Raw genomic sequence first — 96787 nt, forward strand, 5'->3', positions numbered from 1 at the left:
TGGAGCGGGAAACGAGACTCGAACTCGCGACCTCAACCTTGGCAAGGTTGCGCTCTACCAACTGAGCTATTCCCGCATTGACTTCCGTGACTGGAGGCGCGATCCAGAGTCGAACTGGACTAGACGGATTTGCAATCCGTTGCATAACCGCTTTGCTATCGCGCCTTCGTTTCACCGAAGGTGAGTGTACTTTCAAGAACCCCGAGACCCGCTGACGAAAAAGGGAAGCCTGGGCTTCCCTTCATCAAGGAAATCTGGAGCGGGAAACGAGACTCGAACTCGCGACCTCAACCTTGGCAAGGTTGCGCTCTACCAACTGAGCTATTCCCGCATGGGCTCCTTTCGGAACACTGCTTCCCTGATTGCCAGCAAGCGGTTGGTGCCGCACTGCTTTTTGCAGCCACTGCGCTGATTTCTCTGCGCCGCGCTCCGTATCAGGGAAGCTCTCATTATAGGAGGATTTTCGCGATTTCGGCAAGCCCCGCAAAATTTTCAGATGGGCTCTGCAGCAGCCATTCAATCGCCTGGAACACCCACAAAAAAGGGCCGAACCTTGCGGTCCAGCCCTCTTGCTCGAACACACGGGTGCCGGGGCAACCCGTGGTTCCGCGCAGCTTCAATGAGGCAGCGTGTCGGTACTCGTCGCTGCGGTGCCGTCCTTGGAAGCCGCGGGCGTCGCCGCCACCGGCTCTTCATCCGGCAAAGGCGTGGGCGCCCTCTCCAACGCCACTTCCAGCACCTTGTCGATCCAGCGGACCGGCACGATCTCGAGATGGCTCTTCACGTTGTCCGGGATGTCCTGCAAGTCCTTGACGTTCTCTTCCGGAATCATCACCAGCTTGATGCCACCACGGTGGGCTGCCAGCAGTTTTTCCTTCAGGCCGCCAATGGCGGTGACCTCGCCGCGCAGTGTGATCTCGCCGGTCATCGCCACGTCAGCGCGCACCGGAATGCCGGTCAGCGCGGAGACGAAAGCCGTCGTCATCGCGGCGCCCGCGCTCGGACCGTCCTTCGGGGTCGCCCCGTCCGGCACGTGCACGTGCACATCGCGCTTCTCGAACAACTCGTCCTTGATGCCCAGGCGGCGCGCGCGACTGCGCACCACCGTGCGGGCAGCCTCGACCGATTCCTTCATCACATCGCCCAGCGAACCGGTGCGGATGATGTTGCCCTTGCCCGGCATCGCGGTGGCTTCAATGGTCAGCAGATCGCCGCCCACCTCGGTCCACGCAAGACCCACCACCTGGCCGACCTGGTTGGCCTTCTCGGCGCGACCGAAATCGTACTTGCGGACGCCCAGGAACTCATGCAGGTTCTCATCGGTGACCACCATCTTGTCGCTGTAGGTCTTGAGCTGCATGCCCTTGACCACCTTGCGGCAGATCTTCGAGATCTCGCGTTCCAGCGAGCGCACACCCGCTTCCCGCGTGTAGTAACGGATGATGCCGCGGATGGCGGACTCGGCGACTTCCATCTCCTCGTCCTTCACGCCGTTGTTCTTGGCCTGCTTGGGCAACAAGTACTTCTGCGCGATGTGCAGCTTCTCGTCTTCGGTGTAACCCGACAGGCGGATCACTTCCATCCGGTCCAGCAGGGCCGGCGGGATGTTCATCGAGTTCGAGGTCGCCACGAACATCACATCCGACAGGTCGAAGTCGACCTCGATGTAATGGTCGCCGAAGGTGTGGTTCTGCTCCGGGTCCAAGACTTCGAGCAGCGCCGAAGACGGGTCACCACGGAAGTCCATGCCCAGCTTGTCGATCTCGTCGAGCAGGAACAGCGGGTTGCGCGTGCCAACCTTGGACAGGCTTTGCAGCACCTTGCCCGGCATCGAGCCGATGTAGGTGCGGCGATGCCCGCGGATCTCGGCCTCGTCGCGCACGCCGCCCAGCGCCATGCGGACGAACTTGCGGCCGGTGGCTCGCGCCACCGACTGCCCCAGCGAGGTCTTGCCCACGCCAGGAGGGCCAACCAGGCACAGGATCGGCGCCTTGACCTTTTCAACCCGTTGCTGGACAGCAAGATACTCAAGGATGCGATCCTTGACTTTCTCCAGGCCGTAGTGGTCCTCGTTCAGCACTTCCTCGGCATTGCCCAGGTCGTGCTTGATCTTGGTCTTCTTGCTCCACGGCAAGCCGATCAGCGTGTCCAGGTAGTTGCGCACCACCGTGGCTTCGGCCGACATCGGCGACATCAGCTTGAGCTTCTTCAGCTCGGCGTCTGCCTTCTTGCGCGCTTCCTTGGGCATGCGCGCCGCAGTGATCTTCTTTTCCAGCTCTTCCAGGTCGGCGCCTTCTTCGCCGTCGCCCAGTTCCTTCTGGATCGCCTTGACCTGCTCGTTCAGGTAGTACTCGCGCTGGCTCTTTTCCATCTGGCGCTTGACGCGGCCACGGATGCGCTTTTCAACCTGCAGGATGTCGACCTCATGCTCGAGCAGCTCCAGCAGCTTTTCCAGCCGCTTGGCCACGTCGAACAGGTCCAGCACCGACTGCTTGGCTTCCAGCTTCAACGGCAGGTGCGCGGCAATCGTGTCGGCCAGGCGGCCCGGATCGTCGATGCCGGCGATCGAGGTGAGGATCTCGGGCGGGATCTTCTTGTTGAGCTTGACGTACTGGTCAAACTGCTGCGTCACCGCGCGACGCAGGGCCTCGACCTCGGGCGAGGCCTCACCGGCCGGCTCGATCGGCATGACCTCGGCGGAGAAATGATCCTCGCCATCGGTCACTTCGCGCGTGTTGGCGCGCTGCACGCCTTCGACCAGCACCTTCACGGTGCCGTCCGGCAGCTTCAGCATCTGAAGGATGCTGGAAATGCAACCCACATCGAACAGGTCTTCGGCTCGCGGTTCGTCCTTGCCTGCCGCCTTCTGGGCGACCAGCATGATCTGGCGGCCGGCCTCCATTGCGGCTTCCAGGGCCTTGATGGACTTCGGACGGCCAACGAACAGCGGGATGACCATGTGGGGGAACACCACCACGTCGCGCAGCGGGAGCAGCGGCAACGTGATCGGTTCCGAGGGAAGGATGGGATGTCCTGACATGGAATGCCTCACTTTCTCGAACCCACATGGGGCTCGAGGGATTGTTTGCAAGGAGCCGGGCTCATCAGGCGGGGCCCGGCGGTGAGCGGCTGCGCTCTCAGGCGCTGGCCTTGGCCTGTTCGCGGTAGACCAACAGCGGTTTGCCGCCTTCTTCGATGATGTGCTCGTCGACCACCACCTTGGCCACGCCGTCCAGCGTGGGCAGGTCGAACATGGTGTCGATCAGCGATTGCTCCATGATGGACCGCAGGCCGCGCGCACCGGTCTTGCGGGCCAGCGCCTTGCGGGCGATGGCAGCGAGCGCGGACGGGCGGATCTCGAGTTCCACGCCATCCATCGAGAACAACTTCTGGTATTGCTTCAGCAGCGCATTCTTCGGCTCGACCAGGATTTGCATCAGCGCTTCTTCGGTCAGTTCGCCCAGCGTGGCGACCACCGGCAGGCGGCCGACCAGTTCGGGGATCAGGCCGAAGCGCACCAAGTCTTCCGGCTCTGCATCGCGGAACACTTCGGAGACCTTCTTCTCGGTCTTGCTGTGCACCGTAGCACCAAAGCCGATGCCCGACTTCTCGGTGCGGCGCTGGATGACCTTCTCCAGGCCGTCGAACGCGCCGCCGCAGATGAACAGGATGTTGGTCGTGTCGATCTGCAGGAAGTCCTGGTTCGGGTGCTTGCGCCCGCCTTGCGGCGGCACCGAGGCCATCGTGCCTTCGACCAGCTTCAGCAGCGCCTGCTGCACGCCTTCACCGGACACGTCGCGCGTGATCGACGGGTTGTCGGCCTTGCGCGAAATTTTGTCGATCTCATCGATGTAGACGATGCCGCGCTGCGCACGCTCCACGTCGTAATTGCAGTTCTGCAGCAGCTTCTGGATGATGTTCTCGACGTCTTCGCCCACGTAGCCGGCTTCGGTCAGCGTGGTGGCGTCAGCGATCACGAAAGGCACGTTGAGCAGGCGCGCCAGCGTCTGCGCCAGCAGCGTCTTGCCGGAACCCGTCGGGCCGATCAGCAGGATGTTGCTCTTGGAGAGTTCGACCTCGTCCTTCGAGGCACCCATGTGCTTCAGGCGCTTGTAGTGGTTGTAGACCGCCACCGCCAGGATGCGCTTGGCGGCGTCCTGGCCGATCACGTACTGATCAAGGCTGCTCTTGATCTCCATCGGCACCGGCAGGTCCGACTTGGCAGCCTTGCCGGGTGCGGTTTCCGCGGGGACTTCGTCGCGGATGATGTCGTTGCACAGTTCGATGCATTCATCGCAGATGAACACCGAAGGACCGGCGATGAGCTTCTTGACCTCGTGCTGGCTCTTTCCGCAGAAAGAGCAGTAGAGGACCTTTTCGCCGGAGGCGCCTTTCTTGTCGGGCATGGATGTCAGAGCCTGGGCTGTGCTGAAAAAAGCGTAGGGGGATGATAGAACAACTGGCAGAACCCCTTCTGGCCGGAAAAGCACCGGTTTTCGGAGGTTCCTTCAGCGTCAGCGCGGCCTGTTCGGCGAGTGACGGCGCCTGGCGGGTGCCGCGTCGGCCTCGCCGACGGCGGATGCAGCGCTACCACCGTCCTGGCGAGCATCAGGGCCGCTTGTCCAGCACCTGGTCGATCAGGCCATAGGCCTTGGACTCGTGGGCGCTCATGTAGTAGTCGCGTTCCGTGTCGGTCTGGATCTTTTCCAGCGACTGGCCGGTGCGCTCGGCGAGGATGCGGTTCAACTGCTCGCGGGTCTTCAGGATCTCGCGGGCGTGGATCTCGATGTCAGTCGCCTGGCCTTGCGTGCCACCCAGCGGCTGGTGGATCATGATCTTGCTGTTCGGCAGCGAGAAGCGCTTGCCCTTGGCGCCTGCGGCCATCAGGAAAGCGCCCATGCTGGCCGCCATGCCGATGCACAGCGTTGAGACGTCCGGCTTGATGAACTGCATCGTGTCGAAGATCGACATGCCGGCGCTGACGCTGCCGCCGGGCGAGTTGATGTAGAACGAAATGTCCTTGTCCGGATTTTCGCTTTCCAGGAACAGCAACTGGGCGACGACGACGTTGGCACTTTGATCATTCACCGGGCCCACCAGGAAAATGATGCGTTCGCGCAGCAGGCGCGAGTAGATGTCGTAGGCGCGTTCGCCGCGACCCGACTGTTCGATGACCATCGGCACCATGCCGAGAGCCTGGGTGTCCAGTGCGCTCATGAGAATCCTTCTGTAGGGCAACAGGGGAAAGATGGGGTCATTATGTCGCCCTGTAAAGCCCCTGATCGGGCAAAAAAAAGCCCGTCCAGGGGTGGTCGGGCTTCGATTGGATCAGGCCCGAAGTGGGCCGAACCCTTAGGCGGTCATCAGTTCGTCGAAAGGCAGCGACTTGTCGGTCACCTTGGCCTGGCCCAGCACGAAGTTGGTGACGTTGTTCTCGATCACAACAGCTTCCACTTCGGCCATGCGCTGGCGATCGGACAGGTACCAGCGCACCACGTCGGCCGGCTTCTCATAGCTTTGCGCCATCTCTTCGATGTGCGCCTGCAACTGATCTGGCTTGGCCTGCAGGTTGTTCGAGCGCACCAGCTCCGATACCACCAGGCCCAGACGCACCCGCTTCTCGGCTTGCGCGGTGAAGATGCCGGCGGGGATGGGCGCGGTGTCCGCATCCTTCACGCCGCGCTGCTTCAGGTCGGCGCGGGCGCCCTCGGTCAGGCGCTCGACTTCGGAGTCGACCAGGGCCTTCGGCAGGTCCAGTTCGGCCACTTTTACCAGTGCGTCCATCACGGCGGCCTTGTTGCGGGCCAGCACGCGGAACTTCACTTCGCGTTCCAGGTTCTTCTTCACGTCGGCGCGCAGGCCTTCGACCGTGCCAGCCTCGATGCCCAGCGACTTGGCGAACTCGTCGTTCACTTCGGGCAGGTTCTGCGACTCGATCTTCTTCATGGTGACCATGAAGTCGGCTTCCTTGCCGGCCACATCCTGGCCGTGGTAATCGGCCGGGAACTGCAGCGGGAAGGTCTTCGATTCGCCGACCTTCATGCCGCGCACGGCCGCATCGAACTGCTCCAGCATCTGGCCTTCGCCGACCAGGAACTGGAAGGCTTCGGCCTTGCCGCCCTGGAAGGGCTCACCGTCGATCTTGCCTTCGAAGTCGATGGTCACGCGATCACCGGCTTCGGCGTATTGGTCGGCCGGGCGCTGGGCAAAGGTGCGGCGCTGCTTGCGCAGGATGTCCACGGTCTTGTCGATCGCAGCTTCGTCCACGTCGGCGCTGACGCGCTCGACTTCGGCGGCGCTCAGGTCACCCAGCTTGACTTCCGGGTAGACCTCGAAGGTTGCATCGAAGGCCATCGTACCTTCCGGCGCTTCGTCCTTCTGGGTGATGTTGGGCGTGCCGGCGACGCGCAGCTGGGCTTCGTTCGCGGCCTGCGAGAAGGCCTGGCCCAGCTTGTCGTTCATGACTTCGTACTGCACCGAGTAGCCGTAGCGCTGGGCCACGACGGACATCGGCACCTTGCCGGGACGGAAGCCGTCGGCCTTGACCGTGCGGGCCAGCTTCTTCAGGCGCGAATCGACTTCGGTCGCGATCTCGGAGGCCGCCAGCGTCAAAGTGATGCGGCGTTCGAGCTTTTCGAGGGTTTCAACGTTGACTGCCATGATGCGAACTCTGATGTTGCGTGTGCTGTTGCGTAGTCTGGGCTGGTGCGCGGGGCCGGACTCGAACCGGCACGCCCGTGAAGGCGTCAGGACCTAAACCTGGTGCGTCTACCAATTTCGCCACCCGCGCGGCGTGCGCCCGTAGCAAGCGGATGAAGCCTTGACTTCACACCACCCGCGCCGGGCTGCCGGCCTGCCTGACTACTGCGTCGAGACCGGCCGATCCTTGAAGGTTTTTCTGCAGGGCGCCGGGAAAAAAACCCGACCTGACCTGACGAAGACCCCAGGAACGGCCCGCCTCAGGCGAACCGGTAAACCGCGCATTCTATCGGGCTGCGAAGCGGACTTTGACAGCTCGCCTCAAACTTCGTCGAAAAGCACCCCGGCAGGCGCCGGGGTTTTCCACGATGGAAGGCTTTCTTCAGGCCGCCGTCACCGGCGGCACGTCTTCCTGGCGCACGCGGAACCAGGCCGCGTACATCGCCGGCAGCGCCAGCAGCGTCAGCACCGTCGCGACGATCAAACCGCCCATGATGGCCACCGCCATCGGCCCCCAGAACGGGCTGCGCGACAGCGGGATCATCGCCAGCACCGCCGCTGCGGCGGTCAGCACGATGGGCCGAAAACGCCGCACCGCCGAGTCGACGATGGCGTTCCATGTCGGCACGCCGCGCGCCCTGTCCTGCTCGATCTGGTCGATCAGGATCACCGAATTGCGCATGATCATGCCCACCAGCGCGATGAAACCCAGCAGCGCAACGAAGCCGAACGGCCGGTTCAGCAGCAGCAGCGCCCCGGCCACACCAGCAATGCCCAGGGGCGCGGTCAGCACCACCAGCATCGCGCGCTGGAAGCTGTGGAGTTGCAACATCAGCAGCGTGAGCATCAGGAAGGCCATCAGCGGCATTCCGGCCATGATCGAGGAAGAACCTTTGGAACTTTCCGCAACGGCACCAGCGACCTCGATCTGCATGCCCGGCGGCATGCGCGCCTGCAACTTCTGCAGTTCAGGCCAGAGCTGGTTGCTGACCGATGCACCCTGCAAACCCTCGGCCACGTCGCCCTGCACCGTGATGGCGAACTTACGCCCTTCCCGCCACATCACGCCAGGCTCCCAGCCATAGCTGACCTTGGCGATCTGCGTCAGCGGGATCGACCGGCCCGAACTGGTCGAGACGTAGGCACTGCCCAGGTCGGTGACCGCCTGACGCTCCGCCAGCGGCTGGCGCAGCACGATGTCGATCAACCGGTCTTCCTCGCGATACTGGCCGATGGTGGTGCCGGACAGGCGCATGCGTGTGGCCTGGGCAATCGACTGGCTGGTCACACCCAGCGCGCGGGCCTTGTCCTGGTCCACGTCCAGGCGCAGAGACTTGACGCGCTCGTTCCAGTTGTCGTTCACGCCGCGCATGTTCGGGTTGGCCATCAGCTGCGCCTTGGCCTGGTCGGCCCAGATGCGCACCTGCGCCGCGTCATCCCCCATCACGCGGAACTGCACCGGATACGGCACCGGCGGGCCGTTGGGCAGCAGCTTCACACGGCCACGCACCTCCGGGAACTCGGCGGCCAGCAGCTCGGGCAGGCGCTTGCGCAGCGCCTCGCGCGTCGCCAGGTCCTTGGGCAACAGAATGAACTGGCTGACATTGGTCTGCGGGAAGACCTGATCCAGCGGCAGGTAGAAGCGCGGCACGCCGCTGCCGATCCAGGCGGTCACGGCTTCCATGCCCGGCTCGGTACGGATGCGTTGCTCGAAGCGCAGCGCCACGCGCTCGCTCTCCATCTGCGTGGCACCTTCAGGCAGCCACAGGTCGACCATGATTTCAGGGCGGCTGGAGTCCGGGAAGAACTGCTGCTGCACCCGCCCCATGCCGACGATGCCCAGCGCGAAGGTCAACAGCGTCAAGCCGATGGTGATCCAGCGGTGCGCCACGCACCAGTTCACCACCGAGCGGAAGCGCTGGTAGAACGGCGTGTCGAACAGCTCGTGCACCTCGCCGGCCTGGTGGTCCTTGCGCGTCTTCAGCAGCCAGGCGCCCAGGAAGGGCACGAAGTAGACCGAGACGACCCAGGAGATCAGCAGCGCCGCGGCCGTGACTGCGAAGATCGCAAAGGTGTATTCACCCACCGAGGACTTGGCCAGCCCGATGGGCAGGAAGCCAGCCGCGGTGATCAATGTGCCGGTCAGCATCGGCATCGAGGTGGCTTCGTAGGCGAAGGTGGCCGCGTGCATGCGGTCGTAGCCCTCCTCCAGCTTGCGCACCATCATCTCGACGGCAATGATGGCGTCGTCCACCAGCAGGCCCAGTGCGATGATCAGCGAGCCCAGCGAGATCTTGTGTAGGCCCACGCCCCAGTAGTACATCGTCACGAAGGTGATCGCCAGCACCAGCGGGATGGTGATGGCCACCACCATGCCCGGCCAGATGTCCACGCGCAGCGGCCTGAAATGCAGGCCCAGGCTGAGGAAACTGACCAACAGCACAATGACCACGGCCTCGATCAACACATGCACGAACTCGCCCACCGAGCGCGTGACGGCATCCGGCTGGTTCTGGATCTGGCTGAGCTCGATGCCCACCGGCAGATTGGCCTTGATTTGCCCGGTGCGCGCGGTGAGCTGCTTGCCCAGCTCGATGATGTCGCCGCCCTTGGTCATCGACACGCCCAGCGCAATGACCTGCTGCCCCTGGTGGCGCACCTTCACCGCCGGCGGATCCACGTAGTCGCGCCGGATCTCGGCAATGTCGCCCAGGCGCAGCGAGCTGGCCTGTCCGGTCGTCGGGTTGACCGCGCGAATCGGCATCTGCCGCAGCTGTTCGACCGACTGCAGCGCGCCGGCCACGCGCAATTGCAGGCTTTCGCTACGGGCATCGATCAGCCCGGCGCTCTCGACCGCGTTCTGCGCGCCAAGCTGGGCAATCACCTGGTTCAGGTCCAGCCCCAATTGGGCCAGCCGCTGCTGTGGAATTTCGACGAACAGCTTCTCGGCCTGCACGCCAAACAGCTGCACCTTGGCCACATTGGGCACCTGCAGCAATTGGTCGCGCACGGTTTCGGCATGCTGGCGCAGTTCCTCGGGCGAGAAGCCGTCGGCCGACAGCGCGTAGATCGAACCGTAAACGTCGCCGAAGTCGTCGTTGAAGACCGGGCCGATCACGCCCGAAGGCAGCGTCGAGCGCATGTCGCCGACCTTCTTGCGCACCTGGTACCAGGTGTCGGTCACGTCCTTGCCGGGCGTGGAGTCGCGCAGCTGGAAGATGGTGAGCGATTCGCCCGGCTTGGTGTAGCTGCGGATGATGTCGGCGTGCGGCACTTCCTGCAGCGTGCGCTCGACCTTGTCGGTCACCTGCTCGGCCATTTCCTGCGCCGAGGCGCCGGGCCAGAAGGACTGCACCACCATCGCGCGGAAGGTGAACGGCGGGTCCTCGTCCTGCCCGAGCTGGAAATAGGCAACGGCGCCCAGCACCAGCAGCACGATCATCAGGTAGCGCGTCAGCGGCGCATGCTCGAGCGCCCATCGCGAGATATTGAAGCGCTCGCGGTGTATGCCTTGTTGTTGGCTCATGTCGGCGTGTCCTCGCGGTCCGGGCTCAGTGGGACGCCGCCGGTGCGGGCGTCATCGCGGGCGCGCTGGCAGGAACCGGCTCCGCATAGCGTTTGACCTTCTGGCCGGGATTGAGCACATGCGTACCGGCAGTGACCACCTCGTCGCCCGCCTTCAGGCCGCCGGTGACGATGACGGTATTGCCATCCGCACCGGACACACTGACCACCTGCTGGCGAACCGTGCCGGCAGCGGCATCAAACAGCCACACGGCGCTCTGGCCCTTCAGCTCGATCAGCGCCGACAGGGGCAGGCGGATCACGCCAGCTTGGTCGGTGCCGTTCACACGGATGGTGGCGGTCTGCCCCAGCCGCAGCGGCGCGTTGCCGATGTCGGCCTTGACCTGGAAGGTGCGTGTCGTGCTGTCCGCCGCCGCAGCCACCTCGTGGATGGTGGCTGGCGCGGACTCGTTGGCACCCCAGGCCTGCAGCGCGACACCACCGGTCTTGCCGATCAGCGCACGGAATTCGCCGATGCGGTCCTCCGGCACAGTGAACACCGCATCGCGCGGGCCGTCATGCGCCAGCCGCACCACAGCCGTACCAGCGGCCAGCACCTGCCCCGGCTCGGCGGACACCGCGGTGATCACGCCCGAAGCTTCGGCCGCCAGGCTCGCGTAGCCGGTCTGGTTGCGCTGCACGCTCATCTGGGCCTTGGCCTGATCCAGTTGCGCCTGGGCGGTCTTCTGGGCCAGGTCATGCTTTTCCAGCTCAGCCTCGCCAATGAAACCCTTGGCGCGCAGCTCCCGGTATCGCTTCAGGTCCGCGTCTGCCTGCGTGAAGCTGCTCTGCGCCGCCATCAGCGCAGCCTGGGCCGAAGCCTGGCCGAGTTGCAGGTCCTGCGGGTCCAGCTGCGCCAGCACCTGGCCGCGGCGCACCGTGTCACCCAGGTTCACCGGCCGGCTCTGCAGCTTGCCACCCACGCGAAAGCCAAGCTGCGATTCGGTGCGGGCGCGGATCTCGGCGGCGTAGTCGCGGCTGCTGCGCGCGCTGCCATCGTTCACCTTCATCGTGCGCACGGCGCGCACCGGCTCCGGCGGCGCTTCTTGTTTGGAACAGGCGGCCAGCCCCAGCAGGGCCAGGGCTGCCAACATCGCGGCGACTCGTTGTGTTTGCATGGCGGAGCGATCCAGGTGCAACGGGAAACAGGACAAGGCGAGCGGCCCCCTCTCCAGGTGACCACGCGCCGCTAATGACTGACTGGTCAGTAATGTAGAAGCTCTGCCCGCCAGCGTCAATCGCATGTCGCCACCCGGCGGGCACCGGAACGTCGCAAGATTTGACGCGGCCGTGCCTCGGCGCGCATGGACAATGCCGCGCTGTGAGCGTCGACCACTACGAAAACTTCCCCGTCGCCTCGTGGCTGTGCCCACCGAAGCTGCGGCCGCCCATCGCGGCCATCTACTGGTTCGCCCGCACCGGCGACGACATTGCCGACGAAGGCGACCTGCCAACCGAAAGCCGGCGCGCTGAACTGCAGGCTTACCGTGCCGAGCTGCAGCGCGTGGCCTGCGGTGAACCGCCGGCCACGCGCTGGGCACACATCTTCGGGCCGCTTCAGCAAGCCATGCAACAGCACGCGCTGCCGCATGCGTTACTCGACGACCTGTTGGCCGCCTTCCTCTGCGACGTGGCCAACCCGGCCTATGCCCACCGCGAGGCCTTGCTCGGCTACTGCCGCCTGTCCGCCAACCCGGTGGGCCGCCTGCTGCTGCACCTGCATCACCTCGACGACGCCGCTGCCCTCGCGCAGTCCGACGCCATCTGCAGCGCACTGCAGTTGATCAACTTCTGGCAAGACCTCAGCGTGGACCTGCCGCGCGGCCGCCGCTACCTGCCGGCCAGCGACCTGGCCCGGCACGGCTTGCAGGCAGATCGATTGCAAGCCGGCCCAGCAGCACAGGCGATGGTGCGCGAGCTGTGCGACTGGGCCCGTGCGCTGATGCTGCAAGGCGCGCCGCTGGTGCACCGGCTTCCGGGCCGCGCAGGCTGGGAATTGCGCCTGGTGGTGCAAGGTGGGCTGCGCATTCTTGAGAAAATCGACGCCATGCATCACCAAACATTGACGCAGCGCCCCAAGCTGCGCCGCACCGATGCGCTGCCACTGCTGTGGCGCGCGCTGCGCATGCCCCGGCCCCGCCCTTCACTCGCGCTGCCCGCATGACGACGCCTCAGCAATACGTGCAAGAAAAGGCTGCCGCCAGCGGCTCCTCGTTCTATTACGCCTTCCTGTTCCTGCCGCCCGAGCGCCGCGCCGCCATCACCGCGTTCTACGCCTTCTGCCGCGAGGTGGACGACGTGGTCGACGAGGTGCAGGACCCACAAGTCGCTGCAATCAAGCTGGCTTGGTGGCAGCGTGAAGTTGCACAGAGCTTCGCCGGCCAGCCCAGCCACCCCGTGATGCAGGCGCTGATGCCGCTGGCAAAGGCCTACGGCATCGAAATCCGCCACCTGGACGCGGTGATCGAAGGCTGCCAGATGGACCTGGAGCAAAGCCGCTACCTGGACTACCCCGGCCTGCAGCGTTACTGCCATCTCGTGGCCGGCGTGGTCGGCGAAGTTGCCTGCAGCATCTTCGGCCGCACGCAGGAAAGCACCGTGGCCTATGCGCACAAGCTGGGCTTGGCGATGCAGCTGACCAACATCATCCGCGACGTGGGTGACGACGCACGCCGGGGCCGCATCTACCTGCCGATCAGCGAGCTGCAGCAGTTCGACGTGAAAGCGCACGAACTGCTCAAGCGCGACGCGCCCTGGGGCTACAGCGAGCGCTTCACCGCGCTGATGCACTTCCAGGCCGAGCGCGCGCACCGCTGCTACGACGAAGCGATGGCGTTGCTGCCCGAGGCCGACCGCGCCGCGCAAAAGCCCGGGCTGATGATGGCCAACATCTACCGCACGCTGCTGCGCGAGATCGAACGCGAGAACTTCCAGGTGCTGCACCAGCGCATTTCGCTGACGCCGGTGCGCAAGCTGTGGATCGCCGCGCGCACGCATCTCCGCGGTCGATGAGCACCCAGGCGGCGCGTATCGCGGTGATCGGTGCCGGCTGGGCCGGGCTGGCCGCCGCTGTCGAGCTCTGCGCCGCCGGTCGCCAGGTGCTGCTGCTGGACATGGCGCATCGACCCGGCGGCCGGGCTCGTTCGCTGCCGCAAGGCGATTTGCTGCTGGACAACGGCCAGCACATCCTGATTGGCGCCTACCGCGACACGCTGGCACTGATGCGCCGCGTGGGCGCGTCGCCCGAACACCTGCTGCACCGCAGCCCGCTGACGCTGCGCTACCCGGACGGCAGCGGCCTGGTGCTGCCGCCCGGCCCTGCGCTGCTGTCCTTCGCCCGCGGCGTGCTGGGCTGGCACACGCTGCCCTGGCGTGACCGTGTTGCGCTGCTGCTTCAAGCCAGCCGCTGGGGCCTGCAAGGCTTTCGCTGCGCCCCCTCTTTGACAGTGCAGGCCTTGTGCCGCGGCCTGCCGGCGAGCGTGAGGCAGGCGCTGATCGAGCCACTCTGCGTGGCCGCGCTGAACACGCCTGCCGACCAAGCCAGCGCGCAGGTGCTGCTGACAGTGCTGAAAGACGCCTTGTTCGGCCCACGCGGCAGCGCCGACCTGCTGCTGCCGACAGCGCCGCTGCAAGCCCTGCTGCCAGACCCGGCGCTGGCCTGGCTGCAGCAGCGTGGCACCGAATGGCGGCCTGGCGCCCGCGTGCAGCAGCTGCACCGTCTGGCCGAAGGTTGGCAAGTGCGGACGGATCAAGGGCAGGACGATGTGCAAGGCCTGGTGCTGGCCTGCAGCGCCAACGAAGCCGGCCGGCTGCTGGCCCCGCATGCGCCCGACTGGGCCGAGACCGCGCAAGCGCTGCGCTACGAACCCATCGTCACGGTCTGGCTGCGAAACCCGGCGCACCGCGCCTGGCCGGAGCCCATGCTGGCCCTGCAGGCCGACGCGCAGGCGCCGGCACAGTTCGGCTTTGACCTGGGCGCGCTGGGTGGGCCGGCAAACACGCTCGCACTGGTCATCAGCGGTGCAGCGCCTTGGGTGGCGCAAGGGCTGCCAACGACGGTCGCCGCGGTTCGGCACCAGCTGGCGCAGGCATTTGCCGGTCGATCTGAATTCGACTGGGACGATGCACAGGTCGAACTGGTGGCCGTGCGCGCCGAGAAACGTGCCACTTTTGCCTGCACGCCCGCGCTGCAGCGACCGTCGGCAGATCCCCTGCCCGGGCTGCGCGTGGCGGGTGACCACGTGGCCGGCCCGTATCCGGCCACGCTGGAAGGCGCAGTGAGGTCCGGCCTGGCGGCGGCACGCGCGCTCATCACCAGCTGAAACATGACGCTCGCGTCACGGCGATTTCGCAGCCATCTTCCCGCCAGGCATTTCGCCATGCAAAAATGGCAGCAGATCCACGCTGCTTCGCCATGACCAAAAAAGATCCCAACACGCCCAGCATCCAGGTGCTGGCACGGGCTTTTTCGCTGCTGGACGTGCTGGCCGCGCACCAGGACCCGGTGCCGCTGAAGGATTTGAGCGAGCGCACGGGACTGCACCCGTCCACCGCGCACCGCATCCTGAACGACTTGGCAGCAGGCCGCCTGGTCGACCGGCCCGAAGCCGGCAGCTACCGGCTGGGCATGCGGCTGCTGGAACTGGGCAACCTGGTCAAGGCCCGGCTGGACGTGCGCGACGCGGCGCTCGGCCCGATGCGCGAGCTGCACAAGCTCACCCACCAGCCGGTCAACCTCTCGGTGCGCCAGGGCGACGAGATCGTCTACATCGAGCGGACCTACAGCGAGCGCTCGGGCATGCAGGTCGTGCGCGCCGTCGGCGGCCGGGCGCCGCTGCACCTCACCTCCGTGGGCAAACTCTTCCTGGCCTACGACGACCCGCAGCGTGTGCGGGCCTACGCGACCCGCACCGGCCTGGCCGGCCACACGCGCAACAGCCTGACAGAGATCGGCGCGCTGGAGCGTGAGCTGAACCTGGTGCGCCGACATGCGCTCGCGCGCGACGACGAGGAACTGGAACTGGGCGTGCGCTGCATGGCCGCCGGCATCTTCGATGACCAGGGCAAGCTGGTGGCGGGCCTGTCCATCTCGGCACCAGCGGACCGGCTGGAAGAATCCTGGCTGGACCGGGTCAAATCCACTGCCGCCACCATCTCCGGGGCACTGGGTCACCGCGTGCCCTGAAACACGCTTGCCGAGCGCGATGAAAAAAGCAGCCCACGGGCTGCTTTTTTCCTGGGAGGAAGCAACTCAGATGGCTGGCTTTGCGGCGTGCACTTCGGTGGTGGCTGGCAGCAGGCTGGCGGCACCGGTCGCCGCGGCAGTGCCGGCTGCGCGAGTCAGCCCAGCGGCTGGCGTGACCGGCACGCTTGCGGTCAGTGGCGCCGGGTTGGCCATCATCCACTTGCGGATGCGCTCGGCGTCGCCGATGCGCGAATACTTGCCGGCCGAATCCAGCAGCACCATGATCAGCTTGCGGCCGGCCATCTGGGCCTGCATCACAAGACATTGGCCTGCCTCGTTGATGTAGCCGGTCTTCTGCACGCCAATGTCCCAATCCGGGTTGCGCACCAGCCGGTTGGTGGTGTGGAACTGCAGTTGACGGTTGCCGATGGCGACCTGATGCTCGGGCGAGGTAGACAGTTCGCGGATCAGCGGCACATGCGAAGCAGCGCTCACCAGCGCCGCCAAATCACGCGCGCTGGACTGGTTCTGGCTCGACAGGCCGGTGGGCTCGACGTAGCGGGTGTCCATCATGCCCAGCAGCTTGGCCTTGGCATTCATCGCGCCGACGAAGGCCGACAGGCCGCCGGGATAGTGGCGGCCCAGCGAATTCGCAGCCCGGTTTTCCGAGGACATCAGCGCCAGGTGCAGCATTTCGCCGCGAGGCAGCTGGGTGCCGACCTTCAGGCGCGAGGAACTGCCTTTTTCGGTGTCCACATCGTCCTGCGTGATGGTGAGCACTTCGTCCATCGGCAGCTTGGCCTCGGTCACCACCATCGCGGTCATCAGCTTGGTGATGGACGCGATTGGCAGGACGGCCTGGGAATTCTTGTTCAGCAGAACCTCGTTGGTGTCCTGGTCCATCACAAAGGCCACGCCTGACTTCAGCGCCAGCGGATCCTCGGTTTCATGCAGGCCGGCGAGCTGGCCAAACGAGCGGACCGGCGGGGTGACGCTGGCGACCGTCTTGCGCGCGGCGACCACAGCGTGCGTGGGCCGGGCCGCGCGGCCCTTGCTGGCCACCACCTTGCGACTGCTCACCGCGCCGGCTGACGACTTGTTCGCCGCCTTGCTGACTGCGCTGGAGGAAGATGCCTTTTTGGCAGCGGAAGCTGCGGTGGCCTGGGCGGGCACTGCGATGCTGACGGCGAGCGCCAGGCCAAAACCCAGTGCTCGCACCACATTCAGTCGAATCTTGTTCATCGGTGCAGCGTCTAACGCCCTAAAAAGTGGCCCCCGGATTGCTTCTCGCAAGCACGCCGGGGAGCGCCTTACAGATTTTGTCTCGAGTCTATGGGAAAGCAAAAAGACACGCAAGATCAAAAACTTGCATGCCCTTTCTCAAGTGCCCATCGGACCTGGGATCAGCCCTGCGCAGCCACCCTATCACCGCCGGTGTGAAGCTTGTTCAGGGCCGACAGATACGCCTTGGCAGATGCCACGACGATGTCCGGATCAGCCCCGACACCATTCACCACCCGGCCGCCCAACTGCAGGCGCACCGTGACTTCGCCCTGCGATTCTGTGCTGCCCGAGGTGATGGCATTGACCGAATAAAGCAGCATTTCCGCGCCACTTTCGATCTGGGATTCGATCGCCTTGAGCGTTGCGTCGACCGGGCCGTTGCCATGGCTCTCGGCAACCACCTCGCGGTCGCCGATGGTGAAAGCCACCCTGGCGTGTGGGCGCTCGCCGGTTTCCGAGCGCTGCGACAGCGACAGGAACCCGTGGTGCTCGTGAATGCTGGTGACGCTTTCGTCGCCCAGCAGCGCGATGATGTCCTCGTCGAAAATCTCGCTTTTGCGGTCGGCCAGGTCCTTGAAGCGAGCGAACGCCGCATTGATTTCCGTCTCCGACTCCAGCGCCACGCCCAGTTCCTGCAGCCGCTGCTTGAAGGCATTGCGGCCAGAAAGCTTGCCCAGCACGATCTTGTTGGCGGCCCAGCCCACATCCTCGGCGCGCATGATCTCGTAGGTGTCACGCGCCTTCAGCACGCCGTCCTGGTGGATGCCCGAAGCATGGGCAAAGGCGTTGGCGCCGACCACGGCCTTGTTCGGCTGCACGACAAATCCGGTGGTCTGGCTGACCATGCGCGAGGCCGGCACGATCTGCGTGGTGTCGATGCCCACGTCCAGGCCGAAATAGTCCCGGCGGGTGCGCACCGCCATCACCACTTCTTCCAGCGAACAGTTGCCCGCCCGCTCGCCCAGGCCGTTGATGGTGCATTCAACCTGGCGTGCACCGCCAATCTTCACGCCGGCCAGCGAATTGGCCACCGCCATGCCCAGGTCGTTGTGGCAGTGCACCGACCAGATGGCCTTGTCGGCATTCGGGATGCGCTCGCGCAGCTGACGGATGAAGTGGCCGTACAGCTCGGGAATCGCGTAGCCGACGGTGTCGGGCAGGTTGATCGTGGTCGCGCCCTCGGCGATCACCGCTTCGATCACGCGGCACAGGAAGTCCGGATCGGAGCGGTAGCCGTCCTCGGGCGAGAACTCGATGTCGCCGCACAGGTTGCGCGCAAAGCGCACCGCCTGAGTGGCCTGCTCCAGCACCTGCTCCGGCGTCATGCGCAGCTTCTTCTCCATGTGCAGCGCACTGGTGGCAATGAAGGTGTGGATGCGACTGCGCGGCGCCGGCGCCACGGCCTCTGCCGCGCGCGCGATGTCCCGGTCGTTGGCGCGGGCCAGCCCGCAGATCACCGAGTCCTTGATGTGGCTGGCGATGGTGTGCACGGCTTCGAAGTCGCCATGCGACGCCGCCGGGAAACCGGCCTCGATCACGTCCACCTTCAGCCGCTCCAACTGGCGTGCGATGCGCAGCTTCTCGTCGCGCGTCATCGAGGCGCCGGGCGATTGTTCGCCGTCGCGCAGCGTGGTGTCGAAAATGATCAGTTTGTCAGTCATACAGAGATTTCCTCGACCTTTGTGGCCGTGTCACGCGACTCGCCCAGCACACGCTGCACGCCGCTGAGCACTGCCTTCATCGATGCGTTGACCAGGTTGGCGTCCATGCCCACGCCGAACAGTGTGCGCGCTCCCCCCACACGCAGTTCAAGGTAGGCCACCGCGCGGGCCTCGGCACCGCCGCTCAACGCATGTTCATGGTAATCGAGCACCTCGACCGAAACCCCGGTCGCCGCCTGCACGCCGGCGACAAACGCCGCCAGCGGCCCGTTGCCGCGGCCATGCACCTCGCGCACCTGCCCCCCCTGCTGCCACTGGGCGCGCACGCTGACGTCTGCACCCTGCCCGCCCGCGCCCAGTTCCTGCTCCTGGATCTCGACCCGCGCCAGTTGCGCCTGCTCGGGACGGTATTCCTTGGCGAACAATGCCCACAAGTCGTCCGAGCCCAACTCCTTGCCGTCGATGTCCATCACTGCCTGCACCACCTGGCTGAACTCGATCTGCAGCCGGCGCGGCAGTTCCAGCCCGTAATCCGACTCCAGCAGATAGGCAATGCCGCCCTTGCCGGACTGGCTGTTGACGCGGATCACCGCCTCGTAGCTGCGGCCCAGGTCCTTCGGGTCCACCGGCAGGTAGGGCATGTCCCAGATCTCGCCGTCCTTGCGGGCGGCAAAGGCCTTCTTGATCGCGTCCTGGTGCGAACCAGAGAACGAGGTGTAGACCAGGTCGCCCACGTACGGATGGCGAGGATGCACCGGCAACTGGTTGCAATGCTCGACCGTGCGGCGGATCGCGTCGATGTCGGAGAAGTCCAGGCCTGGCGACACGCCCTGGGTGTAGAGATTCAGCGCGACGTTGACCAGGTCCAGGTTGCCGGTGCGCTCACCGTTGCCGAACAGGCAGCCTTCGAGGCGGTCTGCGCCGGCCATCAGCGCGAGCTCGGCGGCCGCCGTCCCGGTGCCACGATCATTGTGCGGATGCACCGACAGCACGATGGCGTCGCGCCGTTCCAGGTGCCGATGCATCCACTCGATCATGTCGGCGAACTGGTTGGGCGTCGAGCATTCGACCGTGGATGGCAGGTTGACGATGCAAGGGCGAGCCGGCGTCGGAGCCCAGGCAGCGGTCACGGCGTCAACGATGCGCTTGCTGAAATGCAGATCGGTGTTCGAGAACATCTCCGGCGAATACTCGAAGGTCCATTCGGTGCCGGGCTGCCGGGCCGCCATGTCGCGGATCATGGCCGCATGGGTCACGGCCAGGTCGACCACGCCGTCCTCGTCCAACCCCAGCACCACGCGGCGCATCACTGGCGCCACCGCGTTGTAGAGGTGCACCACCACCTTCTTCGCACCGACCAGCGACTCGAAGGTGCGCGAGATCAAGTGGTCGCGTGCCTGCGTCAGCACCTGGATCGTCACGTCGTCCGGCACCAGGTTCTGCGTGATCAGCAGGCGCACAAAGTCGAAGTCCGCCTGCGAAGCTGACGGGAAGCCCACCTCGATCTGCTTGAAGCCGATCTGCACCAGGGTCTGGAACATGCGCAGCTTGCGCGCCGGGTCCATCGGCTCGATCAGCGCCTGGTTGCCGTCCCGCAGGTCCACGCTGCACCACTGGGGCGCCCGCGTCAGCTGGGCATCGGGCCAGCGGCGATCAGGCAGGGCAATGGGGGCGAAAGCGCGGTACTTCTGCTGCGGGTGCTTGAGCATCATGGTGTGCATCCAGGGAGGTGGGCGCAACCAGCAGCACAGAAAACGAGAACGGCCCGCTGCGGTTGCATACGGGCCGTTGGGGTCAGGCGAAACGTGGACGTGACTGGCTGACTAGCGAACCCGTGGTTCCTCTAGGGCTAGTAGCAGTTGGGGCATGCCCAACTGGGCAATGACGTACTCGAAACGCATGGGGCTGGAATCTAACAGGTTTTGCTAGTGATGCAAACCGCGTTCATCAGGCTCGTCGGTGCTGGTGGAGATCACGCTCGCCGGCCGGCCCTTCGCCTTTCGCCACGCATAAATCGCATAGCCAGAGAGTCCGTAGATGCAGAAGACACCAAAAAGCACGCGGGCTGGATCGAGCGCCGCCACGCCAATCGCCAGCATGATCGCAACCAGCACGATGAAGGGCACCGAGCGACGCCGGTCGAAGACCTTGAAACTGTAGAAGGGCGCATTCGTCACCATCGAAAGCCCGGCAAACAGCGTGATGCCATAAGCCGCCCAGCCCACCCAGCTGCCGGGCTGGACCCGTTGGCTCTCGGCGCCGTCCACCACGCTCCAGATCAGGCCGATCACCAGCGCCGCTGCGGCCGGGCTGGGCAGCCCCTGGAAGAAGCGCTTGTCGACCACGCCGATGTTGACGTTGAAGCGTGCCAGGCGAAGTGCAGCGCCAGCGATGTAGACGAAGGCCGGGATCCAGCCCGGCTTGCCCATGTCCTTCAGCGCCCACATGTAAACGATCAGGGCCGGCGCAGCACCAAAGGCCACCATGTCCGACAGGCTGTCCATCTGCTCGCCGAAGGCAGACTGCGTATTGGTCATGCGCGCCACGCGGCCATCGAGGCTATCCAGGATGGCGGCAGCGAAGATGGCGACGCAGGCGAGCTCGAACCGGCCGGCAATCGCCATGACGATGGCGTAGAAAGCAGAGAACAACGCACCGAGGGTGATGGCGTTGGGCAGGGCATAAATGCCCTTGCGACGAGGGCGGACGTTCAAGCCGGGCTCGTCGTCCTCAAGAGTTTCAGGCGTCATGACGGGCAGGATAGCTCAGGCCAAAAGAAAGGCCGCATCCAGCGGGATGCGGCCTTGGCTGGCAGGGCCTTGAGGCGCGATCAGTTGCGCGACTTGTCGACCAGCTTGTTGGCCTTGATCCAGGGCATCATCGCGCGCAGCTTGTCGCCGACGACCTCGATCTGGTGCTCCTCGGTCAGGCGGCGGCGCGAGATCAGCGTCGGCGCGCCGGCCTTGTTTTCCAGGATGAAGCTCTTGGCGTATTCGCCGGTCTGGATGTCCTTCAGCACCTGCTTCATGACCTGCTTGGTCTCGGAGGTCACGACGCGCGGGCCGGTGACGTACTCGCCGTATTCGGCGTTGTTCGAGATCGAGTAGTTCATGTTGGCGATGCCGCCTTCATAGATCAGGTCGACGATCAGCTTGAGCTCGTGCAGGCACTCGAAGTAGGCCATTTCCGGCGCGTAACCGGCTTCCACCAGCGTCTCGAAACCCGCCTTGATCAGTTCGACGGTGCCGCCACACAGCACCGCTTGTTCGCCGAACAGGTCGGTCTCGGTTTCTTCGCGGAAGTTGGTCTCGATGATGCCGGCCTTGCCGCCGCCATTGGCCGCGGCATAGCTCAGTGCCAGGTCGCGCGCCTTGCCGGACTTGTCGGCATAGATCGCGATCAGGTGCGGCACGCCGCCACCTTGCACATAGGTGCCACGCACCGTGTGGCCAGGGGCCTTCGGGGCGACCATCCACACGTCCAGGTCGGCGCGCGGCACGACCTGGCCGTAGTGCACGTTGAAGCCATGCGCGAAGACCAGCGAAGCGCCTTCGCGGATGTTCGGCTCGACGTCCTTCTTGTAGACCTCGGCGATCTGCTCGTCCGGCAGCAGGATCATGACCACGTCGGCGCCCTTGACCGCATCGGCGACCTCGGCCACTTTCAGGCCCGCCTTTTCGACCTTGGACCACGACGCGCCACCGCGGCGCAGGCCGACGGTGATCTTGCAGCCGCTGTCGTTCAGGTTCTGGGCGTGCGCATGGCCTTGCGAGCCATAGCCGATGATCGCGACGTTCTTGCCCTTGATCAGCGAGATGTCGGCGTCCTTGTCGTAGTAAACCTTCATGGTCTTCTCCAGAAAAATTCGGTTGTGATTGCGGGGGCTTTACCAAGCGGCTGCCGCGGAACTGGCTTTGCCAGGCCGCCGCAGCGCCCCCTTGAGGGGGAGCGCCGAAGGCGCTCGGGGGTGGGGGTCAAACTCTGAGGATGCGCTCGCCGCGGCCAATGCCGCTGGAGCCGGTGCGAACCGTCTCCAGGATCGCGGTGCGGTCCAGGCCTTCGATGAAGGCATCCAGCTTGCCGGCATCGCCGGTCAGCTCGATGGTGTAGCTCTTCTCGGTCACGTCGATGATGCGGCCGCGGAAGATGTCGGCCATGCGCTTCATCTCTTCGCGCTCCTTGCCGACGGCGCGCACCTTGATCAGCATCAGTTCACGCTCGGTGTACTGACCTTCGGTGAGGTCGACCACCTTGACCACGTCGACCAGTCGGTTCAGGTGCTTGGTGATCTGCTCAATCACCTCGTCCGAGCCGGTCGTGACGATGGTCATGCGCGACAGCGACGGGTCTTCCGTCGGGGCGACGGTAAGGCTCTCGATGTTGTAGCCGCGGGCGGAGAACAAGGCCACCACGCGCGACAAGGCGCCGGGCTCGTTTTCGAGCAGCACGGCGATGATGTGTTTCATTGCGGATCTCCTGACGCGCTCTTCAGCCAGCCGGCGGTAACCGGAAGGCCTTGGCCACGTCTGTCGAATCGTTGAGAAAAGTTGGTCCGACCAAAGGCCGAACCGGAGGTACCGAGATCAGGTCCGGGACGTCACCGTCATTCGGCAGGTCGCGGCGAATGCTGCGGTAACAGCACCCGTCCGGCCCGCCTCGTGCCAGTCACAAGTCCTCGGAGCCCAGCAGCATCTCGGAAATGCCCTTGCCCGTCTGCACCATCGGCCAGACGTTTTCGGTCGGGTCGGTGCGCACGTCCAGGAACACGGTGCGGTCCTTCAGCCGGATCAGCTCCTTCAGCGCCGGCTCCACCTCGGAAGGCTTCTCGATCTTGATGCCGACATGGCCATAGGCCTCGGCCAGCTTCACGAAGTCCGGCAGCGCGTCCATGTAGCTGTGCGAGTAGCGGCCTTCGTAGTCCAGTTCCTGCCACTGCCGCACCATGCCCAGGTAGCGGTTGTTCAGCGAGATCACCTTGACCGGCGTCTTGTACTGCTGGCAGGTCGAGAGTTCCTGGATGTTCATCTGGATCGAGCCTTCGCCGGTGATGCAGAACACGTCCGCATTCGGCTTGGCCAGCTTGATGCCCATCGCATACGGCAGGCCCACGCCCATCGTGCCCAGGCCGCCGGAGTTGATCCAGCGGCGCGGCTCGTCGAAGCGGTAGTACTGCGCAGCCCACATCTGGTGCTGGCCGACATCGGAGGTCACGTAGCAGTCGGTGCCGCGGGTCATTTCCCACAGCGCCTCGACCACCTGCTGCGGCTTGATCACGTCCGGACTGCGGCGGTAGGCCAGGCATTCCTTGCGGCGCCATTCATTGATCTGGCTCCACCACTGGGAGATCACCGAGGTATCGGGCTTTTGCTGCGCTTCGCGGATCTGGGCGATCAGTTCCTGCAGCACGTCCTTGACGTCACCGACGATCGGGATGTCGACCTTGACGCGCTTGGAGATCGACGAGGGGTCGATGTCGATGTGGATGATCTTGCGCTCGACCGAGGCGAAGTGCTTCGGGTTGCCGATCACCCGGTCGTCGAAACGCGCACCCACCGCCAGCAGGACGTCGCAGTTCTGCATCGTCATGTTGGCTTCGTAGGTGCCGTGCATGCCCAGCATGCCGAGGAACTTCGGGTCGGACGCCGAGGTGGCGCCCAGGCCCATCAGCGTGTTGGTCACCGGGTAGCCCAGCAGGTCGCACAGCTGGCGCAACTCGGCCGTGGCCTCGCCCAGGATCACGCCGCCGCCGGTGTAGATGTACGGGCGGCGCGCCTGCAGCAGCAGTTGCACCGCCTTGCGGATCTGGCCGCCATGACCCTTCTTGACCGGGTTGTAGGACCGCATTTCCACCTGCTCGGGGTAGTGGAAAGGCGCGGTCTTCAGCGAAACGTCCTTCGGGATGTCCACCACGACCGGGCCGGGACGGCCGGTGCGGGCGATGTGGAATGCCTTTTTGAGCGTCAGCGCCAGGTCGCGCACGTCCTTCACCAGGAAGTTGTGCTTGACGATGGGCCGGGTGATGCCGACGGTGTCGCATTCCTGGAAGGCGTCCAGGCCGATGGCAGGCGTGGGCACCTGCCCGGTGATGATCACCATCGGGATCGAGTCCATGTAGGCGGTGGCGATGCCGGTCACGGCATTCGTCACACCCGGACCCGAGGTCACCAGCGCCACGCCCACATCGCCAGTGGCGCGGGCATAGCCATCCGCCGCGTGAACGGCCGCCTGTTCATGGCGCACCAGCACGTGCTGGATGGTGTCTTGCTGGTACAGCGCGTCGTAGATGTAGAGCACAGACCCGCCAGGGTAGCCCCACATGTACTTGACGTTCTCGGCCTGCAGGCAGCGCACGAGAATCTGCGACCCATTCAGTTCCTTGCCAGGAGCAGCAGAGGAAGGGGCAGCAAAAGAGGAGGAGGTAGAGGAAGAATTCTGGGCGCGACCCTCGGCAGGGGCGCCACGCTTGACTTCCGCGGCAGACACGTTCATTTCGAACCTCTGTGAATTTCTCTGACGAAAAACCTTCGGTGCCCCTCCTCGCATCCTCGTGAGACGGATTTGGGACCTGCGCGATCAACAATTGCTGCACCCGCGGTCGGGGCAGCCTGAGACCAAGTCGCACCAAGTGCGAAGGCGCATTATTGCACTGTTGAAGCGGCGCTCACCCGGCAACCCCGGGGAAGACAAGGTGCAGTGACATAATCCCACGTCCTCAGACGGGTGCCCCAGCACGCCCTCCGCAGCCTTGGCCTCCGACAAAGAACTCTCAGATTTCCTCAAGAGCGTCGAAAAGCGCGCCTTCAAGCGCACGGTCTATACCGTGCGAGATGAAGACGCTGCGTTGGACATCGTGCAGGACGCCATGATCCGGCTGGCCGAGAAATACGCCGACCGTCCGCCCGCCGAATTGCCGCTGGTGTTCCAGCGCATCCTGTCCAACGCCACGATGGACTGGTTCCGCCGCCGCAAGGTGCGCAGTGCGGTGATGACCAACATGTCGGACTTCGAGGGCCACGGCGAAGACGGCGATTTCGACCTGCTCGAAATGCTGGAAACCGTCGAGGGCAGCCTGGGCTCGGAAAGCGCCGCCGACACCGTCGGCAGGGAACAGATCTTGCACCAGATCGAGCTGGAAGTCGCGCAGTTGCCAGGCCGTCAACGAGAGGCCTTCCTGTTGCGTTACTGGGAGGAAATGGACGTCGCGGAAACCGCGAGCGTGATGGGTTGCTCCGAAGGGAGCGTGAAAACCCACTGCTCGCGCGCCGTGCATGCACTGGCCAAATCTTTGAAAGCCAAGGGAATAACGCTGTGAAGACCCCTTCTTCCCGCCCTGCCGAACAGCACCGCGAGAGCGCTGGCATTGAAGCCCGCTTCGGGCTGCGTGTCACCGCGGCGCTCAGCGAGCGTGCACAAGGCACGCCGGCACATGACATCGACACCCGCTTGCGTTTCGCCCGCGAGCAGGCACTGGCGCGCGCCATGGCCAGCCGCAAGCTGCAGACGCAAGCTCAAACGCAAGCCGCCAGCACCACGGTGCTGGTCGGCAAGTCCACCCGCGGTGGCGCAGGCCTGCTGGGCAGCCACTCGCCCTGGCTGTTCCGCTTTGCGTCGGCCCTGCCGCTGGTGCTGCTGTTGGCGGGCGTGGTGCAGATCGACAGCTGGCATGACCGTGCACAGGTCGTGGCCACGGCCGACCTTGACACCGCCTTGCTGACGGACGACCTGCCGCCCGACGCCTACAGCGACCCCGGCTTTGCCGAGTTCGTGAAGGCCAACCGGCACAACTGACAGCCGGCGCCGTCCGGCTGCCGCGCCTGTGCAGTTGCCGATGGCCTCGGCCCGTGCGCCCAGCTTGCCCTGTCTTTTCGCCATTTTTTTCGAACCCCGCTGAGCAGTTCCAAGCCGAGATGCCCGTGACCCACCCCGCCTCCCCGAACCGGCCTTTGTGGCGCGCTGCGCTGCTGGCCGCCCTGTTGTGCCTGTCGCCTTGGGTGGTGCAGGCGCAGCCGGACGAGGGCAGCAGCAGTGGCGGCCCGAGCTGGAACAGCCTGAGCAGTTCGCAGCGCAACGTGCTGGCGCCGCTGGGCAAGAACTGGAACCAGCTGCCGGCCGAAAACCGCGCCAAGTGGATGGAAGTCGCCTCGCGCTTCCCGAAGATGTCGCCCCAGCAGCAAGAACGCATCCAGCAGCGAATGGGCGAATGGTCGAACATGAGCCCGCAGCAGCGCAGTGCCGCGCGACAGAACTACCAGCAATCCAAGCAGATTTCCCCCGGCGACAGGCGTGCCAACTGGGAGGCCTACCAGGCTTTGCCCAGCGAGGAACGCGAAGCGCTGGCTGCACGCCGCTCGGCTGCCGGCAACCCGCCCACCGCGCCCGCCGCCACCGGCGCTCGGTCACTGCGCATGGCCCCGGTGGACGCGCAGGTGCCGAAGTCCAACATCGTCAATGCGCGGCCGGATGGCCCTACGCAGCACCCGATCAGCCCGTCCACCGTGCAGGGCAGCACCGGCGGCGCGACCACTTCGCTGGTCACGCGCAGCCCTGCGCCGCCGGCTCACCAGCAGGTGGGCCAGCCCAAGATCAACACCCGGCCGGACCAGGTCGACCGCGCCACGCTGCTGCCCAAGCGCGGACCCGGTGGGGGCCCACAGCGCGGCCGAAACGGCGGCAATGGCGACGGCCGCTAAACTGCGGCGACCCGCGGCCACCCCTGGCCGAAGCCCAGCCCGCCGCCGTGACCCCTCCTGCTCCCCCCTCCCCCGTTTCCTCGCTGCCCGAGCCCGCAGTAACAGCCACGCTGCAGACACCTTCGGTGATGCGCCGGCTGGCCGCCTTCACCTATGAAGGCGTGCTGCTGTTCGGCGTGCTGATGCTGGCGGGCTGGCTGTACTCGACCCTGACGCAGATGAAGGACGCCCGCATCGGCGTAACCGGGCTGCAGTTGTTCCTGCTGGTGGTGTTGGCCATCTACTTCGTCTGGTTCTGGAGCCATGGCGGCCAGACCGTGGCGATGCGGGCCTGGCACGTCCGGCTGGTCGACGGCCAGGGCCGTCCGGTCGGCCAAACCCGGGCACTGGGACGTTTCGTGCTCGCCTGGCTGTGGTTTGCACCGGCCCTGGCCACGGCGCACTTCGCCGGACTGCATGGCCCGGCGATCTTCGGCGTGCTGCTGGCGGGCGTGCTGGGCTATGCGGCACTCGCCCGGCTGCATCCGCAGCGCCAGTTCTGGCATGACGCAGTCTGCGGCACGCGGCTCATCACCTGGCGGCCCCAGCGGCCGGTCGCCAAGGCCAAGGCAACATCTTCTTCAACAGCCTGAGCAGCGGCGGCCCTGCGGTACGCTTGAGGCCATGACGACTGTCGCCACCCGCCCGTTTTCAGTTTGCGTCTACTGCGGCTCGCGCCACGGCAGTGACCCGGCGTTCACCGAAGCCGCCCGCACACTGGGCCGCCTGATTGCCGAACGCGGCTGGCGGCTGGTCTATGGCGGCGGCCGCGTGGGCCTGATGGGCGAAGTGGCGGACGCCGCGCTGGCGGCCGGTGGCTCGGTGCTGGGTGTCATCCCGCAGCGGCTGGAGGCCCGCGAGGTCGGCCACACCGGGCTGACCGAACTGGTCGTCGTGCCCACCATGCATGCCCGCAAGCAGGCCATGGCGGAAGCGGCCGATGCCTTCATCGCGCTGCCCGGCGGCCTGGGCACGCTGGAAGAGTTGTTCGAAGTCTGGACCTGGCGCCACCTGGGCTACCACGACCAGCCCATCGGCCTTTTGAACGTGGGCGGCTTCTACGACCTGCTGCTGGGCTTTCTTCAGCAGACCGAAGCCAGCGGCTTTGTCGATGCCGGCCAGCAGGCGCTGCTGCAGGTACAGGCCGATCCGCAGGCCCTGCTGAGTCAGATCGCCGCAGCCAGTGTCATCAGCACGCGGCGCGAAGACTTCAGCCGCATCTGAGACCTGCGCCAGCGGGGCGCGGCAGGCGCGGTGTCAAACCGCCGATTCGTCGGTCTCGCCGGTGCGGATGCGCACGACCTGCTCGATCGCCGTGACGAAGATCTTGCCGTCGCCGATCTTGCCGGTCTTGGCTGCCTTGACGATGGCCTCGATGCTGCGATCGACATCCACGTCCTTGACCACCACCTCGACCTTGACCTTGGGCAGGAAGTCGACCACGTACTCGGCGCCACGGTACAGCTCGGTGTGGCCCTTCTGGCGGCCAAAACCCTTGACCTCGGTGACGGTCAGCCCCGACACGCCCACCTCGGCCAAGGCTTCCCGAACCTCTTCGAGCTTGAACGGTTTGATGATGGCGGTGATCTGCTTCATGACCTTCTCCATGGTGCCGACGCCGAATGGCGAATGCTGGGCTTGATTTAAGCATGGAACCCTGCGCGCGAGGCCGGCGGGTGACCCGCAGGGAATAGGACTTACGCCTAAGATCCTGGGCACATGTTCTTGCTCTTCCCGCCCAAGCCAGCCTGCGGAGGCACCCGCCCGAATGAGCGCCCGGATGAATGACTACACGCTGGCGATCCACACCGATCCTGCCGAACTCGATGCCCCCGCCTGGGACGCCTTGCTGGCCCGCCAGGCCCAGCCCACGCCGTTCATGCGCCATGCCTACCTGGCAGCGCTGCAGCAGTCCGGCAGCGCCACCGAAGCCAGCGGCTGGGCGCCGCTGTGGCTGGGGCTGTCGCGCGGTGGCGAACTGGTCGGTGCCACCATCGCCTTCCTGAAGAGCCATTCGTATGGCGAGTACGTCTTCGACTGGGCCTGGGCCGACGCCTACCAGCGCCACGGGCTGGACTACTACCCCAAGCTGCTGACGGCCGTGCCCTTCACCCCCGTGCCCGGCAGCCGGCTGCTGGCGGCCGACGCACCGGCACGCAAGGCGCTGCTGGCCGCATTGCGCCAGCTGGCCCAAGCGCAGCAGCTGTCCTCCGCCCATTTGCTGTTCCTGGACGCGGACGAACAGGCCGCCGCCCGCGCCGCCGGCTGGATGCTGCGCAGCGGCGTGCAGTTCCACTGGGAAAACCGCTGCGGGCCAGACGGGCCGTTTGCCGACTTCGCCGAATTCCTGGCCAGCCTGCAGCGCGAGAAGCGCAAGAAGATCCAGCAGGAGCGTCGCCGCGTGGCCGAGGCGGGCGTCTCGTTCCGCACGCTGGAAGGCGCGCAGATCACCGAAGCCGACTGGGACTTCTTCTACCGCTGCTACCAGCAGACCTACGCCGAGCACCACTCCACGCCCTACCTGACGCGCGACTTCTTCCGCCGCATGGCCACGACCATGTCGTCGCACTGGCTGCTTTTCATCGCCGAGCGCGAAGGCCAGCCGATTGCCGCGTCGCTGCTGGCCATCGACCGCGCCAGCCGCAGCGCCTGGGGCCGCTACTGGGGCGCGGTGGTGCATGTGCCGCAGCTGCACTTCGAGGCCTGCTACTACCAGCCGCTGCAGTGGTGCATTGCCCAGGGCTTTGCGCGCTTCGAGGGCGGCGCGCAGGGCGAACACAAGATGGCACGCGGGCTGCTGCCGGTGGCCACCGCCTCGGCGCACTGGCTGGCGCACCCTCAATTCTCGGCGGCGGTGGAAGACTTCCTGGCCCGCGAGACCGAAGGCATGGGCGCCTACATGGACGAGTTGCGCGAGCGCGACCCGTTCAAGGCTCCTCGTCCAGTTGCTCCTGAATGATCTCGGCGCTGTCCTTGCCGGCTTGCACGCCGCGGCGCGCCTTCTGCGCCAGCAGGATGTAGGTCTCGCGCAGCCGGTCCAGCTCGGCCTCGTCCAGCTGTTCCAGGTCGATCATCGCGTTGTTGGCCTCCTTGACGGCGCGGATCAACTCGTCGAGCTTGATCTGCATCGCCTCGCCGTCGCGGTTCTGCGTGTTCTGAATCAGGAACACCATCAGGAAGGTGACGATGGTGGTGCTGGTGTTGATGATCAGCTGCCAGGTGTCGCTGAAGCCGAACATCGGCCCGCACAAGGCCCAAAGCACGATGATCGTGACCGCGCTGACAAAAGTCAGCGGCTGGCCGGCTGCCCGCGAAGTCTTGTTGGCGAAGTGCTGGAAGACGGTGGAGAGGCTCATGGCAATGCATGCGCTGCAAGCAGCGCCCAGGTGAACAACAGGAAGGGACGGGCTCAGCCTGCAAGTGCTGCTTGCGGCCGCGCCCCGATTGTCGCGGCCGGCACAGCCGCCGCAGGCGCAGGCGGCGGCGGCGGCTCGCCACCCTGCACCACCAGGTGGATGAATTGCAGCTTGGCCACGGCCAGGTGCGGCAGCACGAAGGGGTAGAAGTCGTGCTGGCCCATGCTGCGCGACATCTCGTTGATCACCGCTGTCAGCTCCACCCACGCATTCAGGAAGCCGAGGAAAGCCTCGGCCCCCGGATGCGCCGGCTGCCACAGCGACTCCTGCGTCCACGGGTCGGCTTCCAGCTCGACCTCGTCGGCGTCGATGCCGAAGCTCAAGGCGGTGTCCACCGTGTCCACCATGTGCAGGTAGTGGGCCCAGGTCTCGGCCCAGTCTTCCCACGGATGGGTGCTGGCATAGGCGCTGACAAAGCGCTGCGGCCAGTCCGCCGGCGGGCCTTGCTCGTAGTTGGCCTTCAGCGCGGCCGCGTAGTCCAGCCGCTCGTCGCCAAACAGTGCGCGAAAGTGCGGCAGCCAGCCGCTGCCGTCCACCAGCAGGTCCCAGTAGTAATGGCCGATCTCGTGGCGGAAGTGGCCCAGCAGCGTGCGGTAAGGCTCGCGCATCTCCGCACGCACCTGCTCGCGCCGCACGTCGTCGGCCTCGTCGATGTTCAGCGTGATCACGCCGTGGTCATGCCCGGTCATCACCGGCGGACCGTCCGGCGCGCGGCCCAGGAAGTCGAAGGCAATGCCGAGGTCCGGATCCTCGGTCTTGGGCACCACCGGCAGGCCAAGCGCGATCAGCTGCGAGACCAGGCGCCGCTTGGCCAGTTCCACATGCGCCCAGCGCCCCTGGTTCTCCGGCTGAGACAGGTCGGGAATCGTGCGGTTCAGCCGGCATGCGGCGCACATCATCGGCGGCGGCACCTGGGGTTCGGCGTCGGCGGATTCGGCTTCGGGATGCGCGACGACAGGCAACGCAGGCGCAAGTTCCTGCGCGGCACCTGGCGACGCTTCGGCCGCAGGCGACGCCTGCATCGGCAGCAACCAGTTGCAGCCCGCGGCCGAGCGGAAGTTGGCGCAGCGCCGGTACAGCGTGGACTGTTCGTCGACACCAAAGCGGCGCCAGGCGATGCCGTCTTCCGTCAGCGCCAGCGGCAGCACCTGCGCGCAGGCCGGGTCATAGCCCAGCGGGGTGTGGCAGTACAGGCACTCGCTGTTGCGGAAAAAGACCGGCCGGCCGCATTGGCAGCGGTAGGCGCGCCGGGTGGTTGGCCGCTTGAACGGCTTCCAGGCGTTTTTCAGCCTGTCGGTCATGCTGTCGAAATGCGTGGCCATGGTGGTGCTCCTCATCACGAGGATGCTGCCCGCTGCCGGCCACGCGCCTTGTCAGCCGCCGCCGCTTTCTGGCGGCGGCCGACGGCGCCTCGTCCTCACTGCCCCTTGAAGTCCCCGGCCACGCCGAGCAAGAGGCGTTCGGCCTGAACATGGCGGCGCCAGACCTCGCTGACCTGCGCGGCCGTGACGCCGGCAATCGCCTTGTCCAGCGCCTCGGACTGGGCCTGGGTGCGGCCCAGGTAGAGATTGCTGGCCAGGCCGGCTGCCAGCGCGCCATCCTGGGCACGCGCCAGGCGGCGCGCGTTCAGCAGGCCTTGCTGGGCCTGGGCCACCTCGGCGGCGCTGAAGCCCTCGGCCAGCGCGCGGTCGAACTCCTGCTTGAAGGCGGCCTCCACCTTGGCGCGGTTCTGCGGCGCAAAGATCGCAAAGCCGTAGAAGGTCGAGTTGGCGTTCAGCGGGTCCAGCGCCAGGCCGCTGCCCACGCTGTAGCTCAGCCCTTCGGCCTCACGGATGTGCTTCCACAGCCGCGAGTTGCCGCCCTGGCCGAAGATGAAGTTGGCCACGCGCAGCGCCGCTTCATCGGCATCGCCGTCCTTGACCGGCAGCGACAGCAAGGCGTAGAGCGAAGCGTTCTGCTTGTCCGGCGTCTCGAAGACCATGCGCTCGCCCTTGCGCGGCACCAGCGGGTCCGGCACGCGCTGGAAGGCCTGCTGCGCCTGCCAGCCGCCCAGCGCCTTCTCCAGCGCCGCCTTCACCGCAACCTCGTCCATCGCGCCGACCGCGGCGAACTCGGCGTTGCCCGCGCCAACGAAACGCTGGTGAAAGGCCTTCACCTGTGCCAGCGTCAGCGCGCGCAGGTCTTCGGCCTGCTCGTCGAAGCTCTCGCTGTAGCGCACGTCGCCCCGCGGATACGGGTTGCCACGGCGCGACAGCTCGGTGCTGAGGATGGCCTGAGGCTCCTTGCGCTGGCTTTCCAGGCTGGCCAGGCTTTGCTGGCGCAGCTCCTCCAGCGCCGCGGCCGGGAAGGCCGGCTGGCGCAACAGCTCGCCCATCAGCGCGATCACCGCGGGCAGGTTGTCCTTGGGCGAGACGATGCGCGCCTGCAACCGGGTCGGCCCGCCGCTGAAGGCCAGTTCGGCCTTCAGCGCGGTCAGGCGGTCCTGGATCTGCTGGCGGCTCAGCGTGGCGCTGCCCTTGTCCAGCAGCGCGGCCATCATCTCGGCCGCGTCGGACTGACCCTTCAACGAGGCCTCGTCGCCCAGGTGCAGCGCCAGCGTGGCGTTGACCAGATCACCGCGCGTGCCCTTGGGCAGCAGCGCGAGCTTCAGGCCGGGGGCGATCTGGCTGTAGTGCGTGCGGGCCTCGATGTTGGCCGGCGTGGCGTCAAAGGCCTCGGCCTGCGGCAGCTCGGCCACCGGGTGGTAGTCCTTGAACTGGTCCGCCACGGCAACGGCCTGCGGTGCCGGCGGGCGCTGCGGGTGATCGTCGGGCAGGTAAATGCCCAGCGTGCGGTTGTCGCGCAACAGGCGCTGGGCGCCCACGCGGTTGATGTCCGCCAGCGTCACCGCCTTGATGCGGTCGCGCTGCAGGAAGAACATGCGCCAATCGCCCAGCGCCACGCTTTCCGACAAGGCCACGCCCACGCTCTCCGGGTTCGCGAAGCGCAGCTCCCAGCTCTTCAGCCAGCGGCCGCGGGCACGCTCCAGTTCCTCAGCGGTGACGGGTTCCGTGCCCACCGATTCCAGCGTCGCCAGCAGCTTGTCGCGTGTCGGCTCCCAGGCCTGGCCAGGCGAGAGCTTGGCCTGGAACTCGATGAAGCCCGGGTCGAACAGCTGGGCCATGTCGAACTCCACCGCTGCAGCCAGGCCGGTCGTCACCAGGCGCTGGTGCAGCCGGCCGCCGGGCACGTCGCCCATCACCGAGCCCAGCAGCGTCATGGCCGCGCTGTCCGGGTGCGCGCCGGGCATCACCGGGTAGGCCGCATTCAGAAGCGGCGTGCCGCCCTGGCGGCGCAGCACCACGCTGCGCTCGCCTTCCTGCACCGGGTCCAGCGTGTACAGCTTGGGCAGCACCCGCGTCGGCTTGGGCGTCTTGGCAAAAGCCTGCTGTATCCAGGCCAAGGTTTGCTTGGCGTCGAACTTGCCGGCGACGATCAGCGTCGCGTTGTCCGGCTGGTAGTACTGGCGATAGAAGGCCTGCAGGCGGGGAATGTCGACGTTCTCCACGTCCGTCCGGGCGCCAATCGTGCTCTTGCCGTAGTTGTGCCACTCGTACATGGCGGACACCACCTTCTGCTCCAGGATGCTGGACGGATCGTTCTCGCTGCGCTCCATCTCGTTGCGCACCACCGTCATTTCGGTGTCCAGGTCCTTGCGGGCGATGAAGCTGTTGACCATCGCGTCGGCCTGCCAGTCCAGGAACCAGCGCAGCGTGTCGTCATTGGCGGTGAAGCTGGCGAAGTAGTTGGTGCGGTCCAGCCAGGTGCTGCCATTGGCCCGCAGCCCGCGCTTGCTGAATTCGGCCCACACGGCGGGGTGCGTCGGCGTGCCCTTGAACATCAGGTGTTCCAGCAAATGCGCCATGCCGGTCTCGCCGTAGTTCTCCTGGCGCGAGCCGACGTGGTAGGTCAGGTTCACCGTGGTGGTCGGCTTGGCATCGTCGGGGGCCAGCAGCACCTGCAAGCCGTTGGGCAGGCGGAATTCGGTGATGCCTTCGACCTTGGTCACAGGGACCAGTGGCCCGGCGACCGCAGCGGCGACCGCGGCCTTGGGGGCCGGTGCAGGCGCCGCCGCCTGAGCGCCGGCCGCAGCCAGCAAGGTGACACAGGCCCAGGCCAGGGCCGAAGGTGTGAAGGAACGCAGTGAACGCAGGGAAAGGCGACGCGACATCGACAGGAATCTCCAGATGCAGGCAGGGCAGCGCGCTGCGGACACGAAAAAGCCGCCTCGGGGGCGGCTCTGTCTGCTGTGCCCACGCCTGCCTGCCGCGGTTGGCGGCCGGCGGGCATGCGCGCCCGAAGCGGGCGACGTTACCTCAGCCCGGTAAAGGCTTGGGCCATCAGGCCTTCTGCGCGTCGACCCATTGCTTCTGGCCGTGCACGATCTCGGCCTTGGCGGCTTCCGGACCTTCCCAGCCCTGGACCTTCACCCACTTGTTCGGTTCCAGGTCCTTGTAGTGCTCGAAGAAGTGCTGGATGGCCTTCAGGCGCATCTGGTTGATGTCCTCCGGCTTTTGCCAGTGGGTGTAGATCGGCAGCACCTTGTCGATGGGCACGGCCAGCAGCTTGGCGTCGCCGCCGGCTTCGTCTTCCATCTTCAGCACGCCGATGGGCCGGCAGGTGACGACCACGCCAGGCGTCAGCGGGTACGGGGTGATGACCAGCACGTCCACCGGGTCGCCGTCGTCCGACAGCGTCTGCGGCACGTAGCCGTAGTTGCACGGGTAGTGCATCGCGGTGGTCATGAAGCGGTCGACAAAGATCGCGCCGGTTTCCTTGTCCACTTCGTACTTGATCGGATCGGCGTTCATCGGGATCTCGATGATCACGTTGAACTGGTCGGGCGCCTTGGCACCAGCGGTCACTTTCTGCAGGCTCATGATTTGTCTCGAAGGGAGTGGGGAAATTCGGCGGTTGAAGCAGTGCCCAACGCTCGGCGGGATAACCCGTATTCTAAGGAGCCGACTTGCCCGCCCCTGACGGACACCGGCTTTCGCAGGCGCTGGGTACCACCGCAGGTAAACACCATGCCGGCCCGCCGCCCTTCCCCTTAGCATCGCCCGGCGACCCGGGATGTGTCCCGACGCGGGCCTCGAACCCGGGCGCAGATCCTCAATGTTGGTGCGTGCCCCCAGGGCCGGGCTACGCCCAGCCCGCCCCCCGCGGGGGGGTCAGAAAACTTGGGGCGGCCCGGCGTTTTCTTGGTCTGAGAGCGGAAGGAGACTTGGATGTCCAACACCGTGGCGCTTCACATAGCGCTGGCCTGTGGCCTGCTGGCCGTGATCTACGGGTTTGTCCAGCGAGGCTGGATCCTCAGACAGGACGCCGGCAACCCGCGCATGCAGGAGATCGCCGCCGCGGTGCAGCAAGGTGCCGCCGCCTACCTGGCAAGGCAGTACAAGACGATTGCCGTCGTCGGCGTGGTGCTGGCCATCCTGATCGCCATCTTCCTCGGGCCGCTTACAGCGGGCGGCTTCGTCGTCGGCGCGGTGCTCTCGGGCGCCTGCGGCTTCATCGGCATGAACGTCTCGGTGCGGGCCAATGTGCGCACCGCGCAGGCCGCCACGCTGGGCATCGGCCCGGCCCTCAAAGTCGCCTTCCGCGGCGGCGCCATCACCGGCATGCTGGTGGTCGGCCTGGGGCTGCTGGGCGTGGGCATCTTCCTGATGGTCATCACCGGCAACCTGACCACCGCCCCGGACCTGCTCAGCGCCACACTCAAGCCGCTGCTGGGCCTGGCCTTCGGCTCCTCGCTGATCTCGATATTCGCGCGGCTGGGCGGCGGCATCTTCACCAAGGGCGCGGACGTGGGCGCCGACCTGGTCGGCAAGGTCGAGGCCGGCATCCCGGAGGACGACCCGCGCAACCCGGCGGTGATCGCCGACAACGTGGGTGACAACGTCGGCGACTGCGCCGGCATGGCGGCCGACCTGTTCGAAACCTACGCGGTGACGCTGATCGCCACCATGTCGCTGGGCGCGCTGGTGGTGGCCACGGCCCCGATGGCCGCTGTCGTCTACCCGCTGCTGCTGGGCGGCGTGTCCATCGTTGCCTCCATCATCGGCTGCAGCGTGGTCAAGGCCTCGCCCGGCATGAAGAACGTGATGCCGGCGCTGTACCGCGGGCTGGCCGTGGCCGGCATCCTGTCGCTGGTGGCGTTCTACTTCGTCACCACCATGTTCATGCCGGCCGACGCGCTGGGCGCCAACACCCACATGCGCCTGTTCGGCGCCTGCGCGGTGGGCCTGGTGCTGACCGCCGCGCTGGTCTGGATCACCGAGTTCTACACCGGCACGCAGTACAAGCCGGTGCAGCACATCGCGCAAGCCTCCACCACCGGCCACGGCACCAACATCATTGCCGGCCTGGGCGTGTCCATGCGCTCCACCGCCTGGCCGGTGTTCTTCGTCTGCCTGGCCATCCTGTTCGCCTACCAGCTGGCGGGGTTGTACGGCATTGCCACCGCCGCAACCTCCATGCTGAGCATGGCCGGCATCGTCGTCGCGCTGGACGCCTACGGCCCGATCACCGACAACGCCGGCGGCATTGCCGAGATGGCCGACATGCCCGAAAGCGTGCGCGCGGTGACCGACCCGCTGGACGCCGTGGGCAACACCACCAAGGCCGTCACCAAGGGCTACGCCATCGGCTCGGCCGGCCTGGCCGCGCTGGTGCTGTTCGCCGACTACACCCACTCGCTGGAAGGCCGCGGCCTGCATGTGAGCTTCGACCTCAGCGACCCGCGGGTCATCGTCGGCCTGTTCATCGGCGGGCTGATTCCCTACCTGTTCGGCGCGATGGCCATGGAAGCCGTGGGCCGCGCAGCGGGTGCGGTGGTCGTCGAGGTGCGGCGGCAGTTCAAGGAGATCAAGGGCATCATGGAAGGCACGGCCAAGCCGGAATACGGCCGCGCGGTGGACATGCTGACGACTGCGGCGATCAAGGAAATGATCGTGCCTTCGCTGCTGCCGGTGGTCGTGCCGGTCGTCGTCGGCATGGCGCTGGGCCCGGCCGCCCTGGGCGGACTGCTGATGGGCACCATCGTCACCGGTCTGTTCGTCGCCATTTCGATGTGCACCGGCGGCGGCGCTTGGGACAACGCCAAGAAGTACATCGAGGACGGCCACCATGGCGGCAAGGGCAGCGAGGCGCACAAGGCCGCCGTCACCGGCGACACCGTGGGCGACCCGTACAAGGACACCGCCGGCCCGGCCATCAACCCGCTGATCAAGATCATCAACATCGTCGCACTGTTGATCGTCCCGTTACTTTGATCTCCGTGATGAGTGCCTGACATCACGCCAGGCCCGTCCCTGGGCGCGACGCCGGCCCCGGTCGGCGCTATCCTGGGCGCCGATGCAGATCACCTGGCTGACCGACGACATGCCGTTTCCTTCCACCGCGCTAGCGCTGGGGGAAGACAGCGACGCCCCTGGCCTCTTGGCCGCGGGCGGCGGGCTGTCGCCGGAGCGGCTGTGCGAGGCCTACCGCCACGGCATCTTTCCCTGGTATGCCCCCGGCCAGCCAGTGCTGTGGTGGAGCACCAGCCCGCGCATGGTGCTGCCAGCGGCAGAGTTCAAGCTTTCGCGCTCACTGCGCAAGACGCTGCAGCGCTTTGTCGCCACGCCGAGTTGCGAAATCCGTTTCGACCATGACTTCCGGGCGGTCATACAGGCCTGCGCGACCACCCCGCGAGACGGCCAGCCCGGCACCTGGATCGTGCCCGAGATGATCGAGGCCTACGTCCGGCTGCACCGCCTGGGCGTGGCCCACAGCGTCGAGACCTGGATCGACGGCCGGCTGGTCGGCGGGCTCTACTGCCTGAACCTGGGCCGCATGGTGTACGGCGAATCGATGTTTGCCCACCGCACCGACGCTTCCAAGATCGCGCTGGCCGCGCTGGTCGCTTTCTGCCGCGCCGAGCAGGTCCGTCTGATCGACTGCCAGCAGGACACCAGCCACCTGGCCAGCCTGGGCGCGCGGCCGGTGCCGCGGGCCGAGTTCGAAGCCCATCTCGCCGCCACCGTGGCGGCACCCGAGCCGCCGCGCTGGGCCTATGATCCGCAGCATTGGCGCCTGCTGGGACTGGCCGAACCGTCGGCCAGGGAGCCGTCGCCCCCCTCCGGCCTCGCCGCGCCTGCCTCTCCCGCACCGTGACGCATCCGAAAGAGCTCCCGTTCACGTCGCTGCAGTTCTATGCAACGGCACCTTACGACTGCAGCTACCTGCCCGACCGGCAGGCCCGCTCGCAGGTGGCCACCCCCGGCCACCTGATCCACGCCGAGACCTACTCCGCGCTGGTCGCCAACGGCTTCCGGCGCAGCGGCCTGTTCACCTACCGGCCCTACTGCGATAGTTGCCGCGCCTGCCAGCCCATGCGCGTGCCGGTGGCCAGCTTCGTTCCCACGCGCAGCCAGCGCCGCGCCTGGGCGCGCCACGGCCACCTGCAAAGCCGGGTGCTGCGGCTGGGTTTCGTGGCCGAGCACTACGAGCTGTACCTGCGCTACCAGGCCGGCCGGCACGCCGGTGGCGGCATGGACCAGGACAGCGTGGACCAGTACACCCAGTTCCTGCTGCAAAGCCGCGTCAACTCGCGCATGATCGAATTCCGCGAGCCCAACCTCGACGGCAAGGGCCCCGGCCTGCTGCGCATGGTCTCCATCGTCGACATCCTGTCCGACGGCCTGTCGGCCGTCTACACCTTCTACGACCCGGACGAGAAAGCCAGCTACGGCACCTATGGCGTGATGTGGCAGATCGAGCAGACCAGGCAGCTCAAGCTGCGCCATGTCTACCTGGGCTACTGGATCGCCGAGAGCCCGAAGATGGCCTACAAGGTGCAGTTCAAGCCCTACCAGCTGCTGCAGGACGGCGTCTGGCAGGACGCGGACTGACTCGCACGGGCCGGGCGCTGCAACCGGTGCCGTGCAGGCCGCCGTGCAGTTCGTCGTCGCCATGCCACGCTTCGTCCCCCGGCACCGGCGGCCTGTCGCAAGCCGGTCCGGCGCTCGCCGGCGTCACCTAGCATGCCGGGCATCGCAGCGGCACGGCATGTGCCGCCGCGCACCATCCACGTCTTGATGAAGGAGCCCACCCCATGACCTCCCGCCGCTTCCTGCTTTCGCTTTCCGCCGCGACCGCTGCAGGCCTGCCACTGTCGCTGTTGGCACCCGCCACCGCGCACGCCATCGACATCAGCTTCGGCAACAGCACCAAGGTCCAGGGCTCGGGCAAGATGGTCGATGAAGTGCGCAACGTCGGCGGCTTCACCCGGCTGCGGCTGGAAGGCAGCATGAACGTGGTCGCCAAGCCTGGCGCGAGCCAGAAGGTCACCGTGCATGCGGACGACAACATCCTGCCGCTGATCGTCACCTCGGTGGAAGGCGACACGCTGGTCCTGACCTACAAGCCCCACACCAGCATCAGCACCAACGGCGTGACCCGCATCACCGTCGAGTTCACCCAGCTCACCGCTGTGGACTCCCGCGGCAGCGGCGACGTCAGCATCGAAGCCATCAAGGGCGACAAGTTCCAACTCAACCTGGCCGGCTCCGGCGACGTGAAGCTGCGCAATGCCGAGCTCGGCAAGCTGAGCACCAACCTCGCGGGCTCGGGTGACGTTTCACTGCAAGGCCGCGCCGCGGACTTCGACGTCAACATCGCCGGCTCCGGCGACGTCAACGCCCTCGACCTGCAAGCCCGCAACGTCAAGGCCAACATCGCCGGCAGCGGCGACGCCCGGGTCAACGCCAGCGACACGCTGAACGGCCAGATCGTCGGCTCCGGCGACATCAGCTACGCCGGCAACCCCAAGGTCAGCCGCAGCGTGGTGGGTTCGGGCGAAGTTCGCCCGGCAAAGTAGGCAATGCCCATGAGACGGCCCCGGGCGCTGGGCTGACTCATCTCGCGGCAGGCGCGGGCGCCGCGGCTTCGGCTATCGTGCGCGGCGCATCTCCACTGTGCTCACGCCATGCCGAACCTTTCCGCGTCTCCTTCCTGGCTGCTCGCTGCAGCGCTTTCCGCTTTCGCGGCTGCCCCGGTCCACGCGAGGCCCGCCGATTCGGCGCCCGCAGCCGCAACGGTAGTCGCCGCGCCGCGCATCAGCAAGATCCAGATCCCCGGCGACCCGCGCTTTGTTGCCGTCGCCCGCGACGTGCTGCTGGTGCAAGCCGCCTACACGCCGGACTTCGCGTCCCAGTCCGGCCTGGTGGACGACGCCTTGCGCCTGCCCTCCTTCGCGCCGCAACACATCGCGGCGCTGACCAAGCGCCTGCGAGCGGACATGGCCCGGCTGCGCGCCCTGCCCTGGCGCCAGTGGCCGGTGGACCAGCAGATCGACCTGCGCTGGGTGTATGCCAATGCCGAGCGCATGGACCGCGAGCTCAACGTCGAGCGCCTGTACCTGCACCGCCCGGGCGCCTGGCTGGAAACCACGGCCAACAGCTACCTGGCCATCCTCACCTACGCGCCAGGCCGCAGTGACGCGCTGAGCGCCATCGCCGGGCAAATCCCCGCGCTGGTCCGCGAAATGAGCGCGCTGTGCCGGCCCACGCAGGTGGACGCCGAGGTTGCCCAAGGCCTGCTGGACGGCATGATCGCGATGTTCAAGGCCAGGCCAGTGCCACAGGGCGACGCGGCCATCGCCGCGCTCAGCGCCTACCGCCGCGAGCTGGAACGCAGCCACCTCGACCAGCCCTATGCCGTCATTGGGGCCGAGAACTACGCCTGGCGCCTGAAGCACGCCAGCCTGCTGCCCTGGGACCCGGCCGCGCTGCTGGCACTGGCCGAGCAGAAGCTGGCCACGGCCGACGCAGAGATGGCCAAGCTCAAGCCGCAGTTGCCACCGCCCGGGCCGCTGCCGCCCGAGCTGAAGCAGCAGGCCACCGCGCTCAACCAGGCCGCCATCCTGGCGCTGCACGACCAGATCCAGCTGCAGAACCTGGCCGCCATACAGGCGGCCGGCTTTGTCACCGTGCCGGCGGGCGTGGGCCCCGTGCGCACCCGCGTCACACCTGACGCGATGGTGCCGCTGACCGGCGACGGCGGCAGCATGAACCCGCCACCACCGTTCATCGACGACAACGTCGGTTGGTGGAACATCGGCCACTTCAACCCCGCCATGTCGCAGGAAGAGCGCGAGCGCAATGTGCGCGGCCTGGTGCTGTTCAAGGAGACCGGCATGGGGCCGTATGCGGTACACGAAGGCGTGCCCGGCCATCACCTGCAGCTCAGCATTGCCCGGCTGAACCCGAATCCGCTGCGCAACCTGTTCCAGGATGCCGTGCAGAACGAAGGCTGGGCCCTGTATGCCGAGCAGGAAATGTGGGAGCAAGGCGGCCTGGGCAACTCGCTGGCCGCGCAATACAACGTGCTGCGCAGCGATCGCTTCCGCATCCGCCGCGTGGTCTACGACGTCAACATCGAAACCGGCAAATGGCCGCTGCAGCAAAGCGCCGACTGGAAAGACGAAGCCCAGCCCGGCAAGGGCGAGATCGACCCCGAGCTCAAGCGCAGCGTCAACTGGCCGGCCCAGCTGATCTGCTACTTCGCCGGCAAGCAGCAGATCCTTGCGCTCAAGGCCGACTACAAGAAGAAGATGGGCGCGCAGTACTCGGAGCGCCGCTTCCACGACGAACTGCTGGCCATGGGCTCCATCCCCTACGTCTTCGCCCGCGCCAAGATGCTGGGCGAGCCGGTGCCCGGCTTCTGACCGGAAAGCAAAACGGGCCGGGGCAGTTCAACTGCCACCCGGCCCGCTGAGCGCCATGCAACATGCGCTCTGTGGAAACAAGCCGCTCAGCGCAGCTTGAACTGAGCGACCACGCCGGCCAGGCTGCCGGCCTGCTCGCGCAGGCTTTCGGCGGCCGCGGCCGACTGTTCCACCAGCGCCGCGTTCTGCTGCGTCATCTGGTCCAGCTGCGTCACCGAGGTGTTGACCTGGCCAATGCCCTCGCTCTGCTCGCGCGCGGCGGCGGTGATCTCGCCAATGATGTCGGTCACCCGCTTCACGCTGGCGACGATGTCGTTCATCGTGCTGCCCGCGTCCTGCACCAGGCGCGAGCCGGCTTCCACCCGGTCCACGCTGCTGCCGATCAAAGCCTTGATCTCGCGCGCCGCCTCGGCCGAGCGCTGCGCCAGCGAACGCACTTCGCTCGCCACCACTGCAAAACCGCGGCCCTGCTCACCGGCACGCGCAGCCTCCACCGCGGCATTCAGCGCCAGGATGTTGGTCTGGAAGGCAATGCCATCGATGGTGCCGATGATGTCGGCAATCTTGCGCGAGCTGTGCTGGATATCGTCCATCGTGGACACCACCTGCGCCACCACCGCGCCACCGCGCTGGGCCACTTCGGCGGCGGACGTGGCGAGCTGGTTGGCCGTGTAGGCCGACTCGGCCGACTGCTTCACCGTGCCGGTCAGCTGTTCCATCGAGCTGGCCGTCTGCTGCAGGTTGGAAGCCGTCTGCTCGGTGCGCATGCTCAGGTCGGCATTGCCGGTGGCAATCTCGGTCGACGCCGTGCCGATGCTGTCGGTCGACGCCCGCACATTGCCCACCACCCGCGCCAGCTCGCCGTTCATGTGCTGCAGCGCGCGCATCAGCTCGCCAAACTCGTCGCCACGGCGGTCATCAATCTGCTGCGTCAGGTCACCCGCCGCAATCGCCTGAGACACCTCGATGGCGCGCCGCAGCGGCAGCCGGATCGACCCCACCAGCCGGTGGATCGCAAACAGCGACAGCAGGCCCACCACCAGGGCGCCAATGCTGCCTTCCACGACGATGCGCCGCTGGACGGCATCCGCATCCGCCAGCGCCTGCTCGCCCTTCTTGCGCTGCAGGTCAACGAACTGCTCGATGCTGGCCAGGTAGGTCAGCGTTGCCGGCGCGTACTCGGCCTTGAGCATCGCGGCAACGCCTTCCTTGTCGCCCGCAGCGCCCAGGTCACCTGTCTTCTTGCTTGCCGCCACCAGCGCCTTGCCGTTGGCGCCAATCGTCTTCAGCAAAGCCTGGTCTTCCGGCGTCTGCGCCTGCTTGGCCAGGCCTTCGCGCAGCTTGGCGATGCGCGGTGCGTCATTCGCCAGGTTGTCCTTGAACAGCTCACGCAAGGCCGGGTCACCACTCACCGAAACAGCCATGCCCCGCGCCACCGCTGCCTCGGTCAAGCCCTTCCACAGCACCGACTTGGCGATCATGTCGTGGGTGTCGGCCAGCGCCGCCACGGAAGCCCGCCGCACCTGCTCGGCGCGCCAAAGCGTCAGCCCCGCAATCGACAGCACGGCCACCAGCAGCAGCAGAATCGTCGCCCACAACTTGCGCGACACGGAGACATTGTTCAAGTTCATCGCCTACATCCTTGTTTGGTACCGCACGGCACACAGCCGTCGGCATGCCAGGTATCGACATTGCACCGTGCCGCTGCATGGGTCCAAACCCCGACAAGCGAGGCCAAATCCGCACATCTGCAAAGCCTGGCGCGTCGTGCGACGACCGAGACACGGGGTTCGTCAACAAGGGGACGGAAACGGCTGCTACATCACCTTCACGTGACGCGCATTTCCCGACGGATCAGTTGCTGAACCAGTTCACCCAGCGCAGACCCGGCACATCGGCGAAGTCCTTGGCGTTGCGGGTGACCAGCGTGCAGCCCTGCGCAATGGCCACAGATGCGATCTGCGCGTCTGCAAACGGCAGCACCCTGCCACGGGCCGCGCTTTCAGCGCGCAGCTGTGCATGGATCATGGCTGCCGCCTCGTCGTACGGCAGCTTGGGCAGCGTGCCGCAGACCCGTTGCAGAAAGGCCAGCAGCCTGGCCTTGCGCGCACCTTCCGGCAAGCGCAGCAAGCCGTAGTTCAGTTCATGCCAGACAGGTGCCGGCAGCCCCAGCTCCGATTGGTGTTGCTGGAACAGTCGCTCGACCTGCGGCTCCGGATGAGACCGGGCCAGTTCCGAGATGACGTTGGCATCGAGCAGCCAAAGAATGGCTGGGGACGGCTCACGGCTCAGCGCCACAGTCATGCGCCTTCGGCCTTGCCCAAGCCCGCGTCAGCCGGCCATTCGAATGGTGCACGGCCACCGTTCTCGTCCGCCTCGCGAAGATTCGCAAACGGGTCGTCCGCATGATCTTGCTGAGCGAGCTCGGCTGCGTGTTCACTGCGCCACGCCTGCAGCGCTGCCCAGGGGCCCGGCGCGACGTCACCAGTGGTCAGCCGGCGGTACTGCGCCACCGACATCAAGACCCCGGCCGGCTCACCCCGCCGCGAGATGTAGATCGGCTCCTCGCGCACCTCCAGCTCACGCAAGGTTTCGGCCAGATGTGCGCGAATTTCGCTGTAGGGAATGCTGTCCATCGGGCGCTCTCCTGAATACGTACAACTCAATTGTACGACTCAAGGCAAAGGCGCTTTCCCGCCCGTGATCCTCACAATCGCGGCGCCAACGCCAAGATGTTCCCTCGCTGTCCTTGGAGCAGGCCGCCCTCGCGCCGCCCGCGGTAGGGGCACCTTGAGAGCTGCGTTCGCCTGGTATGTTGCAGTCCTCCGCCCGTCCACCGGGCCTGGGACGGGCCTACCCGGCCGCTGTCCCTCAGAAGGAGGATTGCCCGCGGGCGACCGGCGGACCACCATCGCCCCGCTGCGCGGCTGTCCCGCGCCGGGAGAACCGCCCCCATGTCCACACCTTTGACCCACGGCCAGCGCATTGGCCTGGCCAGCCTGATCTACGCCGTGCTGGTGGCCTGCATGATGGCGGTGGTCTGGAAGAGCGGGCTGCAGCCCGGCCAGGCGAAGCCCCGCGTCAACGAGATGCTGTCGTTCGAGCGGCTGCCGTCGCCCTCGTGCGACGAGATCGAGACCGGCAAGCTGGTGCTGAAGGTCGAAGGCATGGACACCGGCCTGCGCGCGGTGGGCTGCCAGGACGGGCCCAAGCCGGTCGCCACATTCTGGTTCCACCACGGCGACAACAAGCTGCCCGCCGAGGCCGACCAGGCCGTGTGGACCGTGATCCTCGGCCAGCCGCTGAGCGCAGTGAAAGACGGCCGCACGCTGGGCTACGAGCTGGTGCAGACCAACGAGGACGGCAAGACCGCCCACCTCTCGCCCCGCGGCCGGCAATTCAGCTTCGCCATCTTCGCCTGGTGGTCACCGGTGGCCTTCGCCATCGTGGCCTACGTCTGGGCGCTGCTGATCTACCTTGCCCGCTTCTCCGCCCTGCTGCGCGACGGCGCGGTGCCCGGCACGCCGCTGGCCAAGCGCACCTTCAGCCTGGCCAAGACACAGATGGCCTGGTGGTTCGCCATCGTCTTCGCGTCGTTTGTCTTCCTCTGGCTGGTGACCGGCGAGATGCCGGTGATCAGCGGCCAGGCGCTTTCACTGATGGGCATCGCCAGCGCCACCACGCTGGCCTCGGTCGGCGTCTCGGCCGACCGCAAGGCCGACGCCGGCAACTCCGGCGTGTTCTTCCATGACCTGCTGAGCGATGCCAACGGCCTGACCATCCACCGGCTGCAGATGCTGGTGATGACGGTCGCCCTCGGCCTGATGTTCCTGATCCACGTTGGCACCCGGCTGACCATGCCGGAGCTGGACCCGTCCATCCTCACGCTGATGGGCCTGAGCGCCGGCACCTACGTGGGCCTGAAACTGCCGGAGGCGCAGCAAGGATCCACTCCGCCGCCGAGCCCGCCGCCACCCGCTGTGGATGGCCAGCCGGGCTGAGCGCCCGTCAGCCTTCGTTCACGGCCTGCAGCAGCAGCGAGCCGTCCTCGTCCACCGCCACGCTCAGCTGGCTGTAGCCGCCCACCACTGGGTGCGGCGTCTGCATCGGCGTGGCGTGCGTGGTGCCAATCACCATCACCGAGGCGCCCGCCGCCTCCGCTGCCGCAATGCCTGCCGGCGCATCTTCCCAGACCAGGCAGTCACTCGCCGCCACCCCCAGCAGCTTTGCCGCCTGCAGAAAACAGTCCGGGGCCGGCTTGCCATTGGCCACGTCATCCCCGGTGACGATCACCGCCGGCAGCGGCAGCCCCGCGGCTCGCACCCGGCGCAAAGCCAGCGCCCGCGGCGCCGAAGTCACCAGCGCCCAGCGATCAGGCGGCAATGCGGCCAGGAACGCCTGCGCGCCGGGAATCTCGATCAGCCCAACCACATCGTCCAGTTCCGCCTGCAGGATGGCCTCGGCCTCCAGGTCCACGTCCATGCCCGGCGTCTGCCAGTCCCGCACCGTGTCGATGGCGCGCCGGCCGTGCAGCGTGTGCCCCACTGCCACCGGATCCAGCCCATGCTTCAAGGCCCACTGGCCCCACACGCGGTTGACCACCGCAATGCTGTTGAGCAGCGTGCCGTCCATGTCGAACAGAAAGGCAGCGAACTTGGTTTGCGTCAGTGTCGAAATCACCCAGGGCATCCGATGCGTGGAAAGCTGGGATCTTAGAGGCAGGAACCTCGGGCGGCTCCGCACCGGTGCGCCTCTGGCCATGCTCAACTCGCCTGCGACGCACAACAGCGCAACCACTCGCGCCAAGCGCCACTCTGGTAGAAACCGGCCTGCCACTCCTTCAGCCACCCGCCAACACCCCACCTCAGCCCCATGACCGAAGCTGACAAACAACTTGCCGAAGACCTGCACGAACAAGCCACCGAACTGGAGGACGACGATGCCAAGCTGGCCATGTACCAGCGCGTGCTGGCGCTGAACCCAAACAGACCGGAGACGCTCTACAACATCGGGCTGATCCACAAGTACCGCAGCGAGTGGGCCTTGTCGGAAGACTTCAATCAGCGCGCGGTGGCGCTGGCACCGGACGACGAGGCAGCGAACTGGAACCTGGCGATCGCCGCAACAGCGCAAGGCCATTGGCACGTGGCGCGCAGCACCTGGCAAAGGCTGGGAATGAAGATCGCGCCGGGTGAAGGGCCGATCGACGACGATTTCGGCATGACCCCGGTACGGCTGAACCCGGACGGCGAAGCCGAGGTCGTCTGGGGGCGTCGCATCGACCCAGTTCGCGTGCGCATTGGCAACATCCCGTTTCCCGACTCCGGCTTCCGGGCCGGTGATGTGGTGCTGCACGACGGTGCCGCGGTGGGCTACCGGGAACACCAGGGGCGCGAGTGCCCGGTGTTCAATGTGCTGATGTTGATGCAACCCTCATCTGAAGCCACCTATGAGCTGCGGCTGCGGGCCACCCGGCCCGAGGCGCTGGAGGCAGTCGAGCAGCAGTTGGACGAAGCTGGCTTCAGCTGTGAAGACTGGTCTGCCAACATCCAGGTGCTCTGCAAGGCATGCAGCGAAGGTCGGCCGCATGAAAAGCACGAGGCGCACGGCGGACAACAAGGCGCCGCGCAAGCACCCGCCGCACGGCGCAGAGATGAAGCTTCGTTCGGCGTGTCGGCGGTTCCGAGCGATGATTTGGCCGAGCGAATCAAGCGCTACCTCCCGTCGGGCGTGGTGATGGAAAGCCTCACGCTGAGGCTCGCCCCACCCGCCAGCCACTGAGCGCCCCAGCGGACAATGCCGGCGAAACCAACAGGTGCGCACCTCATGAAACTCGCAGTGGATGTTCACCTTGACGGCACCGGTGGCCAGGCCGCAGCCGTGGCGTTTGACGAATGGGGTGCGGCCGAAGCGGAGCGTACCTTCGTGACTCGCGTGGCGGCGCTGGACAAGCCGGCGAAAGGCGAGCCGGACTTGCGCGAGCTGCACGCCATCCTGGAACTGCTGCGCCAGCATGCGCTGCAGCCCGAGGTGATCCTGATCGACGGCTTTGTGTTCCTGGACGCGCAGGACACGCCTGGCCTGGGCCAGCGGCTTTACCAGGCGCTGGGCGGGCGGGCGGCGGTGGTCGGGCTGTCGAAGACGGCCATGGCCGACACGCCAGCGCAGTTCGAGCTGTACCGCGAGGAAGAGGCCAGGCCGCTGATCATCACCAGCGTGGGGCTGGACCTCGGTTCGGCCAAGGCGCGGGTGCGGGCCATGCACGGCAGGCGCCGCGTGCCCACGCTGATGAAGCTGGTGGCCAGGCTGGCCAAGGGCAGCGCGGAAGCTTGAAGCTGCGCGCCCTCGGCAGGGACTCAGCGCGCGGTGGGTGCGCCGTTGCCCATCTTCCAGTCGTTGCACTGGAAGTAGCCTTTTTCGGTGAAGAAGTCGGCCAGGCTGCCGTCGCCGTGCACCATGGTGCCGCTGGTGCAGACCAGCACCGCCGAGGAGTTGGACTCCTCCTTCAACCGGTTGCCCGCGTTCATGGAGTCCGCGGTGAACCGGCTCAGCGGGAACAGCAGCGACAGCACGCCCGCCGCCACCGCGAGGATGACGATGGCCCGGCGAAGCTCGCTGCGGGATTCATTGCCGGCATGGGGGTGCCGGCGTTCGTAGGTGCGGGTAGAAGATGGCATGGCGTCTGGCAGCGTCTGTTGAAGGGCTGTGAGGCGGCAAAGGACCGATCAAAACTGCAAACCGGCAAGCTGCATCGGATCAGCCCCGCTCATCGGCACAAGGGCGACCGACTGAAGTCCTTTCTGAAGCCCCCGAATGTAAAAAATGGCTTGTCGGCGCTGGCCCATCATTTGCCTTGATTTCGCAGGCCCGGCCCCGACGTGGCAAGCTGCGCCCACGCCTTGCCCACTGGTGCTGTGACCTCTCCTCACGACTTCCACCCCGCCGTCCAGGCCTGGTTCGACCAGACCTTCCCTGCGCCCACGCCCGCGCAGGCGGCCGCATGGCCGGCCATCCAGCGCGGGCAGCACACCCTCGTGGCCGCGCCCACCGGTTCCGGCAAGACGCTCACCGCCTTCCTCGCCGCGCTGGACGCGCTGGTGCGCAGTGGCCTGGAGAACGGCGGCCAGTTGCCAGATGAATGTGCGGTCGTCTACGTCTCGCCGCTGAAGGCGCTGTCCAACGACATCCGGCTGAACCTCGAAGCGCCGCTGGCCGGCATCCGAAAACAGCTGACAAAGCTCGGCCTGCCGGACGTCAACATCCGCACCGCCGTGCGCACCGGCGACACGCCCGCCACCGAGCGCCAGCAGGCGCTGCGCCGGCCGCCGCATGTCTTCGTGACCACGCCCGAATCGCTCTACGTGCTGATGGGTTCGGCATCGGGCCGCAAGCTGCTGGGCACGGTGCGCACGGTGATCGTCGACGAGATCCACGCGCTGGCCGCGAGCAAGCGCGGCAGCCACCTGGCGCTGACGCTGGAGCGGCTGCAGGCGCTTTGCAACGCCTCGCTGGTGCGCATCGGCCTGTCGGCCACGCAAAAGCCCATTGACGAGGTCGCCCGCTTCCTGACCGGCGGGAAACCCTGCGAAATCATCGACATCGGCTACACCCGCCAGCGCGACCTGGCGCTGGAACTGCCGCCCACGCCGCTCAGCGTCGTCATGTCCACGGACCAGTGGGACCAGGTCTACGACCGCATCCAGCAACTGGTCGCCACGCACCGCACAACCCTGGTCTTCGTCAACACCCGCCGCATGGCCGAGCGCGCCGCGCGCCACCTGGGCGAACGGCTGGGCAAGGAAGCGGTGGCTGCGCACCACGGCAGCCTGTCCAAGGAAGCCCGGCTGCTGGCTGAGCAGCGCCTGAAAGCCGGCGAGCTGCAGGTGCTGGTGGCCACGGCCTCGCTGGAGCTGGGGCTGGACATTGGCGACGTGGACCTGGTCTGCCAGCTCGGCTCGCCGCGCGCCATCGCCAGCTTCCTGCAACGCGCCGGCCGCGCCGGCCACCATGTGGGCGGCGTCCCCAAGGCGCGGCTGTTCCCGCAGTCGCGCGACGAATTGGTCGAATGCGCCGCGCTGCTGGACGCCGTGAACCGCGGCGAGCTGGATGCGCTGCACGTGCTGCCTGCGCCGCTGGACGTGCTGGCCCAGCAGATCATTGCCGAGGTGGCCTGCCAGGAATGGCATGAAGACGCGCTGTTCGAGCTGGTGCGCCGCGCCTGGCCTTACCGGGACCTCACTCGCGAGCGCTTCAACGAAGTCGTGCGCATGGTCTCCGAAGGCTTCACCACCCGCCAGGGCCCACGCGCCGGCTATGTACACCGGGACGCCGTGCACCGCCAGCTGCGCGAGCGCAAGGGCGCGCGCATGACGGCCCTCACCTCCGGCGGCACCATCCCCGAGTCCGGCGACTACACCGTGGTGCTGGAGCCGCAGGCCGACAAGATCGGCAGCGTCAACGAAGACTTCGCGGTCGAGAGCATTGCCGGCGATGTGTTCCAGCTCGGCAACACCAGCTACCGCATCCTGCGTGTGCAGCCCGGCGTGGTGCGGGTGGAAGACGCGCAGGGCGCCGCGCCCAACATCCCGTTCTGGCTCGGCGAGGCGCCCGGCCGCACAACCGAACTCTCGTTTGCCGTCTCCCGCCTGCGGGCCGACTTCGAGCGCCAATGGCTGGCCGGCACGCCGGAAGAAGCCGTCACCTGGGCGCGGGACACACTGGCGCTGGACGATGCTGCCGCGCGCCAATTGGTGGACTACCTGGGCCGCAGCCTGGAAGCGCTCGGCGTGCTGCCCACCCAGCAGCGCGTGGTGCTGGAGCGCTTCTTCGACGAGAGCGGCGGCATGCAGCTGCTGATCCACTCTCCGCGCGGCAGCCGGCTCAACCGCGCCTGGGGCCTGGCACTGCGCAAGCGCTTCTGCCGCCAGTTCAACTTCGAGCTGCAGGCTGCGGCGACCGAAGATGCCATCGTGCTGTCGCTGTCCACCAGCCACAGCTTTCCGCTCGAAGAAGTGGCGCGCTACCTGAACAGCAAGACGGCGCTGAACGTGCTCACGCAGGCGCTGCTGGACGCGCCGCTGTTCGGCGTGCGCTGGCGCTGGAACGCCACCACCGCGCTGGCCTTGCCGCGCATGCGCGGCGGCCGCAAGGTCGCGCCGCAGCTGCAGCGCATGAAGTCCGAAGACCTGCTGGCGGCGGTCTTCCCGGACCAGGTCGCCTGCCTGGAAAACATCGTTGGCGAACGCGAGATCCCCGACCATCCCCTTGTCGCCCAGACGCTGGACGACTGCCTGCACGAAGCCATGGACGCCGAAGGCTGGCTGGCCGTGCTGCGGCAGTTGGAAGCCGGCGAGCTGGAAGTCATTGCGTGCGACCTGACCGGCCCTTCGCCGCTGGCCGCCGAAGCGCTGAACGCCAAGCCTTACGCCTTCCTGGACGACGCGCCGCTGGAAGAGCGCCGCACGCAAGCCGTGCAGAACCGCCGCTACACCGACCCCGAAAGCGCTGACGATCTGGGCCGCCTGTCACCCGAAGCGATTGAAGCCGTGCGCGACGAAGCCTGGCCCCGCGCCCGCGACGCCGACGAAATGCACGAGGCCCTCAACGGGCTCGGCCTGATCAGCGACAGCGAGGCCGCCGCCAACCCCGGATGGCCAGGCTGGCTCGCCGCACTGGCCCGCGCCGGTCGCGCCACGCGGCTGTCCAACGGCTTGTGGACAGCCGCCGAACGGCTGGCCGAGGCGCAGACGCTGTACCCCGAGGCCACGCTGCATCCGCCACTGAAACCGGTACCTGAATACGCCACCACCGGCCCGCGCGAAGACGTTCTGCGCGAACTGCTGCGCGCCCGCCTCGGCGGCCTCGGCCCGGTCACGCAGGCCACACTGGCGGCCAGCCTGCAACTGCCGCCCGGCGAGGCCGAAAACGCGCTGCTGCGCTTGCAGACCGAAGGCTCGGTGATGCAGGGGAGATTCACGCCTGGCACCCTGGAAGTGGAATGGTGCGAGCGGCACTTGCTGGCCCGAATTCATCGCTACACGCTCAAGCGCCTGCGCCAAGAGATCGAGCCGGTCGAGCCGCGGGACTTCGCGCGCTTCCTGTTCGACTGGCAGCAGGTCGGCCCAGCCCACCAGGTCGAAGGTCCCGAGGCGCTCCCGGCGGTCCTGGCCCAACTCGAAGGCTATGAAGCGCCGGCCGGCCAATGGGAAGCCGAGATCCTGCCGGCCCGCGTGCGGGACTACAGCAGCACCTGGCTGGACGACCTTTGCACCGCAGGTCGCATCACCTGGACTCGCCTGCGCCCCACCGTCTCGAACGGCGGCAAAGGCGGCAGCGTCAGCGGCTCGCTGCGCAGCACGCCGATCCTGCTGCTGCCGCGCCGCAGCGCAGCGCAATGGGCGCGCATCGCCCCGGCGCCCACCGAAGACGCCGCGCTCGGCGCCCGCGCCCAGCGCCTGGCCGACCACCTCGCCAGCCACGGCGCCTCGTTCTTCGACGAAATGCAGCAAGGCACCCGCCTGCTGCAAAGCGAGCTGGAAGACGCGCTGGCCGAACTCGTGGTGCGTGGCCGCGCCAGCTGCGACAGCTTCGCCGGCCTGCGCGCGCTGATGGTGCCCCCGTCCAAGCGCCCGTCCGCCCACGCGAGCAGCCGCTCGCGCCACCACGCGCCGCGCCGCCCGCTGTTCGGCATCGAGGACGCCGGCCGCTGGTCGCTGGTGCGCGCCCAGCCGGTAGCCGAATCCACCCCGTCGGCCGAAGACCTGGAACACGTCGTCAAGACCCTGCTGCGCCGCTACGGCGTCATCGCCTGGCGCCTGCTGGAGCGCGAGCCCGCGTGGCTGCCGCCCTGGCGCGACCTGGTGCGCGTCTGCCGCCGGCTGGAGGCGCGCGGCGAGTTGCGCGGCGGCCGTTTCATCGCTGGCGTCTCGGGCGAACAGTTCGCACTGCCAGAAGCCGTGGCCCGCATGCGTGAAGTGCGCCGACAGCCGCCAGGCAACGCCTGGATTTGCCTCGCAGCAACCGATCCTGCGAATCTGCTGGGCACGCTGCTGCCCGGGCCGAAGCTGCCGCGCACGGCGGGCAGCCGGGTGCTCTACCGCGATGGTGTGCCGGTCGCCACGCTGGTTGCCGGCGAAGTGGGGCTGTTGGCGGACCTGCCGGCCGAGGAAATGCAGCTCGCCAGGCGGTCCTTGCTGATGGAGCCGGGCACCCGCCACGGGCTGAGCATGGCCCCTGCAGCGGTGCAGGGCTGACGGGCCCGCGCCTCAAGCCAGCGGAAACCGCAGCTCGACCGACAGCCCACCCAGCAAAGCCGAGCGGGACACGCTGAGCTCGGCGGCCAGCACGCTTGCAATGCGTCGGGTGATGGACCAGCCCAGGCCGCTGCCGCTCTGGCCGGTACCAACGACCCGGAAGAATCGTTCGCCCAGGTGTGCCATCTCGGCCTCGCTCATGCCCGGCCCGCTGTCGGCCACCGTCACGCTGACACTGCCGGCCAGGTTCCGAACCACCACCCTGACGCGGGCGCCCGCCGGGCTGTATCGAATGGCGTTGTCGACGAGGTTGCGCAGCAGCACTGCCAGCAGCGTCGCGTCGGCATTGACCGGGCAAGCCGCCTGGGCTTCGACCTCGATGGTCTGCTGCCTGTCCAAGGCCAGCGCGGCGACATCGGCCACCACCTCGCGCACCACGGCGCAGGCATCCAGCCGGCCCAGCACCGGCGAGCTGCCGGCTTCAAGCCGGGACAGCGTCAGCAGCTGCGTGACCAGTCTCGTGGCGCGGTCGCAGCCCTGCACGGTCGCCTGCAGCGCATGGGTACGTTCCGCGTCGTCCGATGAAGCCAGTGCCACCTGCGCCTGGGCGCGGATCGCCGCGATGGGGGTGCGCAACTCATGAGCGGCATCGGCGGTGAAGCGGCGCTCCGACGCCATCAGCTCGGCAATGCGCTGGAACAGGCTGTTCAAGGCCGCCAGCATCGGGGCCATCTCGGAGGGCGCCCCATCCACCGTGATCGGCGCCAGTGCCTGCGCCTGCCGCCTGGCCAGCATGCGGCTCAGCACCTGCATGGGCGCAACGCCCTGGCGCACCGCCCACCAGGCCGCCAGCGCGAGCAGGGGGAGCGCAAACAGCATGGGCGTGAGCACGCTGCGCAGCACCGCCCGGAGGATGGCGTTGCGCGACTCGACCTGCTCGCCAACGAAGACCTGCGTGTCTCGTTCACGACCGTAGGTGGCAAAGACCCGCCAGGTCGCACCGCTCATCGCAATCGTGCGGAAGCCCTCTTGAGGACGCTCTTCGGCACTGCCGGCGAGGGCCAGCATCGGCGTGGCCGGCGCGTTGGCAGAGCGCAGCGCCAGCCGGCCTTCATGGAAGACCTGAAACGCGACCTTCGGCGCATAGCGGTGCAACGAAGGGGCGTTGATGCCGTGCTCGTCCTCCTCTGTCTCGGCCGCCTGCTGCGCCACCAGCAGCGCCGCGGCCTGTGCCAGATGGCCGTCCAGCAGTTCATCGAGTTCGTGGCGCACGTCCAGCCAGGTCAGCGCAGCCGCCGCGATCCAGATGCCGGCCACCCCGCCGATCACCATCAGCAACAGCCGGCCCTGCAGCGAGCGGGGCAAGTGCAAAAGGGGAAACCGCATCAGGGCCTCGGCAGCTCGCGCGTCAGCACATAGCCGACACCGCGCACCGTCTGGATCAGCGCGGTGCCGAGCTTGCGCCGCAGGTGGTGAACATGCACCTCGACCGCGTTGCTCTCGACCTCCTGTCCCCAGCTGTAGAGGTGCTGCGCCAACTGCTCGCGCGACAGCACGCGCCCGGCGTTGAGCATCAACGCGTGCAGCAGGTCAAACTCGCGCGCCGAGAGCGGCACGTTCAGGCCGGCCTGCAGAACAGAGCGCGCAGCGGGGTCCAGCACCACGTCCTGGGCCGTCAGGCATTCCTGCGGCTGGCCATGCGAGCGCCGCACCAGCGCGCGCAGCCGGGCAGCGAGCTCGTTCAGGTCAACCGGCTTGACCACGTAGTCATCGGCTCCCACGTCGAGCCCGCGGATGCGGTCTGGCACGGCATCCCGCGCCGTCAGCACCAGCACCGGCAGCGTGAGGCCGGCCTGCCGGATCGCAGCGAGCACCGCCATGCCGTCCTTCAGCGGCAGGCCGAGGTCCAGCACCGTGGCCGCATAGGGCTGCGCGCGCAACTCGCGTTCTGCCGCGCCACCATCGCGCACCCAGTCGACCTGGAAGCCCAGCTGGCGCAAGCCGGCGCGCAGCCCGTCGCCGAGCAACGGATCGTCTTCGGCAAGCAGGATGCGCATGGTCCGGATTGTCCTCGTCCTGATCTTTCAGTCGTCGTCATCATCGTCGCGGTCATGCCCGGCGGTGAAGCCGGAGGCCGCATCCGGGCCGCCTGCCACTGGCGCGCTTTGCCACTGCAAGGCCCAGAAGCCCAGCACAGCCACCAGCATCAGCACCGCCACGCTACGCCATGTGCTTCGCACGCCATCTTCCGGGCGCCCCGCCTTGCGCCCGGTCACCATGGCGGCGACCAGGCTCTCACGGTGCATCCAGCTGCCAAGCAGCACACCCACGATGTGGACACCCACCAAGGCCAGCATGGCGTTGGCGGCCCCCTCGTGGAGCTCTTCCAGCCACTCACCGCCAATGTCGCTGTAGGTGGCCCAGCCCGTTGCCGTCACCAGCGCAGTCAAGCCCAGCAGCGCCACGATGGCGACCGCGCCCGCCGGGTTGTGCCCCACATGATGCTCCGGCTGGCCGTGTGCCAGGCCGCGAAGGTAGCGTGCAACGGCCACCGGGCCGCGCACGAAGCTCGCAAAGCGCGCGTGGCGGCTGCCAACCAGGCCCCACACGAGGCGGAACACCAGCAACCCGGCCATCGTGTAGCCCAGCGTCACGTGCACCAGGCGCCAGCGTTCGCTCTCCGCTGTCAGGTAGGCCCCGGCGAAGCTGAACACCATCAGCCAATGGAAGACGCGAACCGGCGCGTCCCAGACCAGCACCTTTTGGGCGGGCGCCTCAGCGCGGAATTCGGACCCTGTGTTCATTGAAATCTCCTTGATCGGCACCGGTGTGGCAGGCTGCGCAATTCGATGCGCTCTTGATGGATGGCCGCTTCCAGACGGCTGCGGGCACTTCGTCGTGCTGGCGCACAAACCAGGCTGAGCGGGTGATGCGGTCCTCAGGCGGCGCCTCCTGCGCGCGGCGTCCGGTCGCAGCGTTTGCGCTCAGCCAGGTGGAAAGCGAGCGCACTACCGCGGGGTCGAGCGAGGCATCGGTGCCGAAGTGATTCGGCAGCCGGGTCATCAGGTGCTGCCAGGACGCCGCTGGCAGCATCCCCGGCGGGTAGGCCACGTGGCAGGCGGCGCACTCTGTCTTGTAGCTGGGCAGCATGGGCGGCGCCGGCGCGCGCCGCTCCTCTTCAGCAGCAGCGCGGCCACACAGGCCAAGGGCCAGGGCAGCCGCCAGCGCCCAGGCGGCAACGGGTGGCGGGACAGCAGGATCGCGGGGCATGGTGGACTTTCGATGCGTCGACATTCGGGGCGGCTCGCTCACGGCTTGAGCGTCATCAGCCAGCTCAGCACGTCGGCCTTCTCGGCCGATGTGCATTCGCGCCCGACGACGTCATTGCAATTGCGGCGGAACCACTTTTCGGTCTTCGCTTGATCAGTGAAGCGCTCGGGGTTGAAGGCCGGCGCCAATGCGCCAATCGGTTTGCCGGTACTGGCGTGCTGGCCAGCCTGGACTGGCACCGCGCCGTGGCAAGAGGCGCAACGCCACTCCCGGCCGTGCGTCACATTGAAAAACTGCTGGCCGCGTGCCGGCTGAGGCGCCGTGCCGGCCTGCGCGCTGTAGGCGCTCAGGATCTCGGCGGGGGTGGCGGCCAGGGCATGAGCCCCCGGCCCGGCGAGGGCGGCCAGCGCGGCCAGGGCCTCCGGCAAGAGGCGAACCCAGTACAAGTGCTTCATGGCAACTCCTTTGTTGCGATGATGGCCAGCGCGTCTTAGCGTTGCCTTAAGGTGTCCTCAAGCTGCGTGCCCGATGATGTGGGTCTGCTCAGTGCGCCCGCCGGCCGCCTTGCGTTGCATCAAGCGACGTCGCAAACGCTGGTGTTGAATGGGTCGGCCCCTTGCTGGCCGCTCGTGAAATGAACTTCAAACAAGACTTCGCCGACGATCCCGAAGACCTGCAGCACACGCCAGCCGAGCGCGCCGCCGCAGGCGCGCGCAGCACCTGGGTCAGCGTGGGGGTCAATCTGATGCTCACGGCCACGCAGGTGACCGTTGGCATCCTGGCCAAATCCCAGGGCCTGGTGGCAGACGGCATCCACTCGCTGTCAGACCTGGTGGCCGACTTCGTGGTGCTGCTGGCCGGCCACCATGCCCAGAAGGACGCCGACGAAGACCACCCCTACGGCCACCAGCGCTTTGAGACCGCGGCCTCGCTGGTGCTGGGTGCGCTGCTGCTGGCGGTGGGCGTGGGCATGCTGTGGTCGGCGTTTCGCAAGCTGGAGCAGCCCGAGCTGGTGCAGCAGGTCCATGTCGTCGCACTCTGGGTGGCCGGCGGCGCGCTGGTGGCCAAGGAGCTGCTGTTTCGCTACATGCTGGCGGTGGCCAAGCGGGTGAAATCCAGCATGCTGGTGGCCAATGCCTGGCATGCCCGCTCAGACGCGGCGTCCTCGCTGGTGGTCGGCATCGGCATTGCCGGCAACCTGGCGGGTTACCCGATTCTTGACCCCATCGCCGCGCTCATCGTCGGCTTCATGGTCGCCAAGATGGGCTGGAGCTTCACCTGGGATGCGCTGCACGACCTGACGGACCGTGCAGTGGACGAGCAGGAAGTCAGCGCGATCCGGCAGACACTGGCAGCCACGCCCGGCGTGAAAAACGTGCACGACATCCGCACCCGCAAGATGGGCGACATGATCGTCGTGGACGCCCACCTGGAAGTGGATGCGACCCTCAGCGTCGAAGCCGGCCACGACATCGCAGTCGTTGCCCGGCAGCGCGTGCTGCAACGCCACCGCGTGCTGAACCTGATGACCCACGTGGACCCCTGGCGCCGCCCCGACCTGGACCACGCCAAGCTGCCGCCCCCTGCACGCTGAGGGCCGACGCGGCCGAAGCCGCGTGCGTCCGGGTCACCGAAGAGGCGCAGGCGATGTGCATGACCATCGCCCGGTGCTCACTGGCCACGCCCACCGCTGAGGCCGCGGCCTCTCAGCCTCGCCGCGCCTTCTCGATCGCCGCGATGTCGATCTTGCCCATTGTCATCATCGCCTCGAAGGCACGCTTGGCCGCGGCCGGGTCCGGGTCGGTGATCGCGTCCATCAGCACCCGCGGCGTGATCTGCCACGACAGGCCCCACTTGTCCTTGCACCAGCCGCATTCGCTTGCCTTGCCGCCGTTGGAGACGATGGCGTTCCACAGCCGGTCCGTCTCCGCCTGGTCGTCCGTCGCGATCTGAAACGAAAACGCCTCGCTGTGCTTCATCGCCGGCCCGCCGTTCAGCCCCAGGCAAGGAATGCCCGCCACGGTGAACTCAACAGTCAACACGTTGCCCTGCTTGCCTGCGGGATAGTCACCCGGCGCGCGGTGCACCGCGGTCACCTTGCTGTCCGGAAAAATCTCGGCGTAGAAGGTGGCCGCATCGAACGCGGCATCGTCGTACCAGAGGCAGATGGTGTTCTTGCTGGCCATGTCGGGTGTCTCCTGCAGGGTTGAGGCGAACAGTATGTCGCCCACCACGGCCGGCCAAGCCATCGTCCAGGATGCTGCCAGGGTCCTTGAAACGAAGACCGACTCAAGAAGCCTGGCCCCCACCGTCCCGGAGCCAATTGACCACGGTCAGCCCTGCCACGCGGGCAAAGTGCCGTTCGTTGTCGGTCACGAGCACGGCGCCCATCGCGAGCGCGTGCGCCGCGATCATTTCGTCGAAGTCTCCGATGGGCGTGCCGGCCAGGCGCAGTTGCGCGCGCAGGCGGCCGTGGGCCTCGGCTGCAGCCTGGTCCCAGGGGGCCGTGGTCGTTGCAGCGAAGAACAGTCCGGCGGCTCGCGCCAGCTTGGTGGCCTGCGGCCGCAAGGCCAGGCCGAAGCAGATTTCGGCGTGCGTGATCGCCGATATGCACCAGGCGGAGCGGTCCAGGTCCTGCAGCTTCGCATCCATCGCGGCAGAACCGCGCATGACGGCGCCCACCGCGTTGGTGTCAAGCATGTAGAGCGTCATGCACCCTCACCGGCCGGCTCGTCGTCCATGCCGGCGAATGGATCCCGAACCTCCCGGCCCTGTGCCCGCTCTGCCTGCGACAGGAAGCCCTCGGGCACCGTGCCGATCTCTGCCCGCGCCGCGATGAACGCCGCGTAGGGCTCGCGCGGCTGATCGGAGAGCACCACGTCACCGTCAGCGTTGCGGCGTACGTAGACCACATCCCCGGCAAACCGGAACTCGGCCGGCAAGCGGATGGCCTGGCTCCCGCCAGTCATGAAAACGCGCGCCCGCTTGACCATGGCCTGCTCCTCATGAGTCGATGTATGTACATGGTATACCTACACTCCATCAAGAACAACCCTGCTGAGAGAACGCCGCCGCCGTCAAGCATGCGGCGCCAAAGCCGCCACAGCCTCTTCCCTCAGCAGCGGGCCAAGGACCTCGACCAGAGGCGAGGCAGACGCCAGCACATCCGCACACCGCGCGCCCAACGACGGCCCGCCGAGTGCGGCGCCAATGTCTGGCGTCGTCGCACCAAACACCACGCGGGTGATGCCGGCCCAGAACATCGCACCCGAGCACATCGCACACGGCTCACCGCTGGCGTAGACCGTCGCGCCGCGCAGCGCGTCCGGGCCCAGTTGCGCGGCGGCTTCGCGGATCAGCACGACCTCGGCGTGGCCGGTGCAGTCGCTTGTGGTGACCTGGTTGTTCAGCGCGGTGAGCAGCGCCTGGCCGTCTTTCACGAGGACCGCGCCGAAAGGCATGTCGCCACGGGCGCTGGCTTGGCGGGCGGCGGCGATGGCGCTGCGCAGGTGCTGTTCGTCTTGGTCGAGTGGCATGGCAAATCAGATCTCGTCGATGGGCGTGCTGCGGGCCTCCTCGTCGGGCCCGGCAATTGCGAAACGGTCGCGCGAGCGGGTGTAGAAGCTGGCGCCGAAGCGGGCCACGGGGAAATAGTCCTGCAGGCGCACGCGCCAGCGTTCGGTGTCGATCAGGCCTTCGCGGGCGTGCAGCGCCAGCACGCGGCCGAAGAAGACGTGGCGGCTCTCGTTGGTGAGCTGTTCGTGCAGCACGCATTCGAAGGCCACCGGCGCCTCGACGAGGGTGGGCACGCTCACCGCCTGCGAGGGCTGCAGCGTGAAGCCCACGGCGTCCACCTCGCTGTGCTCCGGCGGCAACGAATCGCCACAGGCGTGCATCTGCGCGGCAATGCCTTCGTCCGGCAGGTGCACGACGAATTCGCCGTGGCGCAGAATGTTGGCCGCTGTGTCCTTCATGCGCCCTTCCCCGTTCAAGCGGTTCACGCTGACCATCACCAGCGGCGGGTCCTCGCCCACCATGTTGAACATGGAAAACGGCGCGGCATTGACCACGCCGGTGGGGCCCAGCGTGGTGACCAGCGCGATCGGCCTCGGCACGATCAGGCTGGCCATCAGCTTGTAGCGCTGGTAGGCCGTCAGCGCGGTGAAGTCGATGTTCATGGAATGGGTGTCAGGGCTGCTTGCCGACGATGCCGTCGACGTACCAGTTCATGGTCCACAGCTCCTTCTCGGCCAGGACCTGGCCAGCTGCAACGCGCTGCTTGCCGCCCTGGTCCACGATGGGGCCGGTGAAGGGATGGAACTTGGCCGAAAGGATGGCGGCCTTCTTTTCCTCGAACAGCGCCACGGCTTCCTTGGGGACAGAAGGGCCCAGCGGCGCAAGCTGCACGATGCCTTCCTTCATGCCCCACTTGGTGTCTTCGGACTTCCACTGGCCAGCCAGCTTCTGGCGCACCTTGTGCACGTAGTAGACGCCCCAGTTCAGCGTGTTGGCGCTGAGGTGGGCGGTGGGGCCGAAGCGGGTCATGTCCGAGTCCTGGCCGAAAGCCCACACGCCCTTGGACTGGGCCAGCTGCACGATGGCCGCGGAATCGGTGTTCTGGTACATCACGTCCGCCCCCTGGTTCATCAGCGTGAGCGCGGCTTCGCGTTCCTTGGGCGGGTCGTACCAGGCGCTGATCCAGATGACCTTCGCGGTGATCTTGGGGTTCACGCTGCGGGCGCCGAGCACAAACGCGTCCAGGTTGCGGATCACCTCGGGAATGGGGAATGACGCGACGTAGCCCAGGATGTTGGTCTTGGTGCGCTTGGCAGCCAGCACGCCCAGCAGGTAGGCGCCTTCGTAGAAACGCGTCTGGTAGACGCCGAGGTTGGGCGCGGTCTTGTAGCCGGAGCAGTGCTCGAAGGTGATGTCCGGGAAATCCGCCGCCACGCGTGCGGTCGGGTCCATGAAGCCATAGGACGTGGCGAAGATCATCTTGCAGTCGTCCTGAATCAGCCCACGCATCACGCGCTCGGCGTCCGGCCCTTCCTGCACCTTCTCGACGAAGACGGTCTGCACCTTGTCGCCGAATTCCTTCTCGATCATCTTGCGGCCGAGGTCGTGCTGGTAGGTCCAGCCGATGTCGGCCACCGGGCCCGAGTAGATGAAGCCGATCTTCAGCGGCGGGTTGGCCGCGCGGACAGGGGCAGACGACAGGGAAAGCGCCGGAGCGGCAAGGCCCAGGCCGGCGGCATGGAGGAAATGGCGACGTTGCATGGCGGGCTCCAAGGGAACAACAAGGGTTGGCGACCAGGTCCAGGCCGCTTTGGAAGCTTCACGCATGCAAGAAGTATAAATCTTGTATACGTGAATTTCACTCACCGTATGCAATGTGTGTGCCAGCGAATTCACACCTTTCGCCCATGGCTTTGCCTCGATCTGAGGATCACGGCCGGGGAAACCCACTCCGCCTCAGTGCGTCCGCACAAGTCTTGTGCACACAAGATCGCGCATGCAGTGCGCCATGGGCGGCTAATCTGGTATACATGAAGCCCTCCAGATTCCCGCTTCAGCGCCGCCGTGAGCCTCTCCAAGAAAGCCGACACCGCCTACCTGGCGATCCGCCGGGCCATCATCGAACACGCGCTGGTCCCCGGCACCAAGCTGCCGGAAGACCCGCTGGCGGAACAGTTCGCGGTAAGCCGCACGCTGATCCGCGCCGCACTGGCCCGGCTCGCGTCAGACGGGCTGGTGGAGATCGGCAACAAGCGCACGGCCACCGTCGCCCGCCCCAGCCTGGAAGAAGCCCGCGCGGTGTTCGAGGCGAGGCGCTGCATCGAGGCGGAGATCGTGCGGCTGGCCGTTGCGCGCCTGAAGCCCGGCGCCATCCAGATGCTGGAAGCCCATGTGCGCGAGGAAGACGCGGCGGCCGGCGCCAAGCAGGGCACGGCCTCGATCCGTCTGGCTGGCGAATTCCACATCAAGCTGGCCGAGATGGCCGGCAACCCGGTGCTGGCACGCTACCTCTCGGAGCTGGCCACGCGCTGCTCGCTGATCCTCGCCGTCTACGGCCGGCCGCATTCGTCCGACTGCGCCGTTAACGAGCACCGCGACCTGATCCAGGCGCTGCGCGAGAAGAACGCCGAGCGTGCCGTCAGCCTGATGGATGCGCATCTGCACGGCATCCAGGACCGGGCGCTGCTGCCCGAGCGCCAGGCGTCGGACGAGGACCTCGGCAGCATCCTCGCGCCCTACGCGAAGGCGGCGGCAGACACGGCCGGCAAGCCTTAGCTTAAAGGAACCTCAATGCGCCGGCTGCTGGCTGCCGGCCGCAATCGTCTCCAGCCGCGCCACCGCTTCGGCCGGCAGTTGCAGCTCAGCCGCCGCCAGGTTCTCGTGCAGGTGGGTGACGGACGAAGTGCCCGGGATCAGCAGCAGGTTTGGCGAGCGCTGCAACAGCCAGGCCAGTGCCACCTGCATCGGCGTGGCAGCAAGCGAACTGGCCACGTCCGACAGCACGCCGGACTGCAGCGGCGTGAAGCCGCCCAGCGGGAAAAACGGCACGTAGGCGGTGCCTTCGGCGGCCAGCTGGTCCAGCAGCGCGTCGTCTGCGCGCTTGGCCAGGTTGTACCGGTTCTGCACGCAGGCGATGGGGCAGATCTTGCGGCCTTCCGCCACTTGCCTGGCCGTCACGTTGCTCAAGCCGATGTGGCGGATCAGGCCCTTTTGCTTCAGCTCGGCCAGCACGGTGAGCGGTGCCTCCAGCGAGCCTTCGGCCGGGCCGTGCACGTCGAACATGGCGCGCAGGTTGACCACCTCCAGCACGTCCAGGCCCAGGTTGCGCAGGTTGTCGTGCACCGCCTGCTGCAGCGCCTCGGCGGAAAGCGCGGGCATCCACTCGGCGTTCGGGCCGCGCAACGCGCCCACCTTGGTGACGATGGTCAGGTCGTCCCGGTAAGGGCGCAGCGCCTCCTTGATGATCTGGTTGGTGACATGCGGGCCGTAGAAGTCGCTGGTGTCGATGTGGTCAACACCGCTCTCCACGGCGGCGCGCAGCACCGCCACGGCGGCTGCGCGGTCCTTGGGCGGCCCGAAGACGCCGGGGCCGGCCAGCTGCATCGCGCCATAGCCCACGCGCTTCACTGGCCGGTTGCCGAGTTGGAAAGTGCCGGCTTTGTCGATTGCGTTCATGAGGTTTCCTTTCGAAGTGGGCTCACTGTAGGCAGCCAGGCCGCGTACGATAAGTACCCTCAATGCGCACGGGCCGTGCGCTGAATCGAACAATCGAAAGGGAACTGCCATGGCGGAATCGCTGGCCGACCTGGCGCTTTTCGTGGCCGTGGCCCGCGCCGGCGGCTTTCGCGAGGCGGCTCGCACCGCCGGCATCAGCGCCTCGGGGCTGAGCGAGGCGGTGCGCCGGCTGGAGGCCAGCCTGGGCGTGCGGCTGCTGCATCGCACCACCCGCAGCGTCGTGCCCACCGAGGCCGGCGCTCGGCTGCTGGACCGGCTGGCGCCAGCGCTGGTCGAGGTCGAAGCCGCGCTGGACGTGGTCAACGGCTTCCGCGACCGCCCCGCCGGCACGCTCAGGCTCAACGTGCCGGCCAGCGCCGCACGCCTGGTACTGCCGGCGCTGGTGCCGCCCTTCCTTGCCGCCTACCCGGACATCCGGCTGGAAGTGACGGTCGACGAAAGCTTCGTCGATGTGCTGGCTGCCGGCTGCGACGCCGGCATCCGCTACGACGAGCGGCTGGAGCAGGACATGATCGCCACGCCCATCGGCCCGCGCCAGCAATGCATGGCCACCGCCGCCTCGCCCGCCTACCTCGCAGCGAGAGGCCGCCCCGAGCACCCGCGCGACCTGCTGCAGCACGCCTGCCTGCGCGGCCGCTTCGCCAGCGGCGCCATGCCAGGCTGGGAGTTCGAGCGCAACGGGGAAGTCATCACGGTCGACCCCACCGGCCCGCTGGTCGTGCGCGTGGGCGGCGCAGGCGTGGACCTCGCTGTCGACGCAGCCATCGCCGGCTGCGGGGTCATCCACCTGTTTGAAGGCTGGCTGCAACCGCACCTGGCCAGCGGCGCGCTGATACCCGTCCTCGAAGACTGGCGCCGCCCCTTCACCGGCCCCTTCCTCTACTACCCCGGCCGCCGCCACCTGCCCGCGCCGCTGCGGGCGTTCGTGGACTTTGTGCAGGCGGCGCAGCGCGAGGCCTGAGCGTCAGAAGAAACCAGCCAGGAAGGCCGCTGCCTCTGGCGACAAACCCACGATCTTGTTCGTCGCCTGCCGGTAGAACTTGAAGTTCAATTCCGTCTCCGGCCGGCCGTCGTTCCAGTCCGAAAACACCTCCAGCTCCGCGCGGCCCAGGCGACGCTTGGCGAGCCCGGTGCGCGCCACGGTGATGCTGACCCGTGGGGTCTGTCGCTCGACGCCTGGCATGCGCGGCACCGCCGCCGCCGCCGTCACGACACCACGCGCCACCAAGCCCATGCCACCTTCGTTCTCGCTGGCGAACAGGTAGACCACATCACCCACCGCAATCGTCTTGCCGCCGTACATGGTTTTCTGGCGGGGGAAGTCGAAGGTCTTGGCCCGAGGGTCGGAGATTTCGGTCTTGATGGCGAATGTCATGGGCAGGCGGCCACAGGGAATGGCCGCTCTTACTGCAGCCGCCAGACGTATTTCACTTCGTGGTCATATGGCGCCCCGGTCTTCTTGAAAAGTCCCGGGCACTTGAACTTTGCAATGGTGGCCCTGTCGAGAATTTTGTGCGCTCTGGTAGACCCCGAAGAATTAACGACATCCGCGTCTGTCACCACGCCCTCTTCGTCCACATGAACGCGAATTACAGTCACGCCAGTCGCCTCTGCACGTATGGCTTCCTTGGGGTATCCATCGCGGTTCATGCACTCCATGGCTGCCGGAGAAATCACATGTCGCTCGGACGCTTCCTCTGCATGGATCACCTGCGCGGACATCACGAGAAAAATCGCACAGCCCCACTGCGGCAGCACGGTTCGGAATCTCAGCGCTGCGTGCACCGCAAGATCGTTCTGGTTCATCAATAGCCCCGGTTTGGGTTCACAAAGTCCAACTCACAGTTTTTACGCCACCTCGCAATGCTCCCCGCCACCACCGCCGCGGCCGTCCCCATGTCCGTCGGCCCCGAGCAATGCGGCAGCACCGTCACCCCCGGATGCTTCCATTGCCACTCGCTCGGCGGCAACGGCTCAGTCGCAAACACATCGAGCACCGCATGCGCAATCTGGCCGCTGACCAGCGCCGCCCGCAAGGCCTCGTCCTCCACGATCCGCCCGCGCGCGAAGTTGATGAGTTGCGCGCCGCGTGGCAGCCAGGCCAGTCGCTCGGTGTTCAACAGGCCGGTGGTTTGCGGCGTGAGCGGGAGCAGGCAGACGAGGATGTCGCAGGCGGTGAGCATGGGCTGCAGTTCATCGTCGCCGGCAAAGCAGGTCACGCCTTCGATGGCCTTGTGCTTGCGGCTCCAGCCTCGGACCTGGAAATTGGCGGTGAGCAGGCGGCGGGCGGCTGCTTCGCCAAGAGCGCCGAGGCCGAGCAGGCCCACGGTGCGTTGGCGGGCGGGCACGTAGGGCTGAGACTGCCAGATGGCCTCGGCCTGCTGGCGGGCGTAGCGGGGCATGTCGCGGTGCAGGTAGAGCGTCCAGGCGAGCACGGCTTCGGCCATGGTGTCAGCCAGCTGCGGGTCGACCAGGCGGACGATCTTCAGCGGCGTGTCACCCAGCTCTGCCACCAGCCGCTCCACGCCGGCCCAGACGCTTTGCACCCATTGCAGCGCCGGAAGCTGGCGCAGGTCTGCAGGCTCCGGGTTGGCGACCACGGCGACGGTGCAGGTGGCGCGTTCTTCGGCGCTCAATGCGTCGAAGCGCACGACGCGCTCGCCTGGCATGGCTTGCTGCAGCGCCTGCACCCAGGCATCGGTTTCACTGTCGCCAGCGCGGGCGACAAAGGGGATGGCGCCTGCCGTCATGCGGCGTACACCGCATCCAGGTCCGCGAAGCCCTTGACCTCGATCGGGTTGCCCGAAGGGTCCAGGAAGAACATCGTGGCCTGCTCGCCGGGCTCGCCGCGGAAGCGGATGCTGGGTGCGAGTACGAACTCCACACCTGCGGCGCTGAGCCGGTCCGCCAGGGCTTGCCAGGCAGGCAGTGCCAACACCACGCCGAAATGCGGCATGGGCACCATGTGTTCGCCCACGCGGCCGGTGTTGGCGACAGCAAACGGTTCGCCCAGGTGCAGCGAAAGCTGGTGGCCAAAGAAGTCGAAGTCGACCCAGGTCTCGGTGCTGCGGCCTTCCTCGCAGCCGAGCAGGCCGCCGTAGAACTGCCGGGCCTCGTCCAGGCTGCGGACGTGGATTGCCAGGTGAAACAGTGAGGTGGCCAAGAGGCGCTCCGGTGGGTGAAAAGCAAGCCCCAAGGGTAGCGCGCCCGGCCCGCCCATGCCCCAATGTGCGGTAACGCACAGACCGGCCGCGCTTCCACGCGTACAAGCCATGTCCTCACAACGCTTCAGAAAGCATTTTTTCATGGCCAACAACATTGCCGCTCACAAGCACCGCACCCGCCTCCATGTGCTGCGCGACCGCGTGAAAGCCGCGCTGCGCGACACCAAGCGCGGGCTGGCCGGTGCCAAGGAGCGGCTGGCGATGCACCAAGCCAATCGCGCCGCCTACCGCGCCGCGAACCCCTGAGATCCTGGCCCACTGCGGCCACCTCTCCGGCGCCTGCCGAGCCAGCTCGCAGGCGCCCGCAAACAGTTTGACCCTGGCCCCGCGGGATGCGGCAATCCAAGGTCCACTGCCACTTTGCGAAAAACAGCCTCGCGCTGTCACAAACTACCGGGCCGCTCCGTCTAGGCTTCATGCCGACTGATTCGAGCCAGCCCATGACCACCACCCCTGACGCCTTCGCCGCCACGCGCCCGCGCCTGCACGCCATTGCCTACCGCATGCTGGGCACGCGGGCCGACGCCGAGGACGTGCTGCAGGACGCGTGGCTGCGCTGGCAGCAGGCGGACCAGGCGGCGCTGCAGTCGGCCGAGGCCTGGCTGGTGACGGTGGTCACGCGGCTGTCCATCGACCGGCTGCGCGCCGCCAAGGCCGAGCGGGCCGACTACATCGGCTGCTGGCTGCCCGAGCCGCTGGTGGAGGTGGAAGAGCGCACGCCGGAAACTGTTGCCGAGTTGGCCAGCGACCTGTCGGTTGCCTTCATGTGGGCGCTGGAGCGGCTGACGGTGGACGAGCGCGCCGCCTTCCTGCTGCGCCAGGCCTTCGACCGCGACTACGACGAGATTGCCACCATGCTCGGCAAGAGCGAGGCCGCCTGCCGGCAACTGGTGCACCGAGCCACCGAGCGTGTGCGCCAGGGCCAGCGGCGCTTCGAAGTGCCACGCCACACGCACCGCGAGCTGCTGGCGAAGTTCATGCACGCAGCGCAGAGCGGCCAGACGCAGGCCATGGAAGCGCTGCTCGCGGCAGACGCCGAATTCGTGGGTGACGGCGGCGGCAAGATGCCCGCGTCTTCCAAGGTGCTGCAGGGCGGCCACCGCATTGCCAACCTGTACGGCGTGCTGCCGAGCAAGGTGGAAGGTGGCGTGGCATACCGCCTCGCCGAAGTCAACGGCGAGCCAGGGCTGCTTCGCTACTTCGGCGGCAAGCTGGAATCGGCCCAGGCCTTCGTGACCGACGGCGAGCGCATCGTCGCGATCTACGTGGTGCGCAACCCGGACAAGCTGCAAGGCATCGCGCAGCAACTGCATTGAGCGCACCGCGAGATTTTTCGGCAAGGCTGTCACAGGCGCCCAGGTCGCCGCGTCTTGATGAGTGAGAGGGCCGCAATCGTGCTGGCCCGGCTTCACGAAAGACTGCCACCATGACCGCCCACGCCCCCCGCGTCGCCTATTCCCAACTCGCCCCGCAAGCCTTCAAGGGCCTCTACCAGGCCTCCGGCGCGCTGCGCAAGGACCGCCTGGGCGCCCGCCTGGTCGAGCTGGTGTTCCTGCGCGTCTCCCAGATCAACGGCTGCGCCTATTGCATGGACATGCATTGGCGGGACCTGGTCAAGCTGGACGCCGACCCGCGCCACCTGAACGCCGTCGCCGGCTGGCGCGAAGCGCCGTTTTTCAGCGAACGCGAACGTGCCGCGCTGCGCTGGGCCGAGCTGGTGACCGACATCCCGCACAAGGACGCCAGCGACCAAGAGTTCGCGTTGCTGAAGGCCGTCTTCTCCGACGAGGAGATTGCCGACCTGGCCTTTGCCATCGCCATCATCAACGCCTGGAACCTGATCAGCGTGAGCATGCGCAACCCGCTGCCGGAACAGGCCTGAGCCACACCGGCACCCGGCTTGCCGAGAGACCGCATCGTCGGTTTCAAGGCATCTCATGCACATCGGCACCGCCGGGTGGTCCATTCCCAAAGAGGTGGCGACGGCATTCTCGGGCGAGGGCCAGCACCTGGCGCGTTATGCGCGGGTGATGAACTGCGCCGAGATCGACACGTCCGCCTACCGCCACCATGCGCCGGAGGTCTACGCCCGCTGGGCGGCCATGACGCCGCCGGGCTTCCGTTTCGCCGTGAAGCTGCCGCAGGCCATCACGCACGAGGCACGGCTGCGCCGGGCGCGCAAGCCGCTGCAGCAATTCCTCCACGAAGCGAGCGGTCTCGGGGACAAGCTGGCGGTGCTGCTGGTGCAGTTGCCACCATCGTTCGCCTTCGAGGCCAGACCGGTGCGCAGCTTCTTCGCCTTGCTTGCAGAGCTGTACGCCGGCGCTGTGGTCTGCGAACCGCGGCATGCGAGCTGGTTCACCCCTGCGGCAGACCGCACGCTCGCCAGCCTGAAGGTCAGCCGCGCTGCCGCAGACCCGGCCAAAGTGCCCGAGGCCGCCCTGCCCGGCGGCTGGCTGGGCCGGCAGGGCGACGGCAGCGGCGCACTGCTCTACCACCGCTGGCATGGCTCGCCCCGCGTCTACTGGTCCCGCTACGAAGATGCATGGTTGCGCCAGCAAGCCCGGGCACTGCGCGCCTGGCCGGCCAGCGCCGATTGCTGGTGCCTGTTCGACAACACCGCCGCTGGCGGAGCGCTGCCGAACGCGCTGGCACTGCAGGGCTTGCTGCAAGCCTGAGCTGCGTCGACGACGAAGTGGCAGGCGATCAGGCCAGCCGCCGCGGCCGGGGACGCAGCGCCGCCAGCACCACCAGCGCCAGAGCGCCCAGCGCGTAGGCACCGAGCTTGCGCGCATCGGCGTGCCGCGCGTCACGGTAGCCACCGTCAATCGCGTGGCCTTGCGTCGGCGCGAACAGGTTGCCCGCACTCACCGCCGCCGGGTCGGCATGGGCCAGCGAACGGTCCATCAGGCCGTAGGTGGTGCTGGCGACCAGGTCCGGTGCCAGCGCATGCGCCAGACGCGCCGGCCAGGCCACGGCGCCAATGCTGACGGTGGGCCGCGGGTTGTGCACCAGATCGACGAACAGCAGCGCCACCTCGCGCGGGTCCACCAGCGGTGAAGGCGGCTTCAGGTGCTTGCCTGTGTAGTTGGCGCCGTGCGTGAAGCCGGGCGTGTCGACGAAGGTCGGGTAGACGGCACACACGTGCACGTCCGGCAGGTCGCCCAGTTCGGCCCGCAGCGCCTCGGTGAAGCCGCGCAGGCCGAACTTGCTGGCGGTGTAGGCGGTGGCAAAGGGCGAAGGCGTCCAGCCGCCCAGCGAGATCATGTTGATCAAGGTGCCCTGCTGGCGTTCGCGAAAATGCGGCACCACCGCGTGCGCGCCGTTCATGTGGCCGATCAGGTTGGTCTCGATGATGCGGCGATGCGCCTGCGCCGGTGTGTCCTCGAAACGACCGACCGCGCCGACACCCACGTTGTTGATCCACACGTCAATGTGGCCAAAACGACCGATGGCCGCCTCGGCCAGCGCCTGCACCATGGTCGCATCGGTCACATCGGTGGGCACCACCAGCACCTCGGCGCCAAATTGCCGGCACTCGGCCGCAATGCCTTCCAGCCCCTCTCGGCCACGCGCGGCCAGCACCAGCTGCGCGCCATCGCGGGCAAACGCCAGCGCCCCGGCCCGGCCAATGCCGCTGGAGGCGCCTGTGAGCACGATGACCGGCTGTGCGACGGGCCGATTGACCGGCGCCGATGGGCTGGAGGACATGGGATCTCCCTGTTGGGCTGAAACGTGGAATGGCTGGCGGTATCAGGCAAACCGTGTTCCCGACCGCTTGAAGCGCCACCGCCCGGCCCCACATGGCCACGATGCCCATCCTCTTGCTGACCGCCCTGCTCCACCTCTACATCGGCTGGCGCATCGCGCCGCAGTTGCCAGGACCCTGGGCCAGCGGCCTGCTCATCGCCGTGCTGGTCGCCTCCGCAATGCTCATTCCGGCCGCCTTCTTCGGCCGCAAGGCCCGCGCGCGCAGCAGCGCGGACCGCTGGACCTGGGCCGGCATGACCGCTTTGGGCCTGTTCTCGATGCTGTTTGTGCTGACGCTGCTGCGCGAATTCGTGCTGCTGGCCGCGATGCCGTTTGCCTCGCTGCCGCCGCTGGCGGCAGTCACCGCCGAGACCGTGCCGGTGCTGGCCTTGCTCGGCGTGCTGCTGGGCTTCCTGAACGCCCGCCGCACAGCGCAGGTGCGCGAGGTAAAGGTGCCGGTGGCCGGGCTGCCGGCCGCGCTGGAAGGCTTCACCATCGCCCAGATCACCGACGTGCACATCGGCCCCACCGTCAAGAAGCCGTATGTGCAGGCCATCGTGGACCGGGTCAACCAGTTGCAGGCCGACGCCGTGGCCATCACCGGCGACCTGGTGGACGGCCGCGTGCAGGACCTGCACGACGACGCCGCGCCGCTGGCCGGCCTGCGCTCGCGCCACGGCACGTTTTTCGTCACCGGCAACCACGAGTACTACAGCGGCGCGCCGGAATGGGTGGCGCTGCTGGGCAAGCTGGGGCTGCGCGTGTTGACCAACGAACACGTGGTGCTGCAACACGGCAGCGCGCAACTGGTGATGGCCGGCGTGGCCGACTTCAGCGCCGGCCACTTCGAGCCCGAAAACCGCAGCGACCCGCAGCGCGCGATGGCCGGTGCGCCGGCCGGCGCAGGTGCCAAGGTGCTGCTGGCCCACCAGCCGCGCAGCGCACCCGCCGCGGCAGACGCCGGCTTCGACGTGCAACTCTCCGGCCACACCCACGGCGGCCAGTTCTGGCCCTGGAACCTGTTCGTGCCGCTGCAGCAGCCCTTCACCGCCGGCCTGCACAAGCTGCGCAACCTGTGGGTCTACACCAGCCGCGGCACCGGCTACTGGGGCCCGCCGCTGCGCCTGGGCGCGCCATCGGAAATCACCTGGCTGCGGCTGGTTGCCGCGAGCTGAGGCATGATGCAGCGGAGCGCTGCACGCCATCCCCAAACTCTCGGCGAGCCGGCCAGGCCGGCAGCTGTCCGCAACGAGGATTTGACGTTGAACACCCCTGACGAAATGCTCAGCCGTGGCCTGCTCACGGCAGACCAGCACCACCAGATCAGCGCCTGGATTCACCATGCCAAGACGCCCGAGGCCATCATGCAGATGCCAGCCCCGCTATGGCAGGCGCTGTCGCTGGCCAGCGTGTTGATGAACGTGGACAGCGAGCTGACCCAGCCGCCGAGCTTCGACCTGGGGGCTTGAGCCGCTGCGCTCAGCCGGCCACGCGCTCGATGCGCTCGAAGCGCATGACCCAGTTGACCTCCCAACTCTGGCCGCCATCGGTCGAGAAGGCCTGCTCCCAGCCGGGCGAGTCGCTGCGGGTGTCGGTCCAGCGGAAACGCACGCGGATGGGCTGGCCGTTGAACCGGTCGTCGGCGTAGAACAGGCCGGTGCCCTGGTCATCGAAGCTGCCCAGCATCGGCGTGTCGAGCTGGTGAGGATGGCGCTGGTCCAGCCACCAGATGGCCCATTGCCGAGTCTCGCCGTCGAACGAGCGAAGCGTCACCGCGCGGTAGCTGCCGGCCGGCAGGTGCAGCAGGTTGTCGTCCACATTGCCGGCGCCGCCCAGCAGCGGCCGCGTCTCGCAGCTGCCGGAAAAGGTTTCCCATTCGTTGCAGCCAGCCAGGCGCTCGCGCAGGCGGCGGTGCTGCACCTGCCAGTGACCGTGGAAGAAGTCGAAGTCGTGGGCGTTGGAAGCGTGGTTCATGGTGTCTCCTTTGAAAACTCAGGCGTGCAGCGCTGAGCGAGAGGTGGGCAGCAGCCGCAGCTGCTGTGTGGGACGGGCAAGCCATGGCGCGAGCGCCGGGCCAAAGCCGGCCCAGGCGTCCAGCGCAGCGAGGTCCGCGAAGATGGCCACGCAGACCAGCACCGACTCGCCTTCGCGCACCGGCAGCGCCGGGAAGTTGTTGGGCGTGGCGTCGGTGACAAACCAGGCTTGCTCAAGCGCACCGGCGTCGGCCAGCTGCCGCGCAAGCGTGTGCCGGCAGAGTGCCAGCAGGTCGCCGCTGGCCGGCGCCGCGAGCGGATGGACGTGGACGGCGCAGGTGCCGGCGGGCGCCGCAACCCGCGGCGCGGGTGCTGCCAAGCCCGCACCAGGCCACGCAGGCCGCAACAGCAGCACATCGTCCGAATCGATCATCGTGGCGTTGGCCGCATCGCGATGCGCCTGCCAGATGGGGCCGCCGTAGAACGCACCCAGGCTGGCTGGCCGGCTGGCCATGTCGGCAAAGCCGCGCAGCCAGACGAAGCGGTCGGCATCGTCCAGGTCGCGGAACTGGCCCAGCACCTTCAGTCCTAGCGCTTCCTGCGGCTCGATGAACTCGCGCTCGAAGAGCCCGATCAAGCGGTCGCGCTGGCCGGGGTGCAGCGTGTACTGGCGCAGCTCGGCGACGGGGCAGTCTGGCGGCGCTGTGGACGAGGAAGAGGTGGCTGTCATCGGTGTCTCCATGGCAATGAAGGCGATGATCGGCGACATAAGATGACACCTTCTGTCATGTTTTAACGCCGTGCGACAAAACCATGAAAGCCAGCCGCCTGCTGTCCATCCTGATGCTGCTGCAGTCCCGCGGGCGGCTCACCGCTGCGGCGCTGGCAGAGGCCCTGGAGGTGTCCGAGCGCACCGTGCTGCGCGACATCGACCAGCTCTCGGCCGCTGGCGTGCCGCTGTGGGGCGAGCGCGGACGGAGCGGCGGCTTCCAGTTGCGCGAGGGCTGGAGCACCCAGCTGACCGGCATGACCGAGCCCGAGGCCAACGCCTTGCTGCTGGCCGGCCTGCCCGGCCCAGCCACCGAGCTGGGCCTGGGCGCTGCGGCCGCATCCGCCCGCCTGAAACTGCTGGCCAGCCTGCCACCCGGCTGGCGCGAGCAGGCCAACCAGGTCGGCGAGCGCCTGCACATCGACCCGGTGGACTGGTACCGCGCGCAGGACACGCCCAAGTACCTGCGCGAGGTGGCCGACGCCGTCTGGCACGCCAGGCGCCTGAAGGTCCACTACGACAGCTGGCGTGGCGCCGTCGAGCGCGAACTCGAGCCACTGGGCCTGGTGCTGAAGGCCGGCGCCTGGTACCTGATCGCACGCAGCACCGGCCAGCCGGGCGCACGCACCTACCGCCTCGCCAGCCTGCTGGACCTGGCATTCACCGGCACGACCTTCCAGCGCCCCCGCAGCTTCAACCTGGCCGAAACCTGGCGCGCCTCCGCCGCCCGCTTCGAGGCCGAGCTGCGCACGTTGCAGGCCCACGTGCGCGTATCGCCACGCGCCCTCGGCTGGCTGCGCAACAGCCGCCTTCCCGCGGTCCCGGTGCCAGGGTCCACCCCGTCCACGGACGATTGGCAGGAAGTGCTGATGCCCATCGAGTCCATCGAACACGGCGCACGGCAGTTGCTGGGCTGGGGCGCCGAAGTGGAAGCGCTGGCACCTGCCGAGTTGCGCGCACTGGTGCTGAGCATGGCGCAGGCGGTGGTGGCGCGACTGGAAGGTCGACCTGTCACCTGAGGGTCAGCCAACCGACACCTGGGCGGCGCACACTTCAGTTGCCATGCGCACGCCGCCGTTGATCGCCATCGAGGCCTTGTTGGCTGCCGCCGAAACCGGCAGCTTCAGCTTGGCGGCGGAGCGCTTGGCGATCAGCGCTTCGGCGCTGTCGCGGCGCATCCAGGCACTGGAGAGCGCGCTGGGCCGGCCCTTGTTTGTGCGTGGGCCGGGCAGCGCGCTGGCATTGACCGCCGCGGGCCGGCAGTACCTGCAGGCGGTGCATGGGCCGCTGCAGGCGATTGCCGATGCCGGGCTGGCGCTGCAGGGCAAAGCCCAGGCGCCGGTGCTCAGGCTGATGGCCTCGCATTCGCTGGCCACCGGCTGGCTGACGCCTCGGCTGGGCCAACTGGGCGACCTGCTGGGCGGCTGCGAGATCGAGCTGCTGATTGGCCGCACGCCCGCCGAGCTGCTGCGCTGCGGCGCGGATCTGGGCTTGCTGGCAGGCCCGCTGGAGGACACCCACGCGACGGAGCTGGCCACGCGCCCGTTGGTGGAACTGACCGCGGTGCCGGTGGCTGCACCGCCGCTGGCGCAGGCCTTCGCAGGCAGCAGCGAAGTCCTGGTACCGCAAGTCCTGGGCTCGCGCCGGTTGGCGGTGCAGGAACCCGGTGACCTCTGGCCGCACTGGGCCCGGGCGGCCGGTTGGCGCGTCGAAGTGGCCCCCAGCGCCAGCAGCTTCGCCACGCTGATGCTGCTGTTCGAAGCCTGCGCCGCCGGCAGGGGCCTGGCGCTGGGCCTGGCACTGCATGCCGAGCGCCTGCTGCGCGAGGGCCGGCTGCAGCGCCTGCCGCTGCCTGCGATGGCGCTGGGCCGACACTACCTGATGGCCCAGCCCGCCCAGCTGCCGGCAGCCCGCCGTCCCCATGTGCGCCGCCTGGGCGACTGGCTGGAGGCCGAGGCGGCCCGCAGCGCGGCGGTGTTTGCGGCGAGCTGACCTTCAACTACCCGGCCGCGCCACGAGCAGGCTGGACGCAGGCCATTCATTGCGCTGCAGCCGCAACCAGCCGGCGGCGATGGCGTCTCTGCCGTCCAAGTGGCGATACTCGAACCACGGGCGCTGGACCTCGGTCCACCAACCCAGCGCTTCCTGCAGCCGCTGGTCAAACTCGCCAGCGCCCCAGTCCGCCACCAGCGCCTGGATCTGGCGCGGGCCCGAAAAGACCTCCGTGGGCACGCGCAGGCCTTGCGCCGCAGCGCCCACCTCGCCGCCATGCGTGCTGCCCACGCACAGCAAGCGCTGGCAGCGCGGTGCTAGCGTGTGCAGCAAGCGCCCGAGCAAAGCCGCGTTGCCAGAGAAGTCGACCACCAGCACCGGGCCGGCCGTGTGCGCAAGCTCGGGCATTGCTTCGTAGCTCACCAGGCGTTCGAACAGCGCCATCTCGCGCAACCAGGCGGTGTTGCGCGCACTGCTCAGGCCGAGCAAGCGGGTGCGGCCGCCCATCAGATGCGCCAGCCCCAGCGCCGTCTTGCTGGCCGCGCTGACGAGGATCAAGGAGCTGCCTGGGGCCAGCTCCAAGGCCAGCCGCTGCGCGAGCGCGAAGGAGGTGATGAACAGCGGCTGCCAGCAGGCCTGGGCCGCCAGCGCGGCCTCGTCGCCAGTGGGGGCTTCACGGTATTGCTGGTACACAGGGTTCAGCCCCGCACGCGCGGGGCCCACCGCGCGCAGGCCTTGCCGTGCCGGCATCACCTGCAGGCGCAACACCGAGGCCAGCGGCCACAGCCCGAACCAGCGCGAGCCCGGCGCAACGCCAGGCAGGCCGGACGCCAGCACCCGCGCATGCCCCCAGGCCGGCACCTGGGCCCAGCCCGCGGCGGCGTCCGCTTCGTCTGGTGGGTAGAGCGACCAGAAGCCCAGCGAGTCGCCCATGGCCGCATAGGTCAGCGTGTTGGCACTCAAGGCCAGCCGCTCGACGGCCAGGTGCAGCTCACCGGGCGCAGCCTCCTCCGGCAGCACCGCCGGCCGCTGCAAGGTCCGGCCGAAGTCCTGCCTGTCGACCAGCAAGCGCCAGCCGTTGCACGGCTCTTGCGGCGGCACCCTCTGCACTCTCTGCCCCATGCTCAACCTCCGTCTTTACAACACCGAGCCGCCATGATGGCCAGCCGGGGCCAGCGCTGCCAACGCATTCGATGCAAGCCGGCTTGCGCCAGACGCAAGCACGGCGGCGAGGCCGCGAACCTGTTGTGCTGTAGGCCTCGGCTGACACCACGGCGCGCTGCGGCCAAGGAGAATTCGGCGGTTGTTTTCTGCAAGGTTCCCGCATGCCCCGGCCCCCCGCTCCCTCAGCCACCATCCCCCCGTCCCGCCAACCCGGACTGCGGCTGCTGGCCGGCGCCATCGGAGCCGCCCTGCCCTGGTTCGCCCAGGCGCAGAGCCTGGCCGACTGCGCTGCGCTGACCGATGACGCCAGGCGCCTGGCCTGCTACGACACCTTCGCCCGCGGCAGTGCAGCGCCAGCCGCGCCAGTTGATACCAAGCCCGCACCCGTGCCGCTGCCGGTACGCAACGAGCCCAGCGCGCTGCAGCAAGTGGCCACCGCGCCCAGCGGCCAGGGCCTGGCCGCGGCCGACTACCTCACCAAGTTCTGGGAGTTGGAACCCAGTGCCAAGCGCGGCACCTTCGTCGTGCGCACCTACCAGCCCAATGCGCTGCTGCCGGCGCATTACTCCAACAACATCAACCGGTTGCCGGCCAGTCCCACGCACGCCAGCGACGGCGTCCAGCAGCCCTACAAGAGCACCGAGGCTGCGCTGCAGCTTTCGCTGCGGGCCAAGGTGCTGGAAGACGCGCTGTTGCCCAATGCGGACCTGTGGGTCGCCTTCAGCCAGAAGTCGATCTGGCAACTGTGGAACAGCGCCGAATCCTCCCCGTTCCGCAGTTCCGACTACCAGCCCGAGGTCATGTACACGGTGCCCATTTCGGACAAGCTGGGCCTGCTGCCATCGGGGTGGCGCTGGCGCATGCTGCAGGCCGGCATCGCGCACGAGTCCAACGGCCAGCCCGACCCGCTCTCGCGCAGCTGGAACCGGGCCTACCTGGGCACCGCCTTCACGCGCGACGACTACGCGCTGCAGGCCGTCTTCAATCACCGGCTGGCCGAGACCGGCACCGACGACAACCCGCACATCACCGACTACATCGGCCACACGGAGTTGAGCGCCTCCTGGTTTCCGGGCGTGAACACCATGCAGCTGGTGGCGCGCACCTCGTTCAAGTCCTGGTCCAAAGGCTCGCTGAAGCTGAGCTGGAGCCACCCGGTGTTCTCGGACAAGCCCGACGGCCTGCGCTGGTACGTGCAGGCCTTCACCGGCTACGGCGAGACGCTGCTGGACTACAACCACCGGCAGACCAGCATCGGCGTGGGCTTCACGCTGTTCCAGCTGTAGGCGACAAGGCGCCCTCGTCGCCGAAGGCCTGCAGCGCAAACTCGATGAAGCCCTTCAGCTTGGGCGAGCGCTGGCGCTCAGGTGCATAGAGCAAATGCATGGGCCGGCTGGGCAGCGCGTGGCCGGTCAGCAGTTGCAGCAGGCGGCCTTCGGCCAGGTCCGCCGCCACCATCACTTCCGGCAGCATCGCAATGCCCAGGCCGGCCAGCGCTGCGCGGCGCAGCGCCTGCGCCTGGTTGACGGCCACCGGCCCGTCGACCGCGACAACGATCTCGCCCCCGCCTTGCGCAGCCGCGAAGCGCCACTGCCGCTCGGTCCAGCGCCATTCGGTGCCGGCCGGGTAGGTGAAGGCCAGGCAGTCGTGGCCCGACAGTTCCTGCGGGCGCACCGGCCGGCCGCGGCGGGCCACGTAGGCCGGCGCGGCGCACAGCAGCAGGCGGTGCTCGCGCAGCGGGCGCGCTACCAGGCGCGGGTTCTCCAGCGTGCCCAGGCGGAACGCGGCGTCGAAGCCTTCGTCCACCAGGTCCACCAGGCGGTCGGTCAGCACCACGTCCACCTTCACGGCGGGATGGCGTGCCAGGTATTCGGGCAACAGCGGCATCAAACACTCTGCGCCGAAAGTGGGCGGCGCGGTGACGCGCAACGTGCCGCCAGGCGTAGCCAGCGCGTCTTCGGCCAGCCGGCCCGCCGCCTCGATCTGGCCCAGGATGTCGGTGCAACGCGCGTGGTACAGCGCGCCGAACTCGGTCAGGCGCTGGCGGCGCGTGGTGCGGTGAAGCAGCAGCGCGCCCAGGCGCTGCTCCAGCGCGCGCAAATGGTTGCCCACCATGGTGGTGGACATCTCCAGGCGCTGCCCGGCGGCGGTGAGGCTGCCGGCGTCCACCACCGCGGTGAACACCTGCATGGCTTGATGAAGGTCCATGCGGGTGATTGTCAACCAAGACTGCAAGGTGATTAAAGATACGGCGCATTGATCTTGATTGGCGTGTTAATGACACTGCAGCTCCCGCCTCAAGGAGACCGCCATGCAGATCATCGAAGCCAAGCCACCCGCCTGGCGCAACCCGCCCGCCGCGCTGATGCAGACCTACGCACCTGCCGACGTCGAATTCGTTGCCGGCCGCGGCGCGCGGCTGTGGGACGCGCAGGGCCGCGAGTACCTGGACGCCGTGGCGGGCGTGGGCGTGAGCCTGCTGGGCCATGCCCACCCGGCGCTGGTGGCCGCCATTGCCGACCAGGCCGGCCGCGTGCTGCACCTGTCTAACCTGTACCACGGCGCGTGGGCGCAGCGGCTGGCCGAGCGGCTGGCGGCGGTGTCTGGCATGCAGCGCGCGTTTTTCGGCAACTCCGGTGCCGAGGCCAACGAGGCGGCGTTGAAGCTGGCGCGGCTGCATGCGCGCAAGCGCGGCATTGCGCAGCCGCTGGTCGTCGTGATGACCCAGGCCTTCCACGGGCGCACGCTGGCCACGCTGTCGGCCAGCGCCAGCCCTGTGGTGCGCGAAGGCTACGCGCCTTACGTGGAAGGCTTCCTGCGACTGCCGTTTGGCGACGCGCAGGCGCTGGCCGATGCACAGGCCGAGCATGGCGAGCGCATCGTCGCGGTGCTGGTGGAGCCGGTGCAGGGCGAAGGCGGCGTGCAGGTGGCGCCGCCCGGTTACCTCACCGCGCTGCGCACGCTGTGCACCCAACACGGCTGGCTGCTGATGCTCGACGAGGTGCAGACCGGCCTGGGCCGCACCGGCCGCTGGTTCGCGTTCCAGCACGAAGGCGTGCTGCCCGACGTGCTGACGCTGGCCAAGGGCCTGGCGGGTGGCGTGCCGATTGGCGCCTGCCTGGCGGCCGGCGAGGCAGCCGAGCTGTTCACGCCCGGCAGCCATGCCAGCACCTTCGGTGGCAACCCGCTGGCCTGCCGCGCGGCCTGCACGGTGCTGGAAGTGATCGAGCAGGAAGGCCTGGTGGCCAATGCCGCCACGCAAGGCAAGGCACTGCTGAACGGCCTGCGCGAGGCGCTGGCGGAGCGGCCACGGGTGAGCGAGGTGCGCGGCCTGGGGCTGATGCTGGGCATCGAGCTGGATGCGCCTTGCCGCGAGATCGCGCTGCGGGCGCTGCAGGAACACCGGCTGCTGCTCAACGTGACCCGCGACAACGTGGTCCGCCTGCTGCCGCCGCTGGTGTTGCAGCGGCAGGAGGTCCAGTCCATCATCGGCGCAGTGGCCGCGCTGACGGCCTGATGGCGTTCATTCGTCCTTGAACACCGGCGCGCGGCCTTCCATGCCGGCGCGCACGGCCTCCTGCTGCTGCGCGCCGCCCATCACCTTCTGCTGCTCGCGCGCCTCGGCCAGCAGCACTTCGGCCGGCATCGTCTGTGGCAGCAGGTTGCACAGGCGCTTGGCACCGCGAATGGCTTGCGGGCTGCGCGTGGCAATGCCGGCGGCGATGGCGCGGGCCTCGGCCAGCGGGTCGGCGCAGGCCCGCGTGGCCAAGCCCAGCGCCACCGCCTCTTCGCCACTCACCACGCGGCCGGTGTAGACCAACTCGCGCAACTGGTCGCCGCGCACCAGGCCGGCCGCCAGCGCCATGCCGGCCATGTCCGGTACCAGGCCCCACTTGATCTCCATCACGCTGAGCTTGGCGTCCGGCGTGACCAGCCGAATATCGGCCCCGAGTGCCACTTGCAGTCCGCCGCCATAGGCCACGCCATGCACCGCGGCAATGACCGGCACCGGCAGCGCATGCCAGCCCCAGGCCACCTGCTGGAAGGCGTTGGCCAAGTCATGGGTGCGAGCCGCCAGGTCGTTCATGTTGCCGGCGTCGTGCGAGCGCTGGGCGCGTTCGCTCTCGCCCATCGCGACGAAGCTCGCCAGGTCCAGCCCGGCGCAGAAGGCCCGGCCTTCGCCGTGCAGCACCACCACGCGCACGCGCTTGTCTTCGGCCAGCTGGGCGATCGCGCGGTTGATGGCCTCGAACATCGCCGTGTCCAGCGCGTTCATCTTCTCGGGCCGGTTCAACGCGACTTCGGCGATGCCGCGTTCGTCGATGCTGAGGCGCACACGGGCGCTGGTTTCGGTGGGGCTTGTCATCGGGTCTCCTGTGAAGCGGGTTCCGGCCGCCAGCGCGCCAACGCCTCGGCCAGGGTGGTTTCGCCGGGCGCCTCGGGCGGGCGGGAAGGCGTGCGCGAGAAGCGTGGGGCCGGCGCGGGCTGCGTCAGGCCGTCGAGTTCGACAAAGGTCTGCCGTGCCTGGTTGTGTCGGTGCTGCGGCGCCTCGTCCCAGTCCAGCACCGGGGCGAAGCAGGCATCGGTTCCTTCGAGCAGTGCGCACCATTCGTCGCGCGTGCGGGTGGCGAACAGCGCTGCCATTTGGGCTTTCTGCGCGGGCCATTGGGCTGGGTCGAGCTGCGCGTCGAACACGGCATCCGTCATGCCGCAACGCTGGCGCAGCTCGGCGTAGAACTGCGGCTCGATGGCGCCGATGGCCACGAACTTGCCGTCCGCGCAGGCATAGCTGTCATAGAACGGCGCACCGCCGTCCAGCATGTTGCTGCCGCGCTGGTTGCTCCACTCGCCGCGCGCGGTGTAGCTGTACATGAAGGCCGACAGCAGCGCCGCGCCATCGGTCATTGCCGCGTCCACCACCTGGCCGCGGCCGCTTCGCTGCGCCTCGTTCAGCGCGGCCAGCAGGCCCACGGCCAGCAGCATCGCGCCGCCGCCGAAGTCGCCCACGTAGTTCAGCGGCGGCACCGGCTTCTCACCGGCACGGCCAATGGCATGCAGCGCCCCGCTGATGGCGATGTAGTTCAGGTCATGCCCTGCTGCATGCGCCAGCGGCCCGTGCTGGCCCCAGCCGGTCATGCGGCCATAGACCAGGCGAGCATTGCGCGCCAGGCACAGCTCCGGGCCCAGGCCCAGCCGCTCCATCACGCCGGGGCGGAAGCCTTCGATCAGCGCATCGGCCTGGTCGATCAGCGCCAGCGCCGCTTCGATGCCCGGGGCGCTGCGCAGGTCCAGCGCCAGCTGCGCGCGGCTGCGGGTGGTGATGTCGGTTGGCACCACGGGCACGCCCGGCCGGGTGATGCGCAGCACGTCCGCGCCCATGTCGGCCAGCAGCATGGCGCAGAACGGCGCCGGGCCCAGCCCTGCGAATTCCACGACCTTGAGTCCTGACAACGGTCCGGCCATGCCTTGGGTCCTGACTGGCAATGAGGGAGTGCCATCTTGGCCGAGCACGTCGCAGCGAGCCATCGGCGTAAACAATGAAAAGTGCGGCTCAACGCAGCTGCAAGGCCTCCAGCCGCGCCCGCAGCATCGGCGGCAACTCGACCGGCCTCCGGCTCTCCTTGTCGATGCAGACCAGCACCGCGTCCGACACGGCATGGCAGAGCGTGCCGTCGAACAAGGCCGTGCGCATCGGCATCGCGCTGCGGCCGATGGGGCCGGCGCCGCTGGCCAGTTGCCACTCGCGCGGCGGCGGGGCCACGCGCAGGATGCGCAAGCGCACCTGGGCCACCAGCGCGTGCATCTTGCCCGTGGCGGGCAAGCCCTCGGCCTGGCGGTGCAGCAACTGCATGCGGCCATGCTCGACGTAGCGGGCCAGCGCCAGCGCGTCGGTCTGGCGCTGCGGGTCCAGGTCGCTGAAGCGCGTGGCGAGCGTGGAATGCATCGCATAGGCCTCGGGGCCGGCCTGCAGCGCAGCCGGGTCGTCACCGCCCGCGGGTGAACCAGCCAGCAACTCGCCTGAGGGCGGCGGCTGGTCCTGCAGCGCGGTGGCCAGCAGCGCCGCCACGTCGCCCGGCAGCGGGCAGGTTTCGCCCTGCTGCCAGGCGCGCATCTCGATGTCCTGCAGGCCGATGCAGCGCCCGGCCTGGAACAGCCCGCTGGCCAGGCGCCAGCGCTCGCCTTCCACCGCCAGCAGCCGCAGCCCGGCCTGCAGCGGTGCCGGGTAATGACCTTCCTCGATGAAGTGGGTGACGAGCTCGGAGGGCCGCAACATCGGCGCTTCTCGGCGCCAGCTCTGCGCGCCGAACAGTGCCATCTGCCACTGCTGGCGGGCCTCGATGTGCAGGCCGATCACGGCGCTGTTGTTCAGGTGGCCCAGCGTGTCCACGTCTGCATGGCGCGGATGCAGCGTGGTGTGCCAAGCATAGGCGGCAGGGTCGAGTCGCCAGGCGGGGTGTCTCATCGGTGACAGCAAGCTCGCGGTGCAAAGAGGCATCTTAGAGGCGCCGGCCGCCAAGCAGGCCAATCCGGGGAAATGCGAGCCCGGGCCGGCAGGCGGTCCCGGCATCTGCCAACATGCACGCCTCTGTTGAGGCCCTCTTTCAGGATGTCCCGATGCAAGTCCAAGAAGCCATTGCCTCGCGCCGCTCGGTGCGCGATTTCCTGCCCACCCCCGTGCCGGGCGAGACCATCCGCCGGGTGCTGACGCAGGCCCTGCGCGCGCCTTCCGGCGGGAACCTGCAGCCCTGGTACCTGCACGTGGTGGGCGGCGAGCGGCTGGACGCGCTGAAGGCACTGATGCGCGAGCGCCTGGCCGCCGGCACCGCAGAAGAAGCCGAGTACGACGTCTACCCCCGCGAACTGCTCTCGCCCTACCGCGACCGGCGCTTCCAGGTCGGCGAGGACATGTACGCCACCATGGGTGTGCCGCGTGAGGACAAGCCCGCCCGCCGCCGCTGGTTCGCCCGCAACTACGAATTCTTCGGCGCCCCACTGGCCCTGTTCTGCACCATGGACAAGCGCCACGGCCCACCGCAATGGTCAGACGCCGGGATGCTGCTGCAGACCCTCATGCTGCTGCTGCGCGCCGAGGGCCTGGACAGCTGCCCCCAGGAAGCCTGGGCCGTCTACCCACAAACGCTACGCGAGTTCCTCGGCATCCCGGAGGACCGCATGCTCTTCACAGGCATGGCCATCGGCTACGCCAACACGGCACACCCGGTGAACTCGCTGGTGGCGCAGCGTGCGCCGCTGGAAGAGGTGGTGAGTTTCGAGGGGATCTGAGGCGCCGGGTCGCTATCAACGGCCGGCCAGCAAGTCCACATAGGCGTCCTGCACCAACTGGTCTGGCGCCACGCCGAGCTTGCCCATCAACGCATGCGCCTCGGCCACGCCGTCCGCCTCGGATTCTTCAGGCGCCAACACAACTTCGAGTTCGAGAAAGTCGCCCAGTCCCAGCACGCAGTCCAGGTGGATGCGGGTGCGGCCGGCGATGAACAAGGTGCGCTGCTTCTGCACCCGCCCGACGACACCATGCGCCAGCTTCAACACCTCGCGCAGGCTGTCCGGCGATTCGGTTGGTGAGCGCTGGTAGAAGCTGGTCTTCGGGCCTGCGCTGTCGGCCCGCTGGTAGAAGATCAGCTCGCCGCGGCCGTCCGCGAACTGGCGAAGCTTCAGCCGGCCCTGCGCGCACGCGAAGAAGCTGTCGTCCTGCTGGATCAGCGTCGGCCCTTCGTCGGCGACTGACGCGGCGAGCGGCAACAGCGCCTCGACGCTGGCGATGCGGGCCTTGATTTCGATGTTGCGGTTCATCTCTCTGCAGCCTCGGGTTCGAGATTCATCTCATACCTGAACTCGCCACCCTCGGGCTCCCCCACCTTTCGCCAACCTTTGCGTTCGTAAAACCCGCAGGCCCTGGTTGTCACGCCGGTGGTCAGCCACAGCAAGGGCAACTTCACCGACCGCAGCCAGGCCAGCATCTCGTCGTGCAAACGTCCGCCATGGCCAAGGCCCTGCGCGTTCGGGTGCACGAACAGCGCCCAGATATTGCCGGTCTGCACATTGCCGATCGCGAAGGCGACGATGCCGCCTTCCTGCTCCACCACCCAGCCGCGGCCGGTCTGCTCGATGGCCTCGATGACCTCCTCGTCCGAGATGCGGCCAGGGGTCAGGGTGTTTTCGGTGACGGCGTAGCGGACGGACCAGATGCCAGGCAGATCGGTGCGGATGGCTTGGCGCAGGGTGAATGCCATGTGGTCACCCTGGCCGCACAACTGCTGTAAGAAGTCTTGCCATGCCCATCGTCTTGCTCCCTGTCGATCAAGTTGCCGTCGCGCACTTTGCCATGCACCCGGACAGCAGTCATGCCTCAGGCATGGGGTCCACCATCAGCGCTGCGGCAAAACTGCAAATGGCCTCGGCAGCTTGGCGGGAATGTGTCTGAAGCAGGAAGTGCGGCGCGTTGAACGACGCCCACTGCAGATCTGCCTTCAACTGGCGAACGCGTTGGCCGGCCGCGGCAGGAACCACCCAATCCTGCGTGGCCTGCAAATACAGCATCGGCACAGCCACCTGCTGCAAAGCGCTGCCGGCATCGACGGCCAGCACGGCTTTCAGCCGCGCACGCAGCGCTTCCACCGAGACAGAAGCCAGCGCTTCGGCCAGGGCTTGCTGCAGCGCGGGGCTGGTCCAGCGTCCCATCAAAAGCCGCCCCAGCCAGGCCGAAGGCACAGCGCGCATCGGCAGCCAGCGCATGACGCTTCGCAGGCCTGAGGCCCAGGGATGCGGATTGCACGCGAAAGTGCAGGACAGCACGACACCACGCAACATTGGCGGACGCTCCGCCGCCAGCAGCAACGCCACGGGCCCCGAAAACGATTCGCCCAACAGCACGTACAGCCGATCCCGGGGAAGTTGCGCGCGCACGCGGTCGACCAGTGCTTCGTAGCCGGCAGGCAAGGTCGTGGGATAACGCATCACCAACGCTTCGCAAGTTGCGGGCAAGGCAGCCAGGAACGGTTCAAGCAAGATCCCGGTGCCGTCCAGCCCAGGCAGCAAGACCAGCGTAATCAACCGGCGTCCTCCGCCGGCACGACCAGGCGCATCGGTCGGTGAGGCGCGCTCGCGCTCATCACGCGGCGTGAACAGGTGTCGCCGACGTGTCAGGCGCCAGTCCCGCCAGTACCGCGGCCAGGCGGTCCAGGTTCTGCTCGTTGGCCACCACGACAAAGGCGGCGATGCGGTCGCATTCGGCCTCGGTGTCGAAACGCTGCTGCCAGTGCACCCTGGTCTGTTGCGTGCCGACCGGCTCCAGGCGAAGCGTCATTTCGAAGTGGTGGCCGGAGAGGTGGTCGAACACGATGAGTTCGGGGGCGACGACCTGGGCAAACACGCTTTCGTTCGGGAAGTCGCTGCCGTCCGGCGCGTGCATCACGAAGCGCCAGCGGCCGCCGGGCCGGAAGTCGAACTCGGCGAAGGTGTTGCGAAAGCCTGCCGGGCCCCACCACTGCGCGAGTTGCGTGGGGTCCGCAAAGGCCCGGAACACCCGCTCGGGCGGCGCATCCAGCAGCCGGTGGCTGAGCATGTCGCGGCCATGCTGGCCGATGGCGGGCAGCGCGACCGCAGGCGGGGTGGCGGGTTCGGACTTCATGGCAGAGATGCTACTGCGACCTCGCTGGCGGCAGCGAGCTTGCGGGCCGCCATCCAGTCACCTCGGCTCCGGCATCCACCCCGCGCCGGCCAGGTGCCTGCGGCAGGCTGGTTGTGGCGCCGCGCAAACAACCTTGGGGGTTGCCCCTTGCTGGCGTGCGGGCATCGCCAATTCGGTGTTACGGTGTGCCAACCAGGAAGCTCATTGAAGCCCTCTACACGCTCATCCCAGCCTGCGCCAGTGCGCATCGACCCCTTGCGCAACGCCTTGCTGGCCACGGTGGATGCGCTGCACCGCCGCCGGGCCGACCTGGTGAGCGAATCGCTGATTGAGGCCTACGTGGCCGCGTTCTGGATGGAATGGGCTGGCGGCACGCTCAAGCTCACCGAAACCGGCCAGAACATCTGCAAGCAGCTGCGCGCTGCAGCGAGGGTCGCATGATCCGGCTGCAGATTGCCATCCAGCTCGACTACGAAGTCTCCGCCACCGGCAGCGACTTCGTCTTCAACATCCACGCCGCGCAAACCGCCCGCCAGCATGTGCTGGACGAGCAGCTCACGCTGAGCCAGCCGGTGGCCTACCGCGTGGAGAACGAGCCCAGCAGCGGCAACCGCCTGCTGCGCTTCAGCGCCCCACCCGGCCAGCTGCAGGTCAACTACCGGGCCACGCTGGACGTGCACCACTTCATCGGCTCGCCCGAGCTGATTCCGGAAGTGCCTGTGGCCAAGCTGCCGCCCGAGGCGCTGGTCTACATCTACCCCAGCCGCTACTGCCCTTCCGACCGGCTGCACCAGCTCGCGATGCGCGAGTTCGGCAGCCGCTGGCAGGGCTACAGCCGGGTGCAAAGCATTTGCGACTGGGTGCGCGAGCGCACCACCTTCGCGTCCAACACCAGCACCTCGCAAACCTCGGCGCTGGACACCTTGCTGGACCAGACCGGCGTGTGCCGCGACTTCGCGCACCTGATGATTGCGCTGTGCCGCGCGATCAACATCCCGGCCCGCTTTGCCACCGGCATCGACTACGGTGCCGACCCTGCCCTGGGCCCGACCGACTTCCACGCCTACGTCGAGGTCTACCTCGGCGACCGCTGGTACATGTTCGACCCTTCGGGCACCGCCATTCCAATGGGCTTCATGCGCTTTGGCATTGGCCGGGATGCTGCAGACACCGCGTTTGCAACCATTTTCGGCGGCGTCAAGACGCATGCCCCGGTGATCGACATCCAGGCCATCGCCGGGGCCGACGGGCGGCTGCGCCAGCCCTTCCACTGCGGCCGCGCGCTGTCGACAGACGGCTAACCGCCCTGGCCCTCCGGCCCGCTGGCAGCCGCCTGCACGGCTTCCTGCTCACGCTGCTGCGCCACGGCCAGCAGCGTCTGCTCATAGGCAGTGCCAAACTCGACCCGCGTGAGATCGCGGTAGCGGTAGCTGCGGCCACCCAGCTCCCATTCGGCTTCGGGACTGAGCCGGCGCAGCGCATAGGCCTCTTCGGTGCTCATGCGCAGCGCGCCGACCTCCACCGCATCCGGATCCACCAGTTCCTCGGTCAGCACCACAACGCCGAACATCGCTTCGGCCGACGCCAGCAGCTCGCGCATCGAGCCCAGTGCCAGCTGCCGCAGCGGCTTGGGGTACTGCTCCTTCAGCGCCAGCGCCCGCTGCAGCATGTCCAGGCGAGAAAAGTCCGTGGCAATGGTCTGCACGTCCTCGCGCCGGAAGACGATGTAGCCGTCCAGGTCCAGCCGGCTGCTGACCTGGTGCAGCACGACAAAATCGTCGCTGTCGGCCACCAGGAAGCCGTGCCAGGGGGTGTCGTCCAGGCTGCGCAGCAGCTCGACCAGCGGCAGGTTGCCGATACCAAAAGGAGAGTGCATGGCGATCAGGATTCAGCTTGGCTTCGTTGTAACACGCCCGGCCTGAAAGCCGCGGCGGGCGCACTGCCGCGGTGGGTCGCGGCCCTCAGGGTTGCCCCTGATCAAGCCCTTGCGCGCGTTGTTCCGTCCGTAAGAACCGCAGTCCTGTCCAAGTCCGCGGCGATACGCTTGCCTATGCTTCCTCAAGCCTTTTGCCTGAGGACCGCTGCGTGAAGAACCCGCCCATTCCTGCCCTGCCGACGGTGCAAGCACCGACGCTGGCCATCGCCAACAGCACCGACCGGTTCCCGATCCGCCGGGTGTTCTGCATTGGCCGCAACTACCCGTGGCCGGGCAGCGCCACGCTGGCCGGCACCCCACGCGAAGCGCCGTTCTTCTTCATGAAGCCGGCCGATACCGTGGTGCCAGCCCAGGGCCTCATCGCCTATCCCCCGCTCAGCGAAGATTTCTGCCATGAGATCGAGCTGGTGGTCGCCATCGGCAAGGCCGGCGTGAATGTGCCGCCGGAGGCAGCGCTGGACCATGTGTGGGGCTACGCCGCCGGCCTGGACCTGACGCGACGGGACCTGCAGCTGGAAGCCAAGCAGGCGGGCCGACCATGGGAAGGCGCCAAGGCCTTCGATGCTTCCGCGCCCTGCAGCCCACTGGTACCGGCGCACATCAGCGGCCATCCGACAAGCGGCACCGTGTGGCTCGCGGTGAACGGCGACCAGCGGCAGCATGCCGACCTGGCCGAGCTGATCTGGCCGGTGCACGAGCTGATCAGCTTCCTGTCCCGCTCGGTGACGCTGCAGCCCGGCGACCTGGTCTTCACCGGCACGCCGGCCGGTGTGGCCGCGCTGCTGCCGGGGGACGTGATCGAAGCCGGCATCGAAGGCGTGGCTGCATTCAGCGTGACCATCGCCCCACGGTGAACGCCATGGCCAAACTCGCCATCGTGCCGACGCTTGCCATGCAGCAGCGCAGCGACAGCCCGGACTTCTACATCCGCGACCGGGACGAGCGGCCAGCCACCACCACGCCGCACCGGCACGACTATTTCCAGATCCAGATCAACCGCGGCGGCGACACGGTGCACCACATCGGCGGCGCGATCCGCCCGTTCCCGCGCCACACCGTGGCCTTCATCCTGCCGCACCGGCTGCACCTCATTCCGCACCCAGTGGATGCCGACTTCGTCGTCATCAACTTCACCCAGGAATTTTTCGTGCAGCACATCCGCTGCGACCCGCTGGACCTGGAAGACATCCCGCTGGCAGAGGCGCCGGAACTCGCCCCCTTCCGCTTCCAGGAACACCTGGACTTCACGCTGGACAGCAGCGATTTCGCCGAGCTGGAAACCCTGGTCGCGAAGATGCGCGCCATCGGCGCGACACGCCAGGTCGGCTCCGCACTGATCCTCAAGGGCCACCTGCTGGCGCTGATTGGCCGCATCTGCAACCTGTACCAGAACCAGCTGCTCGCGCTGGCGGCAGACAAGGCCGAGAAGCGCGGCCGGCGCGACGCACTGGAGCGCGTCACCAAGTACATGCGCGAGCAGATCGGCAACCCGGCGCTGTCGCTGAAAGACGCCGCCGCTGCCGCCTTCCTCACGCCCAACTACCTGACCCACCTGCTGCGCAAGGAAACCGGCAGCACCTTCACCGACCTGGTGCTGGACCGCCGCATGCGCCTGGCCCGCACCCACCTGATCAACACCTCCAGCTCGATCAGCCAGATCGCCGAGCACTGCGGCTTCTCGGACGAAGCCTATTTCTCGCGCCGCTTCAAGAAGGCCTACGACCAGTCACCCAGCAGCTTCAGGCGGCAGCACCAGGGCGGTTGAGGCGCCGCCCCATAACCCAAAACCAAGGAGTCACGCATGACCCATCCCTCGCCCCCAAAAGTTGCCCTCGTCACCGGCGCCGGTAGCGGCATCGGCCGCGCCGTTGCGCTGGCGTTACTCGAAGACGGCTTTGCCGTCGTGCTGGCCGGCCGGCGTGCCGAGCCGCTGCTCGAAATCGCCGAAGCCGCCAGGCAGCAGGGCCAGCAGGCACTGGCGGTGCCGACCGACGTGCGCGACGCCGCCAGCGTCACCGCGCTGTTCAAGGTCATCGAGACCAGTTTCGGCCGGCTTGACGTGCTGTTCAACAACGCCGGCGTCAACGCACCTGCGGTGACGGTGGATGAGCTGCCACTGGAGGCCTGGCAGAACGTGATCGACACCAACGTGACCGGCGTCTACCTCTGCGCGCGCGCCGCGTTTGGCCTGATGCGCCGGCAACTGCCGCAGGGCGGCCGCATCATCAACAACGGCTCGATCTCGGCCCACACGCCGCGCCCGCTCAGCTGCCCCTACACCGCCAGCAAGCACGCGGTGCTGGGCCTCACCAAGGGCCTGGCGCTGGATGGCCGCGAGTTCAACATCGTCTGCAGCCAGGTCGACATCGGCAATGCGCTGACCGAGCTGTCGGCCCGCATGACCAAGGGCGTGCGCCAGGCCAACGGCAGCATCGCCGCCGAGCCCATGGTGGACGTCAGGTACGTGGCAGACGCCGTGCGCTACATCGCCGGCCTGCCGCTGTCGGCCAACGTGCTGAACATGACGGTGATGGCCAGCCACATGCCGTTTGTCGGTCGCGGCTGAGCAAAGGACACACGCCATGAAACCTGACATCCTGCAACTCAACCCGATCCTGGTCCCGGTCATCAACGACCAGCTGAACGCGCTGTACGCGGTGCACCGGCTCTACGAGCAGGCGGACCCGGACGCCTACCTGCGCGAACACGGCGCGAAGATGCGCGGCGTCATCACCGGTGGCCACACCGGCATCAGCAAGGCAATGATGGAACAGCTGCCGGCGCTGCAGATCGTCGCGGTCAACGGCGTGGGCACCGATGCGGTGGATCTCGCCTACGCCCGTGCGCGCGGCCTGCCGGTGGCGGCCACGCTGGGCGCGCTGACCGAAGACGTCGCGGACCTGGCCATTGGCCTGCTGATCGCCACCTGCCGCGACATCTGCACGGTGGACCGCTTCGTGCGCGGCGGCGAGTGGGTGAGGCGTCCGCAGCCCAGCGCCATCCGCCTGGCGCGGCGCTTCAGCGGCATGCGCGTGGGCATTGTCGGCATGGGCCGCGTGGGCCGCGCCATCGCCATCCGCGCCGCGGGCTTTGGCTGCCCGGTCGCCTACACCGACCTGCGCGCGATGACCGATGTGCCGTGGACCTACATCGCCGACCTGAAGGAACTGGCCCGAAGCAGCGACGCACTCGTGCTGGCTGCCGCCGCGGACAAGGCCGAAGGCATCGTCGACGCCGCGGTGCTGGACGCGCTCGGGCCCGACGGCTTCCTGGTCAACATCGCCCGCGGCCGGCTGGTCAACGAGCCGGACCTGGTCGCTGCCCTCACGTCAGGCCGCATTGCCGGCGCGGGGCTGGACGTGTTTGCCGACGAGCCGCATGTGCCGCCCGCGCTGCTCGCGCTGGACAACGTCGTCTGCCAGGCCCACCGCGCCAGCGCCACGCACGAGACGCGCAAGGCCATGGGCGAGATGGTGCTGGCTGCCATCGCCCAGGCGCTGGCGGGTGAACGGCCTGCCATGAGCCTGACGACCTGAATCGCTTCAACCACAACACCGGAGACAAGACATCATGAAGTTCAAGCAACTCGGCGCCATCGCCATTGCCCTCAGCTCGCTGGCCGCTGCACTCGGCAGCGGCCAGGCTGCAGCGCAGGCCTACCCGAGCCGGCCCATCACCATCATGGTGGGCTCCACGCCCGGCAGCACGACGGACGGCCTGGCGCGCGCGCTGGGTGCCGTCATCACCAAGGAAACCGGCCAGCCGGTGATCGTGGACAACCGCGCCGGGGCCTCCGGCGGCATTGCCGCACAGGCCACCGCCCGCGCCGCACCGGACGGCTACACGCTGTTCATCACCACCAACACCACGCAGGCCGCCAACCCGCATCTGTTCAAGAAGCTGGTCTACGACCCGATCAAGGACTTCACGCCCATCGGCCAGATGGTGCAGGGCTACATGCTGATGGTGGTGAGCCCGACCTCCAAGGCCAAGACCGTGGGCGAATTCATCGCGCTGGCCAAGCAGTCGCCAGGCAAGCTGAGCTTTGGCGCCGGCAGCTCGTCGGCGCGCATCGGCGTGGAGCTGTTCCAGCACATGAGCGGCACGCAGCTGACCTACGTGCCCTACAAGGGCAACCCGCAGGCGGTCATGGACCTGGTCGGTGGGCAGACCGACGTGATGATCGTCGACCTGACCACCAGCCTGCCGCAGGTCAAGGCCGGCAAGCTGCGCGCGCTGGGCGTGAGCAGCCCCACGCGCTCGCCGTTGGTGCCCGGCGTGCCGACCATTGCGGAATCCGGTCTGCCAGGCTACGTGGCCAACCACTGGAACGCGCTCTATGCGCCAGCCGGCACGCCCACCCCCATCGTGCAGCGCCTGAACGAGCTGATGCGCAAGGCGATGGCGACCGATGCGCTGCGCGAGTTCGCCGAACAGAACGGCATGGAAACCCACCCGACCTCGCCGCAGGAACTCGCCAGCTTCCAGCTCGCCGAGCTGGACCGCTGGGGCAAGATCATCAAGGACGCGGGCATCCAGCCCGAGTGAATCAGGAGGCCGCCAGCTTGAAGGTGGACATGGCACCCACCAGGTGCTCGCTCTGCTCGCGCAGGCTGGAGGCGGCCGCGGCGCTCTCCTCGGCCAGCGCGGCATTCTGCTGAGTCGATTCGTCCAGCTGGGCGACCGCCTGGCCGACCTGCGCCACGCCGCTGCTCTGCTCGGCGGTGGCCAAGGTGATCTCGCCGACGATGTGGCTGACGCGCTGGATCGCACCGACGATCTCGCTCATGGTCTCGCCAGCGCGGTCCACCAGCGCCGAGCCCTGCTCCACCTGCTCCACGCTGGTGGTGATCAGGGTCTTGATCTCCTTGGCAGCCGCTGCGCTGCGCTGCGCCAGGGCCCGCACCTCGCTGGCGACCACCGCGAAGCCGCGGCCCTGCTCACCGGCGCGAGCCGCTTCGACCGCGGCGTTCAGCGCCAGGATGTTGGTCTGGAAGGCAATGCCGTCGATCACCGTGATGATGTCGGCAATCCGCTTGGAGCTGGCATTGATGCCGCGCATCGTGTCCACCACCTGGCCGACCACCGCGCCGCCACGGCCGGCCACGTCGGATGCGCCTTGCGCCAGCACATTGGCCTGTTGCGCATTTTCGGCATTGCTGCGCACGGTCGAGCCGAGCTGGTCCATGGTCGCGGCGGTCTGCTGGATCGCGCTGGCCTGCAGTTCTGTGCGCGCGCTGAGGTCCGCACCGCCGTGTGCGATCTGCTCGGTGCCGGTGGCAATGGAATCCGCCGCACGGCGCACCTCGTTGACGATGCGCGACAGGCTGCCCTGCATCGCACCCAGCGAAGCGAGCACGCTACCCTGCGGTGCCTCGTGTGCGCCGTCCAAGTCGGTCAGGTTCCCTTCGGCAACGCGGCTTGCGACCCGGCTCAGGTCAGCCGGCTCGGCGCCCAGCGCCTTGCGAAGGCCGCGCACGATCAGCCAGCCGGCCAGCACCGCGGCGCCAAGGGCCAGCAAGCAGGCCGCGATCAGCAAGATGCGCTGTTGGCCGTACTGGACCTGGGCTTCTTCCTTCAGTTGCGCTGCACGGGATTCGGTGTAGTCGGCATAGTCCGTCGTGGCCTTGGCCAGCGCCTTGATCAGCGGCCGACACTCGGTGTTCATCTTCGCGATGGCGGCATCGTGCTCGCCCTTCAATGCCAGGTCCACGATGGCCAGCGCCACCGGACCGTAACGCTGCTCCACCTGGTCAATGGCAGCGACGTGCTGGCGGGCAGCCTCGGACACCCCGCTGGTCGCGACCATGGCCTTCAGCTGCGCCAGGCTGCGCTGCACCTCGGCATGCGCTGCCTTCACCTCCTCGTCCTCGGAAGCCAGGTCGGCCGGCGCAGAAACCAGCACCAGGTTGCGAGCCGCAATGGCGCGGCGGTCGACTGCGATGCGCAGGTGCGAGGCCACCGTGGCGCGTGCGCTCACACCGTCAACATGATGGACAAAGCGCGCATTGGCATCGCCAAGGTCCTTCAGTGCCAGGGCAGCCACGACGGCCACAAGGGCGGCGAGGATGCCAAAGGCCAACGTGAGCTTGGCGCGAATCGTCAGGGAGCGGTGTGTCATGGCTGTCTCTTCTTGGTGGTGCAAAGGGCCCGCGCGGAAGCAACGCGGCTTGCTTGGTCTACAGAGACTTCGGCCACCCAGTCGACCAACTGAATGATGGCAACTGCGCACGACTCGCCACCTGCGGTGTGCTCGCCGTCACTAATTCACGGTGGCCGCGTTTTCATGCGGCACCCCAAGAGGGCGCAAGCGCCGGGATGACCGCACTTTCGAGCGCCTGGGGGCTCTGCAGTGTTCCGAAATGAGGGCCAAACATGGCACTTTGTCTCGCTTTCCACTGGGTGCTCCGATGGAATAGTCAAGTTCGTGACACCGGGTCTGCACCCGGTCAAATTCGGGCATGGCGCCTCAAGTCGAGGACCAGCCCGCCGATGTGAGGCCGTATGCCTGCTTCCACCATGCCTTCTTCGCCCGTCGCTCCCAGCGCCGCCACCACCCTCATCCAGCGGCTCGGCCGCATGCATGGCAGCGGCATGGGCCTGGCCGGCGCGGCCGGCATGTTGCTGACCGGCGGTGTCCAGGCCGGGCCGCTGCTGGGCGGCGTCGCGCTGCTGGTCGCAGGCGCCTGGAGCGACTGGCAGCGCGCGCGCCGCCGCTCGTCAGACCACGACAGCGCCGCCGCCTTCGTGGCCGGCACCGATCGGCTGGGGCAGGACGTGCTGCCGGTCTGGAGCGCCCACATCGAAACCTCGCGTGCCCAGATGGAAGATGCCGTGGCCGCGCTGTCGCAGCGTTTTGCCAGCATCGTGGACCGGCTGGACCAGGCACTGAAAGCCTCGGCCCAGGACGGGGACCAGGGCGTGGGCGCCGTATTCGACCAGAGCAACCGCGACCTGCACGGCGTGCTGGACACCCTGCGCGAAGCCATGACCAGCAACAGCGCCATCCACGCCGAGGTGCAGTCCCTGGGCCATTTCGTCGGCGAACTGCTGGAGATGGCAGCCGAGGTCGCCTCCATCGCCTCGCAGACCAACATGCTGGCGATCAACGCCGCGATCGAGGCCGCGCATGCCGGCGAAAACGGCCGCGGCTTCAGCGTGCTGGCGCAGGAAGTGCGCAAGCTCTCGGTGATGTCCGGAGAGACCGCCCAGCGCATGGCCGAGAAGGTGCAGGTCATCAGCGAAGCCATCAAGACCACGCGCAGCAGCGCCGAAGCTTCATCCCAGCGCGGGCAGGCCTCGGCGGCCGAGGCCGAAACCTCGATCAACGGCGTGCTGGGCCATTTCCGCAGCGTCACCGAAGGGCTGGAAGCGTCTTCCGAAGTGCTCAAGCGCGAAAGCGTGGGCATCCAGGGCGAGATCGTCGAAGCACTGGTGCAACTCCAGTTCCAGGACCGCGTGAGCCAGCGCATGACCCATGTGCGCCACAACATCGAGCGCCTGCCCATGCTCCTGAGCGCCACCCGCAGCCGCTTCGAGGCGGCTGGTGAGCTGCAGGCGGTCGACAGCGCCGCATTGCTGGCCGAGCTGGAAAGCAGCTACGCGATGGCCGACGAGCGCAACACCCATCAACGCAGCCACGCGGGCAGCGCGGTCGCCGCGCCCGCCGCAGCCGAAGAAGAAGTCACCTTCTTCTGATCCGCCCCATTCCGACCTCGTCTCTCAGAACTCAAAGGGAATCCATCCATGGCCAAGACCATCATGATCGTCGACGACTCAGCCTCGCTGCGGCAAGTTGTCGGCATTGCGCTGCGCGGCGCCGGCTACGACGTGATCGAAGGCTGCGACGGCGTTGACGCGCTGAAGAAGCTGACCGGGCAGAAGGTCCACATGATCATCAGCGACGTGAACATGCCCAACATGGACGGCATCAGCCTGGTCAAGGCGGTCAAGCAGCTGCCGGCCTACAAGTTCACGCCCATCGTGATGCTGACCACCGAATCGGCCGGCGGCAAGAAGGCCGAAGGCCAGGCCGCGGGCGCCAAAGCCTGGGTCCTCAAGCCCTTCAACCCGCCGCAGCTGCTGAGCGTGGTGCAAAAGCTGGTGCTGCCATGAGTGGCGGCGGGCAAGCGGTGCTGGCCATCGAAGGCGAGCTGACGATCTACCGCGCAGCCGAGCTGTGCGAAGAACTCCAGGCCGCGCAAGCCTCGGCCGCGGCGCTGGAGATCAACCTCGCAGGCGTGACCGAAATGGACAGCGCCGGCGTGCAG

Annotated in this window: 96 protein-coding genes and 4 tRNA genes; 43 read left to right on the plus strand and 57 right to left on the minus strand. The window is 67.5% G+C overall.

Features of this window, described 5'->3' with window-relative positions; translation table 11 throughout:
* The 10 genes from AC3WR5_RS30720 to AC3WR5_RS30765 all read right to left on the minus strand — a co-directional run bounded on the left by AC3WR5_RS30720 (position 1) and on the right by AC3WR5_RS30765 (position 11381).
* Positions 1–76: transfer RNA gene (locus AC3WR5_RS30720), tRNA-Gly, on the minus strand.
* 15 nt (positions 77–91) lie between these two features.
* Positions 92–165, minus strand: a tRNA-Cys gene (locus tag AC3WR5_RS30725).
* Between the two features lie 90 nt (positions 166–255).
* Positions 256–331 (minus strand) — tRNA-Gly (locus AC3WR5_RS30730).
* A 285-nt stretch (positions 332–616) separates the two neighbouring features.
* Complete coding sequence (gene lon / locus AC3WR5_RS30735) at positions 617–3040, minus strand: endopeptidase La (RefSeq protein ID WP_141285031.1); 2424 nt, start codon at positions 3038–3040, stop codon at positions 617–619.
* A gap of 97 nt (positions 3041–3137) precedes the next feature.
* Positions 3138–4406 (minus strand): ATP-dependent Clp protease ATP-binding subunit ClpX, encoded by a 1269-nt coding sequence (gene clpX / locus AC3WR5_RS30740; protein WP_141285033.1) that lies wholly within the window; start codon positions 4404–4406, stop codon positions 3138–3140.
* Between the two features lie 202 nt (positions 4407–4608).
* Complete coding sequence (gene clpP / locus AC3WR5_RS30745) at positions 4609–5217, minus strand: ATP-dependent Clp endopeptidase proteolytic subunit ClpP (protein WP_141285035.1); 609 nt, start codon at positions 5215–5217, stop codon at positions 4609–4611.
* Positions 5218–5352: 135 nt separating this feature from the next.
* Positions 5353–6660 carry a trigger factor gene (gene tig, locus AC3WR5_RS30750; RefSeq protein ID WP_141285037.1) on the minus strand — a complete coding sequence of 436 codons (1308 nt, stop codon included), beginning with the start codon at positions 6658–6660 and terminating at the stop codon, positions 5353–5355.
* Between the two features lie 43 nt (positions 6661–6703).
* Positions 6704–6790: transfer RNA gene (locus AC3WR5_RS30755), tRNA-Leu, on the minus strand.
* A 291-nt stretch (positions 6791–7081) separates the two neighbouring features.
* Positions 7082–10225 carry an efflux RND transporter permease subunit gene (locus AC3WR5_RS30760; protein ID WP_492489477.1) on the minus strand — a complete coding sequence of 1048 codons (3144 nt, stop codon included), beginning with the start codon at positions 10223–10225 and terminating at the stop codon, positions 7082–7084.
* A gap of 25 nt (positions 10226–10250) precedes the next feature.
* The gene (locus AC3WR5_RS30765; protein WP_141285041.1) at positions 10251–11381 is read right to left on the minus strand and encodes an efflux RND transporter periplasmic adaptor subunit; all 1131 of its coding nucleotides are present in this window, start codon (positions 11379–11381) and stop codon (positions 10251–10253) included.
* 203 nt (positions 11382–11584) lie between these two features.
* On the opposite strand from AC3WR5_RS30765, the gene hpnC reads away from it, so the two are divergent.
* The 4 genes from hpnC to AC3WR5_RS30785 all read left to right on the plus strand — a co-directional run bounded on the left by hpnC (position 11585) and on the right by AC3WR5_RS30785 (position 15448).
* Positions 11585–12427: a squalene synthase HpnC gene (gene hpnC, locus AC3WR5_RS30770; RefSeq protein ID WP_492489479.1), complete on the plus strand. Its 843-nt coding sequence runs from the start codon at positions 11585–11587 to the stop codon at positions 12425–12427.
* Positions 12424–13275, plus strand: coding sequence for a presqualene diphosphate synthase HpnD (gene hpnD / locus AC3WR5_RS30775; RefSeq protein WP_492489481.1), 852 nt, complete (start codon positions 12424–12426; stop codon positions 13273–13275). The genes hpnC and hpnD overlap by 4 nt, the downstream gene beginning before the upstream one ends.
* Positions 13272–14585 carry a hydroxysqualene dehydroxylase HpnE gene (gene hpnE, locus AC3WR5_RS30780; RefSeq protein WP_492489483.1) on the plus strand — a complete coding sequence of 438 codons (1314 nt, stop codon included), beginning with the start codon at positions 13272–13274 and terminating at the stop codon, positions 14583–14585. Before hpnD ends, hpnE begins: the two co-directional genes overlap by 4 nt.
* Before the next feature lie 92 nt (positions 14586–14677).
* Entirely contained in the window at positions 14678–15448 is a 771-nt protein-coding gene (locus AC3WR5_RS30785; RefSeq protein ID WP_141286795.1) for an IclR family transcriptional regulator, read from the plus strand.
* Positions 15449–15514: 66 nt separating this feature from the next.
* Here AC3WR5_RS30785 and pbpG read toward each other — a convergent pair whose 3' ends face one another.
* The 7 genes from pbpG to AC3WR5_RS30820 all read right to left on the minus strand — a co-directional run bounded on the left by pbpG (position 15515) and on the right by AC3WR5_RS30820 (position 24882).
* A complete protein-coding gene (gene pbpG, locus AC3WR5_RS30790) occupies positions 15515–16690 on the minus strand; it encodes a D-alanyl-D-alanine endopeptidase (protein WP_492489486.1) in 1176 nt (391 codons plus the stop codon).
* 161 nt (positions 16691–16851) lie between these two features.
* Positions 16852–18393 (minus strand): 2-isopropylmalate synthase, encoded by a 1542-nt coding sequence (locus tag AC3WR5_RS30795; RefSeq protein WP_141286793.1) that lies wholly within the window; start codon positions 18391–18393, stop codon positions 16852–16854.
* Positions 18390–20102, minus strand: coding sequence for a 2-isopropylmalate synthase (gene leuA, locus AC3WR5_RS30800; protein ID WP_492489609.1), 1713 nt, complete (start codon positions 20100–20102; stop codon positions 18390–18392). Before leuA ends, AC3WR5_RS30795 begins: the two co-directional genes overlap by 4 nt.
* A gap of 216 nt (positions 20103–20318) precedes the next feature.
* A complete protein-coding gene (pssA, locus tag AC3WR5_RS30805; protein ID WP_492489487.1) occupies positions 20319–21143 on the minus strand; it encodes a CDP-diacylglycerol--serine O-phosphatidyltransferase in 825 nt (274 codons plus the stop codon).
* Between the two features lie 80 nt (positions 21144–21223).
* Positions 21224–22240 (minus strand): ketol-acid reductoisomerase, encoded by a 1017-nt coding sequence (gene ilvC / locus AC3WR5_RS30810; protein ID WP_141286791.1) that lies wholly within the window; start codon positions 22238–22240, stop codon positions 21224–21226.
* 127 nt (positions 22241–22367) lie between these two features.
* Positions 22368–22859 (minus strand): acetolactate synthase small subunit, encoded by a 492-nt coding sequence (gene ilvN, locus AC3WR5_RS30815; protein WP_141286790.1) that lies wholly within the window; start codon positions 22857–22859, stop codon positions 22368–22370.
* Between the two features lie 199 nt (positions 22860–23058).
* Positions 23059–24882 (minus strand): acetolactate synthase 3 catalytic subunit, encoded by a 1824-nt coding sequence (locus AC3WR5_RS30820; protein ID WP_492489489.1) that lies wholly within the window; start codon positions 24880–24882, stop codon positions 23059–23061.
* 256 nt (positions 24883–25138) lie between these two features.
* Here AC3WR5_RS30820 and AC3WR5_RS30825 point away from each other — a divergent pair, with 256 nt between their 5' ends.
* The 5 genes from AC3WR5_RS30825 to AC3WR5_RS30845 all read left to right on the plus strand — a co-directional run bounded on the left by AC3WR5_RS30825 (position 25139) and on the right by AC3WR5_RS30845 (position 28346).
* Positions 25139–25705 carry an RNA polymerase sigma factor gene (locus AC3WR5_RS30825; RefSeq protein WP_141286788.1) on the plus strand — a complete coding sequence of 189 codons (567 nt, stop codon included), beginning with the start codon at positions 25139–25141 and terminating at the stop codon, positions 25703–25705.
* Positions 25702–26181 (plus strand): DUF3619 family protein, encoded by a 480-nt coding sequence (locus AC3WR5_RS30830; RefSeq protein ID WP_492489491.1) that lies wholly within the window; start codon positions 25702–25704, stop codon positions 26179–26181. Before AC3WR5_RS30825 ends, AC3WR5_RS30830 begins: the two co-directional genes overlap by 4 nt.
* A 125-nt stretch (positions 26182–26306) precedes the next feature.
* Positions 26307–27083, plus strand: a complete 777-nt coding sequence (locus AC3WR5_RS30835; protein WP_231013123.1) for a DUF3106 domain-containing protein — start codon at positions 26307–26309, stop codon at positions 27081–27083.
* Positions 27084–27130: 47 nt separating this feature from the next.
* Complete coding sequence (locus AC3WR5_RS30840; RefSeq protein WP_492489493.1) at positions 27131–27715, plus strand: RDD family protein; 585 nt, start codon at positions 27131–27133, stop codon at positions 27713–27715.
* Positions 27716–27746: 31 nt separating this feature from the next.
* Entirely contained in the window at positions 27747–28346 is a 600-nt protein-coding gene (locus AC3WR5_RS30845) for an LOG family protein (RefSeq protein ID WP_141285630.1), read from the plus strand.
* Positions 28347–28379: 33 nt separating this feature from the next.
* Here the strand turns inward: AC3WR5_RS30845 and AC3WR5_RS30850 are convergent, their stop codons facing one another.
* Positions 28380–28718 carry a P-II family nitrogen regulator gene (locus tag AC3WR5_RS30850; RefSeq protein WP_141285632.1) on the minus strand — a complete coding sequence of 113 codons (339 nt, stop codon included), beginning with the start codon at positions 28716–28718 and terminating at the stop codon, positions 28380–28382.
* A 184-nt stretch (positions 28719–28902) separates the two neighbouring features.
* On the opposite strand from AC3WR5_RS30850, the gene AC3WR5_RS30855 reads away from it, so the two are divergent.
* Positions 28903–30081, plus strand: a complete 1179-nt coding sequence (locus AC3WR5_RS30855; RefSeq protein WP_492489495.1) for a GNAT family N-acetyltransferase — start codon at positions 28903–28905, stop codon at positions 30079–30081.
* On the opposite strand, the gene AC3WR5_RS30860 is transcribed toward AC3WR5_RS30855, so the two are convergent.
* The 4 genes from AC3WR5_RS30860 to ppa all read right to left on the minus strand — a co-directional run bounded on the left by AC3WR5_RS30860 (position 30050) and on the right by ppa (position 35457).
* Positions 30050–30478, minus strand: coding sequence for a low affinity iron permease family protein (locus AC3WR5_RS30860; RefSeq protein WP_492489497.1), 429 nt, complete (start codon positions 30476–30478; stop codon positions 30050–30052). The two genes, AC3WR5_RS30855 and AC3WR5_RS30860, sit on opposite strands and share 32 nt — an antisense overlap.
* Positions 30479–30531: 53 nt before the next feature.
* On the minus strand, positions 30532–31839 hold the full coding sequence (locus AC3WR5_RS30865) for a zinc-binding metallopeptidase family protein (protein WP_492489610.1): 1308 nt from the start codon (positions 31837–31839) through the stop codon (positions 30532–30534).
* Between the two features lie 116 nt (positions 31840–31955).
* The gene (locus AC3WR5_RS30870) at positions 31956–34748 is read right to left on the minus strand and encodes a M16 family metallopeptidase (RefSeq protein WP_492489499.1); all 2793 of its coding nucleotides are present in this window, start codon (positions 34746–34748) and stop codon (positions 31956–31958) included.
* Positions 34749–34917: 169 nt separating this feature from the next.
* A complete protein-coding gene (gene ppa, locus AC3WR5_RS30875; RefSeq protein WP_492489500.1) occupies positions 34918–35457 on the minus strand; it encodes an inorganic diphosphatase in 540 nt (179 codons plus the stop codon).
* A 348-nt stretch (positions 35458–35805) separates the two neighbouring features.
* Here ppa and AC3WR5_RS30880 point away from each other — a divergent pair, with 348 nt between their 5' ends.
* The 5 genes from AC3WR5_RS30880 (at position 35806) to AC3WR5_RS30900 (ending at position 42287) form a co-directional block, all read left to right on the plus strand.
* Positions 35806–37851, plus strand: a complete 2046-nt coding sequence (locus tag AC3WR5_RS30880) for a sodium-translocating pyrophosphatase (protein ID WP_492489502.1) — start codon at positions 35806–35808, stop codon at positions 37849–37851.
* A gap of 82 nt (positions 37852–37933) precedes the next feature.
* Positions 37934–38734, plus strand: coding sequence for a leucyl/phenylalanyl-tRNA--protein transferase (aat, locus tag AC3WR5_RS30885; RefSeq protein WP_492489504.1), 801 nt, complete (start codon positions 37934–37936; stop codon positions 38732–38734).
* Positions 38731–39471 carry an arginyltransferase gene (locus AC3WR5_RS30890; RefSeq protein WP_141285647.1) on the plus strand — a complete coding sequence of 247 codons (741 nt, stop codon included), beginning with the start codon at positions 38731–38733 and terminating at the stop codon, positions 39469–39471. The genes aat and AC3WR5_RS30890 overlap by 4 nt, the downstream gene beginning before the upstream one ends.
* 203 nt (positions 39472–39674) lie before the next feature.
* Entirely contained in the window at positions 39675–40439 is a 765-nt protein-coding gene (locus AC3WR5_RS30895) for a head GIN domain-containing protein (protein WP_492489506.1), read from the plus strand.
* A 108-nt stretch (positions 40440–40547) separates the two neighbouring features.
* Positions 40548–42287: a DUF885 family protein gene (locus AC3WR5_RS30900; RefSeq protein ID WP_492489508.1), complete on the plus strand. Its 1740-nt coding sequence runs from the start codon at positions 40548–40550 to the stop codon at positions 42285–42287.
* Positions 42288–42373: 86 nt separating this feature from the next.
* Here AC3WR5_RS30900 and AC3WR5_RS30905 read toward each other — a convergent pair whose 3' ends face one another.
* The 3 genes from AC3WR5_RS30905 to AC3WR5_RS30915 form a co-directional block, all read right to left on the minus strand.
* Positions 42374–43918 (minus strand): methyl-accepting chemotaxis protein, encoded by a 1545-nt coding sequence (locus AC3WR5_RS30905; RefSeq protein ID WP_492489510.1) that lies wholly within the window; start codon positions 43916–43918, stop codon positions 42374–42376.
* Positions 43919–44141: 223 nt separating this feature from the next.
* Positions 44142–44591 carry a type II toxin-antitoxin system VapC family toxin gene (locus AC3WR5_RS30910; protein ID WP_492489512.1) on the minus strand — a complete coding sequence of 150 codons (450 nt, stop codon included), beginning with the start codon at positions 44589–44591 and terminating at the stop codon, positions 44142–44144.
* Positions 44588–44923, minus strand: a complete 336-nt coding sequence (locus AC3WR5_RS30915; protein ID WP_141285658.1) for a type II toxin-antitoxin system Phd/YefM family antitoxin — start codon at positions 44921–44923, stop codon at positions 44588–44590. The genes AC3WR5_RS30910 and AC3WR5_RS30915 overlap by 4 nt, the downstream gene beginning before the upstream one ends.
* Before the next feature lie 318 nt (positions 44924–45241).
* Here AC3WR5_RS30915 and AC3WR5_RS30920 point away from each other — a divergent pair, with 318 nt between their 5' ends.
* Entirely contained in the window at positions 45242–46288 is a 1047-nt protein-coding gene (locus AC3WR5_RS30920) for a hypothetical protein (RefSeq protein WP_492489514.1), read from the plus strand.
* Between the two features lie 7 nt (positions 46289–46295).
* Here the strand turns inward: AC3WR5_RS30920 and AC3WR5_RS30925 are convergent, their stop codons facing one another.
* Positions 46296–46967 (minus strand): HAD-IA family hydrolase, encoded by a 672-nt coding sequence (locus AC3WR5_RS30925; protein WP_492489516.1) that lies wholly within the window; start codon positions 46965–46967, stop codon positions 46296–46298.
* A gap of 192 nt (positions 46968–47159) precedes the next feature.
* Between AC3WR5_RS30925 and AC3WR5_RS30930 the strand changes: the two genes are divergently transcribed.
* Positions 47160–48068: a tetratricopeptide repeat protein gene (locus tag AC3WR5_RS30930; protein WP_492489518.1), complete on the plus strand. Its 909-nt coding sequence runs from the start codon at positions 47160–47162 to the stop codon at positions 48066–48068.
* Between the two features lie 45 nt (positions 48069–48113).
* Entirely contained in the window at positions 48114–48620 is a 507-nt protein-coding gene (locus tag AC3WR5_RS30935; protein ID WP_492489519.1) for an endonuclease V, read from the plus strand.
* A 23-nt stretch (positions 48621–48643) separates the two neighbouring features.
* Here the strand turns inward: AC3WR5_RS30935 and AC3WR5_RS30940 are convergent, their stop codons facing one another.
* Positions 48644–48964, minus strand: coding sequence for a hypothetical protein (locus tag AC3WR5_RS30940; RefSeq protein ID WP_492489521.1), 321 nt, complete (start codon positions 48962–48964; stop codon positions 48644–48646).
* 222 nt (positions 48965–49186) lie between these two features.
* Here AC3WR5_RS30940 and AC3WR5_RS30945 point away from each other — a divergent pair, with 222 nt between their 5' ends.
* Positions 49187–53539: a DEAD/DEAH box helicase gene (locus tag AC3WR5_RS30945; RefSeq protein ID WP_492489523.1), complete on the plus strand. Its 4353-nt coding sequence runs from the start codon at positions 49187–49189 to the stop codon at positions 53537–53539.
* A gap of 12 nt (positions 53540–53551) precedes the next feature.
* Here the strand turns inward: AC3WR5_RS30945 and AC3WR5_RS30950 are convergent, their stop codons facing one another.
* The 5 genes from AC3WR5_RS30950 to AC3WR5_RS30970 are packed head-to-tail and all read right to left on the minus strand — an operon-like array spanning position 53552 to position 57264.
* Positions 53552–54925: an ATP-binding protein gene (locus AC3WR5_RS30950; protein ID WP_492489525.1), complete on the minus strand. Its 1374-nt coding sequence runs from the start codon at positions 54923–54925 to the stop codon at positions 53552–53554.
* Positions 54925–55596, minus strand: coding sequence for a winged helix-turn-helix domain-containing protein (locus tag AC3WR5_RS30955; protein ID WP_492489527.1), 672 nt, complete (start codon positions 55594–55596; stop codon positions 54925–54927). Before AC3WR5_RS30955 ends, AC3WR5_RS30950 begins: the two co-directional genes overlap by 1 nt.
* A gap of 27 nt (positions 55597–55623) precedes the next feature.
* On the minus strand, positions 55624–56343 hold the full coding sequence (locus AC3WR5_RS30960; protein WP_492489528.1) for a cytochrome b/b6 domain-containing protein: 720 nt from the start codon (positions 56341–56343) through the stop codon (positions 55624–55626).
* On the minus strand, positions 56315–56809 hold the full coding sequence (locus tag AC3WR5_RS30965; RefSeq protein WP_492489611.1) for a diheme cytochrome c: 495 nt from the start codon (positions 56807–56809) through the stop codon (positions 56315–56317). Before AC3WR5_RS30965 ends, AC3WR5_RS30960 begins: the two co-directional genes overlap by 29 nt.
* Before the next feature lie 38 nt (positions 56810–56847).
* Entirely contained in the window at positions 56848–57264 is a 417-nt protein-coding gene (locus tag AC3WR5_RS30970; protein WP_141287491.1) for a DUF1924 domain-containing protein, read from the minus strand.
* A 179-nt stretch (positions 57265–57443) separates the two neighbouring features.
* Here AC3WR5_RS30970 and AC3WR5_RS30975 point away from each other — a divergent pair, with 179 nt between their 5' ends.
* The gene (locus AC3WR5_RS30975) at positions 57444–58403 is read left to right on the plus strand and encodes a cation diffusion facilitator family transporter (protein WP_492489531.1); all 960 of its coding nucleotides are present in this window, start codon (positions 57444–57446) and stop codon (positions 58401–58403) included.
* A 112-nt stretch (positions 58404–58515) separates the two neighbouring features.
* Here the strand turns inward: AC3WR5_RS30975 and AC3WR5_RS30980 are convergent, their stop codons facing one another.
* The 6 genes from AC3WR5_RS30980 to AC3WR5_RS31005 form a co-directional block, all read right to left on the minus strand.
* Positions 58516–58995, minus strand: coding sequence for a VOC family protein (locus AC3WR5_RS30980; RefSeq protein WP_492489533.1), 480 nt, complete (start codon positions 58993–58995; stop codon positions 58516–58518).
* Between the two features lie 103 nt (positions 58996–59098).
* Complete coding sequence (locus tag AC3WR5_RS30985; RefSeq protein ID WP_492489534.1) at positions 59099–59509, minus strand: PIN domain-containing protein; 411 nt, start codon at positions 59507–59509, stop codon at positions 59099–59101.
* Between the two features lie 8 nt (positions 59510–59517).
* On the minus strand, positions 59518–59802 hold the full coding sequence (locus tag AC3WR5_RS30990) for an antitoxin (protein ID WP_141287487.1): 285 nt from the start codon (positions 59800–59802) through the stop codon (positions 59518–59520).
* 84 nt (positions 59803–59886) lie between these two features.
* The gene (locus tag AC3WR5_RS30995) at positions 59887–60345 is read right to left on the minus strand and encodes a nucleoside deaminase (protein WP_492489537.1); all 459 of its coding nucleotides are present in this window, start codon (positions 60343–60345) and stop codon (positions 59887–59889) included.
* A gap of 6 nt (positions 60346–60351) precedes the next feature.
* Positions 60352–60987, minus strand: a complete 636-nt coding sequence (locus AC3WR5_RS31000) for a flavin reductase family protein (protein ID WP_492489539.1) — start codon at positions 60985–60987, stop codon at positions 60352–60354.
* Positions 60988–60997: 10 nt separating this feature from the next.
* Positions 60998–62086: a BMP family ABC transporter substrate-binding protein gene (locus AC3WR5_RS31005; RefSeq protein WP_492489541.1), complete on the minus strand. Its 1089-nt coding sequence runs from the start codon at positions 62084–62086 to the stop codon at positions 60998–61000.
* Between the two features lie 303 nt (positions 62087–62389).
* Between AC3WR5_RS31005 and AC3WR5_RS31010 the strand changes: the two genes are divergently transcribed.
* Positions 62390–63100, plus strand: coding sequence for a GntR family transcriptional regulator (locus tag AC3WR5_RS31010; protein WP_492489543.1), 711 nt, complete (start codon positions 62390–62392; stop codon positions 63098–63100).
* A gap of 12 nt (positions 63101–63112) precedes the next feature.
* Here AC3WR5_RS31010 and AC3WR5_RS31015 read toward each other — a convergent pair whose 3' ends face one another.
* Positions 63113–64000, minus strand: a complete 888-nt coding sequence (locus AC3WR5_RS31015) for an aldo/keto reductase family oxidoreductase (RefSeq protein WP_492489545.1) — start codon at positions 63998–64000, stop codon at positions 63113–63115.
* Positions 64001–64109: 109 nt separating this feature from the next.
* Here AC3WR5_RS31015 and AC3WR5_RS31020 point away from each other — a divergent pair, with 109 nt between their 5' ends.
* Positions 64110–65021 (plus strand): LysR family transcriptional regulator, encoded by a 912-nt coding sequence (locus AC3WR5_RS31020; RefSeq protein WP_492489547.1) that lies wholly within the window; start codon positions 64110–64112, stop codon positions 65019–65021.
* A gap of 3 nt (positions 65022–65024) precedes the next feature.
* Here AC3WR5_RS31020 and AC3WR5_RS31025 read toward each other — a convergent pair whose 3' ends face one another.
* Genes AC3WR5_RS31025 through AC3WR5_RS31040 form a run of 4 tightly spaced genes read right to left on the minus strand, consistent with a single transcriptional unit; the run spans position 65025 to position 67223 of the window.
* On the minus strand, positions 65025–65435 hold the full coding sequence (locus tag AC3WR5_RS31025) for a hypothetical protein (protein ID WP_492489549.1): 411 nt from the start codon (positions 65433–65435) through the stop codon (positions 65025–65027).
* A 29-nt stretch (positions 65436–65464) separates the two neighbouring features.
* Positions 65465–65866 carry an energy transducer TonB gene (locus AC3WR5_RS31030; protein ID WP_492489551.1) on the minus strand — a complete coding sequence of 134 codons (402 nt, stop codon included), beginning with the start codon at positions 65864–65866 and terminating at the stop codon, positions 65465–65467.
* Positions 65866–66810, minus strand: coding sequence for a 2-hydroxyacid dehydrogenase (locus tag AC3WR5_RS31035; RefSeq protein ID WP_492489553.1), 945 nt, complete (start codon positions 66808–66810; stop codon positions 65866–65868). Before AC3WR5_RS31035 ends, AC3WR5_RS31030 begins: the two co-directional genes overlap by 1 nt.
* Positions 66807–67223 (minus strand): VOC family protein, encoded by a 417-nt coding sequence (locus tag AC3WR5_RS31040; RefSeq protein WP_492489555.1) that lies wholly within the window; start codon positions 67221–67223, stop codon positions 66807–66809. The genes AC3WR5_RS31035 and AC3WR5_RS31040 overlap by 4 nt, the downstream gene beginning before the upstream one ends.
* Positions 67224–67365: 142 nt before the next feature.
* Here AC3WR5_RS31040 and AC3WR5_RS31045 point away from each other — a divergent pair, with 142 nt between their 5' ends.
* The 4 genes from AC3WR5_RS31045 to AC3WR5_RS31060 all read left to right on the plus strand — a co-directional run bounded on the left by AC3WR5_RS31045 (position 67366) and on the right by AC3WR5_RS31060 (position 69962).
* Positions 67366–67530 (plus strand): hypothetical protein, encoded by a 165-nt coding sequence (locus AC3WR5_RS31045; protein ID WP_170200963.1) that lies wholly within the window; start codon positions 67366–67368, stop codon positions 67528–67530.
* A 170-nt stretch (positions 67531–67700) separates the two neighbouring features.
* A complete protein-coding gene (locus tag AC3WR5_RS31050) occupies positions 67701–68600 on the plus strand; it encodes an RNA polymerase sigma-70 factor (RefSeq protein WP_492489557.1) in 900 nt (299 codons plus the stop codon).
* Between the two features lie 110 nt (positions 68601–68710).
* Complete coding sequence (locus AC3WR5_RS31055; protein WP_492489559.1) at positions 68711–69166, plus strand: carboxymuconolactone decarboxylase family protein; 456 nt, start codon at positions 68711–68713, stop codon at positions 69164–69166.
* A gap of 55 nt (positions 69167–69221) precedes the next feature.
* On the plus strand, positions 69222–69962 hold the full coding sequence (locus AC3WR5_RS31060; protein WP_492489561.1) for a DUF72 domain-containing protein: 741 nt from the start codon (positions 69222–69224) through the stop codon (positions 69960–69962).
* Between the two features lie 28 nt (positions 69963–69990).
* On the opposite strand, the gene AC3WR5_RS31065 is transcribed toward AC3WR5_RS31060, so the two are convergent.
* On the minus strand, positions 69991–70995 hold the full coding sequence (locus AC3WR5_RS31065; RefSeq protein WP_492489563.1) for an SDR family oxidoreductase: 1005 nt from the start codon (positions 70993–70995) through the stop codon (positions 69991–69993).
* A gap of 92 nt (positions 70996–71087) precedes the next feature.
* Here AC3WR5_RS31065 and AC3WR5_RS31070 point away from each other — a divergent pair, with 92 nt between their 5' ends.
* Together AC3WR5_RS31070 and AC3WR5_RS31075 are read left to right on the plus strand one after the other, a co-directional pair.
* Complete coding sequence (locus AC3WR5_RS31070; protein WP_492489564.1) at positions 71088–72209, plus strand: metallophosphoesterase; 1122 nt, start codon at positions 71088–71090, stop codon at positions 72207–72209.
* A gap of 87 nt (positions 72210–72296) precedes the next feature.
* Positions 72297–72503 (plus strand): hypothetical protein, encoded by a 207-nt coding sequence (locus tag AC3WR5_RS31075; RefSeq protein ID WP_141291998.1) that lies wholly within the window; start codon positions 72297–72299, stop codon positions 72501–72503.
* 10 nt (positions 72504–72513) lie between these two features.
* On the opposite strand, the gene AC3WR5_RS31080 is transcribed toward AC3WR5_RS31075, so the two are convergent.
* Together AC3WR5_RS31080 and AC3WR5_RS31085 are read right to left on the minus strand one after the other, a co-directional pair.
* Positions 72514–73008, minus strand: coding sequence for a DUF1579 domain-containing protein (locus AC3WR5_RS31080; protein ID WP_492489567.1), 495 nt, complete (start codon positions 73006–73008; stop codon positions 72514–72516).
* A gap of 18 nt (positions 73009–73026) precedes the next feature.
* On the minus strand, positions 73027–73737 hold the full coding sequence (locus AC3WR5_RS31085; RefSeq protein ID WP_492489569.1) for an NIPSNAP family protein: 711 nt from the start codon (positions 73735–73737) through the stop codon (positions 73027–73029).
* An 83-nt stretch (positions 73738–73820) separates the two neighbouring features.
* On the opposite strand from AC3WR5_RS31085, the gene AC3WR5_RS31090 reads away from it, so the two are divergent.
* The gene (locus AC3WR5_RS31090; protein ID WP_492489571.1) at positions 73821–74795 is read left to right on the plus strand and encodes a helix-turn-helix transcriptional regulator; all 975 of its coding nucleotides are present in this window, start codon (positions 73821–73823) and stop codon (positions 74793–74795) included.
* 43 nt (positions 74796–74838) lie between these two features.
* A complete protein-coding gene (locus AC3WR5_RS31095) occupies positions 74839–75768 on the plus strand; it encodes a LysR family transcriptional regulator (protein WP_492489572.1) in 930 nt (309 codons plus the stop codon).
* A gap of 3 nt (positions 75769–75771) precedes the next feature.
* Here AC3WR5_RS31095 and AC3WR5_RS31100 read toward each other — a convergent pair whose 3' ends face one another.
* Complete coding sequence (locus AC3WR5_RS31100; RefSeq protein WP_492489574.1) at positions 75772–76890, minus strand: DUF2855 family protein; 1119 nt, start codon at positions 76888–76890, stop codon at positions 75772–75774.
* A gap of 203 nt (positions 76891–77093) precedes the next feature.
* Here AC3WR5_RS31100 and AC3WR5_RS31105 point away from each other — a divergent pair, with 203 nt between their 5' ends.
* Complete coding sequence (locus AC3WR5_RS31105) at positions 77094–78218, plus strand: phospholipase A (protein WP_492489576.1); 1125 nt, start codon at positions 77094–77096, stop codon at positions 78216–78218.
* Here AC3WR5_RS31105 and AC3WR5_RS31110 read toward each other — a convergent pair.
* A complete protein-coding gene (locus AC3WR5_RS31110; RefSeq protein WP_492489578.1) occupies positions 78199–79140 on the minus strand; it encodes a LysR family transcriptional regulator in 942 nt (313 codons plus the stop codon). The genes AC3WR5_RS31105 and AC3WR5_RS31110 overlap by 20 nt on opposite strands.
* A gap of 103 nt (positions 79141–79243) precedes the next feature.
* Here AC3WR5_RS31110 and AC3WR5_RS31115 point away from each other — a divergent pair, with 103 nt between their 5' ends.
* Positions 79244–80449, plus strand: a complete 1206-nt coding sequence (locus AC3WR5_RS31115; protein WP_492489580.1) for an aspartate aminotransferase family protein — start codon at positions 79244–79246, stop codon at positions 80447–80449.
* A gap of 6 nt (positions 80450–80455) precedes the next feature.
* Here AC3WR5_RS31115 and AC3WR5_RS31120 read toward each other — a convergent pair whose 3' ends face one another.
* From AC3WR5_RS31120 to AC3WR5_RS31130, 3 genes are all read right to left on the minus strand, one after another.
* Positions 80456–81298, minus strand: coding sequence for a crotonase/enoyl-CoA hydratase family protein (locus AC3WR5_RS31120; RefSeq protein ID WP_492489581.1), 843 nt, complete (start codon positions 81296–81298; stop codon positions 80456–80458).
* Positions 81295–82395 carry a CaiB/BaiF CoA transferase family protein gene (locus AC3WR5_RS31125; RefSeq protein WP_492489583.1) on the minus strand — a complete coding sequence of 367 codons (1101 nt, stop codon included), beginning with the start codon at positions 82393–82395 and terminating at the stop codon, positions 81295–81297. The genes AC3WR5_RS31120 and AC3WR5_RS31125 overlap by 4 nt, the downstream gene beginning before the upstream one ends.
* A gap of 88 nt (positions 82396–82483) precedes the next feature.
* Positions 82484–83395 carry a hypothetical protein gene (locus tag AC3WR5_RS31130; RefSeq protein ID WP_492489585.1) on the minus strand — a complete coding sequence of 304 codons (912 nt, stop codon included), beginning with the start codon at positions 83393–83395 and terminating at the stop codon, positions 82484–82486.
* 152 nt (positions 83396–83547) lie between these two features.
* On the opposite strand from AC3WR5_RS31130, the gene AC3WR5_RS31135 reads away from it, so the two are divergent.
* Entirely contained in the window at positions 83548–84216 is a 669-nt protein-coding gene (locus AC3WR5_RS31135; RefSeq protein WP_492489587.1) for a nitroreductase, read from the plus strand.
* Positions 84217–84231: 15 nt separating this feature from the next.
* Here the strand turns inward: AC3WR5_RS31135 and AC3WR5_RS31140 are convergent, their stop codons facing one another.
* The 4 genes from AC3WR5_RS31140 to AC3WR5_RS31155 form a co-directional block, all read right to left on the minus strand.
* Positions 84232–84744: a class IV adenylate cyclase gene (locus tag AC3WR5_RS31140; protein WP_492489589.1), complete on the minus strand. Its 513-nt coding sequence runs from the start codon at positions 84742–84744 to the stop codon at positions 84232–84234.
* Complete coding sequence (locus tag AC3WR5_RS31145; RefSeq protein ID WP_492489590.1) at positions 84741–85184, minus strand: GNAT family N-acetyltransferase; 444 nt, start codon at positions 85182–85184, stop codon at positions 84741–84743. The genes AC3WR5_RS31140 and AC3WR5_RS31145 overlap by 4 nt, the downstream gene beginning before the upstream one ends.
* A 109-nt stretch (positions 85185–85293) precedes the next feature.
* Positions 85294–86160, minus strand: a complete 867-nt coding sequence (locus AC3WR5_RS31150; protein WP_492489591.1) for an alpha/beta fold hydrolase — start codon at positions 86158–86160, stop codon at positions 85294–85296.
* Complete coding sequence (locus AC3WR5_RS31155; RefSeq protein WP_492489593.1) at positions 86063–86581, minus strand: SRPBCC family protein; 519 nt, start codon at positions 86579–86581, stop codon at positions 86063–86065. Before AC3WR5_RS31155 ends, AC3WR5_RS31150 begins: the two co-directional genes overlap by 98 nt.
* A 204-nt stretch (positions 86582–86785) precedes the next feature.
* Between AC3WR5_RS31155 and AC3WR5_RS31160 the strand changes: the two genes are divergently transcribed.
* Together AC3WR5_RS31160 and AC3WR5_RS31165 are read left to right on the plus strand one after the other, a co-directional pair.
* Positions 86786–87022, plus strand: coding sequence for a hypothetical protein (locus AC3WR5_RS31160; protein ID WP_231013103.1), 237 nt, complete (start codon positions 86786–86788; stop codon positions 87020–87022).
* Complete coding sequence (locus tag AC3WR5_RS31165) at positions 87019–87882, plus strand: transglutaminase-like domain-containing protein (protein ID WP_492489594.1); 864 nt, start codon at positions 87019–87021, stop codon at positions 87880–87882. Before AC3WR5_RS31160 ends, AC3WR5_RS31165 begins: the two co-directional genes overlap by 4 nt.
* On the opposite strand, the gene AC3WR5_RS31170 is transcribed toward AC3WR5_RS31165, so the two are convergent.
* A complete protein-coding gene (locus tag AC3WR5_RS31170) occupies positions 87879–88457 on the minus strand; it encodes a hypothetical protein (RefSeq protein ID WP_492489595.1) in 579 nt (192 codons plus the stop codon). The genes AC3WR5_RS31165 and AC3WR5_RS31170 overlap by 4 nt on opposite strands.
* A gap of 209 nt (positions 88458–88666) precedes the next feature.
* Between AC3WR5_RS31170 and AC3WR5_RS31175 the strand changes: the two genes are divergently transcribed.
* From AC3WR5_RS31175 to AC3WR5_RS31195, 5 genes are read left to right on the plus strand one after another with little or no spacing between them, the layout of a single operon-like run.
* Complete coding sequence (locus AC3WR5_RS31175) at positions 88667–89371, plus strand: fumarylacetoacetate hydrolase family protein (RefSeq protein WP_492489597.1); 705 nt, start codon at positions 88667–88669, stop codon at positions 89369–89371.
* A gap of 5 nt (positions 89372–89376) precedes the next feature.
* Positions 89377–90282 (plus strand): helix-turn-helix transcriptional regulator, encoded by a 906-nt coding sequence (locus tag AC3WR5_RS31180; RefSeq protein WP_492489599.1) that lies wholly within the window; start codon positions 89377–89379, stop codon positions 90280–90282.
* Between the two features lie 36 nt (positions 90283–90318).
* Complete coding sequence (locus AC3WR5_RS31185; RefSeq protein ID WP_492489600.1) at positions 90319–91083, plus strand: SDR family oxidoreductase; 765 nt, start codon at positions 90319–90321, stop codon at positions 91081–91083.
* A 16-nt stretch (positions 91084–91099) separates the two neighbouring features.
* Positions 91100–92053: a 2-hydroxyacid dehydrogenase gene (locus AC3WR5_RS31190; protein WP_492489602.1), complete on the plus strand. Its 954-nt coding sequence runs from the start codon at positions 91100–91102 to the stop codon at positions 92051–92053.
* A 34-nt stretch (positions 92054–92087) separates the two neighbouring features.
* Positions 92088–93065 (plus strand): Bug family tripartite tricarboxylate transporter substrate binding protein, encoded by a 978-nt coding sequence (locus AC3WR5_RS31195; protein WP_492489603.1) that lies wholly within the window; start codon positions 92088–92090, stop codon positions 93063–93065.
* Between the two features lies 1 nt (position 93066).
* Here AC3WR5_RS31195 and AC3WR5_RS31200 read toward each other — a convergent pair whose 3' ends face one another.
* Positions 93067–94638, minus strand: coding sequence for a methyl-accepting chemotaxis protein (locus AC3WR5_RS31200; RefSeq protein WP_492489605.1), 1572 nt, complete (start codon positions 94636–94638; stop codon positions 93067–93069).
* A gap of 398 nt (positions 94639–95036) precedes the next feature.
* Between AC3WR5_RS31200 and AC3WR5_RS31205 the strand changes: the two genes are divergently transcribed.
* From AC3WR5_RS31205 to AC3WR5_RS31215, 3 genes are all read left to right on the plus strand, one after another.
* Positions 95037–96215: a methyl-accepting chemotaxis protein gene (locus tag AC3WR5_RS31205; protein ID WP_492489607.1), complete on the plus strand. Its 1179-nt coding sequence runs from the start codon at positions 95037–95039 to the stop codon at positions 96213–96215.
* A gap of 48 nt (positions 96216–96263) precedes the next feature.
* On the plus strand, positions 96264–96632 hold the full coding sequence (locus AC3WR5_RS31210) for a response regulator (protein ID WP_325649039.1): 369 nt from the start codon (positions 96264–96266) through the stop codon (positions 96630–96632).
* A partial coding sequence (locus tag AC3WR5_RS31215; RefSeq protein WP_492489612.1) for an STAS domain-containing protein occupies positions 96629–96787 on the plus strand: 159 nt, incomplete at its 3' end. The genes AC3WR5_RS31210 and AC3WR5_RS31215, both read left to right, overlap by 4 nt.

The organism is Ideonella sp. FW305-24, assembly GCF_058788035.1.

Bases quoted from the DNA above. Each gene is read 5' to 3' on its own strand.
- lon (WP_141285031.1), bottom strand. From the start codon at position 3,040: ATGTCAGGACATCCCATCCTTCCCTCGGAACCGATCACGTTGCCGCTG.
- clpX (WP_141285033.1), bottom strand. From the start codon at position 4,406: ATGCCCGACAAGAAAGGCGCCTCCGGCGAAAAGGTCCTCTACTGCTCT.
- clpP (WP_141285035.1), bottom strand. From the start codon at position 5,217: ATGAGCGCACTGGACACCCAGGCTCTCGGCATGGTGCCGATGGTCATC.
- tig (WP_141285037.1), bottom strand. From the start codon at position 6,660: ATGGCAGTCAACGTTGAAACCCTCGAAAAGCTCGAACGCCGCATCACT.
- AC3WR5_RS30760 (WP_492489477.1), bottom strand. From the start codon at position 10,225: ATGAGCCAACAACAAGGCATACACCGCGAGCGCTTCAATATCTCGCGA.
- AC3WR5_RS30765 (WP_141285041.1), bottom strand. From the start codon at position 11,381: ATGCAAACACAACGAGTCGCCGCGATGTTGGCAGCCCTGGCCCTGCTG.
- hpnD (WP_492489481.1), top strand. From the start codon at position 12,424: ATGACGACGCCTCAGCAATACGTGCAAGAAAAGGCTGCCGCCAGCGGC.
- hpnE (WP_492489483.1), top strand. From the start codon at position 13,272: ATGAGCACCCAGGCGGCGCGTATCGCGGTGATCGGTGCCGGCTGGGCC.
- AC3WR5_RS30785 (WP_141286795.1), top strand. From the start codon at position 14,678: ATGACCAAAAAAGATCCCAACACGCCCAGCATCCAGGTGCTGGCACGG.
- pbpG (WP_492489486.1), bottom strand. From the start codon at position 16,690: ATGAACAAGATTCGACTGAATGTGGTGCGAGCACTGGGTTTTGGCCTG.
- AC3WR5_RS30795 (WP_141286793.1), bottom strand. From the start codon at position 18,393: ATGACTGACAAACTGATCATTTTCGACACCACGCTGCGCGACGGCGAA.
- leuA (WP_492489609.1), bottom strand. From the start codon at position 20,102: ATGCTCAAGCACCCGCAGCAGAAGTACCGCGCTTTCGCCCCCATTGCC.
- pssA (WP_492489487.1), bottom strand. From the start codon at position 21,143: ATGACGCCTGAAACTCTTGAGGACGACGAGCCCGGCTTGAACGTCCGC.
- ilvC (WP_141286791.1), bottom strand. From the start codon at position 22,240: ATGAAGGTTTACTACGACAAGGACGCCGACATCTCGCTGATCAAGGGC.
- ilvN (WP_141286790.1), bottom strand. From the start codon at position 22,859: ATGAAACACATCATCGCCGTGCTGCTCGAAAACGAGCCCGGCGCCTTG.
- AC3WR5_RS30820 (WP_492489489.1), bottom strand. From the start codon at position 24,882: ATGAACGTGTCTGCCGCGGAAGTCAAGCGTGGCGCCCCTGCCGAGGGT.
- AC3WR5_RS30845 (WP_141285630.1), top strand. From the start codon at position 27,747: ATGACGACTGTCGCCACCCGCCCGTTTTCAGTTTGCGTCTACTGCGGC.
- AC3WR5_RS30850 (WP_141285632.1), bottom strand. From the start codon at position 28,718: ATGAAGCAGATCACCGCCATCATCAAACCGTTCAAGCTCGAAGAGGTT.
- AC3WR5_RS30855 (WP_492489495.1), top strand. From the start codon at position 28,903: ATGAATGACTACACGCTGGCGATCCACACCGATCCTGCCGAACTCGAT.
- AC3WR5_RS30860 (WP_492489497.1), bottom strand. From the start codon at position 30,478: ATGAGCCTCTCCACCGTCTTCCAGCACTTCGCCAACAAGACTTCGCGG.
- AC3WR5_RS30865 (WP_492489610.1), bottom strand. From the start codon at position 31,839: ATGACCGACAGGCTGAAAAACGCCTGGAAGCCGTTCAAGCGGCCAACC.
- AC3WR5_RS30870 (WP_492489499.1), bottom strand. From the start codon at position 34,748: ATGTCGCGTCGCCTTTCCCTGCGTTCACTGCGTTCCTTCACACCTTCG.
- ppa (WP_492489500.1), bottom strand. From the start codon at position 35,457: ATGAGCCTGCAGAAAGTGACCGCTGGTGCCAAGGCGCCCGACCAGTTC.
- AC3WR5_RS30880 (WP_492489502.1), top strand. From the start codon at position 35,806: ATGTCCAACACCGTGGCGCTTCACATAGCGCTGGCCTGTGGCCTGCTG.
- aat (WP_492489504.1), top strand. From the start codon at position 37,934: ATGCAGATCACCTGGCTGACCGACGACATGCCGTTTCCTTCCACCGCG.
- AC3WR5_RS30895 (WP_492489506.1), top strand. From the start codon at position 39,675: ATGACCTCCCGCCGCTTCCTGCTTTCGCTTTCCGCCGCGACCGCTGCA.
- AC3WR5_RS30900 (WP_492489508.1), top strand. From the start codon at position 40,548: ATGCCGAACCTTTCCGCGTCTCCTTCCTGGCTGCTCGCTGCAGCGCTT.
- AC3WR5_RS30905 (WP_492489510.1), bottom strand. From the start codon at position 43,918: ATGAACTTGAACAATGTCTCCGTGTCGCGCAAGTTGTGGGCGACGATT.
- AC3WR5_RS30910 (WP_492489512.1), bottom strand. From the start codon at position 44,591: ATGACTGTGGCGCTGAGCCGTGAGCCGTCCCCAGCCATTCTTTGGCTG.
- AC3WR5_RS30915 (WP_141285658.1), bottom strand. From the start codon at position 44,923: ATGGACAGCATTCCCTACAGCGAAATTCGCGCACATCTGGCCGAAACC.
- AC3WR5_RS30920 (WP_492489514.1), top strand. From the start codon at position 45,242: ATGTCCACACCTTTGACCCACGGCCAGCGCATTGGCCTGGCCAGCCTG.
- AC3WR5_RS30930 (WP_492489518.1), top strand. From the start codon at position 47,160: ATGACCGAAGCTGACAAACAACTTGCCGAAGACCTGCACGAACAAGCC.
- AC3WR5_RS30935 (WP_492489519.1), top strand. From the start codon at position 48,114: ATGAAACTCGCAGTGGATGTTCACCTTGACGGCACCGGTGGCCAGGCC.
- AC3WR5_RS30940 (WP_492489521.1), bottom strand. From the start codon at position 48,964: ATGCCATCTTCTACCCGCACCTACGAACGCCGGCACCCCCATGCCGGC.
- AC3WR5_RS30950 (WP_492489525.1), bottom strand. From the start codon at position 54,925: ATGCGGTTTCCCCTTTTGCACTTGCCCCGCTCGCTGCAGGGCCGGCTG.
- AC3WR5_RS30955 (WP_492489527.1), bottom strand. From the start codon at position 55,596: ATGCGCATCCTGCTTGCCGAAGACGATCCGTTGCTCGGCGACGGGCTG.
- AC3WR5_RS30960 (WP_492489528.1), bottom strand. From the start codon at position 56,343: ATGAACACAGGGTCCGAATTCCGCGCTGAGGCGCCCGCCCAAAAGGTG.
- AC3WR5_RS30965 (WP_492489611.1), bottom strand. From the start codon at position 56,809: ATGCCCCGCGATCCTGCTGTCCCGCCACCCGTTGCCGCCTGGGCGCTG.
- AC3WR5_RS30970 (WP_141287491.1), bottom strand. From the start codon at position 57,264: ATGAAGCACTTGTACTGGGTTCGCCTCTTGCCGGAGGCCCTGGCCGCG.
- AC3WR5_RS30975 (WP_492489531.1), top strand. From the start codon at position 57,444: ATGAACTTCAAACAAGACTTCGCCGACGATCCCGAAGACCTGCAGCAC.
- AC3WR5_RS30980 (WP_492489533.1), bottom strand. From the start codon at position 58,995: ATGGCCAGCAAGAACACCATCTGCCTCTGGTACGACGATGCCGCGTTC.
- AC3WR5_RS30985 (WP_492489534.1), bottom strand. From the start codon at position 59,509: ATGCTTGACACCAACGCGGTGGGCGCCGTCATGCGCGGTTCTGCCGCG.
- AC3WR5_RS30990 (WP_141287487.1), bottom strand. From the start codon at position 59,802: ATGGTCAAGCGGGCGCGCGTTTTCATGACTGGCGGGAGCCAGGCCATC.
- AC3WR5_RS30995 (WP_492489537.1), bottom strand. From the start codon at position 60,345: ATGCCACTCGACCAAGACGAACAGCACCTGCGCAGCGCCATCGCCGCC.
- AC3WR5_RS31000 (WP_492489539.1), bottom strand. From the start codon at position 60,987: ATGAACATCGACTTCACCGCGCTGACGGCCTACCAGCGCTACAAGCTG.
- AC3WR5_RS31005 (WP_492489541.1), bottom strand. From the start codon at position 62,086: ATGCAACGTCGCCATTTCCTCCATGCCGCCGGCCTGGGCCTTGCCGCT.
- AC3WR5_RS31015 (WP_492489545.1), bottom strand. From the start codon at position 64,000: ATGAACGCAATCGACAAAGCCGGCACTTTCCAACTCGGCAACCGGCCA.
- AC3WR5_RS31020 (WP_492489547.1), top strand. From the start codon at position 64,110: ATGGCGGAATCGCTGGCCGACCTGGCGCTTTTCGTGGCCGTGGCCCGC.
- AC3WR5_RS31025 (WP_492489549.1), bottom strand. From the start codon at position 65,435: ATGACATTCGCCATCAAGACCGAAATCTCCGACCCTCGGGCCAAGACC.
- AC3WR5_RS31030 (WP_492489551.1), bottom strand. From the start codon at position 65,866: ATGAACCAGAACGATCTTGCGGTGCACGCAGCGCTGAGATTCCGAACC.
- AC3WR5_RS31035 (WP_492489553.1), bottom strand. From the start codon at position 66,810: ATGACGGCAGGCGCCATCCCCTTTGTCGCCCGCGCTGGCGACAGTGAA.
- AC3WR5_RS31045 (WP_170200963.1), top strand. From the start codon at position 67,366: ATGGCCAACAACATTGCCGCTCACAAGCACCGCACCCGCCTCCATGTG.
- AC3WR5_RS31050 (WP_492489557.1), top strand. From the start codon at position 67,701: ATGCCGACTGATTCGAGCCAGCCCATGACCACCACCCCTGACGCCTTC.
- AC3WR5_RS31055 (WP_492489559.1), top strand. From the start codon at position 68,711: ATGACCGCCCACGCCCCCCGCGTCGCCTATTCCCAACTCGCCCCGCAA.
- AC3WR5_RS31060 (WP_492489561.1), top strand. From the start codon at position 69,222: ATGCACATCGGCACCGCCGGGTGGTCCATTCCCAAAGAGGTGGCGACG.
- AC3WR5_RS31065 (WP_492489563.1), bottom strand. From the start codon at position 70,995: ATGTCCTCCAGCCCATCGGCGCCGGTCAATCGGCCCGTCGCACAGCCG.
- AC3WR5_RS31070 (WP_492489564.1), top strand. From the start codon at position 71,088: ATGGCCACGATGCCCATCCTCTTGCTGACCGCCCTGCTCCACCTCTAC.
- AC3WR5_RS31080 (WP_492489567.1), bottom strand. From the start codon at position 73,008: ATGAACCACGCTTCCAACGCCCACGACTTCGACTTCTTCCACGGTCAC.
- AC3WR5_RS31085 (WP_492489569.1), bottom strand. From the start codon at position 73,737: ATGACAGCCACCTCTTCCTCGTCCACAGCGCCGCCAGACTGCCCCGTC.
- AC3WR5_RS31090 (WP_492489571.1), top strand. From the start codon at position 73,821: ATGAAAGCCAGCCGCCTGCTGTCCATCCTGATGCTGCTGCAGTCCCGC.
- AC3WR5_RS31095 (WP_492489572.1), top strand. From the start codon at position 74,839: ATGCGCACGCCGCCGTTGATCGCCATCGAGGCCTTGTTGGCTGCCGCC.
- AC3WR5_RS31100 (WP_492489574.1), bottom strand. From the start codon at position 76,890: ATGGGGCAGAGAGTGCAGAGGGTGCCGCCGCAAGAGCCGTGCAACGGC.
- AC3WR5_RS31105 (WP_492489576.1), top strand. From the start codon at position 77,094: ATGCCCCGGCCCCCCGCTCCCTCAGCCACCATCCCCCCGTCCCGCCAA.
- AC3WR5_RS31110 (WP_492489578.1), bottom strand. From the start codon at position 79,140: ATGGACCTTCATCAAGCCATGCAGGTGTTCACCGCGGTGGTGGACGCC.
- AC3WR5_RS31115 (WP_492489580.1), top strand. From the start codon at position 79,244: ATGCAGATCATCGAAGCCAAGCCACCCGCCTGGCGCAACCCGCCCGCC.
- AC3WR5_RS31120 (WP_492489581.1), bottom strand. From the start codon at position 81,298: ATGACAAGCCCCACCGAAACCAGCGCCCGTGTGCGCCTCAGCATCGAC.
- AC3WR5_RS31125 (WP_492489583.1), bottom strand. From the start codon at position 82,395: ATGGCCGGACCGTTGTCAGGACTCAAGGTCGTGGAATTCGCAGGGCTG.
- AC3WR5_RS31130 (WP_492489585.1), bottom strand. From the start codon at position 83,395: ATGAGACACCCCGCCTGGCGACTCGACCCTGCCGCCTATGCTTGGCAC.
- AC3WR5_RS31135 (WP_492489587.1), top strand. From the start codon at position 83,548: ATGCAAGTCCAAGAAGCCATTGCCTCGCGCCGCTCGGTGCGCGATTTC.
- AC3WR5_RS31140 (WP_492489589.1), bottom strand. From the start codon at position 84,744: ATGAACCGCAACATCGAAATCAAGGCCCGCATCGCCAGCGTCGAGGCG.
- AC3WR5_RS31145 (WP_492489590.1), bottom strand. From the start codon at position 85,184: ATGGCATTCACCCTGCGCCAAGCCATCCGCACCGATCTGCCTGGCATC.
- AC3WR5_RS31155 (WP_492489593.1), bottom strand. From the start codon at position 86,581: ATGAAGTCCGAACCCGCCACCCCGCCTGCGGTCGCGCTGCCCGCCATC.
- AC3WR5_RS31165 (WP_492489594.1), top strand. From the start codon at position 87,019: ATGATCCGGCTGCAGATTGCCATCCAGCTCGACTACGAAGTCTCCGCC.
- AC3WR5_RS31170 (WP_492489595.1), bottom strand. From the start codon at position 88,457: ATGCACTCTCCTTTTGGTATCGGCAACCTGCCGCTGGTCGAGCTGCTG.
- AC3WR5_RS31180 (WP_492489599.1), top strand. From the start codon at position 89,377: ATGGCCAAACTCGCCATCGTGCCGACGCTTGCCATGCAGCAGCGCAGC.
- AC3WR5_RS31185 (WP_492489600.1), top strand. From the start codon at position 90,319: ATGACCCATCCCTCGCCCCCAAAAGTTGCCCTCGTCACCGGCGCCGGT.
- AC3WR5_RS31190 (WP_492489602.1), top strand. From the start codon at position 91,100: ATGAAACCTGACATCCTGCAACTCAACCCGATCCTGGTCCCGGTCATC.
- AC3WR5_RS31195 (WP_492489603.1), top strand. From the start codon at position 92,088: ATGAAGTTCAAGCAACTCGGCGCCATCGCCATTGCCCTCAGCTCGCTG.
- AC3WR5_RS31200 (WP_492489605.1), bottom strand. From the start codon at position 94,638: ATGACACACCGCTCCCTGACGATTCGCGCCAAGCTCACGTTGGCCTTT.
- AC3WR5_RS31205 (WP_492489607.1), top strand. From the start codon at position 95,037: ATGCCTTCTTCGCCCGTCGCTCCCAGCGCCGCCACCACCCTCATCCAG.
- AC3WR5_RS31210 (WP_325649039.1), top strand. From the start codon at position 96,264: ATGGCCAAGACCATCATGATCGTCGACGACTCAGCCTCGCTGCGGCAA.